This is a genomic window from Arthrobacter sp. HLT1-20, from assembly GCF_054510895.1.
In genome coordinates, this window is record NZ_JBTNDR010000008.1 from 1 (window position 1) to 113432 (window position 113432).

Annotated in this window: 106 protein-coding genes and 4 tRNA genes (1 of these 110 running past the window's edge); 68 read left to right on the plus strand and 42 right to left on the minus strand. The window is 63.0% G+C overall.

The genetic code is table 11. The features are described 5' to 3' along the window. Positions 1-150: 150 nt before the first annotated feature. Both ACX80Q_RS06285 and ACX80Q_RS06290 read right to left on the minus strand, forming a co-directional pair. Positions 151-1473 (minus strand): uracil-xanthine permease family protein, encoded by a 1323-nt coding sequence (locus ACX80Q_RS06285; protein WP_459329783.1) that lies wholly within the window; start codon positions 1471-1473, stop codon positions 151-153. Between the two features lie 110 nt (positions 1474-1583). After that, positions 1584-1895: an ArsR/SmtB family transcription factor gene (locus tag ACX80Q_RS06290; protein WP_459329673.1), complete on the minus strand. Its 312-nt coding sequence runs from the start codon at positions 1893-1895 to the stop codon at positions 1584-1586. Positions 1896-1948: 53 nt separating this feature from the next. Between ACX80Q_RS06290 and ACX80Q_RS06295 the strand changes: the two genes are divergently transcribed. After that, positions 1949-2878, plus strand: coding sequence for a cation diffusion facilitator family transporter (locus tag ACX80Q_RS06295; RefSeq protein WP_459329674.1), 930 nt, complete (start codon positions 1949-1951; stop codon positions 2876-2878). Positions 2879-3041: 163 nt separating this feature from the next. Here ACX80Q_RS06295 and pgm read toward each other — a convergent pair whose 3' ends face one another. Then, positions 3042-4685 carry a phosphoglucomutase (alpha-D-glucose-1,6-bisphosphate-dependent) gene (pgm, locus tag ACX80Q_RS06300; protein WP_459329675.1) on the minus strand — a complete coding sequence of 548 codons (1644 nt, stop codon included), beginning with the start codon at positions 4683-4685 and terminating at the stop codon, positions 3042-3044. A gap of 172 nt (positions 4686-4857) precedes the next feature. Here pgm and ACX80Q_RS06305 point away from each other — a divergent pair, with 172 nt between their 5' ends. Then, positions 4858-5433, plus strand: a complete 576-nt coding sequence (locus tag ACX80Q_RS06305) for a DUF4190 domain-containing protein (protein ID WP_459329676.1) — start codon at positions 4858-4860, stop codon at positions 5431-5433. A 78-nt stretch (positions 5434-5511) separates the two neighbouring features. Here ACX80Q_RS06305 and ACX80Q_RS06310 read toward each other — a convergent pair whose 3' ends face one another. Further along, positions 5512-6909: a peptide MFS transporter gene (locus tag ACX80Q_RS06310; protein WP_459329784.1), complete on the minus strand. Its 1398-nt coding sequence runs from the start codon at positions 6907-6909 to the stop codon at positions 5512-5514. A 236-nt stretch (positions 6910-7145) separates the two neighbouring features. On the opposite strand from ACX80Q_RS06310, the gene ACX80Q_RS06315 reads away from it, so the two are divergent. From ACX80Q_RS06315 to ACX80Q_RS06325, 3 genes are all read left to right on the plus strand, one after another. Further along, entirely contained in the window at positions 7146-7472 is a 327-nt protein-coding gene (locus ACX80Q_RS06315; RefSeq protein ID WP_459329677.1) for a rhodanese-like domain-containing protein, read from the plus strand. Between the two features lie 30 nt (positions 7473-7502). Beyond that, on the plus strand, positions 7503-8444 hold the full coding sequence (gene pheA / locus ACX80Q_RS06320; protein WP_459329678.1) for a prephenate dehydratase: 942 nt from the start codon (positions 7503-7505) through the stop codon (positions 8442-8444). A gap of 167 nt (positions 8445-8611) precedes the next feature. Next, a complete protein-coding gene (locus ACX80Q_RS06325) occupies positions 8612-8785 on the plus strand; it encodes a hypothetical protein (protein WP_459329679.1) in 174 nt (57 codons plus the stop codon). A gap of 21 nt (positions 8786-8806) precedes the next feature. Here the strand turns inward: ACX80Q_RS06325 and ACX80Q_RS06330 are convergent, their stop codons facing one another. Then, positions 8807-9874, minus strand: a complete 1068-nt coding sequence (locus ACX80Q_RS06330) for a diacylglycerol/lipid kinase family protein (protein WP_459329680.1) — start codon at positions 9872-9874, stop codon at positions 8807-8809. 51 nt (positions 9875-9925) lie between these two features. On the opposite strand from ACX80Q_RS06330, the gene serS reads away from it, so the two are divergent. Both serS and ACX80Q_RS06340 read left to right on the plus strand, forming a co-directional pair. Next, complete coding sequence (gene serS / locus ACX80Q_RS06335; RefSeq protein ID WP_459329681.1) at positions 9926-11203, plus strand: serine--tRNA ligase; 1278 nt, start codon at positions 9926-9928, stop codon at positions 11201-11203. 131 nt (positions 11204-11334) lie between these two features. After that, the gene (locus tag ACX80Q_RS06340) at positions 11335-12180 is read left to right on the plus strand and encodes an HAD family hydrolase (RefSeq protein WP_459329682.1); all 846 of its coding nucleotides are present in this window, start codon (positions 11335-11337) and stop codon (positions 12178-12180) included. 132 nt (positions 12181-12312) lie between these two features. On the opposite strand, the gene ACX80Q_RS06345 is transcribed toward ACX80Q_RS06340, so the two are convergent. Next, a complete protein-coding gene (locus ACX80Q_RS06345; protein ID WP_459329683.1) occupies positions 12313-12801 on the minus strand; it encodes an inorganic diphosphatase in 489 nt (162 codons plus the stop codon). 187 nt (positions 12802-12988) lie between these two features. Here ACX80Q_RS06345 and dacB point away from each other — a divergent pair, with 187 nt between their 5' ends. Continuing rightward, complete coding sequence (gene dacB / locus ACX80Q_RS06350) at positions 12989-14419, plus strand: D-alanyl-D-alanine carboxypeptidase/D-alanyl-D-alanine endopeptidase (protein ID WP_459329684.1); 1431 nt, start codon at positions 12989-12991, stop codon at positions 14417-14419. 6 nt (positions 14420-14425) lie between these two features. On the opposite strand, the gene ACX80Q_RS06355 is transcribed toward dacB, so the two are convergent. From ACX80Q_RS06355 to ACX80Q_RS06390, 8 genes are all read right to left on the minus strand, one after another. Further along, on the minus strand, positions 14426-15847 hold the full coding sequence (locus ACX80Q_RS06355) for a CotH kinase family protein (RefSeq protein WP_459329685.1): 1422 nt from the start codon (positions 15845-15847) through the stop codon (positions 14426-14428). Between the two features lie 24 nt (positions 15848-15871). Beyond that, the gene (locus ACX80Q_RS06360) at positions 15872-17446 is read right to left on the minus strand and encodes a carbohydrate-binding domain-containing protein (protein ID WP_459329686.1); all 1575 of its coding nucleotides are present in this window, start codon (positions 17444-17446) and stop codon (positions 15872-15874) included. Beyond that, the gene (locus tag ACX80Q_RS06365) at positions 17443-18243 is read right to left on the minus strand and encodes a polyphosphate polymerase domain-containing protein (protein ID WP_459329687.1); all 801 of its coding nucleotides are present in this window, start codon (positions 18241-18243) and stop codon (positions 17443-17445) included. Before ACX80Q_RS06365 ends, ACX80Q_RS06360 begins: the two co-directional genes overlap by 4 nt. Continuing rightward, positions 18240-18869, minus strand: a complete 630-nt coding sequence (locus ACX80Q_RS06370) for a DUF4956 domain-containing protein (protein ID WP_459329688.1) — start codon at positions 18867-18869, stop codon at positions 18240-18242. Before ACX80Q_RS06370 ends, ACX80Q_RS06365 begins: the two co-directional genes overlap by 4 nt. A gap of 37 nt (positions 18870-18906) precedes the next feature. Then, complete coding sequence (locus ACX80Q_RS06375) at positions 18907-20004, minus strand: GtrA family protein (protein ID WP_459329689.1); 1098 nt, start codon at positions 20002-20004, stop codon at positions 18907-18909. Positions 20005-20012: 8 nt separating this feature from the next. Continuing rightward, positions 20013-21005: a phosphodiester glycosidase family protein gene (locus ACX80Q_RS06380; RefSeq protein WP_459329690.1), complete on the minus strand. Its 993-nt coding sequence runs from the start codon at positions 21003-21005 to the stop codon at positions 20013-20015. A gap of 84 nt (positions 21006-21089) precedes the next feature. Continuing rightward, on the minus strand, positions 21090-22613 hold the full coding sequence (locus ACX80Q_RS06385) for a sensor histidine kinase (RefSeq protein ID WP_459329691.1): 1524 nt from the start codon (positions 22611-22613) through the stop codon (positions 21090-21092). Beyond that, positions 22610-23356 carry a response regulator transcription factor gene (locus ACX80Q_RS06390; RefSeq protein WP_459329692.1) on the minus strand — a complete coding sequence of 249 codons (747 nt, stop codon included), beginning with the start codon at positions 23354-23356 and terminating at the stop codon, positions 22610-22612. Before ACX80Q_RS06390 ends, ACX80Q_RS06385 begins: the two co-directional genes overlap by 4 nt. 206 nt (positions 23357-23562) lie before the next feature. On the opposite strand from ACX80Q_RS06390, the gene ACX80Q_RS06395 reads away from it, so the two are divergent. The 13 genes from ACX80Q_RS06395 to panC all read left to right on the plus strand — a co-directional run bounded on the left by ACX80Q_RS06395 (position 23563) and on the right by panC (position 35900). Next, positions 23563-24747, plus strand: a complete 1185-nt coding sequence (locus ACX80Q_RS06395; RefSeq protein WP_459329693.1) for a zinc-dependent metalloprotease — start codon at positions 23563-23565, stop codon at positions 24745-24747. Continuing rightward, positions 24748-25866, plus strand: coding sequence for a tRNA lysidine(34) synthetase TilS (gene tilS, locus ACX80Q_RS06400; protein WP_459329694.1), 1119 nt, complete (start codon positions 24748-24750; stop codon positions 25864-25866). A gap of 53 nt (positions 25867-25919) precedes the next feature. Beyond that, entirely contained in the window at positions 25920-26471 is a 552-nt protein-coding gene (gene hpt, locus ACX80Q_RS06405) for a hypoxanthine phosphoribosyltransferase (RefSeq protein ID WP_103465255.1), read from the plus strand. A 277-nt stretch (positions 26472-26748) separates the two neighbouring features. Next, positions 26749-28824 carry an ATP-dependent zinc metalloprotease FtsH gene (gene ftsH / locus ACX80Q_RS06410; protein ID WP_459329695.1) on the plus strand — a complete coding sequence of 692 codons (2076 nt, stop codon included), beginning with the start codon at positions 26749-26751 and terminating at the stop codon, positions 28822-28824. Positions 28825-28844: 20 nt separating this feature from the next. Beyond that, positions 28845-29483: a GTP cyclohydrolase I FolE gene (folE, locus tag ACX80Q_RS06415; protein WP_459329696.1), complete on the plus strand. Its 639-nt coding sequence runs from the start codon at positions 28845-28847 to the stop codon at positions 29481-29483. 10 nt (positions 29484-29493) lie between these two features. Then, the gene (gene folP, locus ACX80Q_RS06420) at positions 29494-30459 is read left to right on the plus strand and encodes a dihydropteroate synthase (protein ID WP_459329697.1); all 966 of its coding nucleotides are present in this window, start codon (positions 29494-29496) and stop codon (positions 30457-30459) included. Next, positions 30456-30857, plus strand: coding sequence for a dihydroneopterin aldolase (gene folB, locus ACX80Q_RS06425; RefSeq protein ID WP_459329698.1), 402 nt, complete (start codon positions 30456-30458; stop codon positions 30855-30857). The genes folP and folB overlap by 4 nt, the downstream gene beginning before the upstream one ends. Next, a complete protein-coding gene (gene folK, locus ACX80Q_RS06430) occupies positions 30854-31378 on the plus strand; it encodes a 2-amino-4-hydroxy-6-hydroxymethyldihydropteridine diphosphokinase (RefSeq protein WP_459329699.1) in 525 nt (174 codons plus the stop codon). Before folB ends, folK begins: the two co-directional genes overlap by 4 nt. 118 nt (positions 31379-31496) lie before the next feature. Next, positions 31497-32012, plus strand: coding sequence for a DUF3180 domain-containing protein (locus ACX80Q_RS06435; protein ID WP_459329700.1), 516 nt, complete (start codon positions 31497-31499; stop codon positions 32010-32012). After that, the gene (locus tag ACX80Q_RS06440; protein WP_459329701.1) at positions 32005-32526 is read left to right on the plus strand and encodes a PH domain-containing protein; all 522 of its coding nucleotides are present in this window, start codon (positions 32005-32007) and stop codon (positions 32524-32526) included. The genes ACX80Q_RS06435 and ACX80Q_RS06440 overlap by 8 nt, the downstream gene beginning before the upstream one ends. Beyond that, positions 32523-34046 (plus strand): PH domain-containing protein, encoded by a 1524-nt coding sequence (locus ACX80Q_RS06445; RefSeq protein ID WP_459329702.1) that lies wholly within the window; start codon positions 32523-32525, stop codon positions 34044-34046. Before ACX80Q_RS06440 ends, ACX80Q_RS06445 begins: the two co-directional genes overlap by 4 nt. Next, on the plus strand, positions 34036-34953 hold the full coding sequence (locus ACX80Q_RS06450; protein ID WP_459329703.1) for a Rossmann-like and DUF2520 domain-containing protein: 918 nt from the start codon (positions 34036-34038) through the stop codon (positions 34951-34953). The genes ACX80Q_RS06445 and ACX80Q_RS06450 overlap by 11 nt, the downstream gene beginning before the upstream one ends. Positions 34954-34982: 29 nt before the next feature. Further along, positions 34983-35900, plus strand: coding sequence for a pantoate--beta-alanine ligase (gene panC, locus ACX80Q_RS06455; protein ID WP_459329704.1), 918 nt, complete (start codon positions 34983-34985; stop codon positions 35898-35900). Between the two features lie 97 nt (positions 35901-35997). On the opposite strand, the gene ACX80Q_RS06460 is transcribed toward panC, so the two are convergent. From ACX80Q_RS06460 to uriH, 3 genes are read right to left on the minus strand one after another with little or no spacing between them, the layout of a single operon-like run. Further along, positions 35998-36930 (minus strand): ribokinase, encoded by a 933-nt coding sequence (locus ACX80Q_RS06460; protein ID WP_459329705.1) that lies wholly within the window; start codon positions 36928-36930, stop codon positions 35998-36000. Next, positions 36927-38357 carry a uridine transporter UriT gene (gene uriT, locus ACX80Q_RS06465; protein WP_459329706.1) on the minus strand — a complete coding sequence of 477 codons (1431 nt, stop codon included), beginning with the start codon at positions 38355-38357 and terminating at the stop codon, positions 36927-36929. Before uriT ends, ACX80Q_RS06460 begins: the two co-directional genes overlap by 4 nt. Next, positions 38354-39337 carry a uridine-preferring nucleoside hydrolase UriH gene (gene uriH / locus ACX80Q_RS06470; RefSeq protein ID WP_459329707.1) on the minus strand — a complete coding sequence of 328 codons (984 nt, stop codon included), beginning with the start codon at positions 39335-39337 and terminating at the stop codon, positions 38354-38356. Before uriH ends, uriT begins: the two co-directional genes overlap by 4 nt. Positions 39338-39504: 167 nt before the next feature. On the opposite strand from uriH, the gene ACX80Q_RS06475 reads away from it, so the two are divergent. From ACX80Q_RS06475 to dhaM, 10 genes are all read left to right on the plus strand, one after another. After that, positions 39505-40551: a LacI family DNA-binding transcriptional regulator gene (locus ACX80Q_RS06475; protein ID WP_459329708.1), complete on the plus strand. Its 1047-nt coding sequence runs from the start codon at positions 39505-39507 to the stop codon at positions 40549-40551. A 125-nt stretch (positions 40552-40676) separates the two neighbouring features. Next, the gene (lysS, locus tag ACX80Q_RS06480) at positions 40677-42125 is read left to right on the plus strand and encodes a lysine--tRNA ligase (protein ID WP_459329785.1); all 1449 of its coding nucleotides are present in this window, start codon (positions 40677-40679) and stop codon (positions 42123-42125) included. 12 nt (positions 42126-42137) lie between these two features. After that, on the plus strand, positions 42138-42290 hold the full coding sequence (locus ACX80Q_RS06485; RefSeq protein ID WP_165788098.1) for a hypothetical protein: 153 nt from the start codon (positions 42138-42140) through the stop codon (positions 42288-42290). 98 nt (positions 42291-42388) lie between these two features. Next, entirely contained in the window at positions 42389-42724 is a 336-nt protein-coding gene (locus ACX80Q_RS06490; protein WP_103465270.1) for a histone-like nucleoid-structuring protein Lsr2, read from the plus strand. Between the two features lie 397 nt (positions 42725-43121). Then, positions 43122-47630, plus strand: coding sequence for a CshA/CshB family fibrillar adhesin-related protein (locus ACX80Q_RS06495; protein ID WP_459329709.1), 4509 nt, complete (start codon positions 43122-43124; stop codon positions 47628-47630). 177 nt (positions 47631-47807) lie between these two features. Beyond that, a complete protein-coding gene (locus ACX80Q_RS06500) occupies positions 47808-50297 on the plus strand; it encodes an ATP-dependent Clp protease ATP-binding subunit (RefSeq protein WP_459329710.1) in 2490 nt (829 codons plus the stop codon). A gap of 143 nt (positions 50298-50440) precedes the next feature. Beyond that, positions 50441-50947, plus strand: a complete 507-nt coding sequence (locus tag ACX80Q_RS06505; RefSeq protein WP_459329711.1) for an amino-acid N-acetyltransferase — start codon at positions 50441-50443, stop codon at positions 50945-50947. Positions 50948-51091: 144 nt separating this feature from the next. Further along, a complete protein-coding gene (gene dhaK / locus ACX80Q_RS06510) occupies positions 51092-52093 on the plus strand; it encodes a dihydroxyacetone kinase subunit DhaK (RefSeq protein ID WP_459329712.1) in 1002 nt (333 codons plus the stop codon). Further along, entirely contained in the window at positions 52094-52744 is a 651-nt protein-coding gene (dhaL, locus tag ACX80Q_RS06515) for a dihydroxyacetone kinase subunit DhaL (protein WP_459329713.1), read from the plus strand. Further along, entirely contained in the window at positions 52741-53448 is a 708-nt protein-coding gene (dhaM, locus tag ACX80Q_RS06520) for a dihydroxyacetone kinase phosphoryl donor subunit DhaM (protein ID WP_459329714.1), read from the plus strand. Before dhaL ends, dhaM begins: the two co-directional genes overlap by 4 nt. Positions 53449-53460: 12 nt before the next feature. Here the strand turns inward: dhaM and ACX80Q_RS06525 are convergent, their stop codons facing one another. Beyond that, positions 53461-54387, minus strand: a complete 927-nt coding sequence (locus ACX80Q_RS06525) for an A/G-specific adenine glycosylase (RefSeq protein ID WP_459329715.1) — start codon at positions 54385-54387, stop codon at positions 53461-53463. A gap of 127 nt (positions 54388-54514) precedes the next feature. On the opposite strand from ACX80Q_RS06525, the gene ACX80Q_RS06530 reads away from it, so the two are divergent. Continuing rightward, a complete protein-coding gene (locus ACX80Q_RS06530; protein WP_459329716.1) occupies positions 54515-55165 on the plus strand; it encodes a hypothetical protein in 651 nt (216 codons plus the stop codon). Between the two features lie 27 nt (positions 55166-55192). Here ACX80Q_RS06530 and disA read toward each other — a convergent pair whose 3' ends face one another. From disA to ACX80Q_RS06545, 3 genes are all read right to left on the minus strand, one after another. After that, positions 55193-56266 carry a DNA integrity scanning diadenylate cyclase DisA gene (disA, locus tag ACX80Q_RS06535; RefSeq protein ID WP_459329717.1) on the minus strand — a complete coding sequence of 358 codons (1074 nt, stop codon included), beginning with the start codon at positions 56264-56266 and terminating at the stop codon, positions 55193-55195. Between the two features lie 164 nt (positions 56267-56430). Further along, positions 56431-57822 carry a DNA repair protein RadA gene (gene radA, locus ACX80Q_RS06540; protein WP_459329718.1) on the minus strand — a complete coding sequence of 464 codons (1392 nt, stop codon included), beginning with the start codon at positions 57820-57822 and terminating at the stop codon, positions 56431-56433. A 72-nt stretch (positions 57823-57894) separates the two neighbouring features. After that, positions 57895-59028 carry an FUSC family protein gene (locus ACX80Q_RS06545; protein WP_459329719.1) on the minus strand — a complete coding sequence of 378 codons (1134 nt, stop codon included), beginning with the start codon at positions 59026-59028 and terminating at the stop codon, positions 57895-57897. A gap of 246 nt (positions 59029-59274) precedes the next feature. Here ACX80Q_RS06545 and pstS point away from each other — a divergent pair, with 246 nt between their 5' ends. Genes pstS through pstB form a run of 4 tightly spaced genes read left to right on the plus strand, consistent with a single transcriptional unit; the run spans position 59275 to position 63259 of the window. Next, entirely contained in the window at positions 59275-60393 is a 1119-nt protein-coding gene (pstS, locus tag ACX80Q_RS06550; RefSeq protein WP_459329720.1) for a phosphate ABC transporter substrate-binding protein PstS, read from the plus strand. Between the two features lie 22 nt (positions 60394-60415). Continuing rightward, positions 60416-61348, plus strand: a complete 933-nt coding sequence (gene pstC, locus ACX80Q_RS06555) for a phosphate ABC transporter permease subunit PstC (RefSeq protein WP_459329721.1) — start codon at positions 60416-60418, stop codon at positions 61346-61348. 11 nt (positions 61349-61359) lie between these two features. Continuing rightward, positions 61360-62454, plus strand: a complete 1095-nt coding sequence (gene pstA, locus ACX80Q_RS06560; RefSeq protein WP_459329722.1) for a phosphate ABC transporter permease PstA — start codon at positions 61360-61362, stop codon at positions 62452-62454. A 25-nt stretch (positions 62455-62479) separates the two neighbouring features. Continuing rightward, a complete protein-coding gene (gene pstB, locus ACX80Q_RS06565; protein ID WP_459329723.1) occupies positions 62480-63259 on the plus strand; it encodes a phosphate ABC transporter ATP-binding protein PstB in 780 nt (259 codons plus the stop codon). Positions 63260-63474: 215 nt separating this feature from the next. Here the strand turns inward: pstB and ACX80Q_RS06570 are convergent, their stop codons facing one another. The 3 genes from ACX80Q_RS06570 to ACX80Q_RS06580 form a co-directional block, all read right to left on the minus strand. After that, complete coding sequence (locus ACX80Q_RS06570; RefSeq protein ID WP_459329724.1) at positions 63475-64491, minus strand: inorganic phosphate transporter; 1017 nt, start codon at positions 64489-64491, stop codon at positions 63475-63477. Beyond that, positions 64488-65051, minus strand: a complete 564-nt coding sequence (locus tag ACX80Q_RS06575; RefSeq protein ID WP_459329725.1) for a DUF47 domain-containing protein — start codon at positions 65049-65051, stop codon at positions 64488-64490. Before ACX80Q_RS06575 ends, ACX80Q_RS06570 begins: the two co-directional genes overlap by 4 nt. 247 nt (positions 65052-65298) lie before the next feature. Beyond that, the gene (locus ACX80Q_RS06580) at positions 65299-65946 is read right to left on the minus strand and encodes a hypothetical protein (RefSeq protein ID WP_459329726.1); all 648 of its coding nucleotides are present in this window, start codon (positions 65944-65946) and stop codon (positions 65299-65301) included. Positions 65947-66160: 214 nt separating this feature from the next. Here ACX80Q_RS06580 and ACX80Q_RS06585 point away from each other — a divergent pair. From ACX80Q_RS06585 to ACX80Q_RS06605, 5 genes are all read left to right on the plus strand, one after another. Beyond that, positions 66161-66236: transfer RNA gene (locus tag ACX80Q_RS06585), tRNA-Lys, on the plus strand. Between the two features lie 112 nt (positions 66237-66348). Further along, a complete protein-coding gene (locus ACX80Q_RS06590) occupies positions 66349-67182 on the plus strand; it encodes a hydroxymethylpyrimidine/phosphomethylpyrimidine kinase (protein WP_459329727.1) in 834 nt (277 codons plus the stop codon). Positions 67183-67236: 54 nt separating this feature from the next. Continuing rightward, positions 67237-67572, plus strand: coding sequence for a GNAT family N-acetyltransferase (locus tag ACX80Q_RS06595; protein WP_459329728.1), 336 nt, complete (start codon positions 67237-67239; stop codon positions 67570-67572). Then, positions 67573-68334: an SDR family NAD(P)-dependent oxidoreductase gene (locus ACX80Q_RS06600; protein ID WP_459329729.1), complete on the plus strand. Its 762-nt coding sequence runs from the start codon at positions 67573-67575 to the stop codon at positions 68332-68334. It begins immediately after the preceding gene. 278 nt (positions 68335-68612) lie between these two features. Beyond that, positions 68613-69245, plus strand: coding sequence for a hypothetical protein (locus ACX80Q_RS06605; protein ID WP_459329730.1), 633 nt, complete (start codon positions 68613-68615; stop codon positions 69243-69245). A 27-nt stretch (positions 69246-69272) separates the two neighbouring features. Here the strand turns inward: ACX80Q_RS06605 and ACX80Q_RS06610 are convergent, their stop codons facing one another. The 6 genes from ACX80Q_RS06610 to ACX80Q_RS06635 all read right to left on the minus strand — a co-directional run bounded on the left by ACX80Q_RS06610 (position 69273) and on the right by ACX80Q_RS06635 (position 76990). After that, the gene (locus ACX80Q_RS06610; RefSeq protein WP_459329731.1) at positions 69273-70808 is read right to left on the minus strand and encodes an MFS transporter; all 1536 of its coding nucleotides are present in this window, start codon (positions 70806-70808) and stop codon (positions 69273-69275) included. A gap of 289 nt (positions 70809-71097) precedes the next feature. Further along, positions 71098-71373, minus strand: coding sequence for an HPr family phosphocarrier protein (locus ACX80Q_RS06615; RefSeq protein WP_459329732.1), 276 nt, complete (start codon positions 71371-71373; stop codon positions 71098-71100). A gap of 34 nt (positions 71374-71407) precedes the next feature. After that, positions 71408-73117, minus strand: a complete 1710-nt coding sequence (locus ACX80Q_RS06620; protein ID WP_459329786.1) for a putative PEP-binding protein — start codon at positions 73115-73117, stop codon at positions 71408-71410. 30 nt (positions 73118-73147) lie between these two features. Next, a complete protein-coding gene (locus tag ACX80Q_RS06625; RefSeq protein WP_459329733.1) occupies positions 73148-75241 on the minus strand; it encodes a PTS fructose transporter subunit IIABC in 2094 nt (697 codons plus the stop codon). A gap of 1 nt (position 75242) precedes the next feature. Then, positions 75243-76205, minus strand: coding sequence for a 1-phosphofructokinase family hexose kinase (locus ACX80Q_RS06630; RefSeq protein WP_459329734.1), 963 nt, complete (start codon positions 76203-76205; stop codon positions 75243-75245). Then, the gene (locus ACX80Q_RS06635) at positions 76202-76990 is read right to left on the minus strand and encodes a DeoR/GlpR family DNA-binding transcription regulator (RefSeq protein WP_459329735.1); all 789 of its coding nucleotides are present in this window, start codon (positions 76988-76990) and stop codon (positions 76202-76204) included. The genes ACX80Q_RS06630 and ACX80Q_RS06635 overlap by 4 nt, the downstream gene beginning before the upstream one ends. Before the next feature lie 281 nt (positions 76991-77271). Between ACX80Q_RS06635 and ACX80Q_RS06640 the strand changes: the two genes are divergently transcribed. The 3 genes from ACX80Q_RS06640 (at position 77272) to ACX80Q_RS06650 (ending at position 79457) form a co-directional block, all read left to right on the plus strand. Continuing rightward, positions 77272-77913: an alpha/beta hydrolase gene (locus tag ACX80Q_RS06640; RefSeq protein WP_459329736.1), complete on the plus strand. Its 642-nt coding sequence runs from the start codon at positions 77272-77274 to the stop codon at positions 77911-77913. A gap of 108 nt (positions 77914-78021) precedes the next feature. Beyond that, a complete protein-coding gene (locus tag ACX80Q_RS06645) occupies positions 78022-78471 on the plus strand; it encodes a DUF2871 domain-containing protein (protein WP_459329737.1) in 450 nt (149 codons plus the stop codon). Positions 78472-78581: 110 nt separating this feature from the next. Then, a complete protein-coding gene (locus ACX80Q_RS06650; RefSeq protein WP_459329738.1) occupies positions 78582-79457 on the plus strand; it encodes a hypothetical protein in 876 nt (291 codons plus the stop codon). Between the two features lie 146 nt (positions 79458-79603). Here ACX80Q_RS06650 and ACX80Q_RS06655 read toward each other — a convergent pair whose 3' ends face one another. Next, positions 79604-80893, minus strand: a complete 1290-nt coding sequence (locus ACX80Q_RS06655) for a DUF445 domain-containing protein (RefSeq protein ID WP_459329739.1) — start codon at positions 80891-80893, stop codon at positions 79604-79606. A 22-nt stretch (positions 80894-80915) separates the two neighbouring features. Between ACX80Q_RS06655 and ACX80Q_RS06660 the strand changes: the two genes are divergently transcribed. The 5 genes from ACX80Q_RS06660 to ACX80Q_RS06680 are packed head-to-tail and all read left to right on the plus strand — an operon-like array spanning position 80916 to position 85183. After that, complete coding sequence (locus ACX80Q_RS06660; RefSeq protein ID WP_459329740.1) at positions 80916-81785, plus strand: glycerophosphodiester phosphodiesterase; 870 nt, start codon at positions 80916-80918, stop codon at positions 81783-81785. A 41-nt stretch (positions 81786-81826) separates the two neighbouring features. Further along, a complete protein-coding gene (locus tag ACX80Q_RS06665; protein ID WP_459329741.1) occupies positions 81827-83701 on the plus strand; it encodes a glycoside hydrolase family 15 protein in 1875 nt (624 codons plus the stop codon). Beyond that, entirely contained in the window at positions 83698-84108 is a 411-nt protein-coding gene (locus ACX80Q_RS06670) for a DoxX family protein (protein ID WP_459329742.1), read from the plus strand. The genes ACX80Q_RS06665 and ACX80Q_RS06670 overlap by 4 nt, the downstream gene beginning before the upstream one ends. Beyond that, positions 84105-84875: an AzlC family ABC transporter permease gene (locus ACX80Q_RS06675; protein WP_459329743.1), complete on the plus strand. Its 771-nt coding sequence runs from the start codon at positions 84105-84107 to the stop codon at positions 84873-84875. The genes ACX80Q_RS06670 and ACX80Q_RS06675 overlap by 4 nt, the downstream gene beginning before the upstream one ends. Further along, positions 84872-85183 carry an AzlD domain-containing protein gene (locus ACX80Q_RS06680; RefSeq protein ID WP_459329744.1) on the plus strand — a complete coding sequence of 104 codons (312 nt, stop codon included), beginning with the start codon at positions 84872-84874 and terminating at the stop codon, positions 85181-85183. Before ACX80Q_RS06675 ends, ACX80Q_RS06680 begins: the two co-directional genes overlap by 4 nt. Here ACX80Q_RS06680 and ACX80Q_RS06685 read toward each other — a convergent pair. Further along, a complete protein-coding gene (locus tag ACX80Q_RS06685; RefSeq protein WP_459329745.1) occupies positions 85160-85762 on the minus strand; it encodes a DUF5684 domain-containing protein in 603 nt (200 codons plus the stop codon). The two genes, ACX80Q_RS06680 and ACX80Q_RS06685, sit on opposite strands and share 24 nt — an antisense overlap. A gap of 99 nt (positions 85763-85861) precedes the next feature. Between ACX80Q_RS06685 and ACX80Q_RS06690 the strand changes: the two genes are divergently transcribed. Continuing rightward, positions 85862-86194, plus strand: a complete 333-nt coding sequence (locus ACX80Q_RS06690; protein ID WP_459329746.1) for a thiamine-binding protein — start codon at positions 85862-85864, stop codon at positions 86192-86194. 189 nt (positions 86195-86383) lie between these two features. Further along, positions 86384-87238, plus strand: a complete 855-nt coding sequence (locus ACX80Q_RS06695) for a spermidine synthase (protein WP_459329747.1) — start codon at positions 86384-86386, stop codon at positions 87236-87238. Positions 87239-87282: 44 nt separating this feature from the next. Here ACX80Q_RS06695 and putP read toward each other — a convergent pair whose 3' ends face one another. Next, entirely contained in the window at positions 87283-88779 is a 1497-nt protein-coding gene (gene putP / locus ACX80Q_RS06700; RefSeq protein WP_459329748.1) for a sodium/proline symporter PutP, read from the minus strand. A gap of 182 nt (positions 88780-88961) precedes the next feature. Beyond that, a complete protein-coding gene (locus ACX80Q_RS06705; protein ID WP_459329749.1) occupies positions 88962-90395 on the minus strand; it encodes an amino acid permease in 1434 nt (477 codons plus the stop codon). 202 nt (positions 90396-90597) lie between these two features. Here ACX80Q_RS06705 and ACX80Q_RS06710 point away from each other — a divergent pair, with 202 nt between their 5' ends. The 5 genes from ACX80Q_RS06710 to ACX80Q_RS06730 all read left to right on the plus strand — a co-directional run bounded on the left by ACX80Q_RS06710 (position 90598) and on the right by ACX80Q_RS06730 (position 97295). Further along, complete coding sequence (locus ACX80Q_RS06710) at positions 90598-91392, plus strand: IclR family transcriptional regulator (protein ID WP_459329750.1); 795 nt, start codon at positions 90598-90600, stop codon at positions 91390-91392. A gap of 145 nt (positions 91393-91537) precedes the next feature. Continuing rightward, positions 91538-93109, plus strand: coding sequence for a histidine ammonia-lyase (gene hutH / locus ACX80Q_RS06715; protein WP_459329751.1), 1572 nt, complete (start codon positions 91538-91540; stop codon positions 93107-93109). Positions 93110-93196: 87 nt separating this feature from the next. Continuing rightward, positions 93197-93388, plus strand: coding sequence for a hypothetical protein (locus ACX80Q_RS06720; protein ID WP_459329752.1), 192 nt, complete (start codon positions 93197-93199; stop codon positions 93386-93388). 149 nt (positions 93389-93537) lie between these two features. Further along, positions 93538-95268, plus strand: a complete 1731-nt coding sequence (locus ACX80Q_RS06725) for an ABC transporter ATP-binding protein (RefSeq protein WP_459329753.1) — start codon at positions 93538-93540, stop codon at positions 95266-95268. Then, complete coding sequence (locus ACX80Q_RS06730) at positions 95268-97295, plus strand: ABC transporter ATP-binding protein (protein WP_459329754.1); 2028 nt, start codon at positions 95268-95270, stop codon at positions 97293-97295. The genes ACX80Q_RS06725 and ACX80Q_RS06730 overlap by 1 nt, the downstream gene beginning before the upstream one ends. Before the next feature lie 93 nt (positions 97296-97388). On the opposite strand, the gene hutG is transcribed toward ACX80Q_RS06730, so the two are convergent. Further along, positions 97389-98342 carry a formimidoylglutamase gene (gene hutG, locus ACX80Q_RS06735; RefSeq protein ID WP_459329787.1) on the minus strand — a complete coding sequence of 318 codons (954 nt, stop codon included), beginning with the start codon at positions 98340-98342 and terminating at the stop codon, positions 97389-97391. 165 nt (positions 98343-98507) lie between these two features. Next, on the minus strand, positions 98508-99962 hold the full coding sequence (locus ACX80Q_RS06740; protein WP_459329755.1) for an NCS2 family permease: 1455 nt from the start codon (positions 99960-99962) through the stop codon (positions 98508-98510). Positions 99963-100235: 273 nt separating this feature from the next. Between ACX80Q_RS06740 and ACX80Q_RS06745 the strand changes: the two genes are divergently transcribed. Beyond that, on the plus strand, positions 100236-100811 hold the full coding sequence (locus ACX80Q_RS06745; RefSeq protein ID WP_459329756.1) for a copper resistance CopC family protein: 576 nt from the start codon (positions 100236-100238) through the stop codon (positions 100809-100811). 62 nt (positions 100812-100873) lie between these two features. Here ACX80Q_RS06745 and ACX80Q_RS06750 read toward each other — a convergent pair whose 3' ends face one another. The 3 genes from ACX80Q_RS06750 to ACX80Q_RS06760 form a co-directional block, all read right to left on the minus strand. Further along, a complete protein-coding gene (locus ACX80Q_RS06750) occupies positions 100874-101506 on the minus strand; it encodes an FAD-binding protein (RefSeq protein ID WP_459329757.1) in 633 nt (210 codons plus the stop codon). A 75-nt stretch (positions 101507-101581) separates the two neighbouring features. Next, on the minus strand, positions 101582-102889 hold the full coding sequence (locus tag ACX80Q_RS06755; RefSeq protein ID WP_459329758.1) for a D-arabinono-1,4-lactone oxidase: 1308 nt from the start codon (positions 102887-102889) through the stop codon (positions 101582-101584). Then, positions 102886-104187 (minus strand): type III PLP-dependent enzyme domain-containing protein, encoded by a 1302-nt coding sequence (locus tag ACX80Q_RS06760; protein WP_459329759.1) that lies wholly within the window; start codon positions 104185-104187, stop codon positions 102886-102888. Before ACX80Q_RS06760 ends, ACX80Q_RS06755 begins: the two co-directional genes overlap by 4 nt. 213 nt (positions 104188-104400) lie before the next feature. Here ACX80Q_RS06760 and ACX80Q_RS06765 point away from each other — a divergent pair, with 213 nt between their 5' ends. Continuing rightward, the gene (locus ACX80Q_RS06765) at positions 104401-105405 is read left to right on the plus strand and encodes a universal stress protein (protein WP_459329760.1); all 1005 of its coding nucleotides are present in this window, start codon (positions 104401-104403) and stop codon (positions 105403-105405) included. A 72-nt stretch (positions 105406-105477) separates the two neighbouring features. Here ACX80Q_RS06765 and ACX80Q_RS06770 read toward each other — a convergent pair whose 3' ends face one another. Together ACX80Q_RS06770 and ACX80Q_RS06775 are read right to left on the minus strand one after the other, a co-directional pair. Continuing rightward, on the minus strand, positions 105478-106941 hold the full coding sequence (locus tag ACX80Q_RS06770; RefSeq protein ID WP_459329761.1) for a C40 family peptidase: 1464 nt from the start codon (positions 106939-106941) through the stop codon (positions 105478-105480). 171 nt (positions 106942-107112) lie between these two features. Further along, positions 107113-107520 (minus strand): metallopeptidase family protein, encoded by a 408-nt coding sequence (locus ACX80Q_RS06775; RefSeq protein ID WP_459329762.1) that lies wholly within the window; start codon positions 107518-107520, stop codon positions 107113-107115. Between the two features lie 140 nt (positions 107521-107660). On the opposite strand from ACX80Q_RS06775, the gene ACX80Q_RS06780 reads away from it, so the two are divergent. The 9 genes from ACX80Q_RS06780 (at position 107661) to ACX80Q_RS06820 (ending at position 110959) form a co-directional block, all read left to right on the plus strand. Beyond that, a tRNA-Glu gene (locus tag ACX80Q_RS06780) sits at positions 107661-107733 on the plus strand. A 100-nt stretch (positions 107734-107833) separates the two neighbouring features. After that, a tRNA-Asp gene (locus ACX80Q_RS06785) sits at positions 107834-107907 on the plus strand. A 58-nt stretch (positions 107908-107965) separates the two neighbouring features. Beyond that, positions 107966-108041 (plus strand) — tRNA-Phe (locus ACX80Q_RS06790). A 285-nt stretch (positions 108042-108326) separates the two neighbouring features. Continuing rightward, the gene (locus tag ACX80Q_RS06795; RefSeq protein WP_459329763.1) at positions 108327-108845 is read left to right on the plus strand and encodes an Asp23/Gls24 family envelope stress response protein; all 519 of its coding nucleotides are present in this window, start codon (positions 108327-108329) and stop codon (positions 108843-108845) included. Continuing rightward, positions 108842-109033, plus strand: coding sequence for a hypothetical protein (locus tag ACX80Q_RS06800; protein WP_459329764.1), 192 nt, complete (start codon positions 108842-108844; stop codon positions 109031-109033). The genes ACX80Q_RS06795 and ACX80Q_RS06800 overlap by 4 nt, the downstream gene beginning before the upstream one ends. Further along, complete coding sequence (locus ACX80Q_RS06805; protein ID WP_459329765.1) at positions 109030-109413, plus strand: hypothetical protein; 384 nt, start codon at positions 109030-109032, stop codon at positions 109411-109413. Before ACX80Q_RS06800 ends, ACX80Q_RS06805 begins: the two co-directional genes overlap by 4 nt. Continuing rightward, complete coding sequence (locus ACX80Q_RS06810) at positions 109410-109985, plus strand: hypothetical protein (protein WP_459329766.1); 576 nt, start codon at positions 109410-109412, stop codon at positions 109983-109985. Before ACX80Q_RS06805 ends, ACX80Q_RS06810 begins: the two co-directional genes overlap by 4 nt. Continuing rightward, the gene (locus tag ACX80Q_RS06815) at positions 109982-110602 is read left to right on the plus strand and encodes a hypothetical protein (RefSeq protein WP_459329767.1); all 621 of its coding nucleotides are present in this window, start codon (positions 109982-109984) and stop codon (positions 110600-110602) included. The genes ACX80Q_RS06810 and ACX80Q_RS06815 overlap by 4 nt, the downstream gene beginning before the upstream one ends. A gap of 69 nt (positions 110603-110671) precedes the next feature. After that, positions 110672-110959 carry a hypothetical protein gene (locus ACX80Q_RS06820; RefSeq protein WP_459329768.1) on the plus strand — a complete coding sequence of 96 codons (288 nt, stop codon included), beginning with the start codon at positions 110672-110674 and terminating at the stop codon, positions 110957-110959. 56 nt (positions 110960-111015) lie between these two features. Here ACX80Q_RS06820 and ACX80Q_RS06825 read toward each other — a convergent pair whose 3' ends face one another. After that, positions 111016-112746 (minus strand): glycoside hydrolase family 13 protein, encoded by a 1731-nt coding sequence (locus tag ACX80Q_RS06825; protein ID WP_459329769.1) that lies wholly within the window; start codon positions 112744-112746, stop codon positions 111016-111018. A 146-nt stretch (positions 112747-112892) separates the two neighbouring features. Between ACX80Q_RS06825 and ACX80Q_RS06830 the strand changes: the two genes are divergently transcribed. Further along, positions 112893-113432 carry the 5' portion of an ABC transporter substrate-binding protein gene (locus ACX80Q_RS06830; RefSeq protein ID WP_459329770.1) on the plus strand. It continues 750 nt past the right edge of the window, so 540 of the gene's 1290 nt are visible here — the first part of the coding sequence; the start codon lies at positions 112893-112895; the stop codon falls past the right edge of the window.

Below are 113432 nucleotides of genomic sequence, written 5' to 3' on the forward strand. Positions count from 1 at the left end.
CGCCGGCCACCAACAACACCAGCCCCAGCCAAGCACGTCGGAATCAACCTGCCCAAACCAAAAACACCACAAAAACTAGCCAAGTGACTCAACACAGCTTGACAATTTTCGCTTCGACGAGTAGGCGGAGGATTCTGGCAGTGTGGCTGGCTAATTATCCTTGGCCAACCGCCCAGCTGCGGGTTCGCTCTCCGGCTCCAGCGGGTCCGGGGCGGTGCCGCGCCACTTGGCCAGGGCGCTCATGCCGTGGAAAATAATCAGGGCCGCGGCGGTGCCCAAGGCGATGCCGCCGAACTGGAGGGTTCCGGCATTCCACTCAAAGTTGGCTATGCCAACAATCAGAGCGACGGCGGCCGTGGTCAGGTTGATGTTGTTGGAGAAATTGACCTTGTTCTGCACCCAGATGCGCACACCCAGCACGCCGATCATGCCGTAGAGCAAGGTTGCGGCTCCGCCCAGCACGCCGACGGGGACCGTGGCGATCATTTCGCCGAATTTGGGGGAGAAGCTCAGGACCAGCGCAGCGCAGCCCGCCACCCAGTAGGCGGCGGTTGAGTAGACCTTTGTGGCGGCCATGACGCCAATGTTCTCCGCATAGGTGGTGGTGCCGGAACCGCCGCCAAAACCTGCCAAGGTGGTGGCAACGCCGTCGGCGATCAAAGCACGCCCCGCGTACGGGTCAAGGTCGTCCCCGGTCATGAGCGCCACGGATTTCACATGGCCAATGTTCTCCGCCACCAGGACCAGGACCACGGGAATGAACAGGCCAACCACGGCAAAGTGGAAGGTCGGGGTTTGGAAATGCGGCAGGCCCAACATGGCGGCGTCGTTGATTTTGGAGAAGTCCACCTCGCCGCGCATGACTGCCACCAGGTAGCCGATGACCACACCCACCAGGATGGCCAGGCGCCCCAGGATGCCCCGGAACAGCACGCTGACCAGGATGATGACGCTCAGGGTGATGACAGCCGTGATGGGGGCCAGCTTGAAGTTGCCCCACGCGGCCGGTGCCAGGTTCAGGCCAATGAGGGCCACAATGGTTCCCGTGACGGGCGGCGGCATGAGCCTGTTGATCCAGCTGGCACCGAACTTCTGCACCACCAAACCCAGCACCGCCAAGGTGACGCCGGCCATGACCACCCCGCCCAGGGCGCCGCTGATGCCGAACTGCTGCTGTGACGCCATGATGGGGGCAATGAACGCAAAGCTGGAGCCGAGGTAGCTGGGCACCTTGCCGCGGGTGAGTACCAGGAACAGGAGTGTGCCGATTCCGGAGAAGAACAGAGTGGTGGCCGGTGGCATGCCAGTGATGATGGGGACCAGGAAGGTGGCGCCAAACATGGCCACCACGTGCTGCAAGCCAATGCCAATGGTACGCGGCCAGCTCAAGCGCTCATCGGGGCTGACAACCTGTCCCGGTGCAATGGTTTTGCCGTCTCCATGAACGCGCCACTTGGTGCCCAACAAATTCATCAACATGCCTCCAGTCAATGCCATGCCAGTGCACAGCCTGCCGATAAGGATATAGGCACGCGGTGTTTTGTGCGTGGTTTGTGGCGTCTACGTCCAGGGACATGCAATTTCTATGGGTGGGGGATGTGGCCTTCGCTTGCCTGCAGGACGACGCCGAGGAGGTCGTTGAGTGCGTGGGCCAGGTCAGGATGGGCTAGTTCATACCGGGCCCTCCGGCCTTCGGCAATGGCAACGGCCAGTCCACAATCGCGCAGGCAGGAGAGGTGGTTGGAAATGCTCTGGCGGGAGACACCCAATTCGGTTGCCAAATCGGCTGGATACTGGGGAGCCTTGGCCAGGCTCATCAAGATCTCGGCCCGGGTGGGGTCGGAGAGCGCATAGCCAAATCTGGCCAACACCGCTGCGTTGCTAATGGGCTTCATTCTCAATATCATACATTAGTGGATGAATTCATCGATGGATGTACTATTGAGCTATGTCTGGTCACGATCACTCCCATTCCCACGCCGGTGCCCCCGGCGAGAGTCACCAAGGACGCATTGCCGTTGCCTTGGGAATCACGCTGGCCGTGTTTGTCTTTCAGGTCATCGGTTCCCTGCTGACGGGGTCCCTGGCGTTGCTGTTTGATTCCGCGCATGTCCTCACGGATGCTGGCGGGCTGGCCATGGCCCTGTTGGCCGCCCGGTTGATGACGCGCCCGGCAACCAGCAAGCGGACCTGGGGATTTGCGCGCGCCGAAGTGCTCGCGGCAACGGCACAGGCAGCGGTACTTCTCGCCGTCGGCCTCATTGTTTTGGTGGAAGGTGTCCAGCGCCTCTTCAGGCCCACCGAGATTGCCTCCAATGAGATGATCATCTTTGGCGCCATTGGATTGCTGGGAAACGTCATCTCGATGTTCGTGCTGATGGGCGGGCGCGGCAAGAACTTCAACATGCGCGCGGCGTTCCTTGAAGTTGTCAACGATGCTCTGGGCTCTGTGGCGGTGATTGTGGCCGCCGTGGTCATCTCACTGACCGGCTGGATGCAGGCCGACGCCGTGGTGGCCATGCTCATTGGTGCCCTGATCCTGCCGCGCACCGTGAAGCTGTTGCTGGAAACCATTGGCGTGCTGCTGGAATCCACCCCGTCCGGTCTTGACCTGGACCAGGTCCGGGAGCACATTCTGGCGCTCGATCATGTTCGCGCTGTCCATGACCTGCACGCCAGCCAAATCGCCACCGGACTGCCCATCCTGTCCGCGCACGTGGTGGTGGACGATGAATGCTTCCATGACGGCCACGTCCCGCTCATGCTGGATGCCCTGCAAAGCTGCGTGGCCAGCCACTTCGACGTCAGTATTGAGCACTCCACGTTCCAGCTGGAGCCCGTCAGCCACGCCGAACACGAACTAGGCGCCCACCACTAACCGGGTGCGTCAGTGCCCGCGCGTCAGCGCTCTCGCGAGGTGGGGGCTGGTGCCCGCACCGCGCCACACACGACTTCGTCGGTGCGTCCGCGGCGGCGCCCACCACGCCGCCAGCCCCCACCGTCGCTGCGCGCTGACGCCGCCGACGGTACGTGCGCCTGGGTTAGGCGATGACGCCGTCCACCAGGGCCTTGGCCTCGGCTTGCACCTGGGCCAAATGCTCCGCGCCCTTGAAGGATTCGGCGTAGATCTTGTACACGTCTTCCGTGCCGGAGGGGCGGGCCGCGAACCAGGCGTTCTCGGTGGTGACCTTCAGCCCGCCGATTGCCGCGCCGTTGCCGGGGGCCTCGGTCAGTTTGGCCGTGATGGGCTCGCCGGCCAGCATGGTGGCGGAGACGTCGGCTGCTGACAACTTGCCCAGCGCCGCTTTCTGCTCACGGGTGGCGGCGGCGTCAATGCGGGCGTACGACGGCGCCCCAAAGCGGGCTGTCAGCTCACCATAGTGCTGCGAGGGCGACTTACCTGTGACGGCAGTGATTTCCGAGGCCAGCAGTGCCAGCAGGATGCCGTCCTTGTCCGTGGTCCAGACGGAGCCGTCCTTCTTCACGAAGGAGGCGCCTGCGGATTCCTCCCCACCAAACACGCCCTCGCCCGAAAGCAGGCCCGGCACAAACCATTTGAAGCCCACGGGAACTTCAACGAGCTCGCGGCCGAGATCCGCCGCGACCCTGTCAATGATGGAGGACGAGACCAGGGTCTTGCCCACGCTGGCTGTTGCGGGCCACTGCGAACGGTGCGTGTAAAGGTACTGGATGGCCACAGCCAGGTAGTGGTTGGGGTTCATCAGCCCGGCATCGGGGGTGACGATGCCGTGGCGGTCGGCGTCGGCGTCGTTCCCCGTGGCAATGTCAAAGGGGGCGCCAGCGGCAAGCTTGTTGATCAGCGACGCCATGGCCGAAGGAGAGGAGCAGTCCATGCGGATCTTCTCATCCCAGTCCAGCGACATGAACGCCCACTGCGGGTCCACTGTGGGATTGACAACGGTGAGGTCAAGATTGTGGCGTTCGCCGATCTCGCCCCAATAATCCACCGAGGCACCACCCATGGGATCCGCCCCGATGCGCACGCCAGCTGCCCGGATGGCGTCAATGTCAAGAACCGACGGCAGATCGTCAACGTAGCTGGAGAGGAAATCAAACTTGCCCGTGGTGGAGGCTGCCATGGCGTCCGCGAGCTGGACCCGCTGCACGCCGCGCAAGCCGTTTTCCAACAGTTCGTTGGCCCGGTTGGCAATCCAGCCGGTGGCATCGGAATCGGCCGGCCCGCCATGCGGAGGGTTGTACTTGAAGCCGCCGTCACCGGGAGGGTTGTGGGAAGGAGTCACCACAATACCGTCCGCCAGTCCGTCCGTGCGGCCTTTGTTGTGGCTGAGGATGGCATGCGAAACGGCCGGGGTGGGAGTGTACCCATGGCGGGCGTCAATCAGTACCTCGACGCCGTTGCCCGCCAAAACTTCCAGGGCCGTGTTTTGCGCCGGATCACTCAGGGCATGCGTGTCCTTGCCCATGAACAAGGGGCCGGTGATGCCTTGCCCGTTGCGGTACTCCACAATGGCCTGGGTGATGGCGGCAATGTGTCCCTCATTGAAGGAAGCCCTCAATGAGGTGCCGCGGTGCCCCGAGGTGCCAAAAGCCACCCGTTGTGCCGGATCGCTAAGGTCTGGGGTCAGATCGTAGTATGCATCCAGCAAAGCAGAAAGATCAACAAGGTCCTGGGGAAGGGCAGTAGTGCCCGCGCGGCTAGCCATAATCACAGCATGACAGAGCGGGCGCCGGATTGGCACGTGTTGCCCAGAGTATGAACGCCATGTCGGATTGCACAGCCAGCGGACCCTCAGGCGGCGGGACTAATATGGGAGTCAACGCTAACTTTCCCCCTTGTGTGCCTACACAGGACAGTAATTCCAGCAGGAGCCAGCAATGTCGAACCAGCCAGAGCAGCCGCAGCCAGAGCCTGGCCAGCCCGGCAGCCCCACACCTCCCTATGTGGCGCCTTCCGTGCCGCCTCCCTATGTGGCACCTGTCGCGTATGGGCAAGCCGCAGGTGGGCAGTATGCTCCCCAGCAGCCCTATGGGCAGCATCCCCAGTACGCCCAGCCGCACTATGCCCAGCAGAAGTACGCCCAGCCGCAATTTGGTGCCCAACAATATGCTGCACCAACGTACTACCAGGGTGGTCCCGGCTATGTTGACAACACCAGTGGCCCGCGCGGCATGAGCCTGGCCAGCATGATCATTGGCCTGGTTTCGCTGGTGGCCGGGTTCGGCTTCTTCATGATCCCGCAGGTGGTGGGCATCGTTTTGGGCCACATTGGCCTCAAGAAGGAAAGCCCCCAGGGCAGGTCATTTTCCATCACCGGGCTCATCACCAACTACTTGGCGCTGCTGATTTACGGTGCCCTGTACGGCTTTGTTTTCATTGGCCTGGCCATGATGGGTTTTGACTCCTACAGCCCGGACGCCGAGGGCTACACCTGGCTAGCAGCAGCCCACTAGCGTCCTTAACTGGCGGCGGCACCCACCCCAACGCAATTGCGCAGGGGGGAGTGCCGCCGTCGTACTTTAAAAACAGGCTTACATGACGCCGGCCATCAGCTTCTTGATGGGCTTCTGGGCCAGGAATAGCATGATGCCGAAGCCAATGGAGACCAGGCCCACCACCAGGAAGTACGGGGTCTCATTGGCGGGGTCGTACCAGCCTGCCAGAACGCCGGACATGGCCGTGCCCAGGGAAACCGAGAGGAAGAACAGCGCAACCATCTGGGTTTGGAAGGCTGCCGGGGCCAGCTTCGTGGCCAGGGAGAGGCCCACGGGGGAGAGCAGCAGCTCGGCGACCGTGAAGAGAAGCAGGATGAACACCATGGCCATCAGCGGCACGGAGGCCATGCCAGCGAACGGGATGAACGCCAGGTAGGCCAGGCCCATGACCACCAGGGACGCGGAGAATTTGACGGCGGTGCCGGGCTGACGGGAACCCCACTTGGTCCACAGGGCCGCAAAAACGCCGGCCAGGATGATGATGAAAATGGGGTTGATGGAGCTGACCCAGCTTGGCGGCATTTCCCAGCCGAACACCATGCGGTCCAGGCGTTTGTCGGCGTAGAGGGCCACCACGGTGAACTGCTGTTGGAACAATGACCAGAAGACGGCGCTGGCCAGGAACAGTGGCATAAAGGAGTACACGCGGCTGCGCTCAACAGTGGTCAGGGACTTGTTGGCCAGGATGACTGCGAAGTAGGCGATGGTTGCCAGGATGACGACTGTGACGATGACCCACTTGAGGTTCTCGGCAGTGATCAGCTTCAGGGCAACGGCCAGCACGATCAGGGCCACGGCGGCCGCGGCCAACAAACCGACCTTCAGGAAATCGGCCTTCGGCAGGGGGTTGGCAACGTTGTGGGCGGATTCGGGCAGGTTCTTGCGGGTCAGAGCGTACTGGGTCAAGCCCAGTGCCATGCCAACCGCGGCTGCGGCAAAGCCAATGTGGAAGCCGTAGTTGACCTGCAGCCAGCCGGTGGCCAGCGGGCCAATGAGCCCACCAATGTTGATGCCCATGTAGAAGATCGAGAAACCGGCGTCGCGGCGGTTGTCGTCCTTAGCGTACAAGGTGCCAACCAGTGAGGTGGCGTTCGCCTTCAAACCACCGGAGCCCACACCAATGAGGATCAGGCCGATGGTCAGGCCCACGGCGCCGGGCAGGATGGCCAGGGACAGGTGTCCGGCCATGATCAAGATGGCGCTGTAGAACAGGACGCGCTCGGATCCCATGAGGCGGTCGGCAACCCATGCACCAAGAATGGTGGACAGGTAAACGCCACCACCGTAGGCGCCAACAATGCCCAGCGCGGTACCTTCGTCAATGCCGAGACCACCCTGGGTCACGGAGTAGTACATGTAGTACGCCAGAATGCCTTGCATGCCGTAGAAGGAGAACCTCTCCCACAGCTCCACGCTGAAGAGGTTCAGCAGCATTTTTGGCTGTCCGAAGAAGGATGTATCGCGGGGTTTTTGGGGAGCCAGTGCCGGATCGGCGGGGCTGTTTTGTGAACTCACAAGTCTAATTTTGACACTAGTCTTGCGGAACGTCACATTTTAAGGTTTCATGCGCCGCTGGCGTGCCGGCCCTCCCCATCGCTCGCTGCGCTCGCGCGTGGCCCCTCGGGCAGTAGGCTTAAGCCGGATTTGTCTTTACTTGCAAGGAGAAAAACATGTCAGACATCATGAGCGTCACGGTTGCCGAGTTGGCTGCCGACGCAGTGATTTTGGATGTCCGCGAAGACTACGAGTGGGAAGCGGGCCACGTTGAGGGTGCGTTGCACATTCCGTTGGAGCAGTTGCCGGCCCGTTTGGAAGAGCTAGACCCGGACACCGACCTCAACGTCATCTGCCGCACGGGCGGCCGTTCGTTCCGGGCCACCAACTGGCTGACCGAAAACGGCTACAGTGCGTTTAACGTGATTGGTGGCATGGGTGCCTGGTTTGAATCGGACAAGCCCATGGTTTCCTCCAACGGTGAAACTCCCCGCGTCCTCTAAGCAACGCCCGCTTCAACGAACAGGTGCCCCATGACTTCCGTGCCAACAGACTCCGTGCTGCCCCTGACGTTCCTTGGGCCCGAGGGGACCTTCACCGAGTCGGCGTTGCTGAAGGTGCCGGGCGCGGCCGCCCTGGCGAGGATTCCCGCCAACACGGCCGCCGCCGCCCTGAACAAAGTACGCAACGGCGAGGCTTTTGCGGCCATGCTGCCCATTGAGAACTCCATTGAAGGCGGGGTTCCGGCAACCCTGGATGCCATCGCCAGCGGTGTTGAGCTGCGAATCATCCACGAGGTGGTGGTCCCCGTGAGTTTTGTGTTGGTGGCGTCAGCCGGAGTCACCCTGGCGGATGTCACGGCTGTGGGCACACACCCGCACGCATGGGCGCAAACCCGGGAATGGTTTGCCGAAAAACTGCCCCTCGCCAGCCATGTTCCGGCAAATTCGACGGCGGCCGCCGCCCACGAGCTCCTGGCAGGCACATCCGCCTTCCAGGCAGCCGTCTGTGCTCCCCTGGTGGCAGAGCAAACGGGTCTGAACATTCTTGCTGCAGGCATCGAGGACAACGTTGGTGCAGTGACCCGCTTTGTGCTGGTGGCCAAACCCGGTTCCCTGCCCGATCCCACGGGCGCGGACAAGACAACGCTGGCCATTCCCCTGCCGGATGACCATCCGGGTGCCTTGATGGCCATCCTTGAACAATTTGCCAGCCGCGGCGTGAACCTGAGCCGTATTGAGTCCAGGCCCACGGGGCAATACCTGGGTCACTACATTTTCAGCTTTGACTTGGAAGGCCACATCCGTGATGCGCGCGTGGCCGAGGCGCTACGCGGCCTGCACCGGGTTAACCCGGACATCCGCTTCCTGGGCTCCTACCCGCGGGCAGACGCACAGCCGCCGTTGATTCGTGCCTACAATTCCGATGCCGCGTTTGCCGAGGCCGCCACCTGGGTTGACTCGCTCCTGGCTTAGCCAGAGGTGGCCGGGACCTCACACGCCTCTGCGCCACAGGTCCTGAGGATATTGGCGCCCGAATATCTCTTTCGCTGCGGCATCGGCGAGCCTATGCTTTGGGGTATCTTCATGACCATTTGTCTGGAGAGGGAAAGAAAGTCCCAGCAGGGAAGAGGCGAGTCACCATGGATCCGCATGTAGGCAGGAGCAGCAGCCAAGAAGGCACCATCGTCAATCCGGGTGCCAAGGAAGTCCGCGACACATCTGTGGGCGACGAGAGCGACGACGCCAACGAGTTGCGCTTTGACGAAGAGCAACGCCTCATCAAGGAACAATCCCAGCGTCCGGAAACCGACTGACGCTGCTGCGCCACGAAGACTTTATGCGGGGTTGTTCGGGGCTGGAACGCGCACCAGCACGGCCTTGTGCTCCACGCTGACCTTCACGCACGTGGCGGGCCCTGACGGATCGCCGTCAATTTGGGTCTCAACCGGCATAACAGTGCGGATGGTCAGGTTCTTCGAGCGGTAAAAATCAATGACCGGCAGGCGGTTCTTGTGTTGTAGCACCACTTTGCCGGCCATCGCCAACCAGCCCAGAGCGCTGCGGGGGCTAATCACCACAACGTCCAGGACGCCGTCGTCAATCAGGGCGCCGGGAACAAAATCAATGCCACCGGGGAGCAGCCCGCAATTGGCAAACAGCACCGAACGGACCTTGCGTTGCTGGGCGGGTTCGTCATCCAACTCGATGCTGACTTTCTTGCGCGGCCCGGCCAAGTGCCGCAAGCCGGCCTCGCTATATGCCAGCCAGCCAACGTGTTCCTTCAGCTTGGAGTTGGTGTCATTCATGACGTCGGCGTCCATGCCCAGACCTGCGATGACCATGAATGAATGCTTGGCAACGGCGCCCGTGACGCTGTCCTCGATTTCCATGAGCCCGGCGTCAATGTGGCGCTGATGCCCAAACAAGGCGGTCTGGACGCTGCCGGCAATGTCCGTGACATCCAGGCTCAGGTTCCGTGCCAGCAAATTGCCGGTGCCGAGCGGGATGATGGCCAAGGGCACGTCGGTGTGCCGCAGGGTCTGCGCCACGGCGCGCACAGTCCCGTCGCCACCGCCCACAATGACCACATCGGCTTTGGCGTCGAGTGCGGCTGCGGCCATCGCGAAGCCTGGATCCTCGGCAGTGGTTTCAAAGAAGAGAGGGGCGGGCCAGCCAGCCTTGGAGACGGAGCGAGTAATGAGCGTCTTTGCATCATCGGCACCGTTTTTAGTGGGGTTGTAAATGAAAACCACTTGCTGCTTTGCCAGATGAATTTTGTGCGGTGAATCGGCCACGGCGCTGCGCGTATGCTTCTGGGCGAGCTTGCGCACACCCAGCCAGCTGATGGCAACGGCGAGCACAATAATGACCACAATAATGACTGCAAGAAGTTCAGTTGGCATGATTCACTAACCATAACCCGTCAAGTTGCATTGATTGGATAGGCTTAGGGCGTGATCGATGTACGAGACCTCAGCGAAAATCCCGAAAAATACCGTGCCAGCCAGCGTGCGCGCGGTGCCGAACCGTCAGTGGTGGACTCCATCATCGCCGCCGACGCCGCACGAAAGTCTGCGATCACCTCTTTTGAGGCTTTGCGTGCCGAACAAAATGCGTTTGGCAAGAAGGTGGCTGCGGCCAAGGGTGAACAAAAGCAGGCCCTGCTGGCAGACGTAAAGGAGCTCTCGGCAGCCGTGAAGGCAGCGTCCGCAGCAGCCGATGCCGCCAGTGCCGAGCAGGACACTCTGGTGCGCAGCATGGCCAATCTGGTCTCCGACGGCGTCCCGGAAGGCGGCGAGGACGATTACGTGGTGGTCAAGACCGTAGGCACGCCCCGCGAATTCCCCGACTTCACGCCCCGTGACCACCTGGAAATTGGTGAACTCATTGGCGCCATCGACATGGAGCGCGGCGCCAAGGTGTCCGGGTCACGCTTCTACTTCCTCAAGGGCGTTGGCGCCCGCCTGGAAATGGCCCTGCTGCAGATGGCCATGGACCAGGCCATCGAGGCCGGCTTCACACCCATGATCACCCCCACACTGGTCCTGCCCGAGACCATGGCCGGCACCGGCTTTGATGTGGAGCACGACGCCGAAATTTACCGCCTTGCCGAGGACAACCTGTACCTGGTGGGCACCTCCGAGGTGGCCCTGGCCGGCTACCACGGCAACGAGATCATCAACGTTGACGAACCCGTCCGCTACGCCGGCTGGTCCTCCTGCTACCGCCGCGAGGCCGGTTCGCATGGCAAGGACACCCGCGGCATCATCCGCGTGCACCAGTTCAACAAGGTGGAAATGTTTGTGTACACCACTGTTGAAAAGGCCGCCGAGGAGCACCAGCGCCTGCTGGCCTGGGAAGAGGAAATGCTGGCCAAGGTTGAGCTGCCCTACCGTGTCATCGACACCGCAGCGGGCGATCTTGGCGGTTCCGCAGCCCGCAAGTTCGACTGCGAAGCCTGGGTGCCCACCCAGGATGCGTACCGCGAACTGACCTCCACCTCCAACTGCACCACGTACCAGGCCCGCCGCCTGAACATTCGTGAGCGCCTGGTGGCTGACGACGGCGGCAAGGGCGGTACCCGCGCTGTTGCCACCCTGAACGGCACCCTGGCCACGACCCGCTGGATTGTGGCGATCCTGGAGCACCACCAGAACGCCGACGGTTCCGTCAACGTCCCGGTTGCCCTGCGCAAGTACATGGGCGGCCTGGAAGTGTTCCCCGTCCTGTAATTTCTTAGGCGTTTAGTGAACGCCGGGTAAATACACACACTGTGCACACAGCTGTGAGTATTTACCCGGCGTTCATGGTTTTAACAGCCAAAATATGTGGCAGTACCAGCCCAATCTGCTTGACTGGAGACATGACAATGACAGTAAATAATGTAATTTCCGGCATCGATGACCGGATAAATGAAACAACAAAGTACCTGGTGGCCCTGGATGTTGACGGGACGCTGGTTGACCACGACGGCATCATGACCGAGGGAGTCCGCACCGCAGCGCAGGCAGTGGTTGAGGCCGGCCACCACGTCATCATCGCCACGGGCCGTTCCCTGGGCGCGCTGCTTCCCATCGTGGAGGCCATCGGGCTGCGCAACGGCTACGGCGTGTGCTCCAACGGCGGTGTGACCATCCGGCTGGATCCGTCCCTGGCTGACGGCTACGAGATCATTGACAGGGTGACGTTCGATCCTGCCCCGGCGCTGACCGCTTTGCGCGATAGCATCCCGGGCGCCAAATTTGCCCTGGAAGACGCAGAAGGAAACTTCCTGTCCACCTCGCGTTTCCAGGACAACAGCTTTGGCATTGAAGCCCGCGGCGTGGATTTCCACCACCTGCTCGAAGCCCAGGCCGTGCGCGTTGTGGTCAACAGTGCCGAGGCCACCACGGCGGAGTTCGCCGACGCCATTGCGGCTGCCGGGCTGCACGGTGTCACCTACGCCATTGGCTGGAGCGCCTGGCTGGACATCGCCGCGGACGGCGTCAACAAGGCGTCGGCGCTGGAAATTCTGCGGGAGTCGCTGGGCATTGAGAACGCCCTGACCGTGGCCGTGGGGGATGGCTCCAATGACATTGAAATGCTCCGCTGGGCCAACCGCGGCGTGGCCATGGGGCAGGCCGAGGATGAGGTGAAGGCGGCCGCCGATGAGGTTACCGCTTCCGTGTACGACGACGGTGCTGCCGCGGTCCTGCGCAGTCTGGTCTGACCCGTGACTGGACAGTTGAGTGTGGTCCTGCCCACAGTCACCTGTTAAACAACTGGCCCGCAGAAAACGGCGAAAACACGAGTAAAATCGTGTTTTTTCGGCGTTTTCTGCGGGCCAGTTGTAAAAAGGAGCTTAGTGCTTGGTGTCCTCGTAGCGCTTGATGGAGGCTTCCAGCTCGGCTTCGGCGGCTGCGCGGTCGGCCCAGCCCTCAGCCTTGACCCACTTGCCGGGCTCCAGGTCCTTGTAACGGGTGAAGAAGTGCTCGATTTCCTTGACCAGGAATTCGTCAACATCGGACAGTTCCTGGATGTGGTCGAAGCGCTTGTCGTCAACAACACACAGAACCTTGGCGTCGCCGCCGCCGTCGTCGGTCATGTTGAATACGGCGATGGGGCGGGCATCGACAACAACGCCCGGGTGCAGATCAAAGTCCTGCAGCATGACGAGCGCGTCCAGGGGATCGCCGTCTTCGCCCAAGGTGTTGTCGAAGAACCCGTAGTGGGTGGGGTACTGCATCGAGGTGAACAGCACACGGTCCAAGCGGACGCGGCCGGTCTCGTGGTCAACTTCGTACTTGACGCGTGATCCGCGGGGGATCTCGATGGTGACATCGTGCTTCATCGTTAGGCTCCTCATGATGGGGGTGTGCGCGGCCTGACACGGCCGTGCAGAGAAATTCCGTCTAGTATGAGGATATAGGCGCTTTTTGCTGTGCCGAAACCCGCCCGCAACGTCTGGCGCGGAATGCAGACTTGACCCGCCCACTTTGCGCGCCGGGTCCACCAGCTTCGAAGGAAACACCTGCTCTATGGGACGCACGTCAAAAGTTGTGACGAGCGGCTTGCTCATCTGTGCCCTGGCCGCCGTCAGCGTTCCCGTTGGCCTGCACCTGGCTCCGGCGTTTCTGCCCAAGGATCCCGCCGCCGTGGCCGTAGTGCCGGCCGCCCAGCTGCCGCCCACCGCCATCGGCACCATCTCCGCCATTGCGCCCCTGAATGATTCGGCCCCGCTGCCGGATGCTGCCACTCTTGCCGCGGACTTGACCAAGGCGTTGACGTTCGACGGCGACGGTACCTTCGCCATGTATGTCACCGACGCCGCCACAGGCAAGGAGCTGTTTTCCCAAGATGGCCAGGCGGCCAGGACTCCGGCGTCGAATCTGAAGTTGCTGACAGCCGCGGCTGCGTTGCGAACGCTTGGCCCCGATACCCGCTTCAGCACCCAGGTGGTGGCCGGGGACGGCGCCAATCAGCTGGTTTTGCTGGCCGGCGGGGATGCCATGCTCGGTGCCGGTGACAGTTCAGCGGACGCCGTGATGGGTCATGCCGGGATTGCCACCTTGGCCAAGAAAACGGCCGCGGCGCTCGCAGCAGTCGGTGTCACGGGGCCCGTCACCCTCAGTATTGACGACACCTTGTTCACCGGCCCCGCGCTGAACCCCAAATGGGCCGACGGGGACGTTGACGCCGGGGAAATCGCCCCCATTTTTCCTATGGCATTGAATGCCGGACGCCTTGCCCCTGAGGTTTTGAGTGGCCCGCGCCCCCAGGATTCCGCTGTGGCTGTGGCGGAGGCTCTTGTAGCGGCCCTTGAAGATGTAGGCATTGCCACCACGGGGACGCTGTCCAGAAGCACGGCGCCGGTAGCGGCCGGCGGAGCGCCCGCAGGGGCGCCGGGCACGGTCCTGGCCTCGGTGGAATCGGCCACCGTGGCCCAGCAAACCCAGTATCTGCTGGCCGAGTCTGACAACTATGTTGCCGAAGTCGTGGGCCGCATGGTGGCTGTGAAACTTGGCCAGGAAGCCAGCAACGCAGGTGCCGTGGCTGCTGTTCACCAAGTGGTTGGCGAGCTGGGCCTGCCCTTGGACGGTGTTGTCACAACAGACAACTCCGGCCTGGCCACGGGAAACCTGATCAGCTCAGCCAAGCTGACCCAATTGTTGGCCTTGATGCTTGCCGACCCGGCATCGGACATTGGCCAGGCACTGCCCGGGCTGCCCATTGCTGGTCTCAGCGGATCCCTGAAGAACCGCTTTGTTCAGGCGCCCCAGCTGGCCGGTGCCGGTTTGGTGCGGGCCAAAACAGGTTCCTTGAATGTGGTCACGGCGTTGACCGGCTACGTGATCAACTCCCAGGGGCGCCTGCTGGCGTTTTGCATCATGGGCAATGGCCTCACCGGTGGGGCTGCAGCCGCCAGGCCAACTCTCGACGCCGCCGCCAGTGTATTGGCGCAAAGCTAAGACTCGCTAGTTGGCCAGAGCGCTTTTTAGCGCCGCACCTCGTTTGCTCACAAAGGTGCCAACTATGGCCGATTTCGCCGCAATGTCAGCCGCAGTCAAGGCATCACTGACTGGAATTGTGGCAGTGATGCTCGCCAAAAGTTCAGTGGCCGTGCCATTGGCCAACACCTGGGTGAAGAGCTCCCGATATGCGGTTTGATAGATCTTGTTGAAGACGGCCGAGGCCAGGAACCGGCTCTTGAGCGCGTTTCCGCCCTTGCCGCCGCCCATCGAGAGGGAATCGGACGGGCTCGCTGCGGCATTGTTGGTGAGCGCCAAATTCAAGTCCCAGGAGATGACTGAGAGCTTCTTGGTGGTCACGTCATAACTGAGGTAGTAGTTTTGTCCGGGGCCGGCCATGTCATCCGCGTTGGCTAGGAGGTTCTGGGTTGCTGCGTACTTGGCAAAGGATGCAACATCAAACCAGGTGGCGAGTTGCGCATCAAAGGTATCGCTGTCAGCGTCCTGCAACCATTTCAGGAACTTGATGGCAGGGGTGAAGTCCTGGGAGTCTTTCTTGTTCAGCTGCTTGAACTGGTCCTCGTAGTTCTTGGTCTCATCCCCTTGGTAGGTGAAGCTTGATTCGGAGTCGGCCTTGAAGAGGACGCTGCTGCCTCCGGCTACCTGGTTTGCGTACTCCTCGTCAGGGTTTTCCAACAGCAAGCGTGTCTGCGTTGGGGAGCCGTTCACCGAATACGTTGTGTAGGCGTAGCGCTGGGACGTTTGGCCCGTTGCAGCCGTCAGGGAGAGTGCCAGGGCTTCATTGATGACGGGGGAGCCGGGCCGCAGCGCCAGCTCGGTCAAACCCTGGTAGGTGGTGCCGGCAACAAACTTGTCGAAGCGAATCAGCAGCGGCAGGGAGGCTGGCTCGTCGGCAGAAATCTGCAGCGAATCGGCAAACGCCAAACCACCCACACCTCCGCCCGGTCGGCCGTACTGGCCGGCAGTAGGCTGGCCCATGCCGCCCTGCGGACCGCCGTTCTGGGCAGCGCCGTCCGGTATGGCACCGCCCTGGGGGCGGGTGTTGGCAGCGCCGTCCGGCCCGGCCTGCTGGCCGCCCAGGGCCCGCAGGGTGGAGTTGCCCTTCAACCTGACACCCACGTTCTGTAGGAGCGTTCCATCGATGGTGATGTCGGAGCTGATCCAGGTCTTGTCGGAGCCGGATTCATAGGCGGCGATCATGGTTTTGTAGTCGGCCTCCGCCCACGTGATATCCACTTGGTGAGGTGTGGCGGCGTCGAACAAGTCAGCCATGCCGCTGATGGCTGTTCCAACCGCCGCGCCTGCCGTCTTGGTTTGGGCGCACGCCGAGATTGTCAGGGTTATGCCGGCAAGGGACAAGGCCAGAACGTGCCGTCGGCTGGGTCCGGAAAATTGGTGGTCAGTCATGGTGGTCTCCGTTTCTTGGGTGTTTCAGCGGCGTCCGGGACCGCGTGCGGCCGTGTACTCGCCGGCCGTCACGGCGGCAAGCTTGGTGGCGCCCGTGATGGTTCCTGTGCCGAGCCCGGCCTTGACCTCAGCAGTTCCGCCCGTATAGCTGGTGTACTGCTCGCCGGCCTGGATGGCGGGGCTGGAGAACACCAGGGACGATGTTTGTTTGGTGGTGACGAAGGTGGCCACCACGGAGCCGGACGAATCCACCAGGTGCACCGCCACGCCTGCGGCCAGGGGTGAGTCAAAGGTCAGCTGGACCCCTGACTGGCTGGAGGATGCACTGGGCGTGACAGCCATTCCTGCACTGCCGGCCGCAGCCACTGTGCCCCCGGCGACGCTCAGCTCGCCGTTGACATCCAGTGCGCCGTTGCCGTCATTGGTGGGGCCGTTGACAACAACCGTTCCGCCGCTGATGGTGGCATTGCCGTTGGAATCCAGCCCGTCGCCCTCGGAATTGATGGTCAACGAACCGCCGGAGACATCCACTGAGTAGTCGCCCACCGCGCCCATGCCTCCGCCGCCCATGCCGCCACCGGTGTCGGCGCTTGCCGTGGACCCGCCCGCCGCATTCACGCCGTCGTCGTTTGCGGTGACATTGACGGTTCCGCCGGAGATGACAATGTGGGGCGCCTCCAGGCCTTCCTCGGACGTGGAGACGGTGGTGGTGCTGCCGCTGATGGTCAAGGTGGTGGCGGCCTTGACGCCGTCGTCACCTGCCGCGACGCCCAGTGTGCCCCCGGCCAGCAGAAGCCAGCCCCTGTCTGCGTCGGCGTCGTTGGTGGACTTGATGCCGTCCTCGCCTGCCGTGACGGCATATGTGCCATCGAGCAGGACTGTGTAGTCCTTGCCCTTGATGCCGTCATCCACTGCCTTGACTGTGACGTTGCCTGCTGCCAGCACCAGGCCGTCCTTGGAAACGATGCCGTCCTGGTAGTTGCCGTTGACTGAAAGTGTGCCGGATCCGGCAATGGTGAGGTCCGCCAGGGAGTACACAGCTGCGTTGGGCGCATCGGTGGCCGTGTTGGCGTAGCTTGCGCCGTCGTTGAGTGTGTTGCTGGTGCCGGCATCGAGGTACAGCAAGACCTCGTTGGCGCTTTGGATGTCCACTGCGGATCCCGTTGAACTGGTCACGGAGGCGTTGTCCAGGACAAGGCGCACCACGTCCTCTTCCCCTGCGGCGACCACCACTGCGCCATCACTGAGCTGCCCGGAAATTCGGTAGGTGCCGCCGGCCGTGATGGTCACGGTGCCGCCTGCTGCCACCACACTGTCGGCGTTCTCACCGGACGCCGTGCTGGCCCCATCGGTGAGGGTGATGGCGGTTTCCTTGGCCGCGTCCCACGTGAGGTCATCGGCGTCGAAGTGCGTGGCCGCGGCGATGCTGCTGGCCAATTCCGCTCCCGTGCCCGTGGGGACCGCGCTCGCGGCAATGGTGCTGCTGGAGGTGTTCGACGGCGTGGCGCTTGTTGTCTGTGCCGAGCAGCCGGCTACAGCCAGTGCCAGGGCGAGCGCTGCAACGGAGGTGGCGCGCTGTGTTTCGGAGAAAAATTTCATGATGTGGTCCTTGAGCTGTGGGTGGTTTGCGGCATGTTCGCCGCCAGTGTGCGGTGCCAGCGGTTGCCCGGCAGTTGTGGCATGAGGGTGGCCAGGCCGGTGGCGAATTTGGAGATGCGGGCGGGCCTGACCCCGTGGTGCCAGAGGTATTTGTCCAGCTGGCCAGGAGCGGAGCCTGACTTGGTCTCCACCACTACCGCATCGCTCATGATCAGGGGCGGCTTCCCCGGAAGCGACCAGGCCACGTCGAGATCAATGGTGGCCCTGCTGGTGGTTGCCGGCAGGAACAAGGTGATGCGCCCGTAAACCGTCTCCAGCACCGGGGCCAGGTTGACTGGCGGTCGCTGGCCGGCGCTCCGCAGGGTCTCGGCGATATACGCCGCACCCTCGGCCGTGATGATGGACCGGTGGGCTGGATCGTAGGGAATGCGTTCCTTGACAGTGGCGCTCCGTGAGCCTTCCGTCTTGACTTCAAGGAAGCTGACACCGCTGTCCAGGTAGCTGCGGGTGCGGATCTTGTAGCGCCGCCGCCGGCCGTGTGCCGCCAGAAAAAAGCTGTCCAGCCCGGGGGTGTCAAAGTACACGGAGTCGTAGGGGAAGATTTTTGTCCCGTCCGTGTCAAGGACGCGCATTTCGGCCCGAAATCCGTTGAATAGCTGCGTGAACTTTTCGGTGGGGACCAGGTACTTCCTGTCGATCCGGGTCTGGAGCGCTGCCGCGGCGTTGAGTTCCTCCAGCCCAATGGTGGGCAATTCACTTAGCCGCGCCTCGAGCGCCGTCGCAAATGCCTGGCTCATGCCGCACCCACCTGATCCATGTTCCGGCCCAAGGACTGCGGCAGCTGTTCCAGGAGCGGTCCCCGGGCTGCCTGCTTGCCTGTTGCGTGCACCTCAAAACGGACGTCAACTGTTGTCTTGTCATTGACCAGATCGAGGCACTGCACAATGACGGTGTGGACGGTGCCACCCAGCACCTCTTCCAGCCTGGCGTTTAGGGCCGCGGGGTCGGTGATGGCTTGGTCCAGGATGACACTTTGCTGGCGGTAGGCGGGCAGGACCTTGGGGTTGTCGCCAACAAACATGACCACCAGGATCAGGGCCATGAGCGAGAGTGAGAGCCACAGGGGCTCCACGCCGAGGCCGGCAATCAGGCCCAGAGCCAGGGCCGAAAAGTAGTACGCCACCTCGTGCTGGGACAGCTCAGTGGAGCGCAGCCGGATGATGGAGAGAACGCCGAAAAGGCCAAGCCCCAGGCCCACGCCGGCGGCGGAACTGGAGAGTGCTGTTGCCACTGCCAGCACCCCAACATTGATGCCCAGGTAGGAGACCACCAGGTCACGGCGCCTGTGCCTGCGCAGGTAGAGGGCAAAGGTGAGGATGGTAATGGCCGCCAGGTCTGCGGCGATGAAAAGCAAGGTGTTCATGAGTGTCTCCAAGGTCATTGGCTGCTGGCTTATGTTTCTAGACTTCCGCGTGAGCCTGTGCTGAATCTGTGCTGGCGGACAGCTTGTCTTGTGAATGGCCAGCACTTGTGGATGGGGCTCGTCCGCCCCGGAAGAGGAAGCGTTTTTGCACGGCGAAACTCAGCAGGAACAAAGCCATTTCGGTCAGCAATTTGGCCGGCAGGGAAGGCAGGCCGGCTTGTGTGAGCGTGAGGAGCAGCCCATAGTTGGCGGCAAGCAGCACCAGCACCAAGGCAAAATAGTGGGCAGCCGTTCGCCGCAGCGGTGCGGCGCGGCCCTCGGGAAATACCAGGTTGCGATTGACGGCGAAATTGACGCCCGAGCTGATGGCCCGTGCGCCCAGAACGGCCGCGATCAATGAACCGGTGACTGCCATGAGGACAAGAAACGCCGCCACATCCACCACAAATCCCGTGAGGGAGGACAGGGAGAACTTCAGCAGGGGTGCGTAGATGCGCATCGAATCCCGCACCGGACGGAAATGCGATGATTCGTTGTTTTGCAGGTAGATGGTCTCGATGGGAACGCTCGTGAAGCGGTAGCCCTGGGTGCGGGCGTCCAACAAGACGTTGAGTTCATACTCGTAGCGGCTGCCGCGCACCGATTGCAGCCAAGGGAGCAGCTGCCAGGGGTAGCCGCGCAGCCCTGTTTGGGTGTCTGTCAGCCAAGTGCCTGTGGCCAGGGCAAAGAAGAGCCGGGTGGCCCCGTTGCCAAAGCTGCTGCGCAGGGGAACTTGCCCGGTGAAGTGCCTTTCACCCAGCACCATGGTGGTGCCGCCGCGAACCTGAGCAGCAACTCTGAGAATGTCCTGCACGCAATGCTGGCCGTCACTGTCGGCACAGACAACGTCATGGCCGGGGTGGTTGGCGGCAATGAAGTTGAAGCCGGTTTTTAGTGCTTGTCCCTTGCCGTGGTTGTTTTGGTAGCCAATCACTGTGGCGCCCAGAGTCGTGGCCTGCTGGAAGATTGGCGCAAACGCAGCTCCGCTGCCGTCATTGACCACAACAATGCCCAGCGACGGTTCGGTTGCCTTGAGTGCCCCGATCAGCTGGGGCAGTTTTTTATCGGGTTCAAAGGCTGGAATCAAGATGATCATGGCGGGCGTTACCTGGCCACGTAGAGGATGTCGGAGGTGCCACGCTCTTGATTCTTGCCCAGGGGGTTGTTCACCAGGGCGCCGTTGAAGTACATGGTCGACGAGCCCCCGCCGTCAATGTTGTAGGCGGTGGTGGCGCCCAAATCCAGTATGATCTGGGCCAGGGAAGTCATGGTGACACCTGTGCTGTACCCGGTGGAGCGGCCATCCACCACAACAAAAACCAGCTGGTTCGGTCCAATGACGCCCACAGCGGTGCGGGGTTGGAGCCCCTGGATGGAGTGGTTGCCAAAGTTGGTGTCCACCTCCACGCTGTCAATGCCCGCCTTGATGGCGCCGTTCTCCAGCAGCGGCGGACCAAAGGAGAGCGTGTTCCAGACCCCGTTGGCGATCAGCTCATCAGCGCTGGTGCTGGTTTCTTTGTAAACCTTCACGGTGCCGTCGCGGTAGAAGGCCAAGCCCGTGCGGGCGCCCTTGTCACGGTAGGCCACACCGTTGCGGATCACTATCCCGGTGTCCCGGAAACCGTAGTAGTCACCGTTGACGGCGAACACGGCGTCCTTGCCTTGGGCGATGGCTGAGGTGGTTTCGGTGATGTTCTCCCCGAAACGGTTTTGCGCGAAGGCTGATTTCAGCGCTGTGGCGTCAGTCAAGTCAACCCGGGCCACAAAGTAATTCAGTGTGGAATCAGCGCTGCCAGTTGTCACCGCCTTGATGGAGATGCTGGCCTCGGCAGAGGTAAAACTGTTGGCCTCCACCACGCCGGCGGCCGCCGTGCTGCCGGCGCTGTCCGACGCCGATGCGCTGGCCTCATAGGCTGCAACGTCATCGATCTCAACGTGTTCCACCACAAAGCGGTCCAGGGCCCAGGCCGTGGCGCCGCCGGCGGAGAGGACCATGGCCAAGGCGCCGCCCAGCACAACCCTTCTGCTGGGTTTTAGTTTGGTGCTGGTGTCAGGGGAAGCGCTTTGCTGGTCTTGGGGAGGGAGTGAAGTAGTCATACTTCTTTTTTAGTGAGCCACCCTGTGCCGTTTGCTTTTCCACCTTGTGCTGATCCTGTGAGACTTTTTGCCTGGCTGGAGAGCTTAGCCGGAGACGGTGGGCAGCTTGAGCGTGAAGCAGGTCTTGCCGGGGACGCTGGTGACCTCCACGGTGCCGCCATTGGCCTCCACGAGTGCCTCCACAATGGCCAGGCCCAGGCCCGAACTGTTGCTGCCGCCGCCGCCACTGCTTCGGGCCGAATCGGCCCTGCTGAAGCGGGTGAAAATATGTTCCAGGAACTCCTCGGGAATGCCGTCTCCGTTGTCTTCAATGCGCAGCTGGGCCATGCCATTGACGGCCGCGAGGCCAATGCGAATTTGGGTGCCGGCCGCCGTGTGTTTGGCGGCGTTGGAGAGCAGGTTGATCAACACTTGGCGCACCTCGGTCTCCACGGCATGCACCAGAACGGGTTCCTGGGGCAGCGACAGTGACCATTTGTGGTCCTGTGCTGCGATCTTGCTGTCTTGTGTGGTTTCCATGAGTAGATCGGTCAGGTCGACTGCTGCGGGTTCCCCGCGCTGCCCCTCATCCAGCCTGGCCAGGAGGAGCAGATCCTCCACCAGGGCGGACATGCGCCTGGATTCGCTGTCCACCCGGCGCAGGGCGGAGGTGCCGGAGGGACTTAGCTGCTCGCTCAGCAGCACCAGTTCCGTGTAGCCGCGGATGGAGGTCAGCGGTGTGCGCAGCTCGTGGCTTGCGTCGGCCACAAACTGGCGGACCTTCATCTCACTGGCGTGCCGTGCGGCGAACGCCCGGGTCAGGTGGTCGAGCATGTTGTTGAAGGCCACCCCCACGTCACCCACTTCTGTTCCCGGCTCGGCGGCCATGGGTGGGATGCGCACGTGAATGGCGGCCTCGCCGGAATCCAAGGGCAGGCTCGCCACTGTGGTTGCCACCGCGCTGAGCTCATCCAGGGGGCGCAATGACCGCCTGACAATGATGGTGCCCACCAGCCCAATAATGCCCAGGCCAACCACTGAGACACTGCTGGTGACCAGGTTCAGGGACTCAAGGGTTGAATCACGGTCGGTGGTGGACAAACCCGTGACAAGTTTCTCGCCCGCCGGCGTTGACGACGTGGACGCCTGCAGCCGGTAGGTGCCGCTGGAGAGGGTCATTTCAGTGGCCTCCCCGGAGGCTGGTACCTGATTGATCTGCTGCAAATCATTTGCCGTCAACGCAGCCGCGGTGCCGTCAGTTTGCACCACAGCGGAGGACTTTGCGGTGTCCTGGACGAACAAGGCAATCAGGGTGCCTGGGCGTTGCCCCCGGGTATCCAGCGGATTGGGCTGGTCACCAAAGTCCAGGGTCGGGTCGCTGGGGGTGCTTGAACTGTCCGGCGGGGGGCCCTTGGGGCCAAAGGCGCGTGAGGCGGCCTGGTGCAGCCCGTTGTCGATCTGTTCCGTGAGGTAACTGTTCATGGCCAGGTGGCTCACTATCCCCACGGTGGCGCAGATGGCCGCCAGCAGGGCCAACATGGCCAGGATGAGTTTTGTGCGCAGCCTGTGGGTCCGCCGGCGCAGCGGCCGGCCGGTGGCTGGCGGCACACTTTCCGGCATCCGCGTCATGAACTGGCCGGCTTGAGGACGTACCCCACGCCGCGGACAGTGTGGATCATGGGTGAGCGTCCGGCGTCGATCTTCTTGCGCAGGTAGGAAATGTACAGTTCAACAATGTTGGCCTGTCCGCCAAAGTCGTAGTGCCACACCTGGTCAAGGATCTGGGGCTTGCTGACCACCCGGCGGGCGTTTTCCATGAGATACCGCAGCAGTTCCCACTGGGTTGCTGTCAGCTCAATGTCAGTGCCGCCGCGGGTCACCTCGCGGGTGTCAAAGTTCAACACCAGGTCGCCAACCACCAGCTCCACGTTGTCGCTGGAGGCAATGCCGGAACGTTGCACCAGGCGGTGCAGGCGCAGCATGAGCTCCTCCATGCTGAAGGGCTTGGTCACGTAGTCGTCACCGCCAGCCGCCAAACCGGAAATCCTGTCCTGAACGGCGTCGCGGGCCGTCAGGAACAGCGCGGGGATGTGCGGGGAGAATTCCCGAATCTTCCCCAACGCCTCAATGCCGTCCATGCCGGGCATCATGACATCGAGCACCAGCACATCGGGCCGGAAAGTCCTTGCTGTTCGCACCGCCTCAGCGCCGTCGCTGGCCGTTGCGACGTCCCAGCCGGCCATGCGCAATCCCATGCTGATCAACTCCGTCAGGCTGGCCTCGTCATCAACCACCAACGCACGGATGGGGCTGCCGTCGGGGTGAGCCAGCGGCGGAAGATCTGTGAAGGTGTTCCGCGGAGTCTCAGTCATGGATCCATGTCTCTCGTGAAGGCGGGCTGGCAAGCGGCCCGCGGCTGTTGGTTCCTACAATAATTGCCAGGCACTCAAAAAAGATGTGGGAAGCAATCCCCTTGTTTCAAGTGTGGCGGAAGATTCTAAGCTGTTTCTAGCCCTATCCTGTGCCGCAGCTGTGAGCCAGCGGCAAGCTGCCAGCGATCTGTGATCTGATGGTCTTCATGAGCCAGCACAGCAATGCCGCAGCCACAACACCCCCGTCCCCCAGCATGGTCAATTGGGAGCTTGCCGCCAAGACGGCAGCAAATTTGGCTCCTGCCGGGCCAGCGCTCAAGGGCTCGGAAATTTCCGCCGCCGTGGACAATCTGCGTCTCATGGCCCAGCGCTCGGTGCCTCACGTCCACGAGATCAGCCGCCTCGAAGCTGCCCGGGACCTGAGCGATTCCGAGGTCCTGGTGGTGGACAGGGCGTCGTGGGCCAAGGCAAACACACAAAGCTTTGCCGTCATGATGGACCCCGTACTGCGCGCCCTGGCGGCCAAACAGGCCCTCACGGCACAGGAAACCGGTGAACGGGCCGCTTCCGGAGGGCCGTCGGCCGCTTTCGGCGCCACAGTCACGGGGGCCCAGCTGGGCGGGGCGCTGGCGTTTCTCTCCAGCAAGGTTTTGGGCCAATATGATCCGTTTTCCGCCCTGGCACCAGCCACGGATGGGCGCCAACAGGCTGCCGGGGGCCGCCTGTTGCTGGTTGCCCCCAACATCATCACGGTTGAGCGTGAACTGAAAGTTGACCCCGCCGATTTCCGGCTCTGGGTCTGCCTGCATGAACAAACCCACCGGGTGCAATTCGCTGCGGCCCCCTGGCTGCGGCACCACATGATGGGGGAGATCGAAAAGCTGGGCACCCTGTTGGTGGGCGACTCGGACAACTTTGGCGAACGCCTGCTGCAGGCAACCAAGCAGCTGGGCAACAAGACCGGCCAGTCCGGGAAAACTGCCAAGGACGCGGCGGAGGGCCCCAGCCGTGGCGGCATGCTCGACCTGCTCCAAAACCCGGACCAAAAAGCGGCACTGTCCCACCTGACAGCCGTCATGAGCCTGCTTGAGGGCCACGCCAATGTGGTCATGGACGGTGTGGACCAGCGCATTGTCCCCACCGTGCGCACCATCCGCCAACGCTTCAACAGCAGGGGCAAGGACCGCGGGGTCATTGAAAAGTTCATCCGGAACCTCCTGGGCTTGGACGCAAAAATGCGCCAATACAGCGATGGCGCAAAATTTGTCCGGGACGTGGTGGCAGTGGTGGGCATGGACGGCTTCAATAATGTCTGGACGCAGGAGCAAAACCTGCCCACGGAAGCGGAAATTCACAACGCACGCCTTTGGGTTGAACGGATGGGACTCTAAATGGAACCGGCAACTACGCAGCCGCAATACAAGGCCCGCCGACGCCTCGATCCCACAGTGGGCAAGGCGCGGGCCATGGTGGGTGAACTTTTGGGCCTCAAAACCACTGGCAAGAACCTTCTGGTGGAGAACCCGCCGCTGATCCTTGTGGGGTGCAGCGGCGGTCCCGACTCCCTGGCCCTGGCCGCTGTTTGCGCGTTCTTCGCCAAACGTGGCGAGGTCAGGGTGGGTGCTGTGGTGGTTGACCACCAGATGCAGGAAGGCAGCGCAGACGTTGCCCAGGCCACCGCGGAGACGTTGCGGGCCCTTGGCTTGGACCCTGTTGTGGTGCGGACGGTTGAACTCAACCACAGCGGCACGGGGCCCGAAGCCGCCGCCCGCGCCGCCCGCTTCGAGGCCCTGGAGGCGGCGGCTGTGGAACTTGGCGCCCAAAACGTCCTGCTGGGCCATACCTTGGATGACCAAGCGGAGTCGGTGCTGCTTGGCCTGGCCCGGGGCTCGGGAACACGGTCCCTCGCCGGTATGCGTGAACGCCGCGGCATCTATCTGCGCCCCTTCCTTGGGCTGCGCAGGGATGAGATTTTGGCCATATGTGAGGCCCTGGATCTCACCCCCTGGCACGACCCCGCCAACCAGGACCCTGCTTATTTGCGGGTGCGCGTCAGGCGAAACGTCATTCCGTATCTCAGCGCAGAGCTTGGCCCGGGAATCGCCGAATCCTTGGCGCGCTCGGCCAACATTCTGGGCCACGACGCCGACTTCTTGGATGAGCTGGCAGCAGCCGAATACAGCAAATTGGCGCTCCGCCGGCAGGCAAACACGGCGCCAAACGGGGGAGAAGACAGCCCCGCGGCAGAGATCGAACTGGCGGAGGACGCGCTGCGGGGATTGGCTCCGGCCCTGAGGATGCGCGTGTTGGCGCTGGCCGTCGTCGAACTTGGGGCAGTGCAGCCAAGCCTTGAACGCCTGGGTGCCGCCGAACACCTGCTGGCGCGAAAAGGGTCCGCGGGACCTGTGCAGCTTGCCGGAAAAGTGAGCGCGTGGCGGATCTCGCGCAATCAGAGCGTTCCCCACGACGGCCCCGGCTATGGGAAGCTTGTTCTTAGACGCAGCAACTAGGCGCCCGACAGTTCCAAGACCAGTACCACGACCTTCACAATCAGGAGCCCTGGGTGGATTCACAAGACGTCCAAGCCGATCTTAAGCATGTTCTTTATACCAAGGAACAAATCCAAACGCGTGTAGCCGAACTGGCCGCGCAGATTGATGCAGACTACCAGGGCCGCGATGTCCTCCTTGTCGGTGTGCTCAAGGGTGCTGTCATGATCATGGCTGACCTTTCCCGTGCGCTGCACAGCCACGTCACCATGGACTGGATGGCAGTGTCCTCCTACGGTTCCGGCACCCAGTCATCGGGCGTTGTGCGGATCCTGAAGGACCTCGAAACCGACCTCATGGGCAAGCACGTGCTGATCGTTGAGGACATCATCGACTCGGGCCTGACCCTGTCCTGGCTGCGCGCCAACCTGATGTCCCGCGGCCCGGCCTCGGTGGAAATCTGCACCCTGCTGCGCAAGCCCGCAGCGGCCAAGGTTGAAATCGACGTCAAATACGTTGGCTACGAGATCCCCAACGAATTCGTTGTGGGCTACGGCCTGGACTTCGCCGAACGGTACCGTAACCTGGACTTCATCGGCACCCTGGCGCCGCACGTTTACGAGTAAAACGCGCCCCACTGATTTCTGCCGCCGTTCCCGCTTTTTGCCACCGATATACCGGCGGCAAAAAGCGGGAACGGCGGCATTTTTCATTTGGGCGGGCGCGCCGGGTCAGGCCGCCGCGTCATTTTGGCTGAAATCTTTATGCCCTCAGGGAACTAAATGCCATTCCCGCGCGTGTAGCAATGCGAACGGTGTAAAGCTATTACTTGGGGATGTGTCGGCGCACCCCATCAAGGTATGAATTGGTTGAGCGGGAGGGACGAGGCGTAGCCTCGAACACATGAAAGTCAAGAAACTCTTCAAAGGTCCGTTTGTTTGGATCATTGTGGTGGTCGTGCTCATCGGAGCGGGCCTTCTCACGTTGACCGGTACGGGAACCAGCCGCATCGGCACTTCCGAGGGCCTGAACCTGCTCTCAACTGACAAGGTTGCCTCGGCCAAGGTGTTTGGCTCCGAGGGCCGTGTGGACATGATCCTCAAGGACGACTACACAACGGCCGACGGCCAAAAAGCCGGCAAGAACGTCCAGTTCTACTACGGCAGCTACCGAGCAACCACCATGGTGGATGCCATCGACGACGCCAATCTGGGCAAGTTTGATGACCAGCCGGCGTCGAATAACTTCTGGTCAAGCATGCTTTCCCTGCTGATTCCATTTGTCCTCATTGGCCTCATCTTCTGGTTCTTGTTCTCCCGCATGCAGGGCGGCGGCTCCAAGGTCATGCAATTTGGCAAGTCCAAGGCCAAACTGCTCACCAAGGACCACCCGCAGGTCACCTTCAGCGACGTTGCCGGAGCCGACGAAGCCGTGGAGGAACTCCACGAAATCAAGGATTTCCTGCAGAACCCCGCCAAATTCACTGCCGTGGGCGCCAAGATCCCCAAGGGCGTGCTGCTGTACGGCCCTCCCGGAACCGGCAAGACCCTGCTGGCCCGTGCCGTCGCCGGCGAGGCTGGCGTGCCGTTCTACTCCATCTCCGGTTCTGACTTTGTGGAAATGTTTGTGGGCGTGGGTGCCTCTCGTGTCCGCGACCTGTTCGAGCAGGCGAAGGCGAACTCCCCGGCCATCATTTTTGTTGACGAGATCGACGCCGTTGGCCGTCACCGTGGTGCCGGCATTGGCGGCGGCAACGACGAACGCGAGCAGACCCTCAACCAGCTGCTCGTGGAAATGGACGGCTTTGACGTCAAAACCAACGTCATCCTGATCGCCGCCACCAACCGGCCCGACGTCCTGGACCCCGCCCTGCTGCGTCCGGGTCGTTTTGACCGCCAGATTCCCGTGGAAGCCCCGGACCGCCTGGGCCGTGAGCAGATCCTGAGGGTGCACTCCAAGGGAAAGCCCATGGCGCCCGGCGTTGACCTGAACGCCGTCGCCAAGAAGACGCCCGGATACACCGGTGCTGACCTGGCCAACGTTCTCAACGAGGCAGCCCTGCTGACTGCCCGCTCCAACGCGCAACTCATTGATGACCGTGCCTTGGATGAGTCCATTGACCGCGTCATGGCCGGCCCGCAGAAGCGCACCCGCGTCATGAAGGAACTGGAACGCAAAATCACCGCGTACCACGAAGGTGGCCACGCACTGGTTGCGGCGGCCATGCACAACACGGCGCCGGTCACCAAGATCACCATCCTGCCCCGCGGCCGCGCCCTGGGCTACACCATGGTGGTGCCCGAGGATGACAAGTACTCCATCACCCGCAACGAGTTGCTGGACCAGATGGCGTACGCCATGGGTGGCCGCGTCGCCGAGGAAATCGTGTTCCACGATCCTTCCACGGGCGCCTCGAATGACATTGAAAAGGCCACCGGTACCGCCCGTGCCATGGTGACCCAATACGGCATGAGCGAGCGCATCGGCGCAGTGAAGCTCGGTGCCGCAGGGGGCGAGCCGTTCCTTGGCGCCAGCGCCGGGCACGACCGCGACTACTCCGAAGCCGTTGCCTCAATGGTTGATGAGGAAATTCGCAAGCTCATTGATCAGGCCCATGACGATGCCTATGAGGCCTTGATCATGAACCGTGACGTGCTGGACCGCTTGGCCCTTGAGCTGCTGGAACGCGAGACCTTGAATCAGGCCGAGATTGCCGAGATCTTCACGGATCTGCGCAAACCCGCCCCGCGTCAGGTCTGGCTGTCCAAGGAAACCCGTCCGGTCTCCACGCTGCCCCCCGTCACCACCGACAAGGAGCGCCGCGAGGCCCTAGCCGCAGGAGAAGCGGCTCCGGAGAGTGTATCCCCACAGGACCAACTCGCCAGCGCCCACCTTGACGGTGCAATCGACGCCCCGAAGGCAACCCCGGGCATCGATCTGGGCAAGGGAGAGACACCCCTGCTGCCGGAGCAGCCGTAATCGGCGATAGGATCACATCCGTGACTGATTACGACGACGATGTAGATTCCACGCAGGGCGGTTCCTCTGGCGCCGCCCTTGCGGGGGACAATAACCCGGTGGATTTGCCGCGCATTGAGGCTGCTGTCCGTGAAATCCTGCTGGCCATTGGGGAAGACCCTGAGCGCAGCGGCCTGATTGACACCCCCAAACGCGTGGCCAAGGCGTATGCAGAAGTGTTCTCCGGGCTCCACGGCGACGCCGCCGAGATCCTGGGCACCACCTTTGACATTGCGCACCAGGAAATGGTGCTGGTGAAAGACATCCCGTTCTATTCCACCTGTGAACACCACCTGGTGCCGTTCCACGGCAGCGCCCACGTGGGCTACATCCCGGGCGACGATGGCCGCGTGACGGGCCTGAGCAAGCTGGCCCGGCTGGTTGACATATACGCCAAACGGCCGCAGGTTCAGGAACGCCTCACCACCCAAATTGCCGACGCACTGGTTGAACACCTCAAACCACGCGGCGCCATAGTGGTCATCGAGTGTGAACACATGTGCATGTCCATGCGTGGCGTGCGTAAACCAGGAGCCAAGACAGTCACCAGTGCTGTCCGCGGTTCGCTTCACGAGCCCGCAACCCGGGCCGAAGCCATGAGCCTGATTCTCGGAAGGTAACACCCACACCATGGATTCCCTCGCAGCCGGGCCCGGAACGGGCCCTGCCACATCCCCCCTGCCCGTCCTCCGGGCCCGCAAATCGGTGGCGAGCTTTGCCGCCTTGCCCAAGGACCGCGCGGTGGTCATGGGGATCTTGAATTGCACCCCCGACTCCTTCAGCGACGGCGGGGAGTACAACTCCACCGAGACTGCCATTGCCCACGGGTTGCGGATGTTCTACGGCGGTGCCGACATCATCGACGTCGGCGGCGAGTCCACCCGCCCGGGTGCCCAGGACGTTGCTGAGCTTGAGGAGCAGCGCCGGATCCTGCCCGTTATTTCAACACTGGCCAAGGCCGGCGCCCTAGTGAGTGTTGACACCCGCCACGCCGCCACGGCTGCCCTGGCCTTGGACGCCGGCGCCGGGCTAATCAATGACGTGTCCGGCTCGCATGTTCACCCGGACATGATCGCCCTGATTGCCGAGCGCCAGGTGCCCTATGTCTTGATGCACAGCCGCGGGGATTCACGCTCCATGGACTCGTTGACCCAGTATGCAGATGTTGTTGCCGAGGTGGTGGCGGAACTGGGCGCTGTCCGCGAAAAGTTCTACGCCGCGGGCGTCACGCCCGAGAACATCATCCTTGATCCGGGCATCGGCTTCTCCAAGACGGCCGAACAAAACTGGGAGTTGCTGGCCAATCTGGACGTTGTTGCCGGCATGGGCAACAAGGTCCTGTTGGGCACCTCCCGCAAGCGTTTCCTTGGCTCGCTGTTGACCAGTGCCGGCAAGGCTGCTGCGCCGAAGGAGCGTGACGACGCCACATCCGCCACCACCGCCCTGGCCGCGGCTCAGGGTGTTTGGGGTGTTCGCGTGCACGACGTCGGCGCAAGCCTTGACGCTGCCAAGGTCGCCGCGCGGCTTATGGCTGGCAAGCGCAGCCGGGCAGCACGGTTGGAAGCTGCGCAGCTTACGGATGCGGGTTTGCAGTGAACCGCTCCGACACCATCACCCTGACAAGCGTCACAGCCATCGGCTACCACGGCGTGTTTGAGCATGAAAAACGCGACGGCCAGCCGTTCATCACCGATGTGGTGCTGCACATGGACGTCTCAGCAGCAGCGGCAACGGATGACCTGGCCAAGACCGCCGACTACGGTGCAGTGGCGGAGACCATCGTAGCCATGGTCACCGGCGAAGCCTTTGACTTGATCGAGACGCTCAGCGTTCGGACAGCGGAGAAGATCCTGGCCGACTTCACGCAAGTTGACGCCGTCGAAGTGACAATCCACAAGCCAAAGGCCCCCATCCAGGTGCCCTTTGGGGATGTCAGCATCACAGTTTTCCGCAGCCGCCAACAGCTCCAAGCCGCCAACGAGGGCCGGGCATGAGTAGCCCCCGTCCGCTGACGCGGGCCATCTTGGCGCTGGGGAGCAACCTGGGTGAGCGGGCAGGAACACTGCAGAGCGCCGTCGGGGATCTGGTGGACCGCCCCGAAATGCGGCTGCACAACGTCTCACCCGTGGTGACCACTCAGGCGGTTGGCGGGCCCGCGGGGCAACCGGACTTCCTGAACATGGTCATAGCCGTTGACACCACCCTGGAGCCGTACGAATTGTTGGCCCACTGCCAGGCCGTGGAACTGGCCCATCACCGGACCCGTGAGGTGCGGTGGGGGGCCCGGACCCTGGATGTGGACATCATTCTCTACGGCGATCAAACCAGCGATGACCCCGTCCTGACGCTGCCGCATCCCCGCGCGGCCGGGCGGGCCTTTGTGCTGTATCCGTGGTCGCTCATGGATCCCACGGCAACCTTAGCCGGGCAATCGGTGGCGCAGCTGGCAGCGGACGCCCCGGACATGGCAGGCATTGCCCATGTTCTCCACACGCCCGTGGCACAAGAATCCTAGGCAGCGCCGGCGGCACCCGAGGCTGCGCTGCCAAGAATAGGCGGACGCAGCAAGTCCAAACGGGCAAAAAACCAGTACGGTTAAATGAGTAGTTCCAACGCGAATCGGTGAGGCAACCATGAGAAGCACAATGCGGACCATCAGGCCTGCATGGCTAGTGGCCATCAGCATTGTCCTGGCAGTCCTAGGTTTCGTGGCCACGGAACTCACCTCCCGAGCCAGCCTGTCCCTGCCGGTCCTGCCGCTGAGCTCACTCATCACCATGGGACTGATTGTGATTGTCTGTTTGATCCTCGGCCTGAAGGTGCGCCGCTGGCGTGACGGCAACAGGGAGAAGGCCCTTGACCCGCTCATGGCCGCCCGGACGGTGGTGCTGGCACAGGCCTGCGCCTACGCCGGAGCCGTGCTGTTCGGCTGGCACACGGGAATTTTGATGGACCAGCTGCCCACCATCTCCATGCGCATTGACCTTGGCGTGATTTGGCAAATGGTTGCCCTCATGGCCGGGGCCCTGGTGATGGTGGTCATTGGCGTGATTGTGGAGCGTTTTTGCAAGTTGCCGCCTGAAGACACCGAACCACCAGTGAAGCCGCGCACCAAGCGTGAAGGCCGCGGGGAGGAAGAATTTGCCTAAGAAACACACCAGCGCCATTGACCCGGCGGGCGTGGAATTCCTGCGCGTTTCCGAGAAACTTGTCACAGCCAGGTTCATTGAGCGCGGAATCGTTGGCCTGATCATGCTGGCCCTGACCTCGGTGCCACTAGTACTGCGGCTGACGGGCGTGTGGGGCGGGTATCCGGCCTGGTTGGCGTGGGGCCTGCCAGCAGTGGTGGCCATTTCCATGGTTTGGGAAATGTTCCTGATCCCGCGCCAGGTGCGCGCCATTGGCTACGCCGAACGCAACGAGGACCTGCTGATCCGCAGCGGTATCATGTTCCATCGCGTCATGGTGGTCCCCTACGGCCGCATGCAATACGTGGATGTCACCATGGGGCCGTTGGAACGCATGCTTGGCCTGAGCACCATCCACCTCCACACAGCCTCCCCGGGCACCAACGCCCTCATCAATGGCCTGCCAGCGGGCGAGGCTGCACGGTTGCGGGAACAGCTTTCTGCCCGCGGTGAGGCGAAACTGGCCGGCTTGTGAGCGATCAACTTGTGAGCGAGCAGCCCTTCACCACCGATGACCCCGAATCGTGGCACCGGGTGCACCCTGTGTCGCCTCTGGTGCGCGGCTGGGTTGCCGTGGTGGCGGTGCTTTTCATCTTCGGGCGCAACTCGCTAGAGACCTTGTTTTCCAGCAGCCTTGGCAATTCGGAACGGGGTTCCGGAGGAGCGCCGGCGGTGTTCGTGCTCGCGGTGGTGGGCGCCGCCGTCGTCATTTTCGGGGTGAGCTTTTTCCTGCAATGGCGCTTCACCCGGTACCAGGTCACCGACGAGCACGTCCACATCAATTCCGGGGTGGTCTTCCGCCAGCAACGGCGTGCCCGGATTGACAGGGTCCAGGCCATCGATGTGGTGCAGCCGCTGGTGGCGCGGGCCTTCGGGCTGGCCGAGCTGAAGTTTGAAGTGGCCGACGGCGGGAAGTCGGCCATGAAGCTCTCCTTCCTCAAGCTGGCGGAGGCCAAGCGGCTGCGGGCTGCCATCCTTGCCCGGGCAGCGGGTGTGGTCATTGACCCGCAGGCGCCGACGCACATTCAGGAAGCGCCGGAAACTTTCATCCTGGCCCTGAAACCCGGCCGGATCATCGGGGCGGCAATATTCTCCAGTACAACGGTTTTTGCCCTCTTGGTGGTGGTGGCGAGCATCGTTGCGCTCGAATGGACTGGCAATCCGGGCGTTCTGGTCGCCGCCATCCCGATTGGCATTGGCATTGGCGCCCAGTATTGGAAAACCATCACGGGTGATTTCAACTTCCGGGTGGCTGTTTCCCCGGATGGGGTGCGGCTGCACTACGGCATGCTGGAAACCCGCGCGCAGACCATCCCGCCCGGCCGCGTGCAGGCGGTGGGCATCAGCCAGGGCCCCATCTGGCGGCCCTTCGGCTGGTACCGGGTGCACGTCAACGTGGCCGGCTACGGTTCGGACGTCAGCGAAGGCGGCTCCCGCACCGTCATGCTGCCGGCAGGAACCCTCGATGAGGTCATGGCCGTCCTGGCATTGGTGTTCTCCGACCCCGGGGTGGAGAACCCCTTCGAGGTGTTTGCCGCAGGACTGCGCGGTCCCGGCAACACCCAAGGGTTTGTGCACTCGCCACGGTCGGCACGGTGGATTGACCCCCTCGCTTGGCGGTACAACGCCTTCCGGGCCACCGAAACGGCGCTGCTGTGCCGCCACGGGCTCTTCTTCCGCAGGCTACAGGTTGTCCCGCACGAGCGCACCCAGTCCCTGGTCCTTGCGCAGGGACCGCTCATGGCCGCGCTCGGATTGGTGGACTTCGAACTCCACTCCACGGTTGGACCCATCCGGCCCGTGGTGCACCACATGGCCCTGGCCGCCGGCCGGCAGCTCTTTGATGAACAAGCCGCCCGCGCAGCCACGGCCCGGCGCATCCACAGCAGCGACCGGTGGCTGGCGCCGTCGTCCGTGCCGGGGGAAAATCCGTCCGAGGAAACGCCGGAACCCCAACAACAAACTATTTCCAAGGAGCAACAACGTGGCGATTAAGCCCGGCCGGCTAGGCATCGGAATCATTGGCGCCGGGAAAGTGGGGGCCGTCCTTGGCCATGCCCTGCGCGCGGCCGGGCATGCCGTGATTGGGGTGTCGGCCGTGTCCGAGGCCTCGAAGGAGCGTGCCGAACTGTTGCTGCCCGGTGTGCCCGTGCTGGAGATCCAGGACATTGTGGAGCGGGCCGAGCTGGTGCTGCTGGCTGTCCCGGATGATGCGCTGCCGGAGCTTGTCAGCGGCCTCGGCGCCATGGGTGCCTGGCAGGTGGGGCAGCTGGTGGCTCACACTTCCGGCCGCTTTGGCACCGGCGTCCTGGCGCCCGTCAAGGCTGCTGGCGGTATTGCGCTGGCGCTGCATCCGGCCATGACGTTTACTGGCATGACCCTGGATTTGGCGCGTCTGGGCGATTGCAGCTTCGGCGTGACGGCGGATCCTGCCATGTTGCCCATCGCCCAGGCCCTGGTGGTGGAGATGGGGGCCGAGCCGGTGGTCATTGCGGAGGCGGACAGGGTCCTGTACCACGCGGCGTTGGCGCACTCGGCAAACCACATGGTCACCCTGGTGGCGCAGGCCGCGCAAATTTTGGGCGACATTGGCGTGGCCGCCCCCAACCAGGTGCTGGGCCCGCTGCTGCGTGCCGCCTTGGAAAACGCACTGACCAGCGGGGAGTCGGCCCTGACGGGGCCCGTTGCCCGCGGCGACGTTGGCACAGTTGCCGCACATTCGGCGGCCCTGCGCGAGCACGCCCTGGACACCGCCGCAACTGACGTCCTGGACGCGTACCTGGCCATGTCCGCCGCCACGGCCGCCCGGGCGGCCAAGCGCCGTCTGCTCTCCGCTGAGGCGTATCTTGGTGTCCAGGCCGCGTTGAACTCCGACGACGGCGAATCCGGCACCCCCAGCTGAGACCCACCTCGATTTCGAAAGCGATCTTCATGAGCACCACTCTTATTACCTCCATTGCCGGGCTCAAGGCAGCCGCGGCGGAACTTTTGGCCCAGCGCACGGCCGGCAGGGGCGGCGCCCTGGGCCTGGTGCCCACCATGGGGGCGCTGCACTCCGGCCATGCGGAACTGGCCACAACGGCCGTGGCGGAAAACGACGTGGTGATAGCCACCGTGTTTGTGAATCCGCTGCAATTTGGCGATGCCACGGATTTGGCCAGGTACCCACGGACCACGCAGGCAGATCTTGAGTTGCTGGATCAGGCTGGCGTGGACTTCATGTTTGCGCCGTCGGTGGAGGAAATGTACCCCCACGGGGAGCCCCTCATCAGGGTGAGCGCCGGGGCCATGGGCGAATTGTATGAGGGCGCCTCGCGGCCCGGCCATTTTGACGGCGCCTTGACGGTGGTGGCCAAATTGCTGCACCTGGGCCTGCCGGATGCGGGATTGGCGGCGCCGGGCGCCAGCGGGCGCAGCACCTACAGGGCATACTTTGGTCAGAAGGACGCCCAGCAGTTGGCCCTGGTGCGCAAAATGGTCTCAGACTTGAACTTTCCCGTGGACATCGTGGGCGTGCCCACCGTGCGCAGCGCCGACGGGTTGGCTCTGTCCAGCCGGAACCGTTTCCTGTCGGATGAGGAGCGCGAATCAGCACTGGTCCTCTCCAGGGCCCTGCGGCTGCTGCAACAGCGTGCAGATGCGCACGAGCCGCTCGACATCGCCTCCGCACGGGACTTGGTGAAAAGCGCGCCGCGCGTGGAACTGGACTACCTGGAAGTGGTGGACCCTGTGACCCTGGCGGTGCGGGCGGAGAACTGTCAGGAGACCCCGTTCACCGACCGGGCGCTGGCGCTCATAGCGGCCAAGGTGGGTCCAGTCCGGCTGATAGACAACATCCCCCTGGGCTAACCGCAGCTTTCGCCTGCCGAACGTACAGTTGATGCCGATGTTCCAGTGCAACATCGGCATCAACTGTACGTTCGGCAGGCGATTCGTGCCGAGGTGGCTAGAGCCTGGCTGCCACTTCGGCCACTGTTGGGTATGCAGTTTGCGTGCCCTTCTTGGTGGCGGCCAAGGCCGCCGCCACGGAGGCGTACTGCGCCGCATCAACCAGGGTGTCGCCAGCAGCCAAGCGGGCAGCAACGCCGCCGGTGAAGGCGTCGCCGGCACCCGTGGTGTCCACGGCGTCAACAACTGTGGGCGCAATGCGAACCACGGGCTGGGCCGCGTTGGTGGAATCCAACACCACCGAGCCGCCGGCACCCAACGTCACCAGTACCTTGTGCAGGCCGCGGCCGGCAAACTTCGCCACCGCTCCTGCCCACTCGTCCACTGGGGCGTCCTGCGCCGGCATGGGGAAGCCATCCAGGAACTGCGATGCTTCATGGGCGTTGACCAGTAGGACGTCCGTCAAGCGCGCCAGCTCATCGGTGACCGGAGCGTAAGGCGAGAGGTTCAGCAGGACTGTTGCTCCGGCGTCGTGCCCGGCCTGGGCGGCGGCCTGCACGGTGTCCAAGGAGACCTCAAGGCACAGGCAGACCACACCTGCCCCGGAAAACAAGGCAGCCGACATATCGGCCGGGGAAAGGGTGCCGTTGGCGCCGGCATTGATGATGATGGAATTCTCGCCGCTGTCCTCCACCGAGATGACGGCAACGCCTGTGGGCTCGGCAACACGCCGAACATGACTGACGTCAACGCCGGCACCCGCGGTGGAAGCCACCAGCATGTCGCCATTGGGGTCCTGACCCACGGCGCCCAGCAGCATGACGTTGCCGCCCAGCTTGGCGGCGGAGACAGCCTGGTTGGCGCTCTTGCCGCCCGGGTTCACGGCAAAGCCGTTGCCGTGCAGGGTCTCGCCAGGGGAGGGGAGCCGTTCGCAGTAGATGGTCAGGTCGGCGTTGAGTGAACCGGCCACAACAATCCTGGAGGTGGTCATGCGGCCACCTCGGCATCAACGGGCTTGGGCACCAGCAGCGAGGCGGCGAATGCTGCGGCCGTGATGGCCAGCGCAACAACAACCACCGTCAGGTAGGAGCCGTGGCCGCCCAGTGAGGAAGTGGCCACCAGTACGGCCGGCAGGATCAGGAAGCTCAGGCCAGCACCCAGGTTGAATGCGCCGGCGTTCATGCCGGGCAGGAATCCGGGGTTACCTTCGGGGGAGAGCACCACGCCAAGACCGTTGAGCATAATGTTCACGGTACCGGCGTACATGATGCCGAGCAAGACGGTGCCAACGATCATCATGGGCAGGCTGTGCAAGCCAAGGAAGCCGATGATGGCCAGGGCCACAATGCTGCCCAGCAGGCCGATTCGCAGCATCTTGGTGTAGCCGATGACCGGGGCCAGGCGGCCCGTGATGGGGCCGAAGAGCCAGCCCAGCAGGGCGTACGGGGTCAGGATGAGCAGGCTCATCTGTGTTGCACCAATGCCAAATCCGGGGTCCGCGGCCTGGACAAAAGCCGGCACAATGCCGTTGATGACGGCGAAGATGCCCGTCATGGTCAGGGTGGTTGTCAGCAGGGGTGCCCAGGTGGAGCGCTGGCGCAGGTGCACCGTCTCAACCATGGGGTGCGAGGACACCTTTTCGACTTTCCAGAAGGCCATGAACGAGACCACGGAGACCAAGGCCAAGGCCAACGAGGTGACGAGCGGGACGGTGGTTACGCCGCCAATGAGCTTGCTAGCCTCATTCAGGGCTGTCAGCAGGGCGCCGACGGCCAGAACAATGAAGAACACGCCCAGCCAGTCCATCTTGGTACCCTCACCGGGCTTGGATTCCCCGGCCAGAACAGCAATCAAAACCACGGCAATCGCGGCGATGACCACCATGAGCCAGAAGATGCTGCGGAAGCCGAAGTGCTCGGCAAAGTAGCCGCCCACAAACGAGTCAATGCCGGCAATACCGCCGTTAACGGCCGTCACCAGGCCCATCAGGGCGCCGTACTTTTTGGGGTCCTTCACTGCGGAGCGCAGCATGATCAGGCACAACGGAACCGTGGGGCCGCTGACGCCCTGGATGATGCGGCCAATGAAGAGCCAGGTGATGTCCGGGGCCATGGCGGAAATGATGGAACCGACGCCCATCATGACCATCATGCCGATGAGGACCTTTTTGCGCCCGATGATGTCACTCAGGCGCGGCAGAAATAGCGAAAAGACGGCGGCTGCGGTGAAGAACCAGGTCTGGGACAGGCCAATGGCGGCCTGGCTGGCGTTCAATTCCTCGCCCATGGTGACCAGGGCGGGGCTGAGCATGGAGGCGTTGAGCTGGAAGGCCACACAAGCTGTCAGCAACGCAACCATCAACGCGGTGATATTACCGGGCTTGCTCAGCATCCCGGTTTTGGCTGCTGTGGTGCTCATGCGTCAACCTCGCCAATGCGTACCAGTGCGTCGGTGACCATGTTCCAGAACTTTTCATGATCCAACTTGATGGCAACAGAGGTGTTGCAGTCCGCCGGCGCAGGGGCGCGGAAGTCGGCCACCGTCATGCCGAGTGTCAGGGTGCCAGTGAGCTCAATGTCCACGGGGACCTTTTGAGTGGTCATGACAGTGGGGTCAATGACGTAGGCGACGGCGCACGGGTCATGGACGGGCGGGTAGTCGAACCCCTGGGCGTCCTTGTACGTCTTGGTGAAGAACTCCATGAGTTCCATGACGAACTTGGCCGGCTTGGTGCCAACAGCGTCGATGGCCGCGCACACTTCCGGGGTTGCCAATGCCTGGTGGGTCAGATCGAGCCCCACCATGACTACGGGCCACGTCTCGTTGAACACGATGTGGGCGGCTTCGGGGTCGATCTTAATGTTGAACTCGGCCACGGGGCTCCAGTTGCCCACGTGGTAGCCGCCGCCCATGAGGACAACTTCCTTCACACGCTCCACGATGCGCGGTTCCTTGCGGGCCGCCATGGCGATGTTGGTCAGCCCGGCCGTGGGGACCAGGGTGATGGTGCCGGGCTCGTGGGCCATGATGAGCTCAATGATGAGGTCGACGGCGTGGCGGGGGTCCAACTCAATGGTGGACTCGGGCTGGTCGGGGCCGTCCATGCCGCTCTCGCCGTGGATGTCCGGAGCGTTTTCAATGGTCCGCACCAGGGGGCGGTCGCAACCTGCGGCGAAGGGGACTCCCGTGATGCCTGCAATGGTGCCAACGCTCAAGGCGTTGCGGGTGACCTTTTCCAGGGTCTGGTTGCCCACCACTGTGGTCACGGCAAGCAGCTCAATGTTGGGGTTGCCATGGGCCAGGAGCAGGGCTACGGCGTCGTCATGGCCGGGATCGCAGTCAAGGATGATCTTGCGGGGATCTGTGGCTGCCGGGGCGGGTTGTACTTCCGTGTTCACTATTTCTCCACGTCGTTGGGGGACCGTTCCGGAAAGCCCGGAGCTGTGCGCAAGAGTAAGTGTGACATTGAATTCACATCAACGTCAAGCGCTTAACGTGATTCACGTCAAGCGCTTGACGTGTTGCGGTTCCGGCAAAGTGCGATCGGCGGCTATACGATCGTTGCATGCAATCGGCAACAACACCCCCATCCCGCAGCGCTGCCTCCACCCGAGTCACGGCGGCCATGGTCGCTACCCGGGCCGGGGTCTCAGCCGCCACCGTCTCCCTCGTGACCAGCGGCAAGACGGCAGGCCGGGTATCGAAGGAAAACATTGCCAAGGTGGCCGCTGCCGTTGATGAGCTGGGCTACGTTGTGGACAGTCTGGGCAGTTCCCTGGCCAAGGGGCGCAGCAACATTGTGATCTTGGTTGCCCCGGATGTCTCCAACCCCTTCTACGCCAAGGTCATCGCCGGCATTCGGGATGCCGTTGGCGACGAATACCAGCTGCTACTCTCCGTGACGGAGGCCGGGCAGACGCCGGAACCCGAGGACGTCAAGAACCTGCTTGCCCTGCGCCCGGCGGGTTTGCTCGTTGAAGCCCCCAGCGCACGCTTCCTGGCGGAACTACGGTCAACAGGTCCCATGGTGCTCCTGGACACGGCGGGCATAGAAAGCGTGGCCCCGTCGGTGAACTTTGACGTGGCCAGCGGATCCCGCATGCTGGCCGACCATCTTGCGCAGCAGGGGCACCGCAAGGTTGCCTACCTGGACAGCGCCACGGGAACCGAGACGTTCCGCGTCCGCCGTGAAGCCTTCTGCCAGCACGCGGCAGGGCTTGGCATTGACGTGGTGGCAACCGGTACCAGCACGATCGACGTGGGTGCCGCTGCGCTTGCTTTTGCCCAAGGCTGGCCAGAGTGGCTTGAAAAAGGTGTGTCCGCCGTGGTCTGCGCCACCGACACTCACGCCTACGGGGTCCTGCAGGAAGCCCGGGTTGTGGGGGTGGCGGTGCCGGTTGAACTGGCGGTTACGGGCTTTGACGACCTGCCATATTCGGCAACCTCAAATCCGGGCCTGACAACCGTGCACCTGCCGGCCATGGAGATGGGGCGCATGGCCGGGAAGCAATTGCGCCGGCTCATGGAGGGTGAAGAAATAGCCGTTGCGCAGCTCACGCTCAACGGCACCTTGGTGGTCCGCGGCTCCACGGATACCAGCGCCCGCGGGTGATCTTGGGTGCATTCCGACCGTCATTGAACTGACACGGAGGATTCACCCAGAATCAACCACTAAACTGGTATCTCGTGAGCGCAGAAAATAACCTTTCCCCTGAACCCAGTGACGCCTCGGAGCAAATGCTCGTTCGTTTGGACAAGCGTGCCAAATTGCTTGAACGAGGCGACGAGGCCTACCCGGTAGGGGTGGCACGGACCCATACGCTGGAGGAAATCCGCGAGAAGTACCCCGAACTGGAAGCCGATTCCAGCACGGGTGAAATCGTGGGCGTCACGGGCCGCGTGGTGTTTGTGCGCAACACGGGAAAACTTTGCTTTGCCACGTTGCAGTCCGGCGCGGGCACCCGCCTGCAGGTCATGTTGTCCCAGGCCAATGTTGGCGAAGAATCACTGGCTGACTGGAAAGCATTGGTCGATCTGGGTGACCATGTTTTTGTCAAGGGTGAAGTCATCAGCTCCCGTCGCGGTGAGCTTTCCATCATGGCCGAAGAATGGCAAATGGCCTCCAAGGCCCTGCGCCCGCTGCCGGTGCTGCACGCGGAACTCTCCGAGGAAATGCGTGTCCGTCAACGCTACGTTGATTTGATTGTTCGCGACACCGCCCGCCAGCAGGTCAAGATGCGTTCGGCGATTGTTAAGGCAATCCGGGACACTCTTCATGGCGAAGATTACATTGAACTCGAAACACCCATTTTGCAGTTGATTCATGGTGGCGCATCGGCGCGCCCGTTCCACACGCATTTGAATGCCTTTGATCAGCCCATGACATTGCGCATTGCCATTGAGCTGTACCTCAAGCGCGCCGTAGTGGGCGGCATGGACAAGGTATTTGAAGTGGGGCGTATTTTCCGCAATGAGGGCGTTGATTCAACGCACAGCCCGGAATTCACCATGCTTGAAGCCTATGAGGCTTATGGTGACCAATTCACCATGGCCAAGACCATGCAGCGCATTATTTTGGCAGCTGCAGATGCCACGGGTTCACGAGTCATCCAAAGTGCGCGCGGTGAGATTAACCTCGACGGCGAATGGCCTTGGCTTCCCGTTTACGAGGGTCTTTCCACGGCCGTTGGCCAGGAGATTACCCCTGACACAACTGCCGATGAATTGCGTGCCATTGCGACGGGCCGTGAGATAAAGATTGATGCGGCCTGGGATGCCGAGAAGCTCGTTACCGAGCTCTTTGGCGAAATTGTTGAGCCGACTCTTATTCAGCCAACCTTTGTTTGCGATTATCCGCCGTCGGCCCAGCCGTTGGCGCGCCCGCACCGCGACAAGCCCAATTTGATTGAGGCGTGGGACCTGGTCATTGATGGCAAGGAAACGGGCACGGCGTTTTCCGAGCTTGTTGACCCTGTCATTCAGCGCGAACGCCTGGCAGCCCAGTCCCTGGCTGCGGCAGCGGGAGATCCCGAGGCGATGCAATTGGATGAAGATTTCTTGCGCGCCCTGGAATACGGTGCACCGCCCATGGGCGGCCTTGGTTTGGGTGTGGACCGCCTGGTTATGCTCTTCACAGGTGTGGGTATCCGCGAAGCAATTCTCTTCCCGTTGATGAAACCAGAGTAGGAACGGCCCGTTATGGAATATGTTGCAGTTATCCTGCCTTCTTTAGGCGTTGGAGCGCTTTTTTACTTCGCCATGAAGGCAATATTTAACGCGGACCGCTCCGAGCGTGATGCGTTGGCGCAGGCGGAACGGGATGCCGATTCCAAACGTGAGCCCGGAGCTTAAATCAAGGATTTTTTGATTGATCCTTTGACTCAAGTTAATTTTCGCAGCATAATTGATAATGAAGTATTCATCAAAACTATGTGAGGCGATTACTCCCCATGGCACAGAAGATTCATATCACGCTTGTTGACGATATCGACCAGAGCCCGGCAGATGAGAATGTCATCTTCGGTTTGGACGGGATCAATTATGAGATTGATCTGTCCGCCGACAATGCCCAGGCTTTGCGCGATGCGCTGAGCAAGTACATTGGCGCTGGCCGGCGTGCTGGCGGCCGTGCAGTTCGCGGCCGCGGACCTGCCGCTGCAGCCCCTAAGGGTGGCAGCGACGTTGCCGAGATCCGGGCCTGGGCCCGCGAGAACGGCTATGACGTCCACGAGCGAGGCCGCATTCAGGCTGAGATCCGCGACGCCTACAACGCGGCAAAGGCCTAGTCCTCACCCGCTCTTCCACCTCGCAAGCTCGGTGCGGGGCCCTCGCGGGCGTGGGCCCAAAGCAATTTTGAGGTGCTGGGGACCTCAGTGCGACGGCGAGCCCACCACGGGTGGTGAGCTCGCCGTCGTCATTTAAGCTTTTGCTGCTGGCAAATGTTACGGATACCTTGACCCGTGAATTTGAGCGAACCTTTGTGAATTTGGTATTTTATGTACCATTGGGGGCTTTCTTGCGCGTTCGTAGTGCCACAAAACTCCTAATTGTGCCCCGGTAATTCCGGGACTTCCATTCGCACCGGCAGTTAGGTTCCTTTCCGTGATGACACCTGTTTTTTCCCGATCAACTTACGAGCATCTGGGAAGGAGAACCCGTCTCACGATCCGTCAGGCCGTGGCCATGGCACTGGCGTTTGTGCTGGCCGTTGCAGGACTGACCGCGGGCGTGCAGCTGGCAGCGAGCACGCCCGCGCACGCTGACTACGCCAGCGGCGTGGGCAGGTATGCCGGGTCCATCTACTGGTTGGACTGGACAAGCGCCACCGGTCTGACGAATGGCCAGCAGGTCAACAACGGGACCACGCTGACTGTCAACCCGCTGCCGGGCTACACTGTCACGGCAACGCTCTCAGCAGTCACCGCCTCCGCCGGCCGCAGCGTCCGGGCCACCCCGCAGGACGGCACATACTCGGAGATCCGGCGGAACGGCTACAACACGGGTAGCCAATGGTCGGTGCTGACGCCCAATGCGGCCAGCGCCCAGGCCACCTTTACTGTCACCATGTCTGCAGTGTTCAACGGCCGCCCCGTTCCCGTAGACGTTATCGCGGCAGACGGCGAAAGTGCCGGGCCGAGTGAGCAGATCACGTTCACCAGCAACGGCTCGCCGTGGCAGAACATTGACAACACGACCCGCGCCGGTGCTGCCATGTGGCGCCAAAACAACTTCGGTTTGGGTGTCAACGGTGGTTTTGGCACGCAAACCATGGGTAACTGGGTCACCGACATTGGCAACGCGGCTGGCATGGCGCCCATCGGTGTTTCCATGGGGCCGCGGCTTGGCAACGGACAGCCAGACGGGCCCACCCAGGTGGGTGTTTCGATCAACTCCTCCGGTCTGCAGAACGTCATGTTGGGGCTCATGCTCCCCGTTGACCGCGGTGACGCGCCCACAAGCTTTGGCGATGCCTCGCACCTGCTTTCCTGGACGCCGGAGGGCGACATCAACGCGGCACGCATTGCCACCGGCCAGGCTGGAGCCTCGGGCGTTGTGTTCAATGGCGGTGCCACACCTTACCTGGGCACGGTTGCCCCGGACGGTGACGCCGCCACCCGCGCCGCCGGCTTCCAGACATGGACGACCGATGACAGCTTGACAGCTCCATCCATCGGCGACGAGGGGGGAACCCAACTCACGGGCCTTGCCGGCAGTGGCTTCCCCGCCCTGAAAAGCTGCGAAAACTCCTACAGCGTCACGGTCATCGCCAAGAACGCCAATGGCAAGCTGGCCGCGGCTTGGATGGACTGGAACAACAATGGCGTATTTGATCCCAGCGAAAAGTCTCCCGCCGTCGTGGGTGCCAATGAACAGGTGACGTTCACCTGGGCGCATACGCCGATCGCCGGAACGAGTACCGGAGTGGGCGCCCGTTTCAGGATCGCCACGGCACAGGCTGACATTGCGGAGGCGACCGGCTCAGCCCAGGACGGTGAAGTTGAGGACTACCTGGTTCCCGTCACGGCCTGCCCCTCCCTCAGCGTGGTGAAGTCAGCCAACAAGAACAGTGTTGCCGCTGTCGGTGAAACCGTGGCCTACAGCTTCTCCGTCACCAACTCCGGTGATGTGGCGTTGAGCAACGTTGTTGTCAATGACGCCAAGGTCTCGGCTACGCCGCTGCCGGTCACCCCGGCAACACTTGCCGCAGGTGCCACAGGCACTGCAACGGCCAGCTACCAGGTCACCCAGGCAGATATTGACGCGGGTACCCTGTCCAACACGGCCACGGCCGGGGGCACTCCGCCCACCGGACCCGCCGTGAGCTCAGCCCCGTCCACCAAGATTGTTTCAACCCCGGTCCGTGCTTCCGCCTTGACCATCGTCAAGAGCGCTGACAGGACCATGTTCGGCAGCTTGGGTGAGGTGATTCGCTACACCTTCACGGTGCGGAACACCGGAAACACAACCCTGACAAACGCAACCGTCACCGATGCCCGCGTCGGCATGACGGCCCGTGCGGTGAGCCCCGCCACGCTGGCACCCGGGCAAAGCGGCACCGCCTTCGTGGACTATACGGTGACGACGGCGGACGTTACAGCAGGCTCGATCCGCAACGTCGCCACGGCCACGGCCACCCCGCCGGCCGGTGCCGCGCCGATCCAACCGGCGTCCTCCAATGAGGTCCTCACTCCCCGCCAGAATCCCGCGTTAACAGTTGTTAAAGCGGCGACCGAAGGCGATTTTGATGCTGTGGGCGACACACTCAACTACTCCTTCACTGTGACCAACTCCGGAAATGTTCCGCTCACCGGGGTTTCGGTGTCCGATCCCCGCATTGGCGCCACAGCCCTGGCGGTCACACCGTCCACCCTTGCCCCGGGCGGTACGGGCACAGCAACTGCTGTTTACACCGTCACCCAGGCGGACCTGAACAACGGCTCAGTGGTCAACACCGCCACCGTAACGGGCACCCCGCCTGCAGGCAGCCCGGCCCTACGACCCACCTCCTCTAACCAGGTCACGGTTCCGGCCGTGCAGAAGCCGTCCCTGACACTGGGCAAATCCAGCACGACCACCAAGTTCGCTACCGTTGGCCAGCGGATCAGCTACGTGCTGGAGGTGCGCAACAACGGAAATGTTGCTGTGCAGGGCATCGTTCTGAACGATCTCCGCATCGGCGCCGCAAACGTGGACCTGGCCCCGGCAACGCTGCAGCCCGGCGGGACTGGGCAACTGACCATCAACTACACAGTCACCCAGGCCGACCTCGACGCAGGCCGGATCGTCAACACGGCAAACGTTTCAGGAACCGGACCCAGGGGTCAGGCCGTCGGGCCCATATCATCCAACACCGTCACCATTCCGGCAGATCAGAAGCCGTCCCTGCAGGTGGTCAAATCCCTCAAGCAGAGCGCGTTTGCCGCGGCCGGCGACGTCCTTGACTACACCTTCGCCGTCACCAACAACGGCAACGTCACCATGAACGCTGTGGCAGTGGCGGATGCCCGCATTGATGTGGGTTCCCTGGCGGTAACCCCGGCAACGCTGGCTCCGGGCCAGGCCGGAACGGCAACTGCCAAGTACACCGTCAAGCAGGCTGATGTTGACTCCGGCCGGATCTCCAACATTGCCTCCGTGACTGGAAAGCAGCCAGGTGCGGAGCTGCCGATTGCTCCCCAGTCCTCCAATGTGGTTGTTGTCGCGGCTCCGGCCAATCCTGCAATGACGTTCGTCAAGAGCGCTGACAAGTCCAGCGTTGCTGCTGCCGGTGAAAAGATCAACTACACCTTCAAGGTCACCAACACGGGAAATGTGACCATGTCACAGCTGACTGTCGCCGACCCCCGCGTCGGTGCGCAAAGCATCGCCGTGACACCGGCCAGCCTGGCTCCGGGCGCATTCGGGAGCGCCACCGTGGAGTATGTGGTGACGCAGGCGGATGTGGATGCCGGTGTCACCAAGAACATTGCCACGGTGGCCGGATCCGCCCCTGCCGGGGGTGAGTCGTTGAAGGTCCCCTCCAACGAGGTTGTGACTCCCGCCGTGCAGGCCTCGGCCTTGACCATCAAGAAGTCAGCAACTGTCACCGCGCTGCCTAAGGTTGGCGAGAACATCACCTACCAGTTTGTTGTCACCAACACGGGCAACACAACGATTTCAGATGTGAGCGTTGCCGATGAAAAGGTCGACGCCGGAACCCTCACCTTTGGCGGGAAAACCGTGGCGGCGCCGTCGGGCATCACCCTGGCTCCCACCGAGCAGGCAATCTTCCAGGCCACCCACAAGGTGACCCAGGCGGATGTTGACGCCGGCGATGTGGTCAACACCGCCACCGCAACGGGCGTCCCGCCGCTGGATAAGCCGCTGGTGGAGTCCACGCCGGACACCGTCAATCTGCCCGGCACGGATGAGCCGGCACTGACAGTGCAGAAGAGTGCGGATGCGGCCGACTTTGCCGAGGTGGGCCAGGAGCTGGAGTACAGCTTCACTGTCACCAACACCGGCAACGTCACCATGTCAGCCATTACCGTTGCTGATCCGCGCATTGGTGCGGAGAACCTTGAGGTGACGCCCTCCACCCTGGCCCCGGGTCAGAGCGGAAAGGCGCAGGCAAAGTACACAGTGACGCAGGATGACCTTGATTCCGGCGCCATTGTGAACACAGCCTCCACCACGGGAACACCGCCGCGGGGCACCGAGCCCATCGCGGCAGTTCCGTCCAACACGCTCACCACCCCTGCTGTGCAAAGCCCGGCCATGACAGTGGTCAAGTCTGCCAAACAGAAGAGCTTTGCGGCGGCAGGGGACACCTTGGAGTTCAGCTTCCTGGTGACCAACACCGGCAACGTGACGCTGAACGACGCGACAGTTTCTGACGCCCGCATCGGTGTGGACAAGCTGGCCGTTGGGGTCCTGGCCCCGGGCCAGTCCGCAACGGTGAGCGCCAAATATGTCACCACTGCGGCGGACGTGAAGGCCGGCAAGGTGGTCAACACGGCAACCACCACGGCACTGGTGGCCAAGACCACCAAGCCGCTGCCGCCGGTGGCCTCCAACACCGTCACAGTGAAACTGGGCAAGCCATTGGCCAACACAGGCGCCACCTCCATGGTGCTTGCTGTGGGCGGAGCGCTGCTGTTGGCGGGCGGATTGCTGTTCATGCAATTTAGCCGCCGCCGCACCCGTAGCTAGCCTTAGCCAGCCATAAACGACGGCGGGATCACCACACACGGTGATCCCGCCGTCGCACTTTAATCACACACTGGCGGCAAAGTCCACAAATTTGCTATTTCCCCTGTGGCGAACACGCCCCCATAGCGGCCGGGTACTGCGTAGCATCAAAGTACGCAGTAAAAGGAGTGTGGCGAAATGTTTGAGCGATTTACTGATCGAGCCCGACGTGTTGTTGTGCTGGCCCAAGAAGAGGCCCGCATGCTCAACCACAATTACATTGGCACGGAGCATATTCTGCTCGGCCTCATCCACGAGGGCGAAGGTGTTGCAGCCAAGGCCCTTGAGTCCTTGAACATTTCCCTTGACGGTGTTCGCGAACAGGTCCAAGAGATCATTGGGCAGGGGCAGCAGGCCCCCAGCGGGCACATTCCCTTCACCCCGCGCGCCAAGAAAGTCCTGGAACTTTCGCTGCGTGAGGCCCTGCAATTGGGCCACAACTACATTGGCACCGAGCACATCCTGCTGGGGCTGATCCGTGAAGGTGAAGGCGTGGCGGCGCAGGTGCTGGTCAAGCTTGGTGCCGATCTGGCCCGGGTGCGCCAGCAGGTCATCCAGCTGCTCTCCGGCTACCAGGGCAAGGAGCCTGCCGCCAGTGGCGGCGGCCAGCCCGAAGGTCAGCCCGCCGGCTCGGTGGTTCTGGACCAGTTTGGCCGCAACCTGACCCAGGCAGCCCGGGAAAACAAACTCGACCCTGTTATTGGGCGCGAGCATGAGATGGAACGCGTCATGCAGATCCTCTCCCGCCGCACCAAGAACAACCCTGTGCTCATTGGTGAGCCGGGCGTGGGCAAGACAGCCGTTGTGGAAGGTCTGGCGCAAGCCATTGTGCGCGGCGACGTGCCAGAGACCATCAAGGACAAGCAGCTGTACACCCTTGACCTGGGCTCGCTCGTGGCCGGTTCACGCTACCGCGGTGATTTTGAGGAGCGCCTGAAGAAGGTCCTCAAGGAAATCCGCACCCGTGGCGACATCATCTTGTTCATCGATGAGATCCACACGCTGGTTGGTGCCGGTGCTGCCGAAGGTGCCATCGACGCAGCCTCCATCCTCAAGCCCATGCTGGCCCGCGGGGAACTGCAGACCATCGGTGCCACAACGCTGGATGAGTACCGCAAGCACATTGAGAAGGATGCTGCCCTGGAACGCCGTTTCCAGCCCATCCAGGTGCAGGAACCCACTGTTCCGCTGACCATTGAGATTCTCAAGGGCCTGCGTGACCGCTACGAGGCACACCACCGTGTCTCGATCACCGATGGTGCCCTCAGCGCCGCCGCCACCTTGGCGGACCGGTATATCAGTGACAGGTTCCTGCCGGACAAGGCCATTGACCTGATTGATGAGGCTGGTGCGCGTCTGCGCATCCGCCGCATGACGGCCCCGCCGGAGCTCAAGGCCATGGATGTTGAAATTGCCGTGGTCAAGAAGCGCAAGGAAGACGCCATTGACGCGCAGGACTTTGAGGGTGCTGCCGCGCTGCGCGATGACGAGCAGAAGCTCATTGTTGCCCGTGCCGACAAGGAGCGCCTCTGGAAGACCGGTGGCTTGGATGAAATCTCCGAGGTGGATGAGGAACTCATCGCCGAGGTGCTCGCCAACTCCACAGGCATCCCCGTCTTCAAGCTGACCGAGGCCGAGTCCACGCGTCTGCTCAAGATGGAAGATGAGCTGCACAAGCGTGTGGTTGGCCAGAACGAGGCCATCAAGTCCATCTCGCAGGCCATCCGGCGCACCCGTTCAGGGTTGAAGGATCCCAAGCGCCCCGGCGGCTCGTTCATCTTTGCCGGCCCCACGGGTGTTGGTAAGACTGAGCTGGCCAAGGCTCTTGCCGAGTTCCTCTTCGGCGACGAAGATGCCCTCATCACCTTGGACATGTCCGAGTACTCGGAGAAGCACACAGTTTCCCGTTTGTTCGGTGCACCTCCGGGCTATGTTGGCTACGAGGAAGGTGGGCAGCTGACCGAGAAGGTCCGCCGTCGCCCGTTCTCCGTGGTGCTCTTCGATGAGGTTGAGAAGGCGCATGCGGATCTGTTCAACTCGTTGTTGCAGATCCTGGAAGATGGCCGCCTCACCGACAGCCAGGGACGTGTGGTGGACTTCAAGAACACCATCATCATCATGACCACCAACCTGGGTACCCGTGATATTTCCAAGTCGATCGCGACTGGTTTCCAGCAGGGTTCGGACACCCAAACCGGCTACAACCGGATGCGGGCACGGGTCACCCAAGAGCTCAAGCAGCACTTCCGCCCCGAGTTCTTGAACCGTGTGGATGACGTTGTGGTGTTCCCGCAGCTCACCCAGGACGAGATCATCGAGATCGTGGACCTGATGGTGGCACGCTTGGAGGCTCGTCTGGCTGACAAGGGAATGGGCATTGTGCTCACCCCAGCAGCGAAGATCCTGCTCGCCACCAAGGGTTACGATCCGGCTATGGGTGCACGGCCGTTGCGCCGCACCATCCAGCGCGAGATCGAGGACCACCTCTCGGAGAAGATCCTCTTCGGCGAACTCAAGGACGGCGACATTGTCACCGTTGGTGTTGAGGGCGAGGGCGACGACGCCCAGTTCACGTTTGTGGGCACGGCCAAGCCGCACATCCCGGACGCCATCACGGCTTCCGCCTAGCGAAGGCACACCGCCTAGCGAAGCACGGTGAGGGGCGCGCAAGCTGAAAAGCTTGCGTGCCCCTCACTTTTTTGTTGGTCACGCGTGGACGCAGGCTGGGAGGTGGTCGCAGGAGCGCTGCCAAAGGGCCATAGACTAATCTGGTGACTTCAGCGCTAACAATCCGCCCCGCACGCACCTCAGACGTCTACGCCATCAAGGAATTGGTGGCGCCGCTGGCCGAGAAACGAATCTTGATCTCCAAGGAATCCGTCACCTACTTTGAGGGCATTCAGGAATTCCTCATTGCCGAGATCGACGGCGAGACAGTTGGCTGCGGCGCATTGCACGTCATGTGGGAGGACCTGGCCGAAATCCGGACGCTTGCCAGCGCCGACGCCTGGCGCGGCAAGGGCATTGGCCACACACTCGTGGAGCAGCTCCTGGAGCGGGCACGGGCCCTGGGGGTCAGCCGCGTTTTCTGCCTGACCTTTGAAGTTGATTTCTTCATCCGCCACGGCTTTGAGGTCATGGCCGATCAAGGCGCCGTGGATCCGGTGGTGTACTCCGAGCTGCTGCGCTCCGCCGATGAGGGCGTGGCCGAATTCCTGGACCTGGCCAGGGTCAAGCCCAACACCTTGGGCAACACGCGCATGATCCGCCACCTCTAGGAACCAGCGCCCCTGCCGAAACAGTGCGCGTGCACGGTGCGGACCCCTAGCAACGGGCAATCTCCCCGGGTAGGGTTCAAGGCAAGGCACGCGAATTTTCCGCGCGTCTGCAATGTTCGCTGCGTGATTTCGGAGGGTTTGGCCGTGAAAAAGCTCATCAATGATCCCAAGACTGTAGTCAACGAATCGGTGGAAGGATTTGGGCTGGCGCACGCGGCCCACGTCACTGTGCACCCCGACCCCCTGTTTGTCACGCGTAGAGAGGCGCCCAAGGCGGGCAAGGTTGGCTTGATATCCGGCGGCGGCAGCGGCCATGAGCCCTTGCACGCCGGATATGTTGGTTACGGGATGCTGGATGCGGCAGTGCCCGGGGCCATGTTCACCTCGCCTACCCCCGACGCCATCATTCCCGCCACCCTGGCAGCTGACTCAGGCGCCGGCGTCGTGCATATCGTGAAGAACTACACCGGCGACGTCCTGAACTTTGAAACGGCTGCCGAAATGGCGCAGGCCGAGGGTGTTCAGGTCCGCACCGTGTTGGTGAACGACGACGTCGCCGTGGAGGACTCGCTGTACACGGCCGGCCGCCGCGGCGTGGCCGGCACAGTGCTGGTGGAAAAGATTGCCGGGGCGGCCGCCGAGCGCGGCGATGACCTGGACGCAGTGGCAGCGATTGGCCAGCGCGTCAATGACAATGTGCGCAGCATGGGCGTGGCCCTCTCCGCCTGCACAGTCCCGCACGCGGGCGTGCCAAGCTTTGAACTGGCCGAGGACGAGATTGAGATTGGCATTGGCATCCACGGAGAGCCCGGCCGCCACAAGATTCCCATGGAGAACGCCGACGGCATCACCGACAGGCTACTCCAACCCATTCTGGCTGACCTGGCCCCGGTGGCTGGCGACAGGGTGCTTTTGTTTGTCAACGGCATGGGTGGCACCCCGGCCAGTGAGCTCTACATTGTCTACAGGCGCGCCGCCAAGGTTCTCGAAGATGCCGGACTGGTGGTGGAGCGATCGCTCGTGGGCAACTACATCACGGCACTGGAAATGCAGGGCTGCTCCATTTCAATTCTGCGCCTCGATGATGAAATGACCGCCCTGTGGGACGCGCCCGTCAACACACCCGCCCTTCGCTGGGGGATGTAAATGACAGACTCAACTGCTCTCACCGTTGACTGGGCCATTGCCTGGTTGCGGGCCAGTGCTGCCGTTGTGGCGGAAAACCGCATGGCCCTGATTGAGCTGGACAGGGCCATTGGCGACGGCGACCACGGGGAGAACCTGGACCGTGGCTTCAGCGCCATCCTCGATGCCCTGGAGGCGCAGGCCCCCACAACTCCGGGCGCGGCGTTCAAGCTCGCTGCCATGACCTTGATGTCCAAGGTGGGCGGCGCCGCCGGGCCCCTGTACGGCACGGCGTTCCTGCGCGCGGCAACCACTGTTGGCGACGCCACGGAACTGGATGAAGCCACGTTGAGCGCAGCCCTTGGTGCGGCCCGCGACGGCGTGGTGGCCCGCGGCAAGGCCGAGGTGGGCGACAAAACCATGATCGACGCCTGGACTCCCGCAGTCGACGCCGCGGCTGCTGCAGCGGCATCCGGGGCCAGCCCCGCCGCTGTGCTGGAGGCTGCCGCAACTGCTGCCGAGGCGGGGGCCGTGAGTACGGATCCGCTGATTGCGCGCAAGGGCCGTGCCAGCTATCTGGGGGAGCGGGCCATCGGCCACCGTGATCCCGGGGCGGCGTCCTCCGCGCTGATCCTGCGCGCCGCGGCCAACGCTGCGGGGGTGGGCGCATGAGCGTCGGCCTGGTGATCGTCTCCCACAGCGCCCAACTGGCGGCCGGGGTGGTGGAGCTGGCCGCTCAGATGGCGCCCGATGTGGTGTTGGTCCCCGCCGGTGGAATGGACGACGGCGGCATTGGGACATCCCTGGACAAGGTCATGACGGCCCTGGGCCTGGCCGACACCGGTGCCGGTGCCGTGGTTCTCACCGACCTTGGCTCGGCCGTCATGACAGCCGAATCTGCCCTGGAGTTCCTGGGCAACCCCGACTCGGTGCTGCTGGCCAACGCACCACTGGTGGAGGGCTCCATTGCCGCGGCCGTTGCTGCCCAGTCGGGGGCATCGCTGGATGTTGTGTGCAAGGCAGCCGAGACGGCGCTGAATCCCATGGCCGCCACGGCTGCCGCCACACCGTCCACCGCTGCCGCGGGCGAGTCCGGCCTCGCTGCTAGCGCTGCCGCCAACACCGTGACGGCAGTTCTCACGCTGATCAACCCACTGGGCCTGCACGCCCGGCCAGCCGCTGTGTTGGCCGGGGAACTCGGTGCCATGGACGTGGAAATCGAGATCAACGGTGTGGACGGGCAGTCCGTCATGATGCTGATGACTCTTGGTGCGGGCCAAGGCACTGAGCTGAACATCTCCGCCACCGGGCCGGACGCAAAGCGCGCCGTGGCTCTGGTGCGCCGGGAAGTCGAGGCGGGATTCGGCGAAATCTAACGGCGGGCTCGATCAGTGGGGCAGGTGGTAGCCGGTTTCGGAGAGTTGGGCCAGGCCGTCGGACACCAGGCCCGCCAGGGCGCGCTCGAGCTGCGGGGCGTGGGTGTTGAGGTCGTGCAGCTTGCGCAGCGCGGGCGCCGTTTCCGCATGGATTTGCGCGGCCACGGGGTCCCAGAACAGGTCGGCGTGAACGGGGGTGCTGGCTGCGCGCAGCACAGCCATGACCGCGCCGCGCACCTGCCTGTCCGTCCCGGCCCATGGCTGGCCCTTGGGAATATAGGTGGGTTCGGGCTGCCCGGCCGCAATCCATGCGCACTTATCCAGCACAGGACACAGATCGCACTTGGGACTGCGTGCCGTGCAGATGACGGCGCCAAGTTCCATCACGGCCGCATTCCACAGCACGGATTCGTCGGCATCCTCCGGGAGTAGCTCCGTGGCCAGGGCTGTTTCGGCAGCTGTCAGGGCCGGGGCGGGGAGCGCCTGGCCAATGACAAGGCGGGCGTGGACCCGGCGGATGTTTGTGTCGACAACCGTTGTGCGCCGGCCAAACGCAAAAGCGGCAACGGCCGCCGCTGTGTACGTCCCCACGCCGGGAAGGGCGAGAAGTTCCGGGTACGTGTCCGGGACGGCGCCGTCGTGCTCCTCAAGAATCCGTGCAGCGGCGGCATGCAGGCGCAAGGCCCGGCGCGGGTAGCCCAGCCGCCCCCAAGCCCGCAGGATGTCGGCGGCAGGTGCGGCGACAAAGTCGGCAGGTGTGGGCCAGCGCTCCATCCACTGCTCCCAAACGGGCTGGACACGGACCACTGGCGTTTGTTGGAGCATGATCTCGCTGACCAGAATGCCCCACGCCGAACAGTCCCTGCGCCACGGCAGATCCCTAGCCTGTTGCCGGAACCATTGCGTGATTTCCTGATGCACCACATCTCCCTTTGCCATTCGCTGCGCCGCTGGCTTCCCCCGAAGCGGCAGTTCAACTCTAGGCCACGCGGCGCGGTTCACAGGCGGGCAGGCGGCGTGGTTGGCGCCAAGGCGGCCACGCCTTCGATACTCTGGATAGGTGGGTGTGCAAGGTAAATCAACAGGCGGCAGGGGCCCCGCAACCGTGCCCGCCAGCAAGCCGGCAGTTTCCGCCAGGGTGTACCGGCGGCGCCGCCAAGTGGCGCTTACGCTGGTCCTGCTGGTCGTGGTGGGGCTGATAGCTGGGGGAATATTCATCTCAGGCTTGTTGGGCGCCGGCCCTGCACCAAGCAGCAATGCCGCACCTGCCAGCTCCAGCTCGGCGAAAGCCAAACCTGCCGTGAAACCGGGCACCCCGCCCGCTGCCGTGTGCGATGAAGCCGGGATCAAGGTAACCGCCGCCGTGGACAAGCCAACATACGGCCCCGACGATTTCCCCGTGCTGACGCTGCGCGTGACCAATTCAGGAAAATCCCCGTGTGACATCAACGTGGGCACCAGCCAGATGGAATTCCAGGTCACCAGTGGCGAGGACGTCATCTTCAATTCCATGCACTGCCAGCTGGAAGCCACCGACCTGGTGAAGAATCTGGCCTCGGGTGCCTCAGAGACCGCCAATTTTGTTTGGAAAGTGAAACGCAGCGCCCCCGGCTGCGCCAAGGTTGCCGTTGATCCGGGACGCTCAGGCGGCACGTATTCGTTTGTGGCAAAACTCGGCAAGTGGTCCAGCGAACCGGTGACGTTCACGCTCCAATAGGGCGGCCTCGCTGTTTGCCGGGAGGGTCTACAGGAAACGGTCCAGGAGGCTGGCTTCGGCAATACGGGACAGCCCTTCGCGCACGTTGCGTGCACGCAGTTCGCCAATGCCATCAACAACCATGAGCTCGTCAATGGTGGCCGCCATCAGGTTCTGCAACCCCCCAAAATGGTCCACCAGACGCCCGGCCACGGCGCCGGGCACAGCCTTCAGCCCGGAGACCAAGCGGTAACCCCGTGGCTGGATCATGATATCCAGGGAGTCATTGCCCCCGGTGGGCAGGCCCACAATGCTGGCAATGAGGTTCAGGTTGATCAGGTCCGCTTGATCGATCTCCTGGAGTGCCACCACGGCAGCATCCACATCGGTTGTCTCAGGGACCGTGTAATCCCGGATCACCATGTCAGCGCCGGAGCCGCGAGTGGTGGAAAGCTCCTCCAATTGCAAGGAGAGCAGGCGGCCGTCCACGCCGAGTTCCAGCACGTACTGGGCGATTTCTTCCGAGATCCTGCGCACCATCTCGTGGCGCTGCAAGGTGACAGCAACGTCGCGGACAGTGACCATGGCCTCGATCTCCAGGGCGGAGAGCGAGCTGGTCACCTGGTCCAGACGCGCGCGGTAGCGTTCAAGGGTGGCCAGGGCCTGGTTGGCACGGGCCAGGACCTTTTCCGAACCCTCCAAAACGTAGCGCAGCCCGTCCACGTACAAGGCAATGATCTGCATGGACTGGCTGACCGAAACAACGGGTACCCCGGTTTGGATGGCCACACGCTCGGCTGTCCGGTGGCGGGTGCCTGATTCTTGGGTTTCAATGCTGGGGTCCGGCACCAGCTGGACGGCCGCCCGGACAATTTTGGTGACGTCCTTGTCGCACACAATGGCGCCGTCCATTTTGGCAAGTTCACGCAGGCTTGTGGGGGCAAAGTCGATGCCGATCTCGAAGCCGCCGGAGCAAAGGCTCTCAATGGTCTTGTCCGAGCCGAGCACAATCAGCGCGCCCGTGCGGCCTCGAAGAATTCGTTCCAGCCCGTCACGCAGCGGCGTTCCCGGCGCGACACGGGCGAGAGTGGCTTTCAAAGCCTCTTCGGGACTGCGGAGCATGGGCGGTTCCTTCTTTTCGAGCACGGGAATCCGCGCAAGTCACAATGCCCATAATAGTGGGAAGCAGCCGTGTTTAACGGCTGGATTGGCCTTTTGGCCAGTCAGTCGTGGACAATGTGCCGTTTTCGCTCAATTTCGGTGCAAAAATGAGGCCCGGGGGCCGTTTAGCCGTGGAGCAGCAGTTCCGTGGCCTCGGCGATGTGCTCAATTTCCTTCACAGTGAAGTCCGGCGGAATGGGACCGGGTCCCGTTGAGCTCAAGGGCACCAGGGCGTGGGTGTAGCCCAAGCGGCTGGCCTCTTGGATGCGCTGGTTGATGCCAGGCACGGGCCGGACCTCCCCGGCCAGCCCCACCTCGCCAAACGCCACCATTTTGCCGTGGACCGGCTTATTGGTCTTGGCGGACACAATGGACAGCGCCACGGCCAGATCCATGGCCGGTTCGGACAGTTTGGCGCCGCCCACGGTCGCCACGTAGCTGTCGTCAGCATCCACGCGCAAGCCGGCCCTTTGTTGCAGCACCGCCAGCAGCATGCCGATGCGGGTGGAGTCCAGGCCGGAAACCGTGCGGCGTGGCGAGGAACCCAGCGCCGGGGTCAGCAGGGCCTGCACCTCGGCCAGGAGAGGACGGCGGCCCTCCATGGTCACGGTGATGCAGGTGCCGGACACGGGTTGGGAGGTGCGGGAGGTAAACAAGCCGCTGGGGTCCGCCAGGCCCTCAATGCCGTTGTCCGTGAGATCAAAGCAGCCCACCTCATCCGTTTGGCCGTACCGGTTCTTGACCGCGCGCAGCAAACGCAGGCGGGAGTGGCGTTCGCCGTCGAACTGGCACACAACATCCACCAGGTGCTCCAGCAGGCGGGGCCCGGCAATGGAACCATCCTTGGTCACGTGGCCCACCAGCAGGGTCGTCATGTTCAGGCGCTTGGCTGCCGCAATGAGCGACGCCGCAACCTCGCGCACCTGCGACACCCCGCCCGCGCTGCCGTCCACCATGGCGCTGCTGAAGGTCTGCACCGAATCCACAATTAACAGGGCAGGTTGCACGGCCTCTACCTGGCCAAGCGCCGTGCCAAGGTCGGTTTCGGCGCCCAAATACAGGGTGTCCGCCACGGCGCCAATGCGTTCGGCCCGCAATTTCACCTGGGCGGCGGATTCCTCGCCCGTCAGGTACAGCACCTTTTGGGGTTCGCGGCCGTGCTCGTTGCGGGCAAACTTCGCCGCAACGTCCAGCAGCAGCGTGGACTTTCCGACGCCGGGTTCCCCCGCCAGCAGGATCACGGCCCCCGGCACCATGCCGCCGCCCAGGACGCGGTCAAGCTCCGGCACGCCTGTGAGATTGTGGGCGGCCTTGGAGGCGTCCACCTCGGAGATCAGTTGAGCGGGCCGGACAACTGTGGTGGCGGCGGTGGTCCGTATGACAACCGTGCCGATTTCCTCCAGGGTGCCCCAAGCCTGGCATTCACCGCAGCGGCCCACCCATTTGACCGCCGTCCAGCCGCATTCGCCGCAACGGAAATTCTGCCCTGTGTTGTTCTTAACGCTCTTTGTTGCCATGACTCAACCCTAGCGCCGGGCACTGACATGGTGCCGCCGGTGCCCGAGGGCCCGTCGATAAGGTCGCGGGCGCTAGAGCTCGGGGAGTAAATCCCGGGCTTCGGAGGGGTCCATCTGGGCCGCTTCCAGTAGATCCACCACTAGTGGACGCAGGAGCAGTACAAGGGCTTCCCCTTCCATCCGTGAGATTTCCAGCTTGCCCGGGTGCAGTTTGATGGCAATGTCGGCGAGGGAATCGCGGGCATGGCTGAGGGTGGCTCGGGAGCTGGTGTCGGAAACCGCTGAAGCAAGCTCATCCACGGCTGATGCGCATTCGCTCATGATTTCGGCAAGGTGGAGGCTGCCGGCCTCGGACAGTGCCGCGTTGTTGATGGTGCTGGCGAGCCGGCGGGCAAAGACCCGGCTGGAACGCATGGCGTAGTCAACCCGGACCATCAACTTCGCCATTCCCTCCACTTCCTGGAAATGGCGTCTGTACAAGGGGGACAACCGTGCAATTTCAACGGATCCGCGCAGCCCTTGGCGCATGGCGTCGATGCGTGGTTGCTGGCTGCGGGCCCGCACCAGGGCGTGCCAGGCGGTGGTGGCGTCGTTGTAGGACAGGGCGGAGGCGCACTCACGCAACACCAGCGCCAATTCGCCGAGGACCTCCTTGAGATCGTCCTTAGGCTCGCGCCGGGGGTCTCGTGGCAGCAGGAACGTTGCCGCCAGGGCGAAGCAACCACCCACCACGGCGTCAATGCTGCGGGTGAATGGCCCGCCTGTTGGCATGGGCAGCAAAACTACCAGAAGGGACTGCAGCGCCAGTTGGGTGGTGAAGATGGCGCCGGTATCCAGGAACCTGGCCAGCAGAATGGACAGGAAAAGCACCAGGGCAGCCTGCCAAATGCCGGGACCCAGCCAGTGCACCAGGGCGTCGCCCACGGCAATGCCAATGGTGCAGCCCATGCCAACCTCCAGCACCCGGCGAAGGCGCGGGTCCCTCGTAAAGCCCAGCGCAATAATGGCGCTAGTGGCCGCAAATAGAGGGCCTTGGTGCCCCAAGACCAGTTCGGAGAAGTAGTAGGCGCCCACCGCGCAGATGGTCATCATCAGGGCCTGGACAACGGAGCTGTAGCTGCGGCGCAAACCCAAACGGGCGCGACGCTTGAGGAACAGTGCTGTTGCTGCCGGCTTGGTGTGCTCCGCCGGGGCTGACTCGGACATGATGCCAAGTCTATGCTTCGCCGGGCCAAAAACCCGATGGCCCGGTGCCAACCCGCGGCGTTGGCCGCCGACCCCAGCGCAAAGCCAGGCTCAAAGCGGAACCGGTGTGACCGGCGTCGTACGGCAAAACCAAGAATCCCATTAGCGTTAACCTTCCGTTCATCTAGGTGGGGGTGTTGCGTTACCTCGGTTGCTTAACGTCGAAGAGTAATGAATCGAAAGCAACCCAACGAAGAGGTAGATCGCGTGAAGGCACTTCACATTGGCCGCGTGGCAGCAGTACTCACAGTCGGCGCATTGGCGCTGACAGCCTGCGGAACTGACAACGTGGTGGCAACCGGCAACGGCGCAACCACCGGAGCAAGCACGGGCGCTTCCGTCACCGGCACACTGACCGGCACGGGCGCCAGCTCCATCTCAGCAGCCATGGACGCGTGGAAGGCCGGCTTCGAGTCCGCCAACACCGGCGCCAAGATTCAGTACTCACCCGAAGGCTCCGGCGCGGGTCGCAAGGCCCTCATTGCAGGCGCAGTACAGTTCGCCGGCTCGGATGCATTCCTGAAGGACGAAGAGCTGGTTTCCGCCCAGGAAAAGTGCGGGCCCGACGGCGCCATCAACGTCCCCTGGTACATCTCACCGATCGCCGTGGCGTTCAACGTTGAGGGCGTGAAGGAGCTCAAGCTCGACGCCGACACGATCGCCAAGATCTTCCGCGGCGAGATCAAGAACTGGAACGACGCAGCCATCAAGGCAGCCAACCCGGACGCCACATTGCCGGATTTGGCCATCACTCCCGTGCACCGCTCGGACAACTCCGGCACCACGGAAAACTTCACTGACTACTTGGCCGCAGCCGCCAAGACTGTCTGGACCGATAAGAAGTCAGGCGACTGGCCCACAGCACTGCCGGGCGAAAACGCGAAGGGCACCTCCGGCGTCGTCAAAACCGTCACCGAAACCGCCGGCGCCATCACCTACGCGGATGACTCGGCCGTGACCGACGCCCTGGGCAAGGTTGAGCTGAAGGTTGGCGACACATACGTGCCCGTCACCGCCGAGGCTGCTGCCATCGCCGTCGACGCCGCCAAGGTGGTTGAAGGCCGCGCCGCTAACGACCTCTCCCTGAAGCTGGACCGCACCACCACAGTGGCCGGCGCCTACCCGGCAGTCCTGGTCTCCTACGGTGTGTTCTGCGCCCACTACCCGGACGCAGCAACGGTTGACCTGGTCAAGTCCTTCGGCACCTTCGTGCTCAGCGAAGACGGCCAGAAGCAGGCAGCCGACGCCGCCAAGAGCGCACCGCTCTCCGCAGCCCTGGCCGCCAAGGCCAAGGCTTCGATCGACTCCATCAGCGTCGCCAAGTAAAGCACAAGCAAAAGGTATTAGATTGTCCACCACCAAGCTCGCACGTCGAGCCGGAACAGGCCGCACCGGAGACAAAGTCTTCTCCGGTGCGGCCCTGGGTGCCGGTGCCCTGATTGTGGCAGTGCTGTTCGCCGTGGCGTTGTTTCTGGTTGTCCAGGCGCTGCCAACGTTCAGTGCTCCCGCTGCCGAGATCACGGGAGGGGAAGGCTTCTTCGCCTACATCTTCCCCATTGTCATCGGCACGCTCATCGCCGCCACCATTGCCCTGATCATCGCCACGCCGATCGGCATTGCCGTGGCCCTGTTCATCTCCCACTACGCCCCGCGCAAGCTGGCCCGTGGCTTGGGTTACGTGGTGGACCTTCTAGCCGCCATCCCCTCGGTGGTTTACGGCGCCTGGGGTGCCAGCTTCCTGGCCTCCCAGTTGAAGGTGCCGTACCAGTGGCTGGCCGAGAACATGGGCTGGATTCCCATTTTTGCCGGTCCTGCTTCAAACACGGGCAAGACCATCCTGACGGCAGGCATTGTGCTGGCCGTCATGGTGCTGCCCATCATTGCCTCACTTACCCGGGAGATTTTCCTGCAGGCACCCATGCTGCACCAAGAAGCGGCGTTGGCGTTGGGTGCCACCCGGTGGGAAATGATCCGCATGGCTGTTCTACCGTTTGCCCGCGGCGGCATCATCAGCGCCGTCATGCTGGGCCTTGGCCGTGCCTTGGGTGAAACCATGGCAGTAGCTCTTGTCCTTTCTTCAGGTCCTTTGATCGCCTCGCTGATCCGTTCCGGCAACCAGACCATCGCCGCCGAGATCGCCTTGGACTTTCCCGAAGCCTTCGGCCTGCGCATGCACGAACTCATTGCAGCCGGCCTGGTGCTCTTCCTCATCACCCTGGCAGTCAATATGGTGGCCCGTTGGATCATCAACCGCCACAAAGAATTCTCGGGAGCTAACTAATGGCCACGCTCATGACTGAACGTAAACGCTCCGCACTGACCCGCGGCCGTCTCCCCAAGTACACCCCAGTTGTCATTGCCGTCAGCGCAGTCATTGTGGCCGCGGCCCTGATGTCACTCATCGGGTTCAACGTCTTTGGCTGGGGAATCCTCTCCGCCGTGCTGTTCGCCGCGGGCAACGTGGGCGCGTCCGCCGTCGTCGAAGGACGCCGCAAGGCCACCGACAAGCTGGCCACCTCGGTGGTCTACGGCGCCTTCCTGGTAGCCCTGCTGCCGCTGATCTCAGTCATCTGGACCGTTTTGGTCAACGGTGTTCCCGGACTGCTGACCCCCGGCTTCCTGAGCACGTCCATGAACGGCGTGACGGGCGCCGTGGACAACGCCTCCGTCAAGGACGGCACCCCCGTTTTGGGTGGCGTCTACCACGCGCTCATGGGCTCGGTCATGATCACCCTCTGGGCCACCCTGATCTCCGTGCCCGTGGGCCTGCTAACAGCCATCTACCTGGTTGAATACAGCGCAGGCAACAAGTTCTCCAAGGTCATCACGTTCCTGGTGGACGTCATGACGGGCATCCCCTCCATTGTGGCCGGCCTGTTTGCCGCAGCGTTCTTCGCCATGATCCTGGGTCCCGGCACCAAGACCGGGTTCGTGGCCGCCGTGGCCCTGTCAGTGCTCATGATCCCTGTGGTGGTGCGCTCCAGCGAGGAAATGCTCAAGATTGTGCCGAACGAGCTGCGCGAGGCCGCCTACGCACTGGGCGTGCGCAAGTGGCGCACCATCCTCAAGGTGGTCATTCCGACGGCGATCTCCGGCATCGCCTCAGGTGTCACCTTGGCCATTGCCCGCGTCATTGGCGAGACCGCCCCGCTTCTGGTGACGGCAGGATTTGCCACCACCATCAACATGAACGTGTTCTCCGGCTGGATGGCCTCACTGCCCACGTTCATTTACACGCAGATCATGACGCCCACCTCGCCGTCCAACGCTGACCCGTCCACCCAGCGTGCCTGGGCAGCTGCGCTGCTGTTGATCATCCTTGTCATGCTCCTGAACCTCGGGGCCCGCCTGGTGGCCCGCCTCTTTGCGCCGAAAACCGGCCGCTAACTTTTTCTTAGAAGGAACCCTAGCTATGTCCAAACGTATTGATGTCAGTGATTTGAATGTTTACTACGGCGATTTCCGTGCCGTGGAGGACGTCAGCATCACCATTGAGGCCAAGTCCGTCACAGCGTTCATTGGCCCCTCGGGCTGTGGCAAGTCCACGTTCCTGCGCACCCTGAACCGCATGCACGAGGTCATTCCCGGCGCACGCGTGGAGGGCAAGGTGCTCCTGGACGGAGACAACCTCTACGGCGACGGCGTTGACCCCGTCACCGTGCGTAGCCAGATCGGCATGGTGTTCCAGCGTCCCAACCCGTTCCCCACCATGAGCATCCGCGACAACGTGCTGGCCGGCGTCAAGCTGAACAGCCGCCGTATCTCGCGCGGCGATGCAGATGCTCTGGTGGAGAAGTCCTTGCAGGGCGCCAACCTCTGGAACGAAGTCAAGGACCGCCTGGACAAGCCCGGCTCCGGCCTCTCCGGCGGCCAGCAGCAGCGCCTGTGCATTGCCCGCGCCATCGCCGTGTCACCGGACGTGATCCTGATGGATGAGCCGTGCTCGGCCCTTGACCCCATCTCCACGCTCGCGATCGAGGACCTCATCAACGAGCTCAAGGACGAGTACACGGTGGTCATCGTGACGCACAATATGCAGCAGGCGGCTCGCGTCTCAGACAAGACCGCCTTCTTCAACATTGCCGGCACCGGCAAGCCCGGCAAGCTGATCGAGTACGCGGACACCGCCACCATCTTCAACAACCCGGGCGAGAAGTCCACCGAGGACTACGTCTCCGGCCGCTTCGGGTAACCCCACGCCCTCCCACGGGTGGCACCCTCGCCGGGGGCGTTCGCCGGGCCGAAGGATAGACCTATGTCCACTGCGACCCTCGTCAGGCCCAACTGTCTGTGGACTACATATGCGCAGGACCCGCTTTGGGTCTTGCGCATAATGTTTTATGCGCAGGACTCGCTGTGAGTTCCCCGCACAATTTCGGGGCGCCCTCTACGCCAGCGGGGAGAACTCTACGCCAGTGGCGAGAGGGCCAGGAAGAACAGTGCACCCAACGCCAAACACGCAACGGGTGTGGCCAGCCAGGCAAGGACAATCTTGCGCAGCACCCGCCCGTTCGTCGCGGCAAAGCGCTGGTTGGCGCCGGCCCCTGCAATGGCACTCGTGACCGTGTGGGTTGTTGACAGCGGCATGTGCAGGCCAATGGCACCCACAAACAACAGCCCCGCACCGATAATCTGTGCCACAAAGCCGCGCATGGGATCGATCCGGACCAGCCGGTGACCCAGGGTGTAGGAAATTCGCCAGCCGCCGCACAGGGTCCCCGCGGCCAGCAGAACAGCTGTGAAGATGGGCACCCACAAGGGCACCTCCCCGGCGCCTATGGCACCGGCGGCTATCAACGCAAACAAGACAACCGCCGTCGTGCGCTGGCCGTCTTGGAGCCCATGGCCAAAGGCTACAGCGGCCCCCGCCACCGACTGGAGCTGGCGTGAGCGTCGGTTGACGCGGTTGGGTGCGGTGTTTCTGGCGGCCCACGATGTTGGGTAGACGGCGGCGAAACCCAGCGCGAACGCCACCACGGGGGAGATGAGCAGCGGCAGGAGCACCAAGGTCAGCATGGTGGTGTTGATGCCATCAAGCGGGGCATGGCCCATGACCGCCGAGCCCAGGGATGCCCCCACCAGGGCGCTGATGAGAGCGTGGGTGGAGGAGGACGGGAAACCGCGCCACCACAGGTACAGGCCCCACAGGCAGGCACCAATGAGGGCCGCCAGCAACAAAAGCAACCCCACGCGTCCCGGCGGCACGGTGAATAGCCGGTCGGCGAAGGTGGCCGTCAGCACCACGCTGAGCAATGCGCCCACGCAGTTGAATATGCCTGCAAGAAACACGGCGACTGATGGCGTCAGGGCCCGGGTCCGCACAGATAGGGCGACGGCGGCTGAGGCGTCGCGGAAACCGTTCAGGAACGCGAATAGAGCTGCCGTGGCAATGACGGCACCGAGCAGGAACGCTATCAAGGTCAAGATTCCTTGACGATGATGCTGCCCACCTGGGTGGCAACTGCGCGCATCTGTCGGCTCGCGGACGCGAATTGGTCAGCCAGGGTCTTGTACTTGGCGAAGGTGGTGGGGCTGTGGTCCTTGAGCAGCTCGGACACCAGGACCCGGTGGGTGTGGTCTGCCCGTTTTGCCAGCCGCAGGACCTCCAGCCAGTAGTCCTCCAGGCTGTCCAGATCATTCAGGGAGCGCATGGCGGTGGCCGTGAGTTCAGCCTGCCGGGAGAGGATTTCCAGCTGGTCACTAACACGGGTGGGAATCCGGTCGAGGGTATACAGCTCCACCACTTCGGCGGCACCCGTGAGGATTTCGCTGGTCTCGTTGAGCAGCTGGCCCAGGGAATACAGGTCTTCGCGGGGCAGCGGATTGATGAAACTGGTCCGCATTGCGGTCAGCAGGGTGGCGAAGTTGGCTGTGGAGGCAGCTTCCTCCTGACGCAGCGATTCGGTGAGGGCTGCGAAGTCCGCCCTGTCGGCTCCGAGCAGTTCCGCCAGGGTGTGGGTGGCGCCCAGAATGTGTTCTGACATGGTCACCAGCGCTTGCAGCCCTGCGGTCTCCTGGGGAAAAAGTCGAAACTTCACTATGAGGCCTTTGTCGAAAGCGGATTCCTGCAAAACCCGAATATTTAGGGCATAAAAGTGGTGTCGAACCGGGAGCGCCTCTCGGCACTGGGCCGCTCTAGGCGGCTATAAAATGGAGCCCGGGGGTTCCACGGTTCGACACCGCTTTCAGTCTTCTACGTCCGGCCCCAAGTGTCAACTGAGGGGCATTTTCCTAGTCCAGTTCGCCCTTGCGCCAGGACTTGGCGGCGCCCTCTAAATCCTCAGCCGTGCGCACCAATTGGTGCGCTTTCCTGGTGAGGGCCGCAGCATGTTCCTCGTGAGCAGCCTCACGTTCAACGGCCATGGTGGCCTGGCCCAGCGCAACCACTCGGCAAAACGCTGCTGAACGGTCCAGCGCAACGTCGAAGTCGCCGTCGAACGCGCCGGACAGAATCGCGTTGGCCATGGTGGTGATTTCCTCGGCTCCCGGCGGCTCGGCAACACCGGCCACGGCGTTGGCCACCTGGGCCTTTTGCTGGCCCGCCCGGAAAAACACGCTGATGCCCTCGGGGTCCTGCAAGGTGGCGGCGCGGAGGGCGTACAGGCGCCACAGGGCGCCCGGGAGGGAGCGGGCGGGGCTCGCAGCCCACATCTCGGCAATGGCCTCGAGTCCCTGTTTGTCAGCAAGTTTCACAAGCCTCTTGGTGACATCCGGGTCATTGCTGGCCCGTCCACTGTGCACCAAGGCCCTGGCGGCAAGATGCGCGGCTTCAGACACGCGTGCCGGATCGATGCCCCCAGCGAACTGCTCAAAGTCGGCAGGCGAAAACGGTACCGGCTTGTGCGGGCGGGGCGTGTTGTTGGCTGGTCGATCATTCATGACACGAACACTACCCCCGCTGCCCGGTGCGGTCGATAGAACAGGCCCACTGGCGCCAAATCTGTGGATTCTGCGGGTGGCGCCCGGCGGCGCAGCGGCGCGGGTGCCGGGATTTGGCCTTCAATTGCATTCTGGCGCATGCCGTGCGGTAGTCTATTGTGCGGACAACTTCTCCACGGATGGATTAATCCTTGGTAGGCGTTGCCGCTAGGTCGGGCCTTTAGCTCAGTTGGTAGAGCATCGGACTTTTAATCCGTGGGTCGCGGGTTCGAGCCCCGCAGGGCCCACCAGCAGAGCCGCAGTTCGGAGCCACTTTTTGTGGTTCCGGGCTGCGGCTCTTTTTTGTTTGGTGGGAGTTTTGCCGCTTAGGGGCGGTGCCTGCCGGGATGGCAAGATAGTCACATGAGAACAACTGCCCCCGCACTTGCCCTGACCATCGCCGGATCCGAAGCGACAGGCGGTGCCGGTGCCCAAGCCGACCTCAAAACGTTCCAGGAACTGGGCGTCTTCGGCATCGTCAACCTGACCTGCATTGTCTCCTTTGACCCCAAGGACAACTGGAACCACCGCTTCATGCCCGTTGACCAGCAGGTCATTGCCGACCAATTGGAAGCCACGACGGCGGCCTATGGTTCCGCGTCCGGCGCGCCTTCCGTGCTGGAGACAGTCAAAATTGGCATGTTGGGCAGCCCCGCCACCATCAGCACAGTTGAAACAGCCCTCAAGGCGGCGGCTTTCAAGCACGTAGTCCTTGACCCCGTCCTGATCTGCAAGGGCCAGGAGCCCGGCCACGCCCTGGACACCGATCAGGCCCTGAAATCCCAAATCCTGCCGCTGGCCACCTTTGTCACCCCCAACCACTTCGAGGCGGAGTCCCTCTCCGGGCTGGAAATTAACAACCTGGAGGACCTGAAAGCTGCGGCCCGCAAGATCCACCAAATTAGCGGCGCGGCGGTGCTCGCCAAGGGCGGTGTGCGCCTTGACGGCGAAGACGCCGTCGACGTTTTCTTTGACGGTGAAACCCTCGAGGTGCTCAGCGCCCCCAAGGTGGGTGAGGTGGCAGTCTCAGGCGCCGGCTGCTCGCTGGCAGCGGCCGTGACGGCGGAACTGGCCAAGGGTGCCACGCCGTTGGAGGCTGCCCGCACCGCCAAGGCGTTTGTCACCGAGGGCATCAAGAACCGCGTCACTTCCGGCGCGCCGTTCACCGCTCTGTGGCAGGGTGGTGCCGGCGCGTAAATGCCTGCCCGGCACACTGTTGCCAGCTTCTGCTCAGTGTGCCAAGCTCGCTTTATGAGTGAGTTCGCAGCCCAAGAGTCCGATCCCTTTGACGCCACTGTGCAGATGACGCGCAATGATTCCCGGCACCGCTACGAGCTGTTCGCAGCGGATGATCTGGCGGTCGTCCTCACCTTCAAGGATTTGCCCGGGCACATCGACCTCATCCACACAGAGTCCCAGCCGGGGTTTGAGGGCCGCGGGCTGGCGAAGGTGCTGGCCAGGTACGCCCTGGACGACGTGGTGGCATCGGGCAAGCGCATCATTCCGCATTGCCCCTATGTCCTGCGGTTTTTGGAGAAGCATCCGGAACCCTATACCCAGTACATCGACCTCCCACAGGACGCCTAGGTGGAGCGCCCCACCGCCCTGATCACGGGCGCCACCTCCGGGCTCGGGGCCGAGTTTGCCCAGCAACTGGGCCGCACCCAGCATGACCTGGTGTTGGTTGCGCGCGACCTCGCCCGCCTTGAGGCCAAGGCCGTGCGGTTGCGGGCCGACTTTGGTATTCACGTGGAGGTCCTGCCGGCAGACTTGCTCACGGACGACGGCGTTGCCTCCGTCAGTGCCCGGCTCGCGGACCGTGCCCGGGGCGTTTCGGTGCTGGTCAACAATGCCGGGTTCAGCCTGGTCAAGGCCTTTGAAGACAATAGCGTGGAGGAAGAAACCGACCACCTGCGCATTCTGGCCCGAACCCCAATGCAGCTCACCCACGCGGCGCTGCCGGGCATGTTGGCGCGTGGACACGGCCGCATCATCAATGTCTCAAGCGTCTCAGCGTTCATTCCCCGCGGCACCTACGGTGCTGCCAAGGCGTGGCTGACAAGTTTCAGCCGCTTTGCGAATCTGCGCTACGGACCCAAGGGTGTGGCGGTGACTGCTGTGTGTCCCGGCTTTGTGCACACCGAATTTCACCAACGCATGGGCGCCAACATGGCCGGGGTGCCGTCATGGATGTGGCTCAACCCCGAGCGCGTGGTGCGCGAGGGCCTGGCCGCCAACGCCGCGGGCAGGGGCGTGTCCATTCCGTCCAAGCGCTACGCCACGCTGGTGGCGTTGAGCCGACTGGTGCCGGACAGGCTCGCAGCCGCTGCAGGCAATCGCGGCCGCTAGTCCCCACACCCCTCCCACGATCTGACCCGCAGAAGACGCCGAAAATACACGGTTTTACCGTGATTTTCGGCGTCTTCTGCGGGTCAGATCGGGTGGGAGGCGATGGATTGTTGGCGCAGGTCAATAGCGCGATCAGTCAATAGCGCGTTAAGAAGGGCCCGTGCGCCGTATGGATCGCGTCAAGAACGGATTCGGAGGGCCCGTGCGGGTATCTCCTTGAAGAAGGGGCAGGGTGGTCGAAAAGGCCGCCGCCAATTCTTCAAGGGAGTGAGCGCAACATGGAAGTTAGTGAAAAGTTGATGCCCAAGGGTGCAGGGAGCACGGTGCAGGCGGGGCAGCACGGGGGATATGTTGCCGTGGACGACGCCGGCGAGTTCACGCTGTACCCGACGTCGGCTGCACTGCTGAACGACTTTGAGTATGTGGGCCAGGCCATCTGCATTGTGGGCCGCGACGGTTCCGGCTTCCGGTTGCTGCTAGACGCTGACAGACAGCTTGGCCTGGCAACGGCGTTGGGGCCGGTGGACTTCTCCTGGCTGCGACAGGCCTGGCTGAAGGCCCAGCGGCACAATCCCAGCGAGTATCCGCTGCGGCGCTTCTACCCGGCGGGCAGGGAAACGCTGCTGACCTGCATGTTTGAAACCCTGTACCTGGAACATGCCATGGAACCGGTCCGGTGGAACTGTGTTTTGGATGGTGAGGAAACACACCCGGTGTCCCTGCAGGACATCGACGGCCGCCTGACCAGCAAGAGCCTGGTGGAGCGGGCGCGGGTGCAGGATCCGTTTGGCCACCTGTACCGGCCGGTGCGGGTGCCCGCCCGTGGTGCGCGCGGCCACAACCGCCACGGGAAAGTCACCATTTTTGTGGAGATTCCCGCAGCGGCTGAGGCTGGCCAGCGTGCCGGCTGACACGCCCGCCAGCTGACTGGCACTTGCCTACTCCGGCCGGCCCACCGTGACGGGGATGCCGGCGCTCGGAGTTGCCGGCTCATAAGTGTCATCAAATGGCAGGTGGTCCATGTCCAGGAACGGGTTCTGGTCCTGGGTGGACACCAGATCGTGGGCCTCCGCCATGGTGTCCACGCTGGGCATGGAGCCAGGAAGCGGACGCTGGGACGATTCGCGCAGGAAGTAGATGGCCACGGTGCCGATGGCAGAGGTCAGCATCAGGTAGTAGGCCGGCATCATCTCATCCTGGGTGAGGTTGATCAGCCCAGCCACGATGAACGGGGTTGTACCGCCAAAGATTGCCACGGAGAAGTTGTACGCGATCCCCATGCCACCATAGCGGCTGGACGTTGGGAACAGCGCGGGCAAGGAGGACGCCAGGTTGGACACGTAGAACGTGACGGGGAAGGCCACTAACGCCAAACCAAGCAGCGTTGACCAAACTTCGCCGAGGCTGATCAGCATGAAGGCTGGCATGGCCAGCACCACTGTGCTGATGGAGCCAATCCACAGGACCGGGCGGCGCCCAATTTTGTCCGAGAGCTTGCCCGTCAACGGGATGCACACCGCCATGATGACCAGCACGGGGATGGTCAACAAGGTGCCATGAAGGGGATCGTAGCCCTTGGACTCGGTCAGATAGGTGGGCATGTACGAGGTGAGTGCATAGCCGACCGTGTTGGCCGCGGCCGCCAAAATCATGGCCAGAACAATCTGGCGCCAGTAGACCTTGACCAGCTTGACCGGGCCCTGAGAGGTGTCCTCATCGGCAGCCACTGCAGACTTCGCCGCGGCTTCCTGAGCATCCAAGGTTGCCTGGAACTGAGGGGATTCCTCAATCTTGTTCCGGAAGTAGATGGCAATCAGTCCCAACGGTCCTGCGATCAGGAAGGGGATGCGCCACCCCCATTCCTCCATGGCGGCCTGTCCCAGTGTCATTTGGAGCGCCGAAACCGTTGCGGCACCGAGGGCGAAGCCAATGTAGCTGCCCATGTCCAGGAAACTTGCGAAGTACCCGCGGCGCTTGTCCGGGGCGTATTCGCTGACAAACGTCGTGGCACCGGCGTATTCGCCGCCTGTGGAGAACCCCTGAACCAGCTTGAGCAAAACCAGCAGGGCCGCAGCCCAAATGCCGATCTGTGCGTAGCCGGGCAACAGGCCTACAGCGAAGGTTGATGCCGCCATGATCATCAGCGTTGTTGCCAGCACTTTTTGCCGGCCGATCTTGTCTCCCAGCCAACCGAAGACCACTCCACCCAAGGGGCGCGCCAGGAAGGTTGCTGCGAATGTTCCCAGGAGGAACAGTGTTTGTACCGACTTGTCAGCTTCCGGCAGGAAGACGGGCCCCATGGTGGTGATGAGGTAGCCGAATACTCCAACGTCGTACCATTCCATGGTGTTTCCAACCACGGTGCCACTGATGGCTTTTTTGAGCATGGGCTGGTTGACAACGTTGACGTCATCCACGGCCAGCCGCCGTCGTTTGAGTTTGGGCAGAATCTTAATGGGCGGCAGACGAGGCATTTTTGGCCTGGTTTGCGATCGATCTGCGGTGTCCCTGACACCATTTTCCGGTTGAATCATGCTTCGGTCATTGGGCATTTGTACATCCCCTTACGGAGGTCATTTGCTTGCGACTTTCTGCTGCATCGCTATGGGCAGACTATAAATTCTAGCAGATGGACTAATTCAGACCCCGAAGGAGACCTTGCCCACACGCCAAAAAACCCTTGAGAATCCGCGGGATTCGCGAGCCTCAAGGGTTTATTTGGTACGGCCAGGCTATAAAAATGCTTGCCGGGAACGGCGCCCGCTAGGCGTCGTGGTTGGTCTCCAGAATGCGCACCAGCAGCTCCAGGGAGTCACCGGCGGAATCATTCTCGGTGCGCAGCACAACTACCTCTCCGTGCTCCACACCAAGACTCATGAGGGCCAGCATGCTGTCGGCATCCACCGCGTCCTCGGCGGGCTCGCCGACGCGGGAAATCGTGACCTCAAAACCCAGATCGCCGGCTGCTTCGGCGAAGATTGAGGCCGGGCGCGCATGCAGCCCAACGGTGCTGGCAATGGTGGCTGTTCTTTCAATCATTTTTGTCTCCAATACTTGTGTGAAATGTGGTGGCTTAGAGGCCAAGGTCGGCCAAGGCCGGAAGTGCCGCCCTGACAAGCTCGCGAGCCTCGGCCGCGGATGCCGCAGCCACGGCCTGCTCCGCCAACTGGCGTGCCTGCGCCATGCTGACGGTGCGCAGGACGGCGCTGACGGCGGGGATGGCGCGCGCAGTCATGGACAGGCTGCTGACGCCCAGTCCTGCCAGTACGACGGCGAGGGCGGGGTCGGCTGCTGCCTCACCGCACACTCCCACGGGCTTGGGTGTTGCGCCGTCGAGCGGTGAGTGCTTGGCCTGGGCGGCAGCGCCGTTGACTGTTGCCTGCACCAGCGCCAGAACCGCAGGCTGCCACGGGTCATTCAGGGCTGCCAGCGGACCCAGCTGCCTGTCGGCGGCCATGGCGTACTGGGTGAGGTCGTTGGTGCCAAGGCTGGCAAATTCAACCCGGTCCAGCAGGTGCCGGGAGGTGAGGGCCGCTGAGGGGACCTCAACCATGACGCCCGGGGTTTGCAACCCGGCCGTTGCGCACATGGCCGCGAAGTCGGCCGCCTCGGCGGGTGTTGAGATCATGGGGGCCATGACCCACACGACTGCCGCGGATTGTTTCGCGGCGTCGGCAATGGCCGCCAGCTGGCGGGCCAGGACCCCAGGTGTGGTGCTGTCCGTCCGGTAGCCACGAACACCCAGGGCCGGGTTGGGTTCGGTGGAATCGGTGAGGAACGGCAGGGGCTTGTCAGCGCCGGCGTCGAGGGTGCGGACAACCACCTTCGCACCCGGGAAGGCGTCAAAAACTCCCTTGTAGGCGGCAAGCTGCTCGTCGTGGCCGGGTTCGGTGTCGTGGCCCAGGAAACAGAATTCGGTGCGCAAAAGACCCACACCTTGCGCGTTCGCGGCGGCTGCCGCCCGCGCATCCTTGGCGCCGCCCACGTTGGCCAGCAGCGCCAACGGGGTCCCGTCGGCTAGCTGACCCGAACCGTCAAACACGCTCAACAGGGTGGCCTGTTCGGTCCACTTTTGGGCCGCAGCGGCTTCTTCCCGCCCCGGGTTGGTGGAGATACTTCCGGCCGCGCCATCCACAAAGACAAGCTCGCCGTCGGCCAGTTCCGTCACGCCGCGCGCGGCAACCACCGCCGGCAGCCCCAGACTGCGGGCAATGATGGCTGTGTGCGACTGCGGCCCGCCACCGGCGGTGACCAAGGCGATGACCTTTGCGGGGTCAAGTGTTGCCGTGTCTGCCGGGGCTAGGTCGTGGGCGACCAGGATGAAGGGAACCGGCGAATCCGGAATTTCCGGGGCAGGAACGCCGCGCAAGGTGGCAACAATGCGGGAGCGGACATCGAGAACGTCGTGGGACCGCTCCGCCATGTAGCCGCCCAGGCTGATGAGCATGGCCGCAACAGCGTCCCCGGCATCCCAAATGGCTCGCTCGGCGGAAAGTCCCGTGTTGATGAGCTTGATGGCCGCCTTGATCAGCATGGGATCCGTGGCCATCAGCGCCGTGGCTTCCAGCACTGCCTTGCCGTCGCCCGTGGCCCGGCCCGCGCGCTCCAGCAGGGTCGCCTTGACGCTCGCCCCAGCCTCCTTGAGCTTGGCAGCGGCAGCCTCGGCCGACGTCGAACTTGCCAACTTTTCGCCCGACGGCGGTGCGCTCAAGGCGGGGGGCATGATCCGTACCGGGCCCACCACGCGCCCCGGGGTGACGCCGACGCCAACATAGCTTTGCATAAGGCTTCCTTTGAAAGTCATTGCCGGCGCCTAGCTGGACTGGCCGACGAGTTGCGTTGTGGCAACACTATCAACGGGCTTGCGGACGGCCCAGCGTTTGAGCCCCACTACTGCGAAGGCGGCGATGACAGTGCCCACCGCGATGGACAGGGCGAACATGCCCAGGTTGCCGATCGCGAAGAAGACGAAGAAGCCACCATGGGGTGCCTGCGAGGTCACGTGGAACGCCATGGTCATGGCGCCTGTGACAGCGCCGCCGAGCATTGCTGCCGGGATGACGCGCAGGGGATCGGCCGCCGCGAACGGGATGGCGCCCTCGGAGATGAACGAGGCCCCCAGGAGCCAGGCAGCCTTGCCATTTTCACGCTCGGCCAGGGAGAAACGCTTCTTGTCGATGGTGGTGGCCAGGGCCATGGCCAGCGGCGGAACCATGCCGGCGGCCATGACGGTTGCCATGATTTCCCACGGGGCCTGGTTGGCAATGCTGCCCGCGCCCAAACCGGCCACGGCAAAGGAGTAAGCCACCTTGTTGACGGGGCCGCCCAAATCGAAGCACATCATGAGTCCCAGGATGATGCCCAGAACGACTGCGGATGCCCCGGTCATGCCTGTCAGCCAGCTGTTCAGTGCCACAGTGAGCGCAGCGATGGGTGCGCCAAGGAACAAGAGCATGGCGCCGGAGGCAATGATGGAACCGAGCAGCGGGATGATGACCACGGGCATGAGTCCGCGCAGCCAGCGCGGAACGCTCCAGCTGCCGATCCAGTATGCGGCAAGGCCGGCCAGGATGCCGCCCACCAGGCCGCCCAGGAATCCAGCATCCATGAAGACAGCAATGGCACCTGCCGTGAAGCCGGGCGCAATGCCGGGCCTGTCGGCAATGCCGAAGGCGATGTAGCCGGCCAGGGCGGGGACCAGGAAACTCATGGAGAGCTTTCCGATCATGAAGGCAACCGCGCCCAGATACGTGAGGAGTCCGCCGTCGGGCAGATTGAACAGGCTGTTCTGCAGGACAACCTTCTGGGCCACATCTGTGATGTCGTAGCCGCCCAGCAGGAAGCCCAGTGCGATCAACAACCCACCACCGGCCACAAACGGGATCATGTAGCTGACGCCCGTGAGCAGGACCTTCTTGATTTTGGTGCCCAGGTGCTCATTGGCGGCGCCGGCCTTTTGGTCCGCCGTTTCCTCGGCGCCAAAGTGCGGCACCCTGTGCGCATGAGGGTCCGTGGCGGCGGCAAGGGCCTCCTGGATCATCTTGGCCGGCTCATCAATACCGCGCTTCACGGGGGCATTGATCACGGGTTTGCCGGCAAAGCGCTCCTTGCCGCGAACATCCACATCCACGGCAAAGATCACGGCATCCGCCGCGTCAATGATCGCCGGATCCAGCGGTGTCACAGCGCCCGAACCCTGGGTTTCCACCTGTAGGTCAATGCCGGCTTCCTGCGCGGCGAGCACCAGGGAATCGGCGGCCATGTACGTGTGGGCAATGCCCGTGGGGCACGCGGTCACGGCAACGAGCCGCAACGGGCGAGGGGCAGCCGCCCCGGCTTCACCGCCATTGGGGGTCCCGCCCGCTCCGCGGTGCCCGACCACACCCGGCCCCCCATTGGCGGTTTCGCCGGGGGTGGGTGCTGCGCCCGGTGCGGTTGTTGCCGCTGCCTTTGGCTTGTCTTCAAGGGCGTCTGCAACCAGGGCTATGATTTCGGCCGGGGTTGCTGCTGCACGCAGGGCTGCCGTGAAGTCCTTTTTGATGAGTGAGCGGGCCAGCTTGGAGAGCAATTTCAGATGCGCGTTGTCTGCACCTGCGGGGGCTGCAATAAAGAAGATGATGTCTGCCGGGCCGTCTTTGGCACCGAAGTCGACTGCGGGGTTCAGGCGCGCCATGGCAAGCGTGGGTTCCAGGACTGCCTCGGAGCGGCAGTGCGGGATGGCGATGCCGCCGGGAACGCCCGTGGCGGTTTTTTGTTCGCGTGCCAGGGCGTCGGCGAACAGGCCTTCAACGCCGGAGGCGCGGCCCGTTGCGGCAATGAGTTCGGCAAGGTGGCGGATAACGTCTGTGGTGTCCGTGCCCAGATTGGCGTCAAGGAGCACCAGATCGGTAGTGATGAGAGTTGTCATGTCAGATCTCTTCGGCTGAGGCCAGAGCCGTCACGGTGACGGCGGCGGGGGTGGTTTGTGCAAGGGCCGGAACCATGGTTCCGGGGAGAGAAGCTGCGGCCGCCCCATGGGCCACAGCTTGCTGCAGGCAGGCTTGGGCGGAGTCTCCGCGCAAGGTGCTCAGCAGATATCCGGCAAGGGCACTATCGCCGGCGCCGACTGTACTTTTTGCTTCGATGGCCGGGCCGCGACCATGCCAACTGCCCTCTGGGGTGACCAAAACGGCACCCTTTGAACCAAGGGTGGCCAGGACTGCGCCAACTCCCTGCTTGACCAGCGAGGATGCTGTGCCCGCGGCCAGGGCCGGATTGGATTCCAGTTCGGCTCCGTTGCCGGTGCCTGTCAGCTCGGCCAGTTCCTCGCCATTGGGTTTGATGAGATCCGGGGCGCTGCGCAGGCATTCGCGCAGCGGTTCCCCGGAGGAATCAACGGCGATTCTTGGGGCAGCGGTTCCGTAGGCAGCACGCACAGCGTCAATGACGAGGGCGTAAAAATCGCTGGGTACCCCCGGCGGAAGTGAGCCTGCCAGCACAAGCCAGGATGCGCCGTCGGACTTCTCAACCGTCAGCTCCAGCAGCGCAGCAACGTGCTGCGGTGAGAGCGTGGGGCCGGGCTCGTTGACCTTGGTGGTGGTCCCGTCGGGCTCGGTGATGGCAACGTTGCTGCGCAGCGCCGCGCCGATGGGAAGGGTGATGTGCCCGATGGCTTCAGCATTCAGGGCGCGGACAACGGCGTCGTCAGGGTCTCCCGGCAGCAGGGCGAGGGCCCCGACCCCGGAGGCGGAAAGGGCCCGGACAATGTTCACGCCCTTGCCGCCGGGGTGCTGAGAGGCGGAGTGCGCGCGCTGGACCTCCCCGCGTTCCAAGGGGGCGGCCAGCTCGATGGTCCGGTCAAGGCTGGGGTTGGGTGTCAGGGTGAGGATCATGCGATCACCACGTCAACGCCGGCGGCGGCCAGGGCGGCGGTCAGGTCGGGGGAGGGCTGGGAGGTGGTGATCAAGGTGTCGATCTCCTCAAGGGTTGCGAAGCGAACAAGCGTTTCCGTTCCGAGTTTGGAGGCGTCGGCCAGGACTACAACCTGGCGGGCCGCCCTGACCATAGCCGTTTTGGTGGCCGCCTCAACGGGGTCGGGAGTGCTCAGGCCAAAGTCGGCGTGGATGCCATTGGTGCCGATGAAGGCGATGTCGGGTCGCAGCGCGCCCAGCTGCTCGGTGGCGCGGGCACCAACAACCGCGCTGGTCAGGCCCCTGACCCGTCCGCCCACAATGTCCAGCAGGAGGTGGGTGTTGGTGCTCAGGGAGGCTGCGGTGGGCAGGGAGTTGGTGATGACCAGTAGTTCGTCCCCTGCCTTGGCCGGTGTCCACTTGCTCAGCCGCTCGGCGAGGGCCGCAGTGGTGGTGCCGGAGTCCAGTAGGACAGAGGCCGTAGGGGCGTGGGGGATCAGGGCCATGGCAGCGGTGGCAATGCGCTGTTTTTCGTCCAGGCGCTGGCTCTGCCGCTCAGTCAGACTCAGCTCGGTTCGGGTGAGCCGGTCCAGGGCAACGGCGCCGCCGTGGACGCGACGGAGCAGCTCCGATTCCTCCAATGAGGCCAGGTCGCGGCGCACCGTCTCCTGCGTGATGGCGAACAGTTCGGCCAGCTCATTGACACCGACCCGGCCCTGGGCGCTGACGAGTTCGGCGATCTTCTGGTGCCGTTCCTCTGCAAACATGCCGATTCCTTCCACAGCTACTTTTGGTGCGCGTGACGGGCGTCACGATGTTGTTTCACATGACTTTATCTGCGTTTATCTTTGATTGTCAATATGTTTCCCACATAAACACAGAAATGCGGGTGCCGGGCGGTGTGGAGGGGCGCCCCAATTGTGCGCTTTTGCGGCTCAACTGCGGTTTTCCGGCTTGGCGGCGGTTCACAACCCGCCGTCAAGCCGCCAAAGCGCAGTCATGCGGAAGTCATCTCCGAAAGGGCCGCGGCCATTAGTAGTCTTAGGCCATGGATACGGTTTTGTTCTCCCGCCCGGAGCAGGAGCGGGCCGGCACGCCGCTTTTGCTGATGCTGCACGGCTATGGTTCCAACGAGACCCGCATGGCGGAGCTGTTCAGCCAGCTGCCCAGCGGTTTCACGTGTGCTGCACCCCGGGCTCCGCTGGAAATTTCCGGCGACTACGGGTGGTTCCTGCTGGACTACTTCCTCGCCAACGACTTCGCGGAGGTGGTGGGTGCGGCCGCTGCCGTCCTGAGCTGGTTGGACACGGTGGTGGCCAAACACCAATTCAGTTCCGTTTCAGTGCTGGGCTTCTCACAGGGCATGGCCATGGCCACCACAGTGCTGCGGCTGCGCCCGGAGTTGTGCACCGCCGCTGTGGGCCTCTCCGGGTTTGTGCTGCAGAATGAACTGCTCGCCGCCATGGAACCGCTGTCCACCCGGATCCCCTTCTACTGGGCCCACGACCCCGCCGACCTGGTCATCAACCCTGACGCCACTGCCTTCACTGCAGACTGGCTCGCGGTAAACACGGAACTCAGCGACGCCGTGTACCCCGGGCTGGGCCACACCATCAGCGCCGTCGAGATGAGCGACGTCTCGGCCTTCCTGACGGGCCACGTGCAGGGTTCGTTCGTCCCGGACCCGTAGAGCCCCGAGCTGAAGCTACATTCAACCAAATGGTTGATGGCCCCTGCCCCCTGCCCTCATAGGCTGGAAAAGAGGCCCACAGCGGGCCCAACAACAAAGGGGAACAGCATGAAGAAGCTTTTCTATTCGGCATTTGCTTACATGGTCATCGGCGTGCTCTCGGGGCTGTTTTACCGTGAATTCACCAAGGGCAAGGATTTTGCGGGCAGCACCCAGCTCTCCATTGTCCACACGCACCTGCTTACCCTGGGATTCATTGTCCTGTTGATTGTGCTGATCCTGGAAAAGCTGTTCACCCTGTCCGAGTCAAAGCTCTTCAACTGGTTCTTCGCCATCTACAACATTGGCCTGGTCCTGACCGCAGCGATCATGGTGGTCCACGGCATCCTGCAGGTGGACGGCGTCACCGAAGTTTCCGGCGCCATCCCCGGGATTGCGGGACTGGGCCACATCCTGCTGAGTGCCGGCATGGTGCTGCTGTTCCTGGCCCTGCGTTCCAGGTTGTTTGGCGCCAATGCCAAGCACGACGCCGAAACCCCCTCAGCGCTCGTAGGCTAAGTTCCAGCGGAGCCAGGTTTCCCCAACGGGGCCGTTTCCCCCGAGTGAACGTCCGGGCCGTTGTCAGTTTGGGCGGCTACCCTTGAGGCAAAGACACGGCAGGGGATTCGATGGCACGCAAAGACAGCAATCATGGCGGGTTGATGCCCGGACCGGGCTTTGCCCAGTCGGCCGGACGGCCCAACCCTGCGGTGGAAATCGCAGCGGGTGCGGCCTTTGATGAACGGGGCCGCCCTAAACCGGCCGTCCACAGCATGCTGCTTAAGGCGGTGGAGGTCCAGCGTCCGCTGGTCCTGGCGAACCTGCGGCGGCTTCGCAAGCGCTATCCATACGCCACGGCCTTCGAGCTGAGCCAACGGCTGGAGCGCGATTTTCTCTCCGGCGTGGGAACGGGCGGCGCGGCCATTGGGGCAACGGCCATCATCCCCGGGGTGGGAACGGTTGCGGCCTTGTCCATTTCCGCCGCCGCCACTGTGGTTTTCCTGGAGGCAACCGCACTGTATGCCCAATCCATTGCCGAACTACATGGTGTGCGGCTGCAGGATCCGGAAGCCGCGCAAGTCACCGTCATGGCCATTATTTTGGGTGACGAAGGCATTGCCATGCTGCAGGGGCTGACAGGCCACGCGCTGGGCAACGGGAAAACACCCATGCAAACGTGGGGCAAGACTGTCACCAAGAGCATGCCCCTGACCGCCATCAAGGGCATCATCGCACCGATGCAAAAGAGGTTCCTGCGGAAGATGGCCGTCAAGGGCAGCGCTTCCGTAGTGGGCAAGGCTCTGCCCTTTGGAATTGGCGCGGTTGTTGGCGGGGTGGGCAACTACATGATGGGCCGGGCCGTGATTGCCTCCGCCCAGCGCGCTTTTGGGCCGCCGCCCATGATGATTCCCCCCGAGCTGCTGGCCGAACTGGACGCCGCCCGTAAACCTCCCAAGCCGTTGAAGATCAAGGGCCCGAAGCCGCCAAAAGCCCTCAAGAGCTAGCCCAGCCGGGGTTGCGCATCGCCCGTAGCGATGTTGGGGCTTGCGGCGTGGTGGGCGTCGCCGCGTACACACCGACGAAGTCGTGTGTGGTGCGGTGCGGGCACAAGCCCCAACATTGCGAAAGGGCGAACATGCCCTGCTTGCAGCTAGCCGAACACCAGGGTGGCGATGGTGAAGATGGCAAGGCCGGCCAGGGAGCCCACCACCGTTCCGTTAATGCGGATGAATTGCAGGTCCTTGCCCACCTGCAGCTCGATCTTCTCGCTTGTCTCCACGGCATCCCAACGGCCCACGGTGTCCGTGATGAGCGAGGTGATCTCGTGCTTGTAGGTGCCCACCAGGTAGGCAGCGGCGTCGGCTATCCACTTGTTGGCCTTGGCGGCCAGCTCGGGGTCGTTGACCAGTTTGCTGCCAAAGTCCTGCACTGCTGCTGTGAATTTGAGGCGGAGTGCGGAGTTGGGGTCCTCCACTGCATCGGTCAGCGCCGACTTGATGGTGGACCAGGTGCGTCCGGCCAATTCCCGGACCTCCGGGTCGCCAAGAACCTGGTTCTTGATCGATTCGGCCTTGGCGATCATGGCCGGGTCATGCTGCAGCTCCTGGGCCAGGTCCTTGAGGTACTCGTCCAATTTCAGGCGCACCTCGTGCCGGGGGTCGTCCTGGACGGCGCGGGCGAACTTGTAGATTTCCGTGTAGATCTTGTCACCCACCAGTCCGTCCACAAACTGCGGAACCCAGCTGGGGGACCTGTCCGCCACCAGTCCGCTGATGGTGGTGTGGTTGGCCCGGATCCACGTGGTGGAGCGGTCAACCAGGAGATCCACCAGGGCGTGGTGGTGGCCGTCTGCGAAGATCCGTTCGGCCAATTTGCCAATGGGCGGTCCCCACGGGGGTTCGAGTACGTGCTTGCGCACCATGGCCTCGATAATGTCCTGGACGTCGTCGTCCTTGAGGACCGCCATGGCGCCGCGGATAGCGGCCGAGCCTTCGGTGGCCACGCGTTGGGCGCTTTCCGGCTTGGCCAGCCAGGTCCCCACCTTCTGCGCGATCGCGGTGTTGGCCAATTTCTCCGAGACAACAGCTTCGGAGAGGAAGTTGGTTTCCACAAAGTCGGCCAGGGACGCGCCAATCTCATCCTTGCGGTTGGGAATGATCGCCGTGTGCGGGATCTTGATGCCCATGGGGTACTTGAACAGGGCTGTGACGGCAAACCAGTCCGCCAGCGCGCCCACCATGCCGCCCTCGGCAGCTGCGCGGACGTACGTCAGCCATGGGTACTGGTGTTGGAAGGCGAAGGCGAAGCAAAAAACAACCGCCATGAACAGCAGCAAGCCCAGGGCGATGCTCTTCATCCGCCGCAGGGCAGCGGCCTTTTCCGCGTCGCGATGGTGTGCAGTGGCAGAAGTTGTTGGACCCAGCTGTTGTGTTTGCGCCATGCAGTAAGCGTAACGTGATGCCATGACGGTTCAGATCTACGCCCACCGCGGCTCCAGTTCCCACTATGCCGAGCACACGCGTGCCGCCTATTTGCAGGCACTGGCCGACGGCGCCGACGGGGTTGAGTGCGATCTTCACCTCAGTGCCGACGGTGCTTTGGTGTTGTTGCACGACGACGACGTGGACCGGACCTCCAACGGAACCGGCAAGGTGGCGGAGCTGACGCTGGCTCAGCTGCGTGCCCTTGATTTCAGCAGCTGGCACGGGGCAGTGATCCCGCCGGCCTATGGCACCGTGGCCACACAATTGCTCACACTGCCCGAACTCCTTGTGCTCCTTGCCGGGGCGGGCCGGCCCGTGGGACTGGCCCTGGAATTTAAGTACGGCGCCACCTTTGCCCCCGCTTTGATTGATGCCACCTTGGCGGCGCTGCGGCTGCACGGCTGGGACCGGGAGTCCTCCCATGCCGGAGCCATCGACGTCTCCTTCATGAGTTTTCACCCCGAGGCCGTGACGTATTTGGCCCAGCATGTCAGTGCCGGGGCGTTGTGTCAGCTTTTGGAGGAGGTGGCTGTTCAAGACGTCCGGGAGGAATTGGACGTTGGCCCCATAGTTGGCCACACGATGGCCTTCTTCATGCGTCGGGCCATGGTTGAGGCGGAAAAGCTGGTGGACGACGGCGTTGCCCAGCTTGCCGGACCCGGCGTCGACTACCTGCGTGCCAAGCCGGATAACGCCGCGAGATGGCTTGCCGCCGGGCGCACCTTCCGGGTGTGGACTGTGGACAGTGAAGCGGACCTGCTGCTGTGCCTTGACGCGCAAGTGGCGCAGGTGACGAGCAACAGGCCAGCCGAAATCAGGGCGCTGCTTCAGAGTTTCCTTGCGCGGTGAGTTCACAGCCGGAGCTTGACGGCGTGTGATTGCATGGAGTCATGGCATCGCGAATTGAAGACTATGCACTGCTTTCCGATCTACACACTGGCGCCCTGATTGGCCGGGATGGGAGCATCGATTGGCTCTGTTTTCCTCGCTTTGATTCGCCGTCTGTTTTTACTGCGTTGCTGGGAACCGCGGACCATGGCCGTTGGCTCCTGGCCCCCGCCCACCCCGAGGCGGCCGTGGAGCACAGGTCCTACATGGGCCGGACGTTTGTTCTTCAGACACTGTGGCGCACGCCCACGGGCACCGCTCGCGTCACCGAGTTCATGCCTGTGGGTGACCGCCGGGCCTCCATTGTGCGCCGCATCGACGGCCTGAGCGGCGAGGTTGAGTTCAATCAGGAAATCACCGTCCGGCCAGGCTACGGCCGGGTCCTGCCGTGGGTGCGCCGCGTGGCCGAGGGGGACGGCAGCGAGGTGATTGTGGCCGTGGCCGGGCCGGACGCCCTGGTGCTGCGCGGCGATGAGCTGCCCCAGTCCGTTGGTCATCAACACAGCGGGGAATTCACTGTGCGGGCGGGGGAGCGGGTGGAGCAAGAACTGAACTGGTATCCCTCGCATCGGCCCGTACCGAAGTCCATCGACACCACCCTTGCCTTGGCTCAAACGTGCACCTACTGGGAAGACTGGGCGTCCCGTTACAACCAGGACGGCAGGTACGCATCCATTGTGGAGCGCTCTTTGCTGGTGCTGCGGGCGCTGACGCATGAGGACACCGGCGGCATTGTTGCCGCGCCCACCACGTCCCTGCCGGAGGACTTTGGTGGCGCGCGGAACTGGGACTACAGGTTCTGCTGGCTGCGGGATGCTGCGCTGACACTGGAGGCCATGCTGACCCATGGCTACGCCGATGAGGCGCTCAAATGGCGTGACTGGCTGCTGCGCGCCGTGGCAGGGAACCCGGAAGACCTACAAATCATGTATGGCCTCTCCGGAGAGCGGGACCTGCCCGAGGGCGAGCTGGGCCATCTGCCAGGCTACGAGGGGGCCTTGCCTGTCCGGATCGGCAACGGTGCCGTGGGTCAATACCAGGCTGACGTTGTTGGTGAGGTGCTGGTGGCCTTGGAAAAGCTGCGGTTGGCGGGCGGGCACGAGGACCACTTCTCCTGGCCGCTGCAGCAGGCAATGCTGGGCTTCATTGAGAATCACCTGGCGGACAAGGACCACGGCATTTGGGAAATGCGGGGCGAGCTGATGCATTTCACCCATTCACGCGTCATGATGTGGGCGGCCTTTGACTGCGCCGTGCGTGCCGTCCGCGACCACGGTTTGTCCGGGGCGGTGGAAAGCTGGGAGTCCACGCGCGAACTGCTGCGTGCCGAGATTCTGGCCTACGGCTTCAACAGGGAGCTCAACACCTTCACCCAGACGTACGGCGGAACCACCACCGATGCGTCATTGCTGGTGATCCCGCAAGTGGGGTTCGTGGCCTACGATTCCCCGGAAATGCTGGGCACAGTGGCCGCCATGGAAGACGAATTGGTGGGCGAGAAGGGGCTGATTCTGCGCTACCGGACAGACTCCGGAGTGGATGGGCTGGAGCCGGGCGAGCACCCGTTCCTGGCGTGTTCGTTCTGGCTGGTGGAGCAGTACGCCCATTCGGGACGCCGCCGCGAGGCAGTGGAGCTGATGGACACCCTGGTGGGGCTGGCCAATGAACTGGGACTGCTCAGCGAGGAATACGATCTTGGCCAGGACAGGATGGCCGGGAACTTCCCGCAAGCGTTCTCCCACCTGGCCCTGGTGCGCGCCGCCGATGCCCTGCACGGGACGGCGCAGCTGAGCCTGGCCACCAACGCCATCCCCCTTGTCCGCCGGGTGGACGCGAACCCGGAGTTGGCCGGACAACGTGAAAGCATGGGCCAATGAAAGCAAGCAACGTCAGCACCTGGGCCCTGGCCGCCCTCTTGGGTGCCAGTGCAGTGAACCATGTCAGCAATCCCCCGTTTTACTACCCCGTGGTTCCGCCCGTTCTCTGCACGGATTCCAGGACAGGCAAAGCCGGCGAACTTGGTGTCATGACGCGCCGCCAGTGGGTGCTGGCGTCTGCAGTCCCGGAGGCACTGGCCGCGGTGGGGCTCCTGCTGCCTGCCACCCGCAAGGCCTCCGCCACGGCAACAGCACTCATGTTTGCCGGGTTTACTGCTGGCCACGTTTCGGCGCTGCGCCGGGCCTACGGCCCCGATGGCAGCAGCGAGGCACGCCGCATCCATTCGGTGCGCCTGCCGCTGCAGCTGCCACTCATCGCCTGGGCGTGGAGCGTGCGCCGCGCATGAGGCTGGTAGATTCACCGGCGGCCAAGATTGGCGCCTCGATAGCCATTGCCACTGGACTGTACGGAATTTCTTTTGGGGCACTTTCGGTGGCTTCCGGGCTGTCCTTTTGGCAAACAGTGGTGCTAAGTCTTCTGCTGTTCAGCGGCGGCTCCCAATTCGCCTTCATCGGCGTGGTGGCAGGTGGTGGTTCCGGCGTGGCCGCCATGAGCGCATCTGCGCTGCTGGGCATCCGCAACGGCATCTATGGGATGCAGATCAATTCCCTACTGCGCCCCACGGGCTGGCGACGTTTTGTCGCGGCCCACGTCACCATTGACGAATCCACCGCCACCGCAACAGGCCAAACGGACCCGGAGGAGCAAAAACGCGGCTTCTGGGTGGCCGGGTTGGGGATTTTTGTGCTGTGGAACATCATGACGGCCGGGGGTGCGTACATTGGCGGGGCGCTGGGCGACCCCAAGCAATGGGGGCTCGACGGCGCCGCCGTCGCCGCGTTCCTGGGGCTCCTGTGGCCGCGCATCAGGGCTTTCCAGCCGGCGGCGATTGCCATTGTGTGCGCGCTGGTGACATTGCTGGCCATTCCCTTTGTGCCTGCTGGCGTGCCCATTTTGGTGGCAGCCGTGACGGCTGGACTCATCGGGTGGTTCCGGCCCACCCCCGATCCAGGGCATGACACAGACGGCATGGAACCGGACATTGACCCCTATGCGGTCCACCCGGGTCACTCAGGCCATGCCGACGATGCAGGACAAGGGAGGGAATCATGAGCTTGTGGTTTTGGCTGCTGATTTCGGTGGTGCTGGCCTACGCCACAAAACTTGTGGGCTACCTGGTTCCTGCAAAGGTGCTGGACAGCCCCAGGATGTCGCACATTGCAGGAACCTTGACCATTGGCCTGTTGGCCTCACTGACGGTGGTCAATGTGGCCGCCAGTGGAACCAACGTGGTTCTTGACGCCCGGGTAGGCGCCCTGGTGGCGGCAGCTGTGGCGCTCTGGCTGAAGGCACCCTTTTTGGTGGTTGTCATCGCCGGCGCCGCTGCCGCCGCATTGCTACGGCTGCTGGGTTGGCCCTGAGCCGAACGGGGGCTGTGCCGGGTACTGCTGTGCAGGGGGATTTGGCTGGTTGAATTGTTGGCCGAACGCGGCGCCGCCGAACTGGGTAGGCGCGTAGTGCTGCTCATACATCTTTTGCTCGGGTGTCCTGTAGGCCGGGCCCAGATATTTCGCGTCCCCGTAGGAGAGGATGGCGGCGAAGACTACGGGGACAAAGATCAAGCCAACCGTGTAGGCCACATCCTTGCCGAAGGACTTGGCCAGGTCATTGAGCGTGAGAATGGTCCAATAGATGCCGGCGTACGGAATGAACTGCAACCAGAAGTTTGATTCCGGCCGCCCGGCAATCTTGACCATGATCCAGGTGTTGTAAAAAGGCACAAAGGCGGCCCATTTTGGGTGGCCGGCCTTGCCGAACAAGCCTGCCCAGGCGAAGCCGCTGGCCAACCAGACGAGCAAAATAATGAAGGCATATATGCCCATGAACAACGCAAATATCCCCAGTGCCGCAGCCGGATCCATGGAGGAATCGCTGTTGTAGGAGTATTCGTAAGGGTCCGGCGAGGGCGCCAATGGCAGGGCAAGGAGAGTGGAAAGCATACGGCAAACCATATCCGGCCCTAGAAGAGCCGCTCAATGGGCAGAACTGCCCATAATAGAAGCTGCAGTTACACGCAAAAGCTAAAAGAGGAGATTCTCATGATCGTTGCATTCTCGGTGGCACCCAGCGGCACACCCACGGGGGATCCCGCGGGAACTGGCGACGACGCCTCCGTCCACACTGCAGTGGCGGCAGCCGTGAAAGTGGTCCGCGAATCAGGGCTGCCCAACCGCACCAGCTCCATGTTCACCGAAATTGAGGGTGAATGGGATGAAGTCATGGATGTGGTGAAACGCGCCACCGAGGCAGTGGGCCGCTACGGTTCACGCGTTTCACTGGTCCTGAAGGCGGACATCCGCCCCGGCCACACGGGTGAGCTCAGCGGAAAAGTAGCCCGGCTGGAAGGCGCGCTGGATACCCTGGGTGAGTAGCCGGCGTCGAGCATTCCTGGTCGTTTGACCCTTGCGGAACCCGTTTACGCCGCGACACAGCCAAAAAACCGCAGACTCCACGGGCTGGGACGGGTTCGCGATCGCCGTGGTGCGCCGACGCTGGACTACTCTGGGAGGCGTGACTATCTCGCTGCCTGCTGCTTCCTGCCACCCCTCCCTGACTTCCTGATGGGGCGCCAACGCACGCCCAAGAGTGCCCCCGTGGAGCCGGAAGCGGGCGTTTTGGGGCCCGTCGCCGGGACGTTCGCCACGGATACCGGCACGGCTGAGCTGATCCCCGACGGCGACAACCCCAATGGCTGGCTGCTCATGCTCAATGGTGTGCAAAGCTCACATGTGGACCTGGCGGATCCGCTGCGCCTGGACTTTGAGTACATGCGCTGGATCATGGCCCTGGTGCAGGACAGGTGGGTGGCGGGGGAGAAACTCAAGACCCTAAACTTGGGCGGTGCCGCGTGCTCCATGCCCCGCTACTTGGTGGCCGCCTACCCGCAGTCCCGCAACGTGGTGGTGGAGATTGACGGCAAATTGGCCAACTACGTCCGCGATTGGTTTGAGCTGCCGCGGGCCCCGTTGTTGAAAATCCGCGTGGGCGAGGCCCGCGAGGTCACGGAAACTCTCACGGAGGCCAGCCGTGACTTGATCATTCGGGACGTGTTTGCCGGCGCCACGACGCCGCACGCCCTGACAACGGAGGAGTTCACCGCAGCCGCCCGCAGGGTACTTATTCCCGGTGGCGTATATGTTGTCAATTGTGGCGACTCGCCGGCCCTCGCGACTGCCCGCCGCGAGGCCGCCACGATAGCCGCAGCGTTCAAGCACACGGTGATCATTGCCGATCCGCCCATGCTCAAGGGGCGCCGCTCCGGAAACATCATCATTGCCGGAAGCGACGCACCCCTGGGCGACGGCGCAGGCCTGGCCCGCGTGCTGCTCGGCGGGGCCATGCCGGCGCATCTGTGGGACGACGCCAAGGTCCGCCACTTCGGCCGCAGCGCAGTGGTGCTGACCGACGCCGGCTAGCCCACAGTGGTGCTAGCCCACAGTGGTGCTAGCCAGAAGTGGTGCTAGCCCGCGGCGGAGACGGGTTCGCGCTCCAACTGCTTGAGGGACTCGGTGAACTCCTCATCGATGCCGCTGTGGTGCTTGAAGGTGATCAAGCTGACCAGCACTGCCACGGCCAGGTTCAGGAAGAAGCCGGGCACAATCTCGTACATTGTGGCGGCCAGCGGCGACTTGCCCCAGAGCACCACTGTGACGGCACCCGCCAGCATGCCGGCGAGGGCGCCGGCCGTTGTCAGCTTGCGCCAGTACAGGGACAGCAAAATGATGGGGCCGAACGCAGCGCCGAACCCGGCCCAGGCGAACGCCACCAGGCCAAGGATGGAGTCGTTCCTGGCCGAGGCAAGCATGACGGCAACTGCGGCCACAATGAGCACGCCCAGGCGGCCCAGCATGACCTGGGTCTTGGCGGGGGCGTCCTTCTTGACGGCGATCTTGTACAGGTCCTCCACCAGGGCCGAGGAGCACACCAGAAGCTGCGAGGAAATGGTGCTCATGATGGCGGCCAACACGGCCGCCAGAACCAGGCCGGCAATGAACGGGTGGAAGAAGATGTTGGCCAGTTCCAGGAAGACGGCTTCAGGATCGGTCAGTTTCAGTTCCGGGTGCTGCTGGAAGTAGGCGATGCCCACCATGGCCGTGGCGGTGGTGCCCAAGACTGTCATCAGCATCCAGCCGATGCCGATCCGGCGGCCCGCCTTGGCGTCGGCCGGCGACCGCATAGCCATGAACCGAACAATGATGTGGGGCTGGCCAAAGTAGCCAAGGCCCCACGCCGCTGCCGAGATGGCGCCCACCACGGTGCCGCCTGCCACCAGGCTGAACATGTCCGGCTTGACCTGGTTGATGGAGTCGATGGTTGCGGCGATGCCGCCGGTGTGGAACACGCCAACCACCGGGACAACAATTAGGGCCGCAAACACCAGCAATCCCTGGGCCACGTCGGTGTAGCTCGCGCCAAGGAAGCCGCCAAAGAGTGTGTAGAGGATGGTGACGCCACCCACCACAAGGATGCCCATCATGTAGCTGGAGTTGAAGGAGCTCTCAAAAAAGACGCCGCCAGCCACTAGGCCGGAGGAAACATAGAACGTAAAGAACACCAGGATGATGATGCCGGAAACAATCCGCAACACGTGGGACTTGTCCTTGAGCCGGTTCTCCAAGAAGCTCGGCACGGTGATGGAGTCATTGGAGACTTCCGTGTACGACCTCAGTCGAGGTGCCACGAACTTCCAGTTCAGCCACGCCCCGACCGTCAGACCGATCGCGATCCAGGCCTGGAACAGCCCGCCAATGTACAGTGCGCCGGGCAAGCCCATGAGCAGCCAGCCGGACATGTCCGAGGCGCCCGCGCTCAGGGCAGCGACGCCGGGTTTCAGATCCCGCCCGGCCAGCATGTAGTCGCCAAGATCGGTGGTGCGGCGGTAGGCCCACCAGCCGATGCCGAGCATCGCCGCCATGTACAGCGCCATTGCTGTCAGTTGAAAATAGTTGTCCTGCACAGTGTTGCCCTTCCGGCCGGCCGGTTGCCGGCAGGACCTCGTCAAGTATCCACGGGGAGGTGGGTGTGGCCAAACCGCCGGGCCGCCAGCCCTGCATTGCTGAACTAATGGCTGGTTTGCGGCGCAAGGCCAGCGATTTAACGTCCACACCTTCGACGCCGGGCACCCGCCTGGCGGGCGGGTCAGCGGCGGGCGGGTGCCGCCGTCGTGCACTCCACGGGGGACGATTCGTCAACCAGCACAGCGCGTTCGCGACCCTTTCCGCGCACCCACAGTTTGAAGGCGACAGTCAGCAGGACTAGCCAGAAGCCGCCCACGTAGAGGGCAATGCGGGTGTCCGGGTAGATGCCCAACAGCACAATCACACCCACCATGAACACGCCCGTCATGGCTGATGCCAGCGGCCAGAGGGGGACGGGGAAATGGGAGGGTGCCAGGGCCTTGCGGGCAATTTCGCGCTTCATGGCCACGTGCGAGGCCAGGATCATGAGCCAGACCCACACGGTGGCGAAGGTGGCGATTGAGGCGATAAGGAGGAAGACGTCCTGGGGGATGGTGGCGTTGAGGACCACGCCCACCAGCAGGACACCCGTCATCAGAACAACCGTCATCCAAGGGACACCCGAGCGGGATACTTTGCCGAAAACGGCGGGTGCGTGGCCTTGTTGGGACAAGCCGTAGAGGACCCGGCCGGAGCCAAAGATGTCGCTGTTGATGGCGGAGAGAGCTGCCGTGATGACAACAGCGTTGAGGATATGTGCCGCTAAGGGAATACCTAGGGAGTCGAAGATCTGCACGAACGGGCTAGTGTCGCCGGTGATTTGATTCCACGGGATCAGCGTCATGAGCACGCCCAAGGTCAGTACGTAGAACAGCAGAATACGCACCGGCACTGTGTTAACGGCTGCCGGAATGGACTTGGCGGGGTCGGCGGCCTCGCCGGCCGTCACGCCAATGGTTTCTATGCCGCCAAAGGCAAACATCACCACGGCGAACGCTGCCAGCAGGCCCACCCAGCCGTTGGGCATGAAACCGCCGTGGTCCACCAGGTTGTTCAGGCCGGCAACAGTTGGGGCGCCTTCCAGCTGGAAGCCAAACACGATGATGGCCACGCCTCCTGCGATCATGGCAATGATGGCCGATACCTTGACGAGGGAGAACCAGAACTCCAGCTCGCCGAAGACCTTAACGCTGAGCAGGTTGATGGCCGCCAGGAAGAAGATGATGGCCAGAACCCAGATCCAGCGGGGGACGTCATTGAACCAGAAGCCCATGTAGATGCTGAACGCCGTCACGTCGGCAATGGCCACAATGGCCATTTCAAAAACATATGTCCAGCCCGTGATAAATCCGGCCAGCGGTCCAAGGTAGCGGCTGGCGTATTGGCCGAAGGAGCCGGAGACGGGGTGGCGCACGGCCAATTCACCCAGGGCGCGCATCACCATGAAGACGGCGGCGCCGGCAATGATGTACGCCAAAAGAACTGCGGGACCGGCCTTTTGGATGGCGCTGGAGGACCCGTAGAACAAGCCCGTGCCGATCGCCGAGCCCAACGCCATGAAGCGGATGTGGCGGGCGTTCAAGCCACGTTTAAGGACGGAACCATTGGCGTTCATGCGTGAGCTTTCTAACACAGTGCGCGGCCGCGGCAGGGGAGACCTGCGCCACTAAGGGGTTGATTGGTGGTGGCTGACGTCACTTTATGGGGTGGTTTCATGCTGAAAGTGTCCAATTTCGCCCCAGAATCTGGGATTTCAGACTGCAATATTCTATATTGAGAAAAGACTGCTGGCGATTTCGGTGTAAAACTAGGAAGCCATGACAACTACTGCAAGGACGCCGTCTAAAGTACCTGCGGCAGAGAACACCCTGCGCATTCTGAAATTGCTGTCCTCCAAGCGGGGGCCGCTGGCGGCATCCACCATTGCGACCACGCTCGATTTGCCGCGCTCAAGCGTCTATCACCTGCTCGGCGTCATGGAACAAAGCGGCTTCGTGATGCACCTGCATGAGGAGCAGCGCTACGGCCTGGGCGTTGCCGCCTTTGAACTCAGCAGCGCCTACTCACGCCAAGAACCGTTGTCCCGTTTGGGGAGGCCGCTGCTGGCTGCCCTGGTGGACAAGATCGGTGAAAGCGCCCACCTTGCCGTGCTGCATGGGCGCGACGTTCTCTACATTGTTGAGGAGCGCGCCAAGCACCGCCCCTCCCTGGTGACGGATGTGGGCGTCAGGCTGCCCAGTCACCTGACAGCGAGTGGCCGCGCCATCCTGGCCGCCCTGCCCAAATCCCAGGTCCGGGCCCTATATCCCAATGCGGCCGCATTCAGCTCGCGCACCGAGGTGCCGGACCCCATTGGCAAATACTCAACCCTCTCGGCGCACCTAGACCAGGTGCGGCTGCGCGGCTACTCAACTGAGAGCGGGGAAGTCACTGATGGCTTTGCCTCCGTGGCCGCAGCAGTGACAGACCACGTGGGCTGGCCCGTGGCGGCCGTTGCTGTGACGTTCCTGGAGGAAAAAGTGCCCGCCGATCAGTGGCCCGCCCTTGCGCAACGCGTCAGCAAGGTGGCTGCGGAGCTGTCCACCCGCATTTACGGGCGCAACGAGCGGTAGTTTCCGGCGCAGGACTGCAGTCCTGCGCCACTGGTGTGTGCCCAGTCTGGAATTCCGGACAGCGCACGCAAGAAGGGGCAGACTTCCGCGCCATAACAGGGAATAGTGGCAACTAAGCTCATTCCCATCGCGCAAAGGATCCACCATGAACAATGCTGTTCACCCCGAAAATGTAGTTCTCTCCTCTTCCGGCGTCACCCCCGAGGACGTCATCGCCGTGGCCCGCCACAGCGCAAAGGTGACCATCAGCGAGGAGGCGCTGGCCGGCGTCGCACAGGTCAGGGCTCACATCGACAAGCTGGCCAACTCCGAAACGCCCGCCTATGGCATCTCCACCGGGTTTGGCGCCCTGGCCAACCGCCACATCCCGGCGGACATGCGCACCCAACTGCAAAAGTCCCTCATCCGCTCCCACTCCGCCGGTATGGGCCCGGCCGTGGAGCGCGAGGTGGTGCGCGCGCTGATGTTCCTGCGGGCCAAGACCCTGGCGAGCGGCCGCACGGGCGTGCGCCCCGTCGTCGTGCAGACCATGGTGGACGTGCTCAACGCTGGCATCACGCCCGTGGTCCGTGAATTTGGTTCGCTGGGCTGCTCTGGCGATCTTGCCCCGCTGTCCCATTGCGCGCTGGTTCTCATGGGCGAGGGCGAGGCTGCCGGTCCGGATGGTGTGGTTCGCCCCGTGCCGGAACTGCTCGCCGAGGCCGGCATCACGCCCATCGAGCTGGCCGAAAAGGAGGGCTTGGCGCTGGTCAACGGCACTGACGGCATGCTGGGCATGCTGCTCATGGCCATTGCCGACCTGCGACTTTTGCTCACGACGGCGGACATCACCGCCGCGCTGAGCGTCGAGGGCCTGCTGGGCACGGACCAGGTGTTCGTGCCCGAGTTGCATCTGGAGCTGCGCCCGCATCCCGGCCAGGCCGCGAGTGCCGACAACATGCTGCGCGTGCTGGCCAACTCACCCATTGTGGCCTCGCACCGTGAGGGCGACACCCGCGTGCAGGACGCCTACTCGCTGCGCTGCGCACCCCAAGTGGCCGGTGCCGCCCGCGACACCGTGGACCACGCGCTCATGGTTGCCACCCGCGAACTCGCCGCCTCGATCGACAATCCGGTGGTTCTCCCGGACGGCCGCGTGTCCTCCAATGGCAACTTCCATGGCGCCCCGGTGGCGTATGTGCTGGACTTCCTGGCGATTGTTTCAGCGGATGTGGCCTCCATTGCCGAGCGCCGCACCGACAGAATGCTCGACCCGGCCCGTTCGCACGGCCTACCCGCGTTCCTTGCCGGCGATCCCGGTGTGGACTCCGGCCTGATGATCGCCCAGTACACGCAAGCCGGGCTGGTCTCGGACTCCAAGCGCTTGGCTGTCCCGGCGTCGGTGGATTCCATCCCCAGCTCCGCCATGCAGGAGGACCATGTGTCCATGGGCTGGCACGCCGCCCGCAAGCTGCGCCGCTCCGTGGAGAACCTGCGCCGCGTGCTGGCTATTGAGCTGGTCACGGCCACCCGCGCCATTGACATGCGCACCTCCCTGTCCGGCGGCGTCCTGGTCCCCGGCCCGGCCGGCGCGGCTGTCATCGAGGTGCTTCGGGCAACCGTGCCGGGCCCGGGATCTGACCGGTTCCTGTCCCCGGAGTTGGAGGAGGCCGACCGACTGGTGGGCTCCGGACTCATCCGCGCAGCCGCCGAGAAGGCCACCGGCCCGCTGAACTAGCCTCGTGAACGGGCAGTAGTGGTTGATGTTTTTCGCCAACATCAGCCACTACTGCCCGTTCACGTGTGCGGTGCAAGAAGGCGACGGTTGCCACCTGCTGGAGCCGCCGTCGGAGGCATTGTTGACGGAGTCACGGCCAGCGAACTGTTGAACAATGGCTCCGCCGACGCCGTCTTCATGGGCCGTGCCCTCTTGCGTGATACCTCCTGGGCCAACAATGCCGCTGCCGTTCTTGGGGCCCGTGGCGGCTACCTGCTCCAGTGCGGCTACGCGGTGTAGGGGCGGTTTTTGGGGCGAAAACACCTTTGAAGAAAGGGCCCTGGAGGTGGCCTTGGGGAACAGTTTTTCACTATTGCCATAGCCGGGTTGGGCGTGTTTAATGTTGGGTACCCCTCTATTCAAACGTATATTCGAATGGGATGCTTCTCGTGAAACTGCTCCAACTGTCCCTGCGGCACGCCAAACCCTATTGGGCGTGGATAGTTGCCGTGCTGGTTCTGCAACTGATTTCCACCATTGCGGCCCTATATTTGCCCAGCCTCAACGCCCAAATCATTGACCAGGGTGTGGCCAGGGGCGACACCGATTTCATCTGGTCCACAGGCGTCACCATGGTGGTGGTCTGTTTTGTTCAGGTGATCACCGCGATTGGCGGCATCTACTTCGGCGCCCGCACGGCCATGGCCATTGGTCGCGATCTGCGCCGGGAGGTCTACCACCGGGTCAACGCCCTTGGCGCGCTGGATGTGAGCCGTTTTGGTACCGCCACGCTGATCACCCGCAACACCAACGACGTCCAACAAGTGCAGATGCTGATCCTGATGACCCTGAACTTCATGGTCTCCACGCCCATCATGAGCATCGGCGGCATCATCATGGCGCTGCGGGAGGACGTTGGGCTGTCCTGGCTGGTGTGGGTCTCGGTGCCACTCTTGTTCCTTGTGGTTGGTTTCCTCGTGGTGAAACTGCTGCCCCTGTTTCGGGAGATGCAGGACAGGATCGACGCCGTCAACGGTGTTTTGCGCGAACAAATCGTTGGTATCCGAGTGATCCGGGCGTTCGTGCGGGAAAAGTTTGAGGCTCAGCGCTACCGCGACGCCAACCTGTCCCTGACCCGCGTTTCGGTCAAGGTGGGCAATCTCTTTGTGCTGATGTTCCCCGTAATCATGATGATCCTGCACCTTGCCACGGCCGCTGTGCTCTGGTTCGGCGGGCAGCGCGTGGACTCGGGCCAGATGCAAATAGGCTCGCTCACGGCGTTCCTGCAATATCTGCTGCAAATCCTGGTGGCAGTCATGATGGGCGTGTTCATGGTGATGATGATTCCGCGCGCAGCCATCTCGGCCGAACGCCTAGACGAGGTCCTCTCGGCGGAACCCAGCCTGAGCGTGCCCAGGGGTGTCCCGGCGCCGGCAAGTCACGGCGTCGAATTTTCAGGTGTTTCCTTTGGCTACCCGGGTGCCGAGCGTCCAGTGCTCAACAACGTGAGTTTTACAGCCAGGCAGGGACAAACGACGGCGATTGTTGGCTCCACAGGGTCCGGCAAGTCCACGCTGTTAAACCTGATCCCGCGCCTGTTCGAGCCCCAAAGCGGGAGCGTGAGCATTGGTGGGGTGAGCGTCAGCGACTTCACCCGGCCGCAGATGGCGCAGCTGGTGGGTTTGGTGCCGCAGAAGCCGTACCTGTTCTCCGGCACGGTGGCCTCCAATTTGAAGTTCGGCCGCCCCGACGCAAATGACACGGAACTGTGGGAAGCCCTGCGGGTCGCCCAGGCGAAGGACTTTGTCGAGGAGAAGCCCAAACAGCTCAATTCACCCATTGCCCAAGGCGGCACCAACGTTTCCGGCGGCCAGCGCCAGCGCCTCTGCATTGCCCGGGCCCTAGCGGCACAGCCGCGCATCTTCCTCTTTGACGATTCGTTCTCGGCGCTGGATGTCGCAACAGACCGGCGCTTGCGTGAATCCCTGCACCAAGCCACCAGCGGCGCCACTGTCATCATCGTGGCCCAACGTGTCTCCACTATCAGGGAAGCCGATCACATCATTGTGCTGGACAACGGTGAGGTAGTGGGCGCAGGCAGCCACGACCAACTCCTGGAAAACAATGAGACCTACCGCGAGATCGTTGAGTCTCAGCTGAGCATTGAAGGTGTTGCATAGTGGCGCGCAAGGATAAGAACCTGGCCCCTGCGGATGTCTCCGCCGAGGCAAATGTTGAAGAAGAGGAGTTGTACCCCGAGTACAAGCCTTCCGAATCTGATGGGGACATGTTTGGTGGAACTCCCGCCAAGAAGGCCGAGAACTTTTGGCCGGCGGCCAAGCGGCTTGTTGGCCTATTGCGCCCCGAGCGGGCCATGTTCGCTGTGGTTCTGGTGTTTGTTGCCGCCTCGGTGGTGCTCACCGTCATCGCCCCGAAGATCCTTGGCGCGGCCATGGACGTAATTTTCAACGGTGTGATCGGCTCACAGCTTCCCGCGGGTGTTCCGCTGGAAACCCTGGTGGAAGCCCAGCGAGCGGCAGGCAACGGCCAGTTTGCGGACATGCTGGCCAAGGCCAACGTTGTGCCCGGTGCCGGCATTGATTTCGTTGAGCTCAGCCGGCTCATTGTCATAGTGCTGGCGCTGTACTCGGTGGCCTCGGTCTTCATGTGGTTGCAGGGGTTCCTGCTCAACGCGCTGGTCATGCGCGTTGTCTTCAAGCTTCGCGAGGACATTCAAGGCAAGCTCAACAGGCTCCCGTTGGGGTACTTTGACACCCGCCAGCGCGGAGACCTGATGTCCCGCGTGACAAATGACGTGGACAACATTCAGTCAGCGTTGCAGCAGGCGTTCTCCCAGCTGGTGCAGTCGGTGCTGACGGTTGTTGGCATTGGTGTCATGATGTTCATTGTGTCCTGGCAGCTGGGCCTGATTGCCCTCATTGCCCTGCCGCTCTCGGCGGTCATAGCCGGTGTGATCGGCTCCAAGTCGCAGAAACTCTTCGCCGCCCAGTGGAAGCAGACCGGAGCCGTCAACGGTCATGTGGAGGAGACTTTTTCCGGCCTTGAACTTGTCCGGGCCTATGGCCGTGATGAGGAGATGCTGGCGGAGTTCGACGAACGCAATGAGCGCCTGTTCAAGGCGTCCTTTGGTGCACAGTTTGTTTCCGGCATGATCATGCCGGCCATGCAGTTTGTCTCCTACATCTCCTACGTGCTGGTCGCCGTCGTCGGTGGCGTGCGGGTGGCCACGGGTGGCATGACCCTGGGCGATGCCACGGCGTTCATCCAATACTCACGCGAGTTCTCCCAGCCCATCGGCGAGATTGCCGGCATTGCCAACATGATCCAGTCTGGTGTGGCCTCCGCCGAGCGGACTTTTGACATTCTCGACGCCGATGAGCAGGAAACCGAGGAAGAATCCGACAAGCTGCCCGAACAGACCGACGGGCATGTGCGTTTTGAGAACGTATCCTTCAGCTACTCCCCGGAGACCCCGCTGATCCGCGACGTTTCCTTCACCGTGGAGCCGGGGCAGACAGTTGCCATTGTGGGGCCCACCGGCGCGGGCAAAACAACCCTGGTCAACCTGGTCATGCGCTTTTACGAGCTCACGGGTGGGCGGATCCTGCTCGACGGCGTGGACACCCGCGAGCTGTCCCGCGAGCAGGTGCGTTCCCAGGTGGGCATGGTCCTCCAGGATGCCTGGCTGTTTGAGGGAACCATCAAGGAGAACATCCGCTACGGCCGTCTGGATGCCACCGATGAGGAGATCATCGCCGCAGCCGAGGCCACCATGGTGGACAGGTTTGTGCGCCAGCTGCCCAAGGGTTATGACACAGTTGTGGACGCCGACGGCGGCACCGTTTCCGCCGGTGAGCGGCAGCTGATCACCATTGCCAGGGCCTTCATTGCCCAGCCGTCACTGCTCATCCTGGATGAGGCCACCTCCTCCGTGGATACGCGTACCGAGCTGCTGGTTCAGCACGCCATGGCAGCCTTGCGCACAGACAGGACATCATTTGTCATTGCGCACCGGCTCTCCACCATCCGGGATGCTGACACCATCCTCGTCATGGAGAACGGCGACATTGTGGAACACGGCAACCACGCAGAGCTGCTGGCCCGCAAGGGCGCCTACTTTGAGCTGTACAAGACGCAGTTCCAAGGCGGCCATGAAACGGAAGAAGTGGCAGCCGAGGCGCACTAGCCCCAAAAACTGACCCGCAGAAAACGGCGAGAATCCGTCGAAATCGACGGATTCTCGCCGTTTTCTGCGGGTCAGTTCGCGTTTGAGGCCGGTTTAGCGCAGCAGCGTATCAATCAGCCGGGCGGCCACCTTGGCCGTGCGGCTGTCGATGTCGAACTCCGGGTTGAGCTCGGCCACGTCACAGTGGAACAGCTTCCCGCTGGCGGCCACCTGGCGGCACACGGCGGCGATCACCCGCAGCGGCACTCCATAAGCCGCCGGAGCGCTCACACCGGGCGCCACGGCTGCGGGCAGTACGTCCAGATCGATGGTCAGGTACACAATGTCCACGGTCTCCAGGAATGCTGACACAAATGCCGCGGTGCGCTCGCCGGAGCAGTCTTCATCCAGCAGGTATTTCACGTCCAGGCTGTGGGCCGTGTCAAAAAGAGCACGCGTGTTGTTGAGTTCGCTGATGCCCACGACGGCGTAGTTGAGTTCCCGCCCAGCGGCGGCTTCGGCGTGGGCCATCTGTAGAAACGGCGTGCCCGAGCTGGGGGCCGGAGCCTGGCGCAGGTCAAAGTGAGCGTCAAGATTCAGCACGCCCAGGCGGGCGCCATTAGCCACCGCCGCAGTGCCGGCAACGCCCAGGTAGCTGGCAAAGGCCGTCTCGTGCCCGCCGCCCAGCACCAGGGTGAGGTAGCCGGCGTCGAGCAAGGAGGTGAGCGTGGCACCGGCACGAGCCTGGCCCTGCTCGAGGGCATCGCCGGCCACCACCACATCACCCACGTCGCTGACGGAGCGGGTGCCGTGGAATGCCAAGGAGCCCAGCGCAGCGCGGATGGCGGCAGGACCGGTGGCTGCACCTGGGCGGCCGTGATTGCGCAGCACGCCGGCATCGGAACAAAAGCCCAGCAGGGCTGCTGGCCCGGGCAGCGTGGCGTTCAGGGATGAGGTGGCTGTGGTTCCCACGGCCTGCCACCAGCGGCGATGGGCGGGGGAATCGCCGTCGTTCCTTCCCGTCCAAGGCGTTGCGGGTGCGTCAAGGGGGAGAGCAGAAAAGTCCATGCTCCCAGCCAACAGCAAGGGCCTGCCGAACTCCAGCCCGGAAAGCAGCCGACCGTCTGTCATGGCAGACACCGCCCAAACGCATCTGACCCGCAGAAAACGCCGAAAAACCCATCAAAATCATGAATTTTCGCCGTTTTCTGCGGGTCAGTTGGAAAGAGAGGGCTACTTGATGCCGAACAGCGCTTCCACTGTGCCAATGCCGAAGAACAGCAGGAATGCTGCGGCAACAGCCCACATCAAGGGGTGGACCTCCTTGGCGCGGCCCTGGAACAGGCGGATCAGCACGAATGCGATGAATCCGGCGCCCAGGCCGTTGGCGATGGAGTAGGTGAACGGCATGAGGGTGAATGTCAGGAATGCCGGGATGCCAATGCCCCAGTCTGACCAGTCGATCTTGCCCACCTGGGAGACCATCATGAAGCCAACCACGACCAGTGCGGGGGCAACCGCCTCAAAGGGGACCAGCTTGATCAGCGGGGTGACAAACATGGCCATGATCAGCAGCAATCCAGTCACCACGGAGGCCAGGCCCGTGCGGGCGCCTTCGCCAATGCCGGCGCCAGATTCCACGTAGATCTGGTTGGAGGACGCAGACGCGCCGCCACCGGCGATGGCGCCGAAGGCGTCAACCAGCAGCACGCGGTCAACGTTGGGGATGTTGCCATCCTTGTCCACGGAGCCAGCCTCGGCAGCAAGGCCCACCATGGTGCCCATGGCGTCGAAGAAGATGCTGAGCAGGATCACAAACGCCAGCAGAACAGCAGCCAAGGCGCCCAGCTTGCTGAACGCGCCAAAGAGGTTCACCTGGCCCAGCAGGGACAAATCAGGCATTGACCACTGGGAGAGCTGCGGAGACACCAGAGACCAGCCCTGCGGGTTGGAGGTTTTGCCATCAAAGGAAGGCCCAATGTGCAGGGTCATTTCCAGAATGTTGGCCAAGATGGTGGAAACCACAATGCCGATCAGAATGGCGCCCTTGACCTTGCGGACCACCAAGGCAATGGTCAGGATCAAGCCAACAACAAACACCAGCGTGGGCCAGCCCATCAGCTTGCCGTCGAAACCGAGACCCACGGGAACGGTGGTGCCGGCAACGTCGGGGATGCGGCGGACAAAGCCTGCATTGACCAGGCCAATGAGGGCAATGAACATGCCAATGCCCACCACAATGGCCGTTTTAAGGCCCTCGGGGACTGCCTTGAACACGGCGGTTCGGAACCCTGTGAGCACCAGGATAAACATGGTGATGCCGGAGAGCACCACCAGGCCCATCATGTCCGGCCAGGTCAGGCCCGGGTGGGTTGCCACGGTGACGGCAACAAATGCGTTGACGCCAAGGCCGGCGGCAAGCGCAAAGGGGTGCTTTGCCCAGGCGCCCATGATGATGGTCAAAATACCGGCCACAAATGCCGTGACGGCGGCAACGCGTTCCAGACCCAGCTCGCCACCGGTGGAATCAGCGCCACCCAGGATCAGCGGGTTGAGCACCACAATGTAGCTCATGGCGAAGAACGTGGCGAAACCGCCGCGGATCTCCCGTGAGTAGTTGGAGCCGCGGGCCGTGATCATGAAGTATTTGTCAACAGCGGACAGGCGTACGTCCGTTTTGGTAGCCATGTAAGTGCCCTCCGGGCGAAGTGAAATGAAATTAAGTTATTCGAGGAAATACTAGCCGGTAACGGGCGGGCGCAGCATAGTGGAGCAGTCCAGGATTTTCGCGTATTTCCCCGCAACACATGATCCCGCCGACCCGCAATCGGCGAGGGCAGCGGCCCGACTTCTGCAGGAAACTCTCATGTTTTTGGGATACCGTGAGGAACCATCGCTGCATCGAACAAAGGAACCCACGCTGTGAAGAGTCCCGTACGTCTTCGGCCGATTGAGACGAATATGACACCCCAAGCTCGGTTGCGACGTACTTTGGCGGCAGCCCTTGCCACATTGTTGCTCGTAGTGGGCTCAGCCTCGGCCGCCCTGGCGCACGACACCGTCACCGGGACCAACCCCGCGAACGGGTCAACGGTGGCGAGCGTTCCGGACAAGATTAACATCACCATGAACAACAGCCCTGCCGTCATTGGCTCCCAGGTTTTGCTTCTCGATGAGACTGGCCGCAACTGGGCGGAGGGAGAAGTTGAGGTGCTGGACACTGTGGCCACACAGGCTGTCCGCCCCGGGGCCCCGGCCGGACAGTACACGGTCAAGTGGCGGCTGGTGTCCTCGGATTCGCACCCCATTGAGGGCGAGTTCAGCTTCGCCGCCACCGCAGCGGCTTCCCCGGCAGCTGGTCAGGCCGTAGGTGCCGGGCCCCTGCAATCCGTCCAGGCTCCCACCGAGGCCGCCACTGCACCTGTTCAGGACAATAGCTCCGTGCCGTGGAGTGTCTTTGCCTTGATTGCTGCATTGATCGTTGTGGTGGTGGCCATGGTGGTTGTTGCACGACGCCGTTTGTCCAGCCAGGACTAGCCGCCGCGGTCCCGCCGGGGTGCTCGGCAGGTGTCTGCCGGGCGCCCGCGGGTGTGGGCGTCTTAGGCCAGGGCCGGTTCCCGGACGGCCACCCGGGAGGAGATGGATGCCCCGGCGCGCTTGGCCTGGTGCAGGATCTCTTGGGTGGAGGGGATGACCAGATCACCCACGCCCACCAAGTACAACCCCAGGGCATGCATGCCTGTGCGCAGCTCGGTGGCTGTTGTGACACCCAGGCTGTGCAGGACGCGGCGCAGCTGGTTCAAGGCGCCGCGGGTGAAAACGATGTTGTGAGCGATCAGCGTTCCCGTGTCCGTGTGGACTGTCCAGTGCGGGTTTGAGCGCACTGAGCCGTGGTTGCGGGTCAGCGACAGTGCCTGGGTTGAAGGGCGGATGTCCAGCTCATGACGGCGGGCATAGTTCTCCAGGAGCCGCAAAATTTCGCTGCGCTCATTCAACGCGGCCAAACTGATGCCGCCTGTTGTTACCGGCGCCGGTGAGTGCTGTTTCAGTGGGCAGAAGCTTTCCACCACAATGGCCTTGATGCCCTGCCTGTTTAGTTCGGCAGCCACCGCCAGGGCTGAAAACCCGGACCCAATCACAATGGTGGAGGTGGAGCCATGCACAGGGGTGCCAACACGGTCAGGCGCGCCACTAGTGGAGCGCGGCGTGGCAGCTAAAGACTCAGCCTTCATAGCAAATGCCTCCTTGAACGGTAGGAGAACTTACGGCGGGCACGGCCAAGAGCCACGGCCGTGTTGCGATGCGAATCAGAGTAGGACCCGGTCAAGATAGGCGTTGCGGAACACCCCGTTGGGATCGAGAACATCTCGAACCTTACAGAACTTTTCAAGCTCTGGATAGAGCCGGTCAAAGTCTTTCGATTGGAGAAAATGCCACTTGCCCCAATGCGGCCTTCCGGCGTATGCGGCAAAGATTTCTTCGGCGGCCTTGAAATACTCAAAGGGGGCTGTTTTGATGTGCTGGTGGATGGCAATGTACCCGCTTGCCCTGTCATGCGCCGTGGACAGGGCGATGGTGTCGGCAGCTGCGCTGCGAACTTCAACGGGAAAAGACACCCGCAGGCCCTTGCGCGCAATCATGGCGTCGAGTTCGCTCAGCACGGCGGGAATCGCGTCCAGCGGGACGGCGTATTCCATTTCCCGGAACCGCACGGTCCGCTTGGTGGCGAACACCTTGTGGGAGGCGTCGGCAAACTCCCTGTTCCCCGTCAACTTTGAGGCCATGGCATTGACTCTTGGGATGACAGCGGGCACCTTGCTGGTCACATTGCACAGGGCGGAGAACAAGGTATTGGAGACCAGGACGTCATCCACGACGTGGGCTCTGGCGGACAAGGGGGCCACCCCGGGTGGGAGCGTCCCCGGAGCGTGCCGGGTGTTGGTCTTGGTCAGCGCCATCTGCGTGTGCGGGAACCAATAAAACTCAAAATGATCGGCCGCGAGCTGGCGTTCGGACAAAGACTCAAAAACAGCCGCGAGGGGCTCGGGCCGCTCCACCGCGTGCAGCATGAAGGCGTCCACGCACTGCAATGTGACGGAGGTGATGATGCCCAGGGCGCCCAAGCCTACCCGGGCCACCGAAAAGATTTCGGCATTCTCAGTCTCGGAACACTGCAACACCTCCCCGGTTCCGCTCACCAGGGTCAGTGCGCGCACTTGGGTGGCAATGCCGCCAAACGTCAATCCGGTGCCGTGGGTGCCCGTGGAAATGGCGCCGGCAATGGACTGCCTGTCAATGTCGCCAAGATTCTCCATGGCCAGGCCGTAGGGCCGCAGGAGGGCAGGAACGTCATGCAGGCGAGTGCCTCCCGCCAGAGTTACCCGTTTGGCTGCCCTGTCCACCCCGAGCAGCCCGCTGATGCCGTCCAGGCGCAACTGAACCCCGCTGCCCAGGGCGATGTCAGTAAAACTGTGCCCTGCCCCCACCGCCTTGACGGTGGTGCCCGACCCGGCGGCAACCATCACCAGTGCTGAAACCTCGGCAACTGTGCTGGGTCGCTCCACAGAGCTGGGCGTGCAGCGTTGATCCCCAGCCCAATTGCGCCACTCACTCATACAAAAGTCTTCCCTTCACCACGGTAGGTGGGCGCCGCGCCCACCCTGTTGCCGCCGTCGAGCATCTCCAAGGCATCCACGTGCTCGCACACTTCACCGGACTTGGCGTGCCGGAACCAGACGTTCTCGCCAATACGCAGCTGGGCGGAGGAGGCGCCACGCAGCGGAGTCTGCACCTCGCCGGCGCCCTCCGTGCCCAGCAGGGACAGCCCCGGCGGGTGGACGGGAATGGGCGATCTGTCGGCGCCGGGTGGGCCCGAGGCAATCCAGCCGCCGCCCAGGACCGTAACCATGTCCGGGGCCGGACGCCTGACCACGGGGGCCGCGAACCCCACAGCATGGGCGGGATCAAAGCGGGAGTACCCATCGAACAGTGTTGGCCCAAACAGGCCCGACCCTGCCGCCAGCTCCGTCACCGAGGTATCCGCACGTGTCAGCTCCAGGCTGCCGGTGCCGCCGCCATTGACGAACTCAAGATCGGTCACATTGCGCACAGCAGCCACAATGTTGCCGCGGCGGTGGATGATCTCCGCCATCGAGGACCGTTGAATCGCCCGCAGAATCTGCGACTTGGCCAGATCGGCGGCCCTGTTGCCCGTGTGCGCAGTGTCCTGCAGGCCCGCTATTTGGGCCTCGTACCCCATGAGCCCCACCAGTGTGAAGAGCTTGACGCCGCCGCGCTGATGCGTGTCGATCTGCAGTGCCATGGCAATGGCGTCCGCGCCGGTGCGCACCGGGGAACGTCGCACACCGATGTGCCCCAGTGCCCGGCCCCGCACGCTGGGCCGCCACGACACATCAAGGTCCATGCAGAGCCGGATGGGAGCCGCCGGAGTGACACTGGCCAGCGATGCCGCCATCCACGCAAGGTGCTCGGTCGAGTCAATCATCAAGGTGATGCGCTCGCAGGCCACGGGATCCACGGCTAGGGCCCGCAATGCCTGACCGTCCGCCGTGGGGTAAGCCACCACAACATCGTCAAACACATTTGAGGGGTCTGCTGCCAGCCACAGGGCCTCGGGCAGTGTGAACCCCAGAATCCCCGCAAAGCCGTCCTGCGCAAGCACAGCACGCAGCACCTCCCGGGACCGGATGGACTTGCTGGCAACCCGGATGGGCTTGCCTCCCGCCCGGCGCAGCAGGGCGCCCGCGTTGAAGGAAAGCGCCTGCACATCCAGCACCGCCAGCGGGGTCGGAAGGCCGGCGCAGGCGATGCTGGCGGCTGCCCAGTTCGTCTCGGGGGCCGGAAGATTGCCATTTTGCCCGTGTGCCAGGGCCGTCTTGAGCAGTTGCAGCATGGATCCCCAATCCCAAAAAAGTGATATTCACCTCACTCTTTCATATGGGGGCCACACTTGGGTACGGCCGCAGATGACGTGCCATTTCACGCGCCCCGGCGGGGACAACTTGACGCGCTAGGCCTAAACAGCAATAGTCACAGGTACAGGCCGCGAAGGGGAGGCGTCATGGCACCCTCACCCCTTGCAGCACGCTGAACAAGGAGGCGCAGCATGAGCACCCCAGAGCAATCACCGCAGGCGGCAACGCCGGAACCCATCCCGGCACCCACAGGAATCGTTGTGGGCATTGACGGCTCGGATCAAAGTAATTGCGCCTTGATATGGGCCGCGCGCCAAGCCAAACTCCGCAACCTTCCGCTGCACCTTGTCACGGCCTACACAGTCCCCATATTTGCCGCCTCGGGGCTCGACGGCGGGTATGCAACCGTGGACGACGACGTCATCCGCCAAGGCGCGGAGGCTGTCCTTCGCGAGGCTGCCGCCAAGGTGGCTCACCTGGACGTGGCCATGGACGCCAGGGTTGAAAACGGCGACGCGGCAGGGGTCCTGCTGGAGTTGAGCGAATCCGCGCAATTGCTGGTCTTTGGCTCCCGCGGCCGCGGCGGCTTCATTGGGCGGCTCCTGGGCAGCGTCAGCTCCGCCCTGCCGGCCCATGCCAAATGCCCCACCGTCACCGTGCCCCTGAGCTGTGCGCGGCGCCTGGGCGAGGGGCCCCCGAGTGAGAAGCCCGCGCCCGTCATTGAAAACGTTGTCACTGTGGGCGTGGACGGGTCCGCGCATGCCCGCTACGCCGTCCTGCTCGCTGCCGAACAAGCGGAACGCTCGGGGGCAATACTGCGCATTATTTGCGCCGTCAAACCCTACACGGGCTCACTCGCATGGATGCCGGCGCCGGTGGACCGCGAGGCGCTGTTTGCCGAAATTCAGCAGCAGCTCGACGCCGGTGAAAAGTGGATTCGCAGCCATTTCCCCACGCTTCCCATCGAGGTTGCGCTCATTGAAGGCTCTGCCGTGGAGGAGCTGGTGAAGGCCTCGGAGACCTCGGAATTGGTGGTCATGGGCACCAGGGGCCGCGGCGGCTTTGCCGGCATGATGCTCGGCTCCACCACCGACGGGGTCCGCCACCACGCAAAGGGGCCCATCATGGTGGTTCGGGATCGTGAAGATCCGCGCCAGGACGACCGTTCGGCTTTTGGTCCGCTCCTTCAGGCCTAGCTCAGCGACCACGTCAAATACGAGGGTCCCGACGCACTCAGTGCGTCGGGACCCTCGTATTTGACAGCAGTTTTAGTACCTTGCCGCGTAGGGGTAAAGCCTCATGCCCGACATATATGACAACGGCGTGATGCCAATCGGCTGGTTTGGGTTCAGGGCCTGCACCACCTGACCGTTGCCAATGTAGATCGCGATGTGGCCAAACCGGCCGGATCCGTTGTCATCAAACACCAGCAGGTCCCCGTAACGCATTTGTGAGAGCGGCACACGCTGAGGGGCAGCCCAGAACTGGTCGCTGCCTTGGCGCGGCACCGAAATTCCTGCTGATGCGAACGCTTGCTGAACCAGTCCGGAGCAGTCAAACGCCCGCGGCCCGTTGCCGCCCCACTGGTAGGGTCCGCCAATCTTGGACATGGCGTAATTCACCATGACCTGGGTGTAGGACCCCGACGGCGGCGGAGTGGGCTTTGGTGGCACGACCACGGGTGGCTTGACTGGCGGTTTCACGGGCGGGGGAGTGGTGGGTGCCGGCGGTTTCGGCGCCTGGGTTGGCACCGGCGGCTTGGGTACCGGAGGGTTGGGCACTGAAGGGTTGGGTGCTGACGGTTTGGGTGCCACAACTGGTGGCCGTTCGGGAGCCGGGGCGTTGGTGGAGGCATCAATTTGGGCTTTCAGGGCCTCCTCCTGCGCCGTGCGGGCCAGCGCATCCACGCGGGCGCCCTCAAGTGCCGTGGTGGTGTTGTGCAAGGTTGCCAGCCTTTGCAGCAGGACGTCACGCTGGCTTTGATTCTCAGCTACGACGGCGGCTTGGGCGTCGGCAGCTCCCTGCGCCTGGGTGCGGGAAGCCTCAGCGGTTGTTGCGGCCTCGCCGGCGGCCTTGGTGGCAGCCTCGGCTTGGGCGTTCAAGGCGGCGGACGTGGCGGCTGCGGCTTGGGCGGCGTCAAAGGTGTGTGCGCGGTTGGCGCTCAGGGCCATGAGGGTTGCGGCCTGGTAGAGCGTGTCATCGGTGTCTGAGCTGCTCAAGATGGTCTGAACACCCAAGTTCAAGCCACCACTCTTGTAGAGGCTGCCGGCCAGCTGTCCCAGTTGGGACTTGGCGTTTTTGTGGGCCGACGCGGCTTCGGTGGCCTTTGCCGTGGCCGCTTCGGCGTGGGCTGTGCGCTCTTCAAGGGTCACCAGGGCATCCGTATAGGTGCTGTTGGCGCCCATGGCCGCCACGGTGGATGCCTGCAGCCTGTCATTGGCTGAGCTGAGGATGGCCTCCAACTTCGCTGATGCGGCTGCCGTTGCGGCCTCGGATTCCTTGGCTTTGGCGATGTCGTCCGCGCTGGGGATGGCGGGGCTGAACGGTTGCAGCGCAGCGCCAAGCAACGCTGCAGTACTGGCTGTGATGGTGCCGGTGGTGATGCTACTCGCCGGGAGGGCCGTGGCAGCGACGGCCCCGGACGCGGCAAAGGACGGGGCAACGAAGGCCGTCGAAGCTAGGACGGCGCAGCTCAAGGCCGTGGTGCCACGAATCAAAAAGCGCATTCTCATCCAGTTGCCTTACTGTGGAGCCGAAAGTGGGGCCTGTGAATAGCCCGCTCGGCAGGGCCATTTTCCGCGGAAATTCGCGGGCTGATTGGCATAACTAATCTGACACTACGGCCACTCTGAACGCTTTGGCAACACCAGTAACACCAGCACCAAGAACTACAAGTGTGTGATTTATCCCCAGCCAAGTTCGTGCAGCCGCTCGTCACTGATCCCGAAGTGATGGGCGATCTCATGGGTCACTGTCACGATGACCTCGTGGATGACCTCCTCATAGCTGGTGCACAGCTCCAGGATGGGCTGGCGGAAGATGGTGATGGTATCCGGCAGGGAGCCTGAATCCAGGCCAAGGCCCCGCTCGGTTAGCGGCACGCCCTCATAGAGCCCCAGCAGCACCGTGTCCGGGGCCTCGCCGGGGCCGGGGGTGTAGTCCTCGGCAATGAAGATCGCCACGTTGTCCATCTGGGCGCGCAGCTCAGCCGGGATCCGGGCAACGGCTGCCTGGACCGCAGCATCGAAATCGGCTTCAGTCATGGCGTAAGGGCCAAAGTGGGGGATGCCTGCCAGGGGGTTCTCTTGCATGGTTTCAGCCTAGTGAGCCTGGCCTGGAAATGGGGCCGGGGATGCTCGTTTTGCGTTCTGGGCAAAATGCCCCTATAGTTTTTGGAGTCCACTTCGGACCGAAGCGCTGGAAACAACGCAGAGGACAGAAGCTGACTTAGGCCCCCATCGTCTAGCGGCCTAGGACACCGCCCTTTCACGGCGGCGGCACGGGTTCGAATCCCGTTGGGGGTACTTGCGAGTGAGTGGTAAATCAGCTTGAAAAAAGCTGGTACGCTATAACTCGTGAAAATCACTCGAGAGGGTGAGGGAAACAAAAAGCAGTATCGAGTATGGCCCTGTAGCGCAGTTGGTTAGCGCGCCGCCCTGTCACGGCGGAGGTCGCGGGTTCGAGTCCCGTCAGGGTCGCTTTGGTTGTCTTGGCTAGTCCAAGGGAATCTGGTGACGAGGATTTTCAGATCACCAAGGCTCTGTAGCTCAGTTGGTAGAGCGTTCGACTGAAAATCGAAAGGTCACCGGATCGACGCCGGTCGGAGCCACCAGTAAGACCCCGAGAAATCGGGGTCTTTCTAGTTTAACAAGCCACTTTCGCCAGCCGGTTGCCCCGAGGGGGGTGGGGCGTGGAAGCCATCTTTGCGCAGTGATTGTGGTCACATTTCAGGCATTAGTGCTCGGTATAAGCCGCTGGCCCAAATCATTGCCCCATGAATAAAAAATTTCCCTGGAAATAAAAGACTCTTTTCTAGATGTTTGCAATCCCTCGCGGCGTTGCCCCTCAACTATTCGGTGCATAGGCTTACCGTAAAGGAAACAGAAAGGGCCCGTTCATGGACTCGCACAACCAGGCGTCACAGATTCCTGCCACCAGCAACGAGGAAACCCAGGGGCGAACGGTCATCGCCGAAACAGCCGTGGCCAAGGTGGTTGGCATTGCCGCCCGTGGTGTTGCGGGCGTCCACGCTCTTGGCTCGGGGGCTTCACGGTCCATCGGAGCCATTCGTGAGGTGGTTGGCGCCACGGACCTCACGCAGGGCGTACGGGTGGAGGTTGGTGAATCCCAGGTGGCGGTGGACATCATTTTGCTGGCCGAATACGGCTACCCGCTGCAAAGCCTGGCCGATGCTGTCCGCAGGGCTGTCTATGCCGCGGTGGAGGAACTGGTGGGGCGCAACGTCATCGAAGTGAACATTGAGATCACGGACGTCCACATCCCTGCACCTGACGCTGAAAAGCCTGCGGCACGCACACGGTTGACCGAGCGGCTGGGCGCTGCCGTCAAACCCGCGGGCGCCGAGGCCTCGGAGCCCGCCATGAATCTCGCAAAAGAAACAGGGGAACCGTCATGAATCTGAGCATAGTGGGCGCGGCGTTTGGGGCATTTTTGGCGTTCATGGCCTTCGCCTTCGGATTCTGGGGGTTCATCGTTGCGGCGGTGTTCATTGCAGTCGGTGCCTTTGTGGGCCGCGCGGCCGGCGGAAAACTTGATTGGCGCGGTGTCCTCGACGCCCTCACCGGCCGCCGTTCGTCGTCGTGAGCGAAAACACGCAGCCACCCGCCAACGCCACCCTGTTTGCCGGTCACAACCGCATCAGCACCCAGGCCCTCACCTCAGTGGCCAAGGTTGCCGCCGCGGATGTTCTTGCCGTTCCGCCGGCGCAGGTCAGGGTGAGTTTCTCCGACGACGCCGGGGCGCTGGCCTTGGCCATTTCCGCGCCCATGGGTGCCCCGGCCCTGCACGAAGTGCTGCGTAGCCCCGAGCGCGTGGCCAAGAGCGGCGGCAGCGTTTTGGCCCGTGCCACGGCTGCCAAGGCCCGCATCTTGGCCCAGGTTGAGCACCTGACCGGTTCCCAGGTGAGCCGGGTGGATGTGCGCATTTCAGCCCTTTTGACGCGTGACGACGGGAGGGTTTCGTGAGTGATTTCATGACGCGGGTGCTTCGCCGGGAGACCCACTCGCCGCGCTCGGGACTGTCCGTGGTGGCGGCAATTCTTGTCACGGTGGCGGCCATTTATGCGCTGTTGGAGTCGGTCCTAGCCGCGCTGGGCCAGCCGGCCTGGTTGGTGCACCCCCTCGACGCGCTCACCTGGCTTGCCGATCTGCCGGGGCCGTACCCGCAGATCCTGCTCGGCGCAGCGGGAGTCCTCATGGCCCTGGTGGGCTTGATCTTCCTGGGCAACGGCCTGCTTCCGGGCCGCCGAGCCCGCCACGTGATTGCCAACCCGCGGGTGGCGATTGTGGTTGATGACGAGGTCATAGCGTCCGCCCTGGCCAAGTCCGCCCGTATGGCGGCGGGCGTCACCCGTGAACAAGTTATGGTGGTGGTCTCGGCACGCCTGGTGCAGGTCAACGTCCGGCCCACCTCGGGAATCCGCTTGTCGGAGCAAAAGATCCAGGTGGCCGTGGAGTCCCAACTGGCCGCCATGGACCTGGACCCCCAGCCGGCTGTGGCAGTGAAATTGGCAACGAGCGGGGTGATAGGCGTATGAACGGCACACCTCGCGGTCTCAATAGATTCCTGCTGAGCCTGATCGGCCTGGTGCTGCTGGTGGCCGGGGCGGGCCTGGTGGTAGTGGCGGCAGTGCCCGCGGCTGCCGCCTGGTGGCAAAACTATGCGCACAACCAGGTGGCATGGCTCAGTGACTACGTGGAGAGGTCGCGGCTGATCCTGACCTCCCAAAGCTGGGTCTGGATCGCCGTGGCCGCACTGTTGCTGGTGCTGGTGATCCTTATGATTTCGTGGATTGCCAACCAGGGAAAGGGCCGCGCCAACACTCTCCTGGACTTTCCTGGAAATGCGGACGACGACGGTGCCGCCGGGGCCGTCCGGCTCAGTTGCGCCGTGGCTGAGCAGGCACTCAAAAGCGCACTATTGGAGCGCACGGATGTGTTTGGGGTTTCCGTGACGAGTTATGACTTCCGCCAACAAACTGCGCTCAAGGTGCGTGTCCTGCCGAGGCAGGGAGTTGCGCCGCATCTTCTGGGGCATGAAATAGCGGAGCTGGTGGCGGCCTTGGATGAGTTGCTGGGATTCGAAGTCCCTGTAGTGCTGAGCATCGGAAGCGCGGCCAGGTCACGGTTCACGAAAGCCGAGCGAGTCCGCTAGGGTAACGTTCATCACCACCCCCGGGCGCAAGGGTGCCCGGGGAGCACTTCAACTGCAGGGGAGAAAAACATGTCTGAGAACAATTCCGAGAATTCGGTTGTTGACGCAGCCAAGGATTTTGCTGGCGATGCAGCCGAGAAGGCGAAAGTAGTTGCCGCGGACGCCACCGAAAAGGCGAAGGAATTTGCTGGCGACGCGGGCGAGAACATCAAGGAATTCGCCGAGGACGCCGTGGAGAACGTGAAGGAATTCACTGAAGACGCCGTTGAGAATGTGAAGGAATTTGCCGGAGACGCGGCGGAACACGCCAAGGGCCTTGGCGCAAAGATTGCTGGCATTTTCAAGCACGACAAGTAGACGCCACGTGCACGTGCGGCGACCCCGGGGCTGATGGCCCCGGGGTCGCCGCATTTTTACTTGGTCACCCAAACGGCCGAGTTTGGCGCCAGCGTCTTGTTGGAAACCGCATCCGCGCCGCTGGACAGCACAACCTTTGCCCCCTCCGGCAGTGCAACCGGGACAACGCCAACATTGGCCACCGCCGTTATTGGCCCATTGCTGAATGCAACGATGCCCGAGGAGGGATCATGTTCGGGCGCCCAAGCGTGTGTGCCCCGGCCCAGCCCATGTGCCGCGCGCAGCCCCAGGGCATTGCGGTACAGCTCCAGCGTGGACCCGGATACGCCAGCTTCCGCATCCTCGGCATAGTTGGCGAAGGACTCCGGCTGCGGCAGCCACGGATTGCCGGCCGCATCTTTTGAGGTAGCAGTGGCACTAAACCCGTACCCCGGCTCGCCTGCCTTCCAGGGCAACGGGACGCGGCACCCATCACGGCCACGTTCAACGCCGTTGGTGCGGAAGAATGCTGGATCCTGACGCACCGAGGCAGCCAGGGTTGTGTGCTCGGGCAAGCCAAGCTCCTCGCCCTGGAACAGGTAGGCGGAGCCGGGTAGGGCAAGCATCAATAGCGTTGCTGCCCGCGCCCGGGCAAGCCCCAGGGCCTCATTCGGCTGTTCGTCCGCGGCGCTGATCCCCTTCGGGAACGTTGTGGGGTCCGTCAGGCCAAAGCGGGAAGGGTGGCGGACGGTGTCGTGGTTGGAGAGCACCCACGTAGCTGGTGCGCCAACCGTTGCATTGGCCGCCAAGGAGTTCTCCACGGCCGAGGCGATGCGTTCGGCGTCCCACCCGGCCAGAAGGAACTCAAAGTTGAAGGCCTGCTGCATCTCGTCCGGGCGGACGTACAGGGCTAACCGTTCCGGCTGCTCAACCCAAGCCTCGGCAACCAACATGCGGTCGCCGTCGTACTCCTTCAGGACACGGTTCCAGGCCCGGTAGATCTCGTGGACACCGTCCTGGTCGAAGAACGGCGACGGCGGATCCAAGGCCGGCTTTTGCCCGGGCACCACGACGGGCGCGGCGGAGGCGTCCGCCTCGTCGCCGGAGACCATGGCAGCATGCCCGGCCCAATCCGGCAAGCCGGGCGCCTTCACCATCCCATGCGCCACATCCACGCGGAAGCCGTCCACGCCGCGGTCCAGCCAGAATCGCAGCACGGATTCCATTTCCTGATGAACCTCCGGATTCTCCCAGTTCAGATCCGGCTGCTTGGTGTCGAAAAGGTGCAGGTACCACTGGCCCGGGATGCCGTCCTCCAGGAGCCGGGTCCAGGCCATGCCGCCAAAGATCGAACGCCAATTGTTGGGCGGCAGGTTGCCGTCAATGCCCAAGCCATCCCGGAAAATGTAGCGATTGCGGGCTGCCGAGCCTGCGGGAGACGTCAGCGCCTCCTGGAACCACACGTGCTCGTCGGAGGTGTGGTTTGGGACAAGGTCAACGATGACGCGCAGACCAAGATTGTGGGCCTTGGCCAGCATTTCGTCAAAGTCTGAAAGGTCGCCGAAGAGCGGGTCAACCCGGCGGTAATCCGCCACATCGTAACCGGCGTCGGCTTGAGGTGAGAGGTAGAACGGTGACAACCAAACGGCGTTTACGCCCAGCTCGGCCAGGTACTCCAATTTGCTGGAAATTCCGTGAAGATCACCCATGCCATCGCCGTTTCCGTCGGCAAATGAACGCGGGTAAATCTGGTAGATCACGGCACTGGCCCACCAGGGTGTGGCGGTGGCCTGCTGAAAAAGCGTCATGGTTTCCTCCAGAAACAAAACGGTAACGAAATGGTGTAAGCGCTTGCACTATTGCATCACATCTTACTAGTGTGAGCTACACCACTTCAATCAGCGTCATGAATTGCGCGCTGCAAATCGTAGATTTTCACTTTAGGAGAACGAGTATGAGAACCAAGACTTCAAGGATGTACAAGCCGTTGGCAGCTGCCGCTGTGCTCACGCTGGCTCTTTCCGCTTGTGGCGGCGGGACGGGCGGGGGCACGGGCGGCGGCGGTGGTGCGGCGTCGGAAAACCTAGACGCCCGCGGGCCCATCACCTACGTTCAGGGCAAGGACAACTCCGAGGTGATCCGGCCCTTGGTGGACAAGTGGAACGCGGCCCACCCCAACGAGACGGTCACGTTCAAGGAGCAGACTGACAAGGCCGACCAGCAGCACGACGACCTGGTCCAGCGTTTCCAGGCCAAGAACGGCGACTATGACGTTGCCAGCGTTGACGTGGTGTGGACGGCTGAGTTCGCCGCCAAGGGCTGGCTGCAGCCGCTGAAGGACAAGATGGCCATTGACACCACCGGTTTCCTGCCGGCAACCGTGGCAGCGGCAACCTACAAGGACACTCTGTATGCCGCGCCGCAGACCTCCGACGGCGGCATCCTTTACTACCGCAAGGACCTTGTTGCAACACCTCCCAAGACGTGGGAGGAG

Bases quoted from the DNA above. Each gene is read 5' to 3' on its own strand.
- ACX80Q_RS06705 (WP_459329749.1), bottom strand. From the start codon at position 90,395: ATGAACGCCAATGGTTCCGTCCTTAAACGTGGCTTGAACGCCCGCCAC.
- ACX80Q_RS06690 (WP_459329746.1), top strand. From the start codon at position 85,862: ATGATCGTTGCATTCTCGGTGGCACCCAGCGGCACACCCACGGGGGAT.
- ACX80Q_RS06765 (WP_459329760.1), top strand. From the start codon at position 104,401: ATGAGCACCCCAGAGCAATCACCGCAGGCGGCAACGCCGGAACCCATC.
- ACX80Q_RS06390 (WP_459329692.1), bottom strand. From the start codon at position 23,356: ATGACTGAGACTCCGCGGAACACCTTCACAGATCTTCCGCCGCTGGCT.
- ACX80Q_RS06745 (WP_459329756.1), top strand. From the start codon at position 100,236: ATGACACCCCAAGCTCGGTTGCGACGTACTTTGGCGGCAGCCCTTGCC.
- pstA (WP_459329722.1), top strand. From the start codon at position 61,360: ATGACTGAACGTAAACGCTCCGCACTGACCCGCGGCCGTCTCCCCAAG.
- ACX80Q_RS06610 (WP_459329731.1), bottom strand. From the start codon at position 70,808: ATGCCTCGTCTGCCGCCCATTAAGATTCTGCCCAAACTCAAACGACGG.
- ACX80Q_RS06620 (WP_459329786.1), bottom strand. From the start codon at position 73,117: ATGCAAAGCTATGTTGGCGTCGGCGTCACCCCGGGGCGCGTGGTGGGC.
- ACX80Q_RS06290 (WP_459329673.1), bottom strand. From the start codon at position 1,895: ATGAAGCCCATTAGCAACGCAGCGGTGTTGGCCAGATTTGGCTATGCG.
- ACX80Q_RS06670 (WP_459329742.1), top strand. From the start codon at position 83,698: ATGAAAGCAAGCAACGTCAGCACCTGGGCCCTGGCCGCCCTCTTGGGT.
- lysS (WP_459329785.1), top strand. From the start codon at position 40,677: ATGCTCGTTCGTTTGGACAAGCGTGCCAAATTGCTTGAACGAGGCGAC.
- ACX80Q_RS06590 (WP_459329727.1), top strand. From the start codon at position 66,349: ATGAGAACAACTGCCCCCGCACTTGCCCTGACCATCGCCGGATCCGAA.
- ACX80Q_RS06495 (WP_459329709.1), top strand. From the start codon at position 43,122: ATGGCACTGGCGTTTGTGCTGGCCGTTGCAGGACTGACCGCGGGCGTG.
- ACX80Q_RS06380 (WP_459329690.1), bottom strand. From the start codon at position 21,005: ATGACTACTTCACTCCCTCCCCAAGACCAGCAAAGCGCTTCCCCTGAC.
- ACX80Q_RS06825 (WP_459329769.1), bottom strand. From the start codon at position 112,746: ATGACGCTTTTTCAGCAGGCCACCGCCACACCCTGGTGGGCCAGTGCC.
- ACX80Q_RS06625 (WP_459329733.1), bottom strand. From the start codon at position 75,241: ATGACAACTCTCATCACTACCGATCTGGTGCTCCTTGACGCCAATCTG.
- ACX80Q_RS06660 (WP_459329740.1), top strand. From the start codon at position 80,916: ATGACGGTTCAGATCTACGCCCACCGCGGCTCCAGTTCCCACTATGCC.
- ACX80Q_RS06460 (WP_459329705.1), bottom strand. From the start codon at position 36,930: ATGACCACCTCCAGGATTGTTGTGGCCGGTTCACTCAACGCCGACCTG.
- ACX80Q_RS06815 (WP_459329767.1), top strand. From the start codon at position 109,982: ATGAACGGCACACCTCGCGGTCTCAATAGATTCCTGCTGAGCCTGATC.
- ftsH (WP_459329695.1), top strand. From the start codon at position 26,749: ATGAAAGTCAAGAAACTCTTCAAAGGTCCGTTTGTTTGGATCATTGTG.
- ACX80Q_RS06315 (WP_459329677.1), top strand. From the start codon at position 7,146: ATGTCAGACATCATGAGCGTCACGGTTGCCGAGTTGGCTGCCGACGCA.
- ACX80Q_RS06645 (WP_459329737.1), top strand. From the start codon at position 78,022: ATGAAGAAGCTTTTCTATTCGGCATTTGCTTACATGGTCATCGGCGTG.
- ACX80Q_RS06325 (WP_459329679.1), top strand. From the start codon at position 8,612: ATGGATCCGCATGTAGGCAGGAGCAGCAGCCAAGAAGGCACCATCGTC.
- ACX80Q_RS06355 (WP_459329685.1), bottom strand. From the start codon at position 15,847: ATGACTGACCACCAATTTTCCGGACCCAGCCGACGGCACGTTCTGGCC.
- ACX80Q_RS06525 (WP_459329715.1), bottom strand. From the start codon at position 54,387: ATGGCAAAGGGAGATGTGGTGCATCAGGAAATCACGCAATGGTTCCGG.
- ACX80Q_RS06330 (WP_459329680.1), bottom strand. From the start codon at position 9,874: ATGCCAACTGAACTTCTTGCAGTCATTATTGTGGTCATTATTGTGCTC.
- ACX80Q_RS06770 (WP_459329761.1), bottom strand. From the start codon at position 106,941: ATGAGAATGCGCTTTTTGATTCGTGGCACCACGGCCTTGAGCTGCGCC.
- ACX80Q_RS06475 (WP_459329708.1), top strand. From the start codon at position 39,505: ATGCAATCGGCAACAACACCCCCATCCCGCAGCGCTGCCTCCACCCGA.
- dhaM (WP_459329714.1), top strand. From the start codon at position 52,741: ATGAGCGTCGGCCTGGTGATCGTCTCCCACAGCGCCCAACTGGCGGCC.
- ACX80Q_RS06795 (WP_459329763.1), top strand. From the start codon at position 108,327: ATGGACTCGCACAACCAGGCGTCACAGATTCCTGCCACCAGCAACGAG.
- ACX80Q_RS06295 (WP_459329674.1), top strand. From the start codon at position 1,949: ATGTCTGGTCACGATCACTCCCATTCCCACGCCGGTGCCCCCGGCGAG.
- ACX80Q_RS06740 (WP_459329755.1), bottom strand. From the start codon at position 99,962: ATGGCTACCAAAACGGACGTACGCCTGTCCGCTGTTGACAAATACTTC.
- disA (WP_459329717.1), bottom strand. From the start codon at position 56,266: ATGCTCCGCAGTCCCGAAGAGGCTTTGAAAGCCACTCTCGCCCGTGTC.
- ACX80Q_RS06340 (WP_459329682.1), top strand. From the start codon at position 11,335: ATGACAATGACAGTAAATAATGTAATTTCCGGCATCGATGACCGGATA.
- ACX80Q_RS06490 (WP_103465270.1), top strand. From the start codon at position 42,389: ATGGCACAGAAGATTCATATCACGCTTGTTGACGATATCGACCAGAGC.
- ACX80Q_RS06750 (WP_459329757.1), bottom strand. From the start codon at position 101,506: ATGAAGGCTGAGTCTTTAGCTGCCACGCCGCGCTCCACTAGTGGCGCG.
- ACX80Q_RS06615 (WP_459329732.1), bottom strand. From the start codon at position 71,373: ATGATTGAAAGAACAGCCACCATTGCCAGCACCGTTGGGCTGCATGCG.
- ACX80Q_RS06650 (WP_459329738.1), top strand. From the start codon at position 78,582: ATGGCACGCAAAGACAGCAATCATGGCGGGTTGATGCCCGGACCGGGC.
- ACX80Q_RS06685 (WP_459329745.1), bottom strand. From the start codon at position 85,762: ATGCTTTCCACTCTCCTTGCCCTGCCATTGGCGCCCTCGCCGGACCCT.
- ACX80Q_RS06500 (WP_459329710.1), top strand. From the start codon at position 47,808: ATGTTTGAGCGATTTACTGATCGAGCCCGACGTGTTGTTGTGCTGGCC.
- dacB (WP_459329684.1), top strand. From the start codon at position 12,989: ATGGGACGCACGTCAAAAGTTGTGACGAGCGGCTTGCTCATCTGTGCC.
- ACX80Q_RS06605 (WP_459329730.1), top strand. From the start codon at position 68,613: ATGGAAGTTAGTGAAAAGTTGATGCCCAAGGGTGCAGGGAGCACGGTG.
- pheA (WP_459329678.1), top strand. From the start codon at position 7,503: ATGACTTCCGTGCCAACAGACTCCGTGCTGCCCCTGACGTTCCTTGGG.
- ACX80Q_RS06640 (WP_459329736.1), top strand. From the start codon at position 77,272: ATGGATACGGTTTTGTTCTCCCGCCCGGAGCAGGAGCGGGCCGGCACG.
- ACX80Q_RS06655 (WP_459329739.1), bottom strand. From the start codon at position 80,893: ATGGCGCAAACACAACAGCTGGGTCCAACAACTTCTGCCACTGCACAC.
- ACX80Q_RS06800 (WP_459329764.1), top strand. From the start codon at position 108,842: ATGAATCTGAGCATAGTGGGCGCGGCGTTTGGGGCATTTTTGGCGTTC.
- pgm (WP_459329675.1), bottom strand. From the start codon at position 4,685: ATGGCTAGCCGCGCGGGCACTACTGCCCTTCCCCAGGACCTTGTTGAT.
- ACX80Q_RS06665 (WP_459329741.1), top strand. From the start codon at position 81,827: ATGGCATCGCGAATTGAAGACTATGCACTGCTTTCCGATCTACACACT.
- ACX80Q_RS06365 (WP_459329687.1), bottom strand. From the start codon at position 18,243: ATGAGCCAGGCATTTGCGACGGCGCTCGAGGCGCGGCTAAGTGAATTG.
- ACX80Q_RS06775 (WP_459329762.1), bottom strand. From the start codon at position 107,520: ATGCAAGAGAACCCCCTGGCAGGCATCCCCCACTTTGGCCCTTACGCC.
- ACX80Q_RS06760 (WP_459329759.1), bottom strand. From the start codon at position 104,187: ATGCTGCAACTGCTCAAGACGGCCCTGGCACACGGGCAAAATGGCAAT.
- ACX80Q_RS06285 (WP_459329783.1), bottom strand. From the start codon at position 1,473: ATGAATTTGTTGGGCACCAAGTGGCGCGTTCATGGAGACGGCAAAACC.
- panC (WP_459329704.1), top strand. From the start codon at position 34,983: ATGAGCACCACTCTTATTACCTCCATTGCCGGGCTCAAGGCAGCCGCG.
- ACX80Q_RS06675 (WP_459329743.1), top strand. From the start codon at position 84,105: ATGAGGCTGGTAGATTCACCGGCGGCCAAGATTGGCGCCTCGATAGCC.
- ACX80Q_RS06360 (WP_459329686.1), bottom strand. From the start codon at position 17,446: ATGAAATTTTTCTCCGAAACACAGCGCGCCACCTCCGTTGCAGCGCTC.
- ACX80Q_RS06680 (WP_459329744.1), top strand. From the start codon at position 84,872: ATGAGCTTGTGGTTTTGGCTGCTGATTTCGGTGGTGCTGGCCTACGCC.
- pstB (WP_459329723.1), top strand. From the start codon at position 62,480: ATGTCCAAACGTATTGATGTCAGTGATTTGAATGTTTACTACGGCGAT.
- tilS (WP_459329694.1), top strand. From the start codon at position 24,748: ATGGAACCGGCAACTACGCAGCCGCAATACAAGGCCCGCCGACGCCTC.
- radA (WP_459329718.1), bottom strand. From the start codon at position 57,822: ATGGCAACAAAGAGCGTTAAGAACAACACAGGGCAGAATTTCCGTTGC.
- ACX80Q_RS06635 (WP_459329735.1), bottom strand. From the start codon at position 76,990: ATGTTTGCAGAGGAACGGCACCAGAAGATCGCCGAACTCGTCAGCGCC.
- ACX80Q_RS06695 (WP_459329747.1), top strand. From the start codon at position 86,384: ATGGGGCGCCAACGCACGCCCAAGAGTGCCCCCGTGGAGCCGGAAGCG.
- ACX80Q_RS06310 (WP_459329784.1), bottom strand. From the start codon at position 6,909: ATGCTGCTGAACCTCTTCAGCGTGGAGCTGTGGGAGAGGTTCTCCTTC.
- ACX80Q_RS06435 (WP_459329700.1), top strand. From the start codon at position 31,497: ATGAGAAGCACAATGCGGACCATCAGGCCTGCATGGCTAGTGGCCATC.
- ACX80Q_RS06595 (WP_459329728.1), top strand. From the start codon at position 67,237: ATGAGTGAGTTCGCAGCCCAAGAGTCCGATCCCTTTGACGCCACTGTG.
- ACX80Q_RS06370 (WP_459329688.1), bottom strand. From the start codon at position 18,869: ATGAACACCTTGCTTTTCATCGCCGCAGACCTGGCGGCCATTACCATC.
- ACX80Q_RS06575 (WP_459329725.1), bottom strand. From the start codon at position 65,051: ATGTCAGAACACATTCTGGGCGCCACCCACACCCTGGCGGAACTGCTC.
- ACX80Q_RS06485 (WP_165788098.1), top strand. From the start codon at position 42,138: ATGGAATATGTTGCAGTTATCCTGCCTTCTTTAGGCGTTGGAGCGCTT.
- ACX80Q_RS06755 (WP_459329758.1), bottom strand. From the start codon at position 102,889: ATGAGTGAGTGGCGCAATTGGGCTGGGGATCAACGCTGCACGCCCAGC.
- ACX80Q_RS06710 (WP_459329750.1), top strand. From the start codon at position 90,598: ATGACAACTACTGCAAGGACGCCGTCTAAAGTACCTGCGGCAGAGAAC.
- hutG (WP_459329787.1), bottom strand. From the start codon at position 98,342: ATGGACTTTTCTGCTCTCCCCCTTGACGCACCCGCAACGCCTTGGACG.
- ACX80Q_RS06820 (WP_459329768.1), top strand. From the start codon at position 110,672: ATGTCTGAGAACAATTCCGAGAATTCGGTTGTTGACGCAGCCAAGGAT.
- ACX80Q_RS06305 (WP_459329676.1), top strand. From the start codon at position 4,858: ATGTCGAACCAGCCAGAGCAGCCGCAGCCAGAGCCTGGCCAGCCCGGC.
- ACX80Q_RS06385 (WP_459329691.1), bottom strand. From the start codon at position 22,613: ATGACGCGGATGCCGGAAAGTGTGCCGCCAGCCACCGGCCGGCCGCTG.
- ACX80Q_RS06545 (WP_459329719.1), bottom strand. From the start codon at position 59,028: ATGTCCGAGTCAGCCCCGGCGGAGCACACCAAGCCGGCAGCAACAGCA.
- dhaL (WP_459329713.1), top strand. From the start codon at position 52,094: ATGACAGACTCAACTGCTCTCACCGTTGACTGGGCCATTGCCTGGTTG.
- ACX80Q_RS06395 (WP_459329693.1), top strand. From the start codon at position 23,563: ATGAGCCAGCACAGCAATGCCGCAGCCACAACACCCCCGTCCCCCAGC.
- ACX80Q_RS06345 (WP_459329683.1), bottom strand. From the start codon at position 12,801: ATGAAGCACGATGTCACCATCGAGATCCCCCGCGGATCACGCGTCAAG.
- uriT (WP_459329706.1), bottom strand. From the start codon at position 38,357: ATGAGCACCACAGCAGCCAAAACCGGGATGCTGAGCAAGCCCGGTAAT.
- folP (WP_459329697.1), top strand. From the start codon at position 29,494: ATGGATTCCCTCGCAGCCGGGCCCGGAACGGGCCCTGCCACATCCCCC.
- ACX80Q_RS06375 (WP_459329689.1), bottom strand. From the start codon at position 20,004: ATGATCATCTTGATTCCAGCCTTTGAACCCGATAAAAAACTGCCCCAG.
- hutH (WP_459329751.1), top strand. From the start codon at position 91,538: ATGAACAATGCTGTTCACCCCGAAAATGTAGTTCTCTCCTCTTCCGGC.
- folK (WP_459329699.1), top strand. From the start codon at position 30,854: ATGAGTAGCCCCCGTCCGCTGACGCGGGCCATCTTGGCGCTGGGGAGC.
- ACX80Q_RS06630 (WP_459329734.1), bottom strand. From the start codon at position 76,205: ATGATCCTCACCCTGACACCCAACCCCAGCCTTGACCGGACCATCGAG.
- ACX80Q_RS06580 (WP_459329726.1), bottom strand. From the start codon at position 65,946: ATGAATGATCGACCAGCCAACAACACGCCCCGCCCGCACAAGCCGGTA.